The organism is Georgenia wangjunii (assembly GCF_036421975.1).
Taxonomy (GTDB): domain Bacteria; phylum Actinomycetota; class Actinomycetes; order Actinomycetales; family Actinomycetaceae; genus Georgenia_A; species Georgenia_A wangjunii.
Window position 1 is genome coordinate 343981 of record NZ_JAZGON010000001.1, and the last position, 111763, is coordinate 455743.

The window sequence follows — 111763 nt, forward strand, 5'->3', positions numbered from 1 at the left end:
GCGGTGAGCACGCCCTCCGCCCGGCGACCTCGCTGTCCCCGGGCGAGCGCACCCGCGCCGGCCTCGCGCTCCTCCAGGCGAAGGAGGTCAACCTCCTCGTCCTCGACGAGCCGACCAACCACCTCGACCTGCCGGCCATCGTCCAGCTCGAGCAGGCGCTCGAGTCCTACCCCGGGACGGTCCTGCTCGTCACTCACGACCGCCGGATGCTCGCAGGCGTGCGAGCCACCCGCCGGTGGGCGATCGATGGCGGCCGCCTGAGCGAGCTGCCGGTGTGAGGACGCGGTCCGGCCCCGCGGCGCGGGCGCCCGGGCTCGCAGCGCCGTCGTCCGGGCCGGCCACGACGACTGCCTGAGCGGCGGCGGCGGCGAGGGCCCCGGCAGGCGGGTCCGGCACGCCGGATGCCGCGGAGTCCGCGCCCGCGGGGGTCTCGGCCGCCGCCTCCGGGCGGACCTTGACCGCGGAGATCTCGAACTCGAGGGTGATGCGTTCGGAGACGAGGACCCCACCTGCGTCGAGCGCCACCTGCCACTCGAGGCCCCACTCCCGCCGGTCCACCCGGCGCGTGCCCTCGAACCCCGCGCGCAGCTCGCCGTCGGCGTCCCGCTCCACCCCGCGCCGCTCGATGGGGATGGCGATCTCCTTCGTGATCCCGCGGATCGTGAGGTCGCCGACCACCATGTACATCCGGTCCTCGACCTCGTCGACCATCGTCGAGGTGAAGACGATGTCCGGGTAGCGGTCGACGTCGAAGAAGTCGGCGCTGCGCAGGTGCCCGTCGCGCTGCGGGTTGCGGGTGTCCACACTCGCGGACCGCAGGCGCACCGTGACGAACGAGTGGCTCGCCCCGCGGGGGTCGACGTGGATCCGCCCCTCGATGTCGTTGAACGCGCCGCGGACCTTCGTCACCATCGCGTGGCGCGCGGAGAACCCGATCCGGCTGTGCGCCGGGTCGAACAGCCAGTCCCCGGCCAGACCCGCATCGAGCTCCGCCATTGATCGCTCCCACATCTGAGGGACATACGTGGGGGAATGCTACGGATGTTACGTGATCTTCTCCACCGGTGGCGCTGACGGATCGCCCGGACCTGCTCCGCTCAGGCGGAGACGAGCGCGCCCAGCACGGACGTGAAGAGCGCGAGGCCGTCGGTGCCGGTGCGGGGTCCGCGGGCGCCGTCGGGGCCGAACCCGGGCTCGACGGCGTGCTCGGGGTGCGGCATGAGCCCGACGACGTTCCCGCGCTCGTTGCTGATCCCGGCGATGCCGCGCGACGAGCCGTTCGGGTTGGGGCCGAGGTAGCGGAAGACGACGCGTCCCTCGCCCTCGAGCATGTCGAGCGTGGTGGCGTCGGCGACGAATCCGCCCTCGCCGTTCTTGAGGGGGATGGTGATGGTGGCGCCCTCCGTGAGGTCACCGGTCCACGCCGTCCGCGCGTTCTCGACGCGCAGCTCCTGGTCGCGGCAGATGAACCGCTGCTCCTCGTTGCGGATGAGGGCACCCGGGAGGAGGTGCGCCTCGCACAGGACCTGGAACCCGTTGCAGATGCCGAGGACGGGCAGCCCGCCGCGGGCGGCCTCGACGACGGACGTCATGACCGGGGAGAACCGCGCGATCGCCCCGCAGCGGAGGTAGTCCCCGTAGGAGAACCCGCCCGGGAGGATGACGGCGTCGACGCCCTGGAGGTCGGCGTCCCCGTGCCACAGGGCGACGGGCTCGCCGCCGGCGAGGCGTACCGCGCGCTGGGCGTCGCGGTCGTCGAGCGACCCGGGGAACGTGACGACGCCGACGCGCGCCCCGCTCGCGGCCCCCATCAGGCGACCTCGTCCGCGACGGCCACGCGCACGACGTCCTCGATGACCGGGTTGGACAGGAGCGTCGTGGCGGCGGCGCGGGCGGCCTCGAGCATCTCCGCGCTGACCTCGCCGTCGACCTCGAGCTCGAAGCGCTTGCCCTGGCGGACGCCGGTGAAGTCGGCGAACCCGAGCCGCGGCAGTGCACCGGCGACGGCCTTGCCCTGCGGATCGAGGATCTCTGGCTTGGGCATGACCTCGACGACGATTCGTCCCATGGGTGTGCTCCTGGTCAGGCGGGTCGGGGCGCGTGCGAGTCTACCGCGCGGCGTCCGCCGCCCCGCCGCCCGTCCACGCCGCTCCCCCGCACGCGCTCCACTCGCGGCTCTCGCGACGGGGCGGCACCTCTGCATGATCACGAGAGGGGCTGGGGCCGGCGCGGGTCGAGGGTGCTGGGTGCGGGGGTGGGCGGTCGGTGGGGTCCGGATCCGGTTCCGGTTCCGCGTCCGGGGTCGGGTCTGGGCGGAGCGGGGCGGGCTACGGGGTCGGCAGCGCGGGTGCCGCGCGGCCGGTGAGGCGGGTGTAGGCCTCGGCGTAGCGCTCCTGGGTGCGCAGGACGACGTCGTCGGGCAGGGGCGGGGGCGGGGCGTCACCGGCCCGGTCCCAGCCCGAGTCGGGCGACGTGAGCCAGTCACGCACGAACTGCTTGTCGAAGCTGGGCTGGGCACGGCCCACCTGCCACTGCGCCGCCGGCCAGAAACGGGAGGAGTCGGAGGTGAGGACCTCGTCGCCGAGGACGACGTCCGGGCCGCCCCGGGCGGCACCGAACTCGAGCTTGGTGTCCGCGAGGATGATGCCGCGCTCGGCCGCGACCTCGGCGGCGCGACCGTAGACGGCAAGGGTGAGGTCGCGCAGGCGGGAGGCGTGCTCCTGCCCCAGCTGGGCGGCGACGACGTCGAAGGAGACGTTCTCGTCGTGCTCCCCCACCGCCGCCTTCGTCGCCGGGGTGAAGATCGGAGCGGGGAGGCGGGAGCCGTCCTCGAGCCCCGCGGGCAGCGGCACCCCGCACACGGTCCCGCCCGCGCGGTACTCCACGAGGCCGGAGCCCGTGAGGTAGCCGCGGGCGACGCACTCGACCGGGTACATCTCGAGCCGGCGGCACACCATCGCCCGGCCGGCGACGGCGTCGGGCACGTCGCGCGCGAGGACGTGGCTCGGGACGAGGTCCGCGAGCTGGTCGAACCACCACAGGCTCAGCTGGGTGAGGACGATGCCCTTGCCGGGGATCGGCGTCGGCAGGACGTGGTCGTAGGCGCTCACCCGGTCCGAGGCGACGACGAGGACGACGTCCTCCTCACCCTGCGCCGGCACGTACAGGTCCCGGACCTTGCCGGAGTAGACGTGCGACCACCCGGGGAGCTCGGGGGCGAGCTGCGCGTCCATCGCTCAGCCCTCGTGCTCGGCGGCGATGTCGCGGCGGTGCTGCGAGCCGGCGAGCGTGATGCGGTCGACGCCCGCGTAGGCGGCGCGGCGGGCGGCCGCCTGGTCGGCGCCGGTGCCGACGACGGACAGCACCCGGCCGCCGGCGCTCACGAGCGCGCCGTCGACGTCGAGCCCGGTCCCGGCGTGGAGCACGTCGACCCCGTCGAGCGCCTCGGCCTGCGCGACGCCCTCGATGCGGTCACCCGTGCGCACGTCCTCGGGGTAGCCGGACGAGGCCAGGACGACGGTCACGGCCGCCTCCTTGGACCAGCGGGGCTCGAGCGCCTGCCCGAGCCGGCCCGTCGCGGCCGCGAGGAGGAGCTCCGCGAGCGGCGAGGCGAGGCGCGCGAGGACCACCTGGGTCTCGGGGTCGCCGAAGCGGGCGTTGAACTCGATGACGCGCAGGCCGCGGCTCGTCAGCGCGAGACCGCAGTACAGGACCCCGGTGAACGGCGTCCCGCGGCGGGCCATCTCGCGCACGACCGGGCGGGCGACGCGCTCCATGACCTCCTCGACGAGCCCCTCCGGGGCCCACGGCAGCGGCGAGTAGGCGCCCATCCCGCCGGTGTTCGGCCCCGCGTCGCCGTCGGCGAGGCGCTTGAAGTCCTGCGCCGGGGCGAGGGGGACGGCGTCGGTCCCGTCGCACAGGCAGAAGAGGGAGATCTCCGGGCCGTCGAGGTACTCCTCGACGACGACAGCACGTCCCTCGCCGGCGCGGGCCAGGCAGGCCTCGGCGTGGGCGAGGGCGGCCTCGCGGTCCTCGGTGACGACGACACCCTTGCCCGCGGCGAGCCCGTCGTCCTTGACGACGAAGGGCGGGCCGAACGCGTCGAGGGCGTCACGGACGTCGTCGAGGGTCGTGCACACGTGCGCGAGCGCCGTCGGCACCTCGGCAGCGGCCATGACCTCCTTGGCGAAGGCCTTGGACCCCTCGAGCCGCGCGGCCTCCGCATCAGGACCGAAGCAGGGGATGCCGACCGCGCGCACCGCGTCGGCGACGCCGGCCACGAGGGGCGCCTCGGGACCGACGACGACGAGGTCCGCGCCGAGCTCGACCGCGAGCGCGGACACGGCCGCCGGGTCGAGCGGGTCGACGTCCCGGTTGACGGCGATGCCCGCGGTCCCGGGGTTGCCCGGCGCCACCACCACCTCGTGCGTCGACGGGTCACGGTCCAGGGCTCGGGCCAGGGCGTGCTCGCGCGCGCCGGAGCCGATCACGAGGATCTTCACGGTCCGCGAGCCTACTCGCCCGTCGCGGCTGCCTGATCGCCCGGCGTCACCCGTGGACCGCACCGGACGGACGCTTGCCAACCGCGCAAGGTGCGAGGCCGATATGGTGCGTCGTATGTCACCAGCCCGGCCACGTGCCACCCGCCGCCTCACTGCGCTCCTCCTGCTCCCTCTCCTCCTCGTGCTGGGTGGGTGCTTCCGCATGGACCTCGGGGTCCAGATCAACGCCGACGAGTCGCTCGACATCACGATGGAGTTCGAGGACCTGTCCGGACTCATGACCGAGCAGGACATCAGCTGCGAGGACCTCGAGTCCGAGATGGGCGTCGGGGACACCCCGGAGAACGTCGACTTCACCGTCTCCGAGCTCGGCGGGGACGGCAACTTCGGCTGCCGCCTCGAGGCCACCGGCGCCACGCTCGACGACATGAGCGGCGACGGCATGACGATCACCCGCGACGGCGACGTCTACACGTTCGCCCTCGAGGGGTCCGAGGACGAGGTCGGCGACCTCGAGGGCATGCCGGCCGGCATGGAGCCCGAGGTCACCATCGCCGCCACGTTCCCCGGCGCGGTCATCGACGCCGGCGGCGGCGAGGTGGACGGCAACACTGTCACGTGGACCGGGCTCGACGCCCTCTCCACCGGCGTGACCGCCACGGGTGAGGCCGAGGAGAGCAGCAGCGCGGCAGGGTCGCCGATCCTGGGGATCGTCCTCGCCGTCGTCCTCCTCCTCGTCCTCGCGGCCGTCGTCTTCTTCCTCGCCCGCAAGAAGAAGACGAAGGACGCCGGCCCCGGCGTCGACCCGACGACGGGCTACGCACCGCCGGCTCCCTACGCGGGCGGGGACGCGCCGTACGCGCCGCAGCAGCAGGGCGGCTACGGCGCGCCGCAGCAGCAGGAGGGCTTCGCCGCCCCGCAGCAGCAGGACGGGTTCGCCGCACCGCAGCAGGACGGCCCCCCGGCGGGCTACCCCGCCCCCGAGCAGGGTGGCTTCGACGCCCCGCCGCCGCCGGCGCCGGGCGCGTCGCCCGTCGGGTACGAGCAGCCCACGGCGCAGAGCTTCTCCGCGCCGACGGAGTCGGTGCCCCCGGTCGAGCAGGCCCCGCCGCCGCCGTTCGAGCAGTCGCCCGTCGAGGAGCCGCGCACCGACGGCCGCCCGGAGGACGAGACGCCCCGCTGACCCGCACGCCACGCAGCACCGAGCGCGCCCCGACCCGCACCGCCCGACCCCTCACCGGGGCGGGCACCGCGGGGCGGGGCGCGCTCGTCTGCCGGGCGGGTCCGGGCGCGCTCGTCTGCCGGGCGGGTCCGGGCGCGCTCGTCTGCCGGGCGGCGGGAGGGCCCGGTGGCCGGATCCAGTCCGCACGGTCGGGTCCAGTCCGCACGGTCGGGTCGCCCACGTCCTCGGCGCCGCGTGAGACCGCACCTTTCCGGGCCTGGACCCGGCTGGAAGGTGCGGTCTCGCCCCGAAAGGTGCGGTCTCAGTGGCCGGCGGCGGCCTTGGGCGCGGTGCCCGGGCGCCGGGGCGCGGTGCCTGCGGTGGTGGCCGTGGCCACCGCCCAGGGCGGATCAGCCGAGGAGGGGGTGCCGCACGATCGTCGCCTCCCGGTCCGGCCCCACGCCGATCGAGGAGATCCGGGTGCCGGACATCTCCTCGAGCGCGAGGACGTACGCCTGGGCCGTGGCGGGGAGGTCGGAGAACTCGCGGGCGCCGGAGATGTCCTCCTCCCACCCGTCGAGCTCGACGTAGACCGGCTCGGCGTGGTGGAACGTCGTCTGGTCGAGTGGCATCTCCTCGATCCGCTGCCCGTCCACCTCGTAGGCGACGCAGACGGGGATCTTCTCGATGCCGGTGAGGACGTCGAGCTTGGTCAGCACGAGGTCCGTCAGCCCGTTGATGCGTCCGGCGTAGCGGGCGACGACGGCGTCGTACCAGCCGCACCGGCGCGGGCGCCCCGTCGTCGTGCCGTACTCCCCGCCGACGGTGCGCAGCCGCTCGCCCCACTCGTCCTCGAGCTCGGTGGGGAACGGCCCCTCGCCCACGCGCGTCGTGTAGGCCTTGATGACGCCGACGACGCGGTCGATGCGCGTCGGGCCGATGCCGGACCCCGTGCACGCCCCCGCCGCCGTCGCGCTCGAGGAGGTGACGAAGGGGTAGGTGCCGTGGTCGACGTCGAGCATGGTCGCCTGGCCCGCCTCGAACACGACGGTCTTGCCGGCGTCGAGCGCCTCGTTGAGCACGAGCGAGGTGTCGGCGACCATGGGCCGCAGGCGCTCGGCGTAGGAGAGCATCTCGTCGGCGATCTCGTCGATCGCGACGGCGCGGCGGTTGTACACCTTGACGAGCAGCTGGTTCTTCTGGACGAGGGCGCCCTCGACCTTCTGCCGCAGGATGTGCTCGTCGAAGAGGTCCTGGACCCGGATCCCGACGCGGCTCATCTTGTCCGCGTACGTCGGGCCGATGCCTCGGCCGGTCGTGCCGATCTGACGCTTGCCGAGGAAGCGCTCGGAGACCTTGTCGAGGGTCCGGTTGTACGCGGGGATGAGGTGCGCGCTCCCCGAGACGAGCAGGCGGGAGACGTCCACGCCCCGCTCGCTCAGGGCGTCGAGCTCGGCGAAGAGGACCTCGAGGTCGACGACGACACCGTTGCCGATGACCGGCGTGCAGCCCGGGGAGAGGATCCCCGACGGCAGCAGGTGGAGCGCGTACTTCTCATCCCCGACGACGACGGTGTGCCCGGCGTTGTTACCGCCGTTGAACTTGACGACGTAGTCGACCTCTCCACCGAGCTGGTCGGTGGCCTTGCCTTTGCCCTCGTCGCCCCACTGGGCGCCGACGACCACGACGGCTGGCATGAGTAACGGGTCCCTTCGCTGCGGTCGGGGCCGGACGGCTCCCGCGCCAGGCTACCCGAGCAGCTCGCGCGCACCCGGGTCGGCGCCGGTGAGGAAGTCGGCGCAGCGTGCGGCCTCCTCCTCCTCGCCGATGGCGGCAGCGGCGTCACCGAGCGCCATGAGCGCCATGAGGAAGCCCTGGTTGGGGACGTGGTCCGCGGGGATCGGCCCCTGGCCGCGCCACCCCGCACGCCGCAGGAAGTCGAGGCCGCGGTGGTAGCCGGTGCGCGCGTAGGCGTAGGCGGCGACCGGGTCCCCGCCGGCCATGGCCCGACGGGCGAGGAGCGCCCACGCCAGGCTCGCGCCCGGGTGCGTGGCGGCGACCTCGCGCGGGTCCGCACCGGCGTCGAGCGCGGCGCGGGCAGCGACGTCCGGGTGGTCCGCGCCGAGACGGGTGGGATCGGGTCCGAGCAGGTTCTGTTGCATGCCCTCGATCCTCCCACCGCCGCGGGCGCACCGGGTCATCGACGTCCCCGTGCCCCGGCACGCGCAGCGTGCCGGTTCGAACAGGCAGGCTCAGCCGTTCGACCCGCGAGGACGGGTCGGGTCCCGCGCGGACGTGCGGCGTGGGCGGAGGCAGGTTAGCCTCGACGACGGCTGACTGAGGAGGCAGGATGATCGAGATCGCGACGTCGCCGACGACGACGACCGTGTCCATCGCCGGCGACCTCGACCTCGCCGAGCGCGGTCAGTTCCCCGAGATCGCCGCCAGGGTGAGCGGTCTGCGCCGTCAGCTCCTCGTCGTCGACATGTGCCAGGTCACCTTCATGGACTCGACCGGTGCCGCGTTCCTCATCTCCCTCGCCGACGCCTCCGCCAAGCGTGGTGGCGCGACGGTCCTGCGCGGGTGCGACGAGCGGGACCTCTTCGTCCTCGAGATCTGCGGCGCCCTCGACTCCTTCCGCATCGACGCCGAGCACCAGTGCTCCCCGGCGACGCCGCCGTCGGGCTTCAGCCGCGCCTCGGTCTGACACTCCTCCCGACGGCGCGCTGACCGCGGCACGCGAGCCGCCGGCAGGTCACGGCTCTCTCCGCGGCCCCTCGGACCGCTGAGCACGGGGCACCCGCGGGCTGTGGCTGGTCGCGCGCCCTCGAACGAGCCTGCACGGTCGACGCGCACCGCGCCCCTCCCACCGGCGGCACCAGCACCCCGGCGCGATCGCACGGATCGGTCCCTCGTCAGCCCTTCTGGGGGCGCAGCCGCTGAGCGTGCTGGGGGCGGAGGCGGGCCCACACGACCTTGCCGGCGGGCGTAGGGCGCCAGCCCCAGTCCGCGAGCCGGTCGACGATGTGCATGCCGAACCCGCCCACACGGCCGCTGTGGCGCTCGCGCGTCATCGGGGGCGCCGGGTTCGCGTCCTCGACCTCGATCCGCAGCCCGTCACCGGTGTCCTCGAGCCGGAGGTCCACCCGGCCCCACCCGTGCATGACGGCGTTCGCGACCAGCTCGGACACGACGAGCTCGGCTGCCGCGGTGTCCTCGATGCCCCACGCCTCGCACGCGCGCAGGAGCGCGTGCCGGGAGCGTGCGATGGTCTGCGGGTCGACCGGCATCTGCCAGCGCCGCTGCCGCGGGCTCACCCACGTGCGCGGGGTGTCCCCCACCGGGTCGGGGACACGCACGATGACGATTGCGACGTCGTCCTCCGGGGCGTCGGCGAGGCGCAGGAGGAGCTCCTCCCCCACGCCGGCGGCGTCGGGCGCGTCGATGGAGGCGCACACCTCCGTCAGTGCCGCGACGCCGTCGCGCATCGTGCGGTCGCGCCGCTCGACGAGGCCGTCGGTGTAGAAGACCAGCACGTCACCGGGCGCGGCACGCGCGTACGCGCTCTCTCGGGGGCGGTTCCCGAACCCGACGAGTGCGCCGCCACCGCCGTCGAGGCTCGTCACGGTACCGCCGCTGACAAGGAGCGGCGGGAGGTGCCCGGCACGGCTGTACGCGACGTCCCAGGCGCCGTCGGCGGCGGGCGTGAGGGCGCAGTACACGAGCGAGGCCGAGCGCGGGATGCGCATGCCGGCGACGAGGCGGTCGACGCGCCCGAGCACCGTCCCGGGGTCGCCGAACTCGGCGGAGTAGGCGCGCACCACGGACCGGAGCTGACCCATGGAAGCGGCGGCCTCGACGTCGTGCCCGACGACGTCGCCGATGACGATGCCGACACGCTCCCCCGGGCTCTGGAGGACGTCGTACCAGTCGCCGCCCACCTGGGCGTGCTCGGAGTTGGGCGCGTAGTACGTCCACACGTCGAGGCCGGCGATGTCCGCCTGCTCGGGAAGCATCGCCCGCTGGAGCGTCTCGGCGAGGCGGTGCTCACGGTCGTACAGGTGGGAGTTGTCCATCGCCATGCCCACGCGCCGCACGACGAGCTCGAGGACCGTGGTCACCTCGTCCGCGCTCATGGCCGGCCCCTCGTCCTCGAGCCGCGGCATCGAGGCTCCGGTCGGCTCGGGCGGAGGGCCGGACCGCGGCACGACGGCGAGGACGCCGAGCACCCGCTGACGTCCGAGAACGGGCAAGACCTTCACCCCGCTCGTCCCCCCCGGCGGGCCGGCCTGGCGGACGAGCTCGACGAGCTCGGCCGTGACGGTGCCCGGCTCGGGATCGTTGGCGACGTCGAGGACGAGCGTGCGCATGCGCGTCTCGAGGAGGAGGTCACGCACGGGGTCGTCGACGTCGGGCCTGAGCTGAGTGAGCCGACGCAGGTCGCGTGGGCGCTGCGGCTCCCCCTCGAGAGCCTCGACCTCGTGAAGGGTGGGGCCGTCGACGTAGAAGGCCGCCCACCCGACGACTCGCCGCACGAGCAGTGCGGCGATGTCGCTGAGCACGGTCGCCGAGCTGGGGTCGGCGAGGATGTCGGACACCCGCGCGACGAGGCTCAGGCCCAGCCGCGCGCGCTGCTCGGCGTTGGCGCGGGCGTGGGCGAGCGCCGTCGTCTGGAGCTGCTCCGAGACGTCGCGCACGGTGAGGAGCCAGCGGTCGTAACCGGGCACCCCGGGCCCGAGCGGGACGAAGGAGAACGAGCCGGAGAACCCGGAACCGTCCCTGCGGCGCACGGCCCGGGTCGTCGACGTGGGCTCGGCGCCCTCGAGCGCGCGGCAGACCTCCGCGTCGGTGCTCGCCGCGGTCGCGCCGGCGAGGGACTCCGGCCCGGGGGCGAGTAGCTCGGCGCGCGTGTAGCCCGTCATCGTCTCGGCGGCGGCATTGACCCAGACGGGCGTCCAGGGCGCGCTCGCGTCCCCGCGGCGGACGTCGACGAGGCACACCATGTCCGCCATCGCGTCGAGCGCGACGGTGGCCAGGTGGCCCGGAAGGTCGTTCGAGGGCGGGACGGCGCCATCCTCGGCGCTCCTGCCGCCGAGGTCAGCGGCAGAACGCGCGCGCGCAGGATTGACCATCTCCACCTCCGATCGTCTAGCGTTCCCTACGATGCCGTCTGAAGGCGCGCGACGCACGCGCGCAGCGGACGGGAAGGGAGCAGCAGTGCGCGACGTCAACAGCACGCCGTCCACGACGGGGGCCAACGGACCCGTTCACCCGGGCGCGGAGTCCGGATCGGTCCACCTCATGGTGTCCCCGGTACGCACCCGCCTCGTCCTGTCCGGCGAGATCGACGTCGCCCTCAGCGCCGAGCTCACCGAGGCCGTGGCCGAGGCCGAGCAGGCGGGCACCCCCGTCGAGATCGACGCCCGCCACGTGACCTTCATGGACTCCTCGGGCGTCGCCCTCCTCGCCCGCCTCGCGCACCGCGCTCCCGGCCGGCTCACGATCATCCAGCCGCCCGACGTCGTGCGGTTCCTGCTCGAGGTGACGCGGATCGGTGACGTCGTCGACGTCGTCGACGACGACCCCGGATTCCCGGACGGCACAGACGGCGCCGCCTGACCCCGCATGCCACGAGGGCCCGGCACGCGCGGCGTGCCGGGCCCTCGTCCATCACCGGGTGGTGACGGGTCAGGCCATCTTCGTGCCGGCCGAGCGCAGCTGCTGGCAGGCCTCGACGATGCGCTGGGCCATGCCGGCCTCGGCGAGCTTGCCCCAGGCGCGCGGGTCGTAGGCCTTCTTGTTGCCCACCTCGCCGTCGATGCGCAGGACGCCGTCGTAGTTGGCGAACATGTGGCCCACGACGGGGCGCGTGAACGCGTACTGGGTGTCGGTGTCGATGTTCATCTTGATGACGCCGTTGTCCACCGCGAGCGCGATCTCCTCGGCGGTGGAGCCGGAACCGCCGTGGAAGACGAGGTCGAACGGCGACTCCTTGCCGATCTCCGCGCCGACCGCGGCCTGGATCTCGCCGAGGATCTCGGGGCGGAGCTTGACCGCGCCCGGCTTGTACACGCCGTGGACGTTGCCGAACGTGAGGGCCGTGAGGTAGCGGCCCCGCTCGCCCGTGCCGAGTGCCCGCACGGTGGCGAGGCCGTCCTCGACGGTCGTGTAGAGCTTGTCGTTGATCTCAGCGGCGACGCCGTCCTCCTCGCCACCGACGACGCCCACCTCGATCTCGAGGATGGTGCGCGCGCGCTGGGAGAGCTCGAGGAGCTCCTCGGCGATGAGGAGGTTCTCCTCCAGCGGCACGGCCGAGCCGTCCCACATGTGCGACTGGAAGGTGGGGAGCTTGCCGTCCGCGACCTCCTGCGCCTCGATCTCGAGCAGCGGGCGGACCCAGGAGTCGAGGTTCGGCTTGGCGCAGTGGTCGGTGTGCAGCGCGACGGTGATGCCGTAGCCCTTGGCGACCTCGCGGGCGTAGGCCGCGAGGGCGAGCGAGCCTGCGACGCGGTCCTTGACCGTCGAGCCGGAGGCGTACTCGGCGCCGCCGACGGAGACCTGGATGATGCCGTCGCTCTCAGCCTCGGCGAAGCCCTGGAGGGCGGCCGTGAGGGTCTGCGAGGAGGTCACGTTGATGGCCGGGTAGGCGAACTTGCCTGCCTTGGCCCGGTCGATCATCTCGGCGTAGACCTCGGGGGTTGCGATAGGCACGTGGGCCTCCACTCTCTTGGTGTGCAGTAGTCCTTTTGTCGAGTGCGATTGTGTCACGCCCTGCTCGCTGGGGGCGTGGGACGTCCGCGCCTGCCGCGGCCCACGGGCATGCTCTCGCCCGCGGCCCCCTCAAGCCGCGGGGGGCGGCTCGGGCGCCGCGTGCTGGAGCATCCACGCGTGCATGGCGATCGCGGCCGCGGCACCGGCGTTGATCGAGCGGGTCGAGCCGTACTGGGTGATGTGGACGATCTCGGCGCACTGCGCGCGGGCCTCGGCGCTGAGCCCCGTCGACTCCTGGCCGAAGAGGAGCACGCACTCGCGCGGGAGGCTGCGGTGCTCGAGCGGGACGGACCCGTCGACGTTGTCGACGCCGACGACCGCGAGCCCGTGCTGCGCCGCCCAGGCGAGGAGCCCCGCCACGTCGTCGTGGTGGTGCAGGTGGAGGTAGCGGTCGGTCACCATCGCCCCGCGCCGGTTCCAGCGCCGGCGCCCGACGACGTGCACGCCCGCGACGGCGAAGGCGTTGGCCGTCCGCACGACCGAGCCGATGTTCATGTCGTGGGCGAAGTTCTCGATCGCGATGTGGAGCGGGTGCCGGCGGGTGTCGACGTCCGCGAGGATCGCCTCGACGCTCCAGTACCGGTAGCGGTCGACGACGTTGCGGCGGTCCCCGTCGGCCAGCAGCTCGGGGTCGTAGCGCTCGTCCGTCGGCCAGGCTGCCGGCCCACCCGGCCACGGCCCGACGCCGACCGCCGCGGCAACGTCGCCGGGGCCCCCATCGGTCCGGTCCGCGTGCGCCGGGGCGCCGTCGACCGGAGCGGCGCCCGCGCCGTCGACCGTGCTGTCCTGCCGGCCGCTCACCGCGACGGCGGGGTCCCGTCCCCCGCGCCCGGCTGGAGCGCGCCGTCGCGGCGCGGGTCGTAGCCGCCGCGCTGGCCGCCGAACGAGGGGCCCCCGTCGTCGGAGGACGCCGGGACGGGTGCGTCCGCCTCGCCGGGCTCGAACGTCACGGCCGGTGCCGTGCGCACCGCCGGGTCGTTGGCCTCGAAGTACTCCGCGCGCCGGAAGCCGAAGATGCTTGCGATGACGTTGGGCGGGAACGTCTCCACCCGGGTGTTGAGCTGGCGGACGTTGGCGTTGTAGAAGCGCCGGCCGGCAGCGATCCGGTCCTCGGTGTTCGTGAGGTCGGCCTGGAGGGAGGCGAAGTTCTCCGCCGCGCGCAGCTGCGGGTAGGCCTCGGCGACGGCGAAGAGCCGCCCGAGCGCCGCCGTGAGCGCGTTCTCCTGCTCGGCCTGCTGCGCGGGGCTGGTGCCCGGCGAGAGCGCCTGCGCCCGGGCGCGGGTCACGTCCTCGAAGACGCCGCGCTCATGACCGGCGTAGCCCCGGACCGTCTCGACGAGGTTGGGGATGAGGTCGTGGCGGCGGTGGAGCTCGACGTCGATCTGGCGCCACGCCTCCTGGACGAGGTTCCGCAGGCGTACGAGACCGTTGTAGGTGGCGATGGCCCACACGGCCACGACGACGACGAGGACGGCAAGGACGATGAGCACGACGGTCAGCGGTTCCACGGGTGCCAGCCCTTTCGGTCGTCAAGGCGCAGGACGCCGCGATTCTCGCACAGCGCCCTCAGGCGAGCCCGAGGTCGTCCAGGCCGAGCGCGGCGAGGTAGGGCACCCCGGCGGCCTCGATCCGCTCGCGTGCGCCGGTGGCCCGGTCGACGACGACCGCGACCCCGAGCACGAGCGCCCCGGCCTCGCGCAGCGCCTCGATGGCAGCGAGCGGGCTACCGCCCGTCGTCGAGGTGTCCTCGAGGACGACGACGCGTCGCCCGGCGACGTCGGGCCCCTCGATCCTGCGCTGCAGCCCGTGCGCCTTGGCCTCCTTGCGGACGACGAAGGCGTCGATGCCGAGGCCGCGTGACGCGGCGGCGTGGAGGATCGCGCCGGCAACCGGGTCCGCGCCCATCGTCAGGCCGCCGACGGCGTCCACCTCACCGGCACCGAGGCCGGCCTCCTCGAGGAGGTCGAGCATGACGTGGCCGACGAGCGGTGCCGCGTCGTGGTGGAGGGTCACCCGGCGCATGTCGACGTAGTAGTCGGAGGTGAGGCCGCTCGCGAGCGTCACCTCGCCCCGGACGACGGCGAGCTCGCGGACGAGCTCGGCGAGACGGCTGCGGTGGGAGTCGTTACCGAAGGGGTTCACGCCGTGCAGGGTACCGGCCGGCCCCGACCGCGTCCGTGCGCGCCCAGCGCCGCGCCAGCCCCGCTCGGCGCCGCGACCCGGCAGCGCTGCGTCATTCGCCGCCCAGCGCCGCGCGGCGGCGCCCCGGGCCTGCCACGGAGCGCACGAGCGGGCGCGGGGCAAGGCGCAGGAAGGCCGAGACGGCGCGGTAGCGCACCGAGGGCGTGACGACGACGGCGCCGCGGCGCACCCCGGCGAGGCCCGCCTCGGCGACGCGTGCGGCGTCGAGCCACGCGACGTCCGGCCAGGCGTCGGTACGCATGCGCGCCCGGTCGTGGAACTCGGTGCGCACGAGACCGGGGCACAGGACGGTCGCGGTGACGCCGGTGCCGGCGAGCTCGGCGGCGAGAGCCTCGGTGAAGGTACGCACCCACGCCTTGTGGGCGGCGTAGGTCCCCATGACCGTCAGGGCCGCGGCGGAGGAGACGTTGAGGACGGCGCCGCGCCCGCGGCGCACCATGGCGCCCGCGGCGGCGTGGCTGAGGACCATGACGGCGCGGACCATGACGTCGAGCGCCACCTTCTCGCGCGCGAGGTCACCGTCGGGAAAGCGCTGCCGCAGGCCGAAGCCCGCGTTGTTGACGAGGAGCCCGACGGGCCGCTCGTCGCTGCGCAGCCGGTCAGCCACGACGTCGACCTGCTCGGCGACCGCGAGGTCCGCGGGCAGGATCTCGACGTGGACGGCCGCCGCCGCCCGGATCTGGCGCGCGACCTGCTCGAGCCGGTCGACGTCACGCGCCACGAGCACGAGGTCGTGGTGGGCGGCGGCAAGGACCCAGGCGATCTCCAGCCCGATCCCCGAGGTCGCGCCGGTGACCAGTGCCGTACCTCTGCGTGCCATGTCCTCAGCGTAGGGCCGCGGGCAGCGGGATACGGTCGTGCGCATGCGGCTAGCGACGTGGAACGTCAACTCGATCCGGACCCGGGTGGACCGGGTCGTCGGCTTCCTCGAACGCTCGGGGACCGACGTGCTCGCCATGCAGGAGACGAAGTGCAGGGACGAGCAGTTCCCGCTCGAGGCGTTCACGGCCGCGGGCTACGAGGTCGCCCTCCACGGGCTGAGCCAGTGGAACGGCGTCGCCGTCGTGTCCCGCGTGGGCCTGTCCGACGTCGAGGTCGGCTTCCCGGGGATGCCGACGTGGGGCGACCCGGCCGCCGCCGAGGCCCGCGCCCTCGGGGTGAGCGTCGCCGGCGTCAAGGTGTGGAGCCTGTACGTGCCCAACGGCCGCGAGCTCGGCGACCCGCACTACGTGTACAAGCTCGAGTGGCTCACGGCCCTGCGTGCCGCCGCGGGGGCGTGGCTCGCCGCCGACCCCACCGCGCAGGTGGCGCTCGTCGGGGACTGGAACGTCGCCCCGCTCGACGAGGACGTCTGGGACATCACCGCCTTCACCGGGTCGACGCACGTCTCCCCCGCCGAGCGCGCGGCGCTCGCCGCCCTCGGCGACGTCGGCTTCACCGACGTCACGCGCGCCCACACCCCGCGGGCCTTCACGTACTGGGACTACCAGCGGCTCCGCTTCCCGCGGAACGAGGGCATGCGCATCGACCTCGTCCTCGCCTCCCCCGCCCTCGCCGCCCGGGTCACCGGAGCGCGCATCGACCGGGACGAGCGAAAGGGGAAGGGCGCGAGCGATCACGTGCCCGTCGTCGTCGACCTCGACCACGTGTCCTGACCGGCCGGGGTCGGTCCGGTCAGAGCGCGCCGTCGCGCGCCGCGGCGAGGACGTCGTCGGACAGGCGCGGCCACACCTGGGCGGCCCAGTCCCCGAAGGGGGAGGCGCCGAGGAAGGCGGTGGCGAGACCGGCGCGCGGGTCGACCCACAGGAAGCTGCCCGACTGGCCGAAGTGACCGAAGGTCGCGGGGTCGTTCTCCGCGCCGGTCCAGTGCGGGGTCTTGGCGCCGCGCACCTCGAGCCCGAGCCCCCAGTCGTTCTCCTTCTGCCGGCCGAACCCGGGCAGGACGCCGGTGAGGCCGGGAAAGACGACGCGCGTGGCCTCGCCGTGGAGCTCGGGACTCACCAGCGTCGGCACGAGGAGCTCCCGGCCGAGCGCGGCGAGGTCGGCCGCGGAGCCGCTGCCGGCGTGCGCCGCGGAGCCGTCGATGACGACGGTGCTCATGCCGAGCGGGACGAGGACGCTCTCCTCCGCCCACTCGGGGAAGTCCGTCCCGACGGCGAAGGCGACGTGGTCGGCGAGGAGCTCGAACCCGTAGTTGCTGTAGATCCGACGGTCCCCGGGCTTGGCGATGACGTCACCCCCGCCGAACGGGACGCCCGAGGCGTGCGCGAGGAGGTGCCGCACCGTCGCCCCCTCGGGGCCGGCGGCCTCGTCGAGGTCGACGAGGTGCCGCTCGACGGCGACGAGCGTGGCCATGGCGGTGACGAGCTTCGTCACCGACGCCCAGGGGAAGATCGTGCTGTCCGGGCCGTGGGCGGCCCGGACGCGCTCGGCGTCGGTGACGACGACGGCGTGGGGGAAGTCGATGGCGTCGAGTGCGCTGAAGGTTGCGGGGCTCACCCCTCCAGGGTGCCATCCATCGCCCACCCCGGGCCGCCGGGACGGCCCGGCGGCCCCGGGTGCGGGCGTCAGACGGCGGAGCGGGCGCTCGGGACGTCCGCCGCCCGCGGCTCGAGGACGAGGCCCGGCTCCCCGTCCGGGGCGCGGTCGACGACGACGAGGTCGCCGTCGTGGACCTGGCCGCCGAGCATGAGCCTGGCGAGCTGGTCACCGATGGCGGTCTGCACGAGCCGGCGCAGCGGCCGGGCGCCGTACGCCGGGTCGAAGCCCTCGAGCGCGAGCCACTCCGCGGCGGCCGGCGTCACCTCGAGCCGCAACCTGCGGTCCGCGAGGCGCGCGGCGAGCCGGTCGATCTGGAGCGTGACGATCGAGCTGAGCTCGGCGAGGCTGAGGGCGTCGAAGAGGACGACGTCGTCGAGCCGGTTGAGGAACTCCGGCTTGAACGCGCCGCGCACGGCGCCCATGACGGCGTCCCGCTTGGCGTCGTCCGCCATCATCGGGTCGACGAGGAACTGCGAGCCGAGGTTCGAGGTCAGCACGAGGATGACGTTGCGGAAGTCGACCGTGCGGCCCTGACCGTCGGTGAGGCGGCCGTCGTCGAGCACCTGGAGGAGGATGTCGAAGACCTCGGGGTGGGCCTTCTCGACCTCGTCGAGGAGGACGACGGAGTAGGGGCGCCGGCGGACGGCCTCGGTGAGCTGGCCACCCTCCTCGTACCCGACGTAGCCGGGAGGGGCACCGACGAGCCGGGCGACGGAGTGCTTCTCCGCGTACTCGCTCATGTCGATGCGCACGATCGCGCGCTCGTCGTCGAAGAGGAAGTCCGCGAGCGCCTTCGCGAGCTCGGTCTTGCCGACGCCGGTCGGCCCGAGGAAGAGGAACGAGCCGGTGGGCCGGTCGGGGTCGGACACCCCGGCGCGCGAGCGCCGGACGGCGTCGGAGACCGCCCGCACCGCCTGGCGCTGGCCGATGAGCCGCTCACCGATGACGTCCTCCATGCGCAGGAGCTTCTCCGTCTCGCCCTGGAGGAGGCGTCCGACGGGGATGCCGGTCCACGCGCCGACGACCTCGGCGACCTCCTCGGCGGAGACCTTGTCCGCGATCATCGGGGTCTGCGCCGACTCGTCCGCGGCGCGCACGTCCTCAGCGGCCTCGGCGGCGGCGATCTCCCGCTCGACGGCGGGGATCTCGCCGTTCTGCAGGCGGCCGGCGTCCTCGTAGCGGCCCTCGCGGATCGCACGGTCGAGCTGGGTGCGCAGGTCGTCGAGGCGCACGCGCAGGTCACCGACCCGGTTGTGCCCCGCCTTCTCGTTCTCCCACCGCGCGTTGAGCGCGGCGAGCTCCTCCTCCCGGTCGGCGAGGTCCTCGCGCAGCCGCTCGAGCCGCTCGCGGGAGGCGTCGTCGTCGGACTCGGCGAGGTAGGCCTCCTCCATCCGGAGGCGGTCGACGGCGCGGCGCAGGACGTCGATCTCCTCCGGGGAGGAGTCGAGCTCCATGCGGAGGCGGGACGCGGCCTCGTCGACGAGGTCGATGGCCTTGTCCGGGAGCTGGCGGCCGGTGATGTAGCGGTCGGAGAGGGTCGCCGCGGCGACGAGCGCGCCGTCGGAGATCGTCACCTTGTGGTGCGCCTCGTACTTGGGCGCGATGCCGCGCAGGATGGCGACGGTGTCCTCGACCGAGGGCTCACCGACGAACACCTGCTGGAACCGCCGCTCGAGCGCCGGGTCCTTCTCGATGCGCTCGCGGTACTCGTCGAGCGTCGTCGCACCGACGAGCCGGAGCTCGCCGCGCGCGAGCATGGGCTTGAGCATGTTCCCGGCATCCATGGCCGAGTCACCCCCCGCGCCGGCGCCGACGACGGTGTGGAGCTCGTCGATGAACGTGACGACCTCCCCCTCGGCGGACTTGATCTCCTCGAGGACCGCCTTGAGGCGCTCCTCGAACTCGCCGCGGTACTTCGCCCCGGCGACCATCGCGGCGAGGTCGAGGGCGATGAGGCGCTTGTTGCGCAGCGACTCGGGCACGTCGCCGTCGACGATGCGCTGGGCGAGGCCCTCGACGACGGCCGTCTTGCCGACACCGGGCTCACCGATGAGGACGGGGTTGTTCTTCGTCCGGCGCGACAGGACCTGGACGACGCGCCGGATCTCGGAGTCGCGGCCGATGACGGGGTCGAGCTTGCCGTCGCGGGCGGCGGCAGTCATGTCCTGGCCGTACTTCTCCAGCGCCTTGTACGTCCCCTCGGGGTCCGGGCTCGTCACCTTGGCGGTGCCGCGGACGGCGGGCAGCGCGGACGCGAGGGCGTCCCGCCCCGCGCCGGCCGTGCGCAGGATGTCGCCCGCCGGCCCGGTGCTGCGGGCCAGGCCGAGGAGGAGGTGCTCGGTGGAGACGTACTCGTCCCCGAGCGCCGTGGCCTCCTCGCCGGCCTGGGTGATGACGTTCATCATGGCGCGCGACGTCTGCGGCTGGGCCACCGAGGCGCCCGAGGCGTTCGGCAGCGCGGCGACGGCCGCGCGCGTCCGCTCGGCCACGGCGCGACGGTCCGCGCCGACGGCGTCGAGCAGCCCGGACGCGACCCCGCCGTCCTGGGCGAGCAGCGCGGCGAGCAGGTGCACCGGCTCGAGGGCCGGGTTGCCGGCCGCCGACGCCGACTGGATCGCCGCGGCGATCGCCTCCTGCGACTTGGTCGTGAGCTTGTCCATCAAGACCTCCGGAGCATCAGGGATGGGGTTCTGATGTGTGCAACGCGCGTGAGTTGAGTCTATTCCGCTCAACCTTGTTCCGCACCCATCCACCGCGTGCGTGCGCCCGCGACGCGCGCCCTGCTCGCCGACGTCGCCACCTTCGTGGCGGATCACCTCCCGGCGGGCGCCTGACGCCCCCTACGCGACCCCGGGCGCGAACGCCGGCCACGGGTCCGCCTCCTCGAGCTGCGCGGCGAGGGCGAGGAGCAGCTCCTCCTGCCCGGTCCCGACGGCGCCGAGCTGGACCCCGAAGGGCAGCCGGGCGCCGTCGACGTCCGCTCGGTGGAGGGGGACCGAGATGGCCGGCGCGCCCGTGATGTTCCACGCGCTCGTCCATGGGGTGAAGGCCTTCTGCGCCTCGAAGTCGGCCACCGGGTCCGCGTCGTCGCGCATGGCTCCGACCGGGACCGGCGGCTGGGCGAGCGTCGGAGTGAGGACGACGTCGAGCCCTGCCCACGTCGTCGCCGCCTGCCGGGCGAGGCGCTGGACCGCCCCGAGGGCCTCGGCGTGCTCGAGGGCGGTGACCGTGCGGCCCTGGTCGCGCATCCAGCGGGTGAGCGGCACGAGGAGCCCGTCGCGCTCGGGTGGGACCGGGGCCGAGAGCGCCCCGACCGCCCACAGCGGGCGGAAGGCGTCCCACTGCTCGGGGGTGAAGGGGACGACGGTCGGCTCGACGTGGTGCCCGAGCTCCTCGAGCAGCCGGACGGCCCGCTCGACGGCGGCGACGGCGGCGGGATGCACCGGGGCGCCCGCGACGTTGACCGGCTCGAGGAGGACGCCGATCCGCAAGGCGCCCGGGCCCCGGTCGCACGCGTCGAGGTAGGTCGTCCCGGGCGGCGGGAGCACGTAGGGGTCGCCGGGCCAGGGCCGGGCGAGGACGTCGAGGAACGCGGCCGTGTCGCGGACGGTCCGGGTGAGGACGCCGTCGGCGGTGAGCCCGGCACCGTCGACGCCGAGCGGCCCCTTCGACACCCGCCCGCGCGACGGCTTGAGCCCGACGAGCCCGCACACGGCGGCGGGGATGCGGATCGAGCCGCCGCCGTCGTTGCCGTGCGCGACGGGGACGATGCCCGCGGCGACCGCCGCCGCGGCGCCGCCGCTCGAGCCCCCGGCGCCGCGCGCGAGGTCCCACGGCGTGCGCGCCGGGGCTGCGACGTCGGGCTCGGTGTACGGCGGGAGGCCGAGCTCGGGCGTCGTCGTCTTGCCGACCATGAGCGTGCCGGCCTCACGCAGGAGAGTGGTGACGCCGTCGTCGGCCGGGGCGACGTAGCCCGCGAGCGCGGCGCTACCGGCCTCGAAGGGCAACCCGGCCACCATCGTCAGGTCCTTGACGGGGCACGGGACGCCGAGGAAGGGCGGGAGCGGGTCGTCCTCGGCGCCCCGGCGGGCGAGGTGCTCCGCCGCCGCGCGTGCCTGCTCGCGGGCGTGCTCCTCGGCCACGTGGACGAACGCGCCCACCGTGGGCCCGATCCGGCGTGCCCGCTCGAGGGTGTGCTCGAGGACCTCGGTCGGGCTGACGGCACCGGCCCGGACCGCGGCGGCGAGGTCGAGGGCGCTGAGGTCGTGGAGCTCGCTCATCGCCCGAGGCTAGCCGCCTCGACGGCGGGGCACTCCCCCTGGCCGGGCCGCTCCGCTCCGGTTGCCGACCCCGGCCGCGGCGCGCACGCTCGAGGAGGAGCACCGCAGGCGGCGGTGCCGCGACGGAAGGAACCGAGATGGGTATCGGCGACAAGGCGAAGGACGCGCTCGGCGGCGAGAAGGGCGAGCAGGCGAGCGACAGCGCGCTCGACAAGGGGTCGGACTTCGCAGACGACAAGACCGGCGGCAAGCACGGCGACAAGATCGACAAGGGCCGCGACGCCGCGGACAAGAAGATCGGCGGGTAGCCCTCACCGGAGGCCGGGCGAGCGCCCGGTCATGCGGTTCGACGGCGGCGGGCACCACGCCCGCCGCCGTCGGCATGTCCGGGGTCGGCCTCTCCTAGGGCCGGCGCCAGTCGTCGGACTCGAGGGCGGCGCCGGCCATCGGGCCCATCTGAAGCATCCCGCCGTCGACGGGCCAGGACGCCCCGTTGACGTAGGACGCCTCAGGCGAGCAGAGGAAGCGGACGACGGCGGCGATCTCGCGCGCGTCCCCGGGCCGGCCGACCGGGATGCCGGGCGTGGCCTTCTCCCCGCCCGCGAGCACCGACTCGTCAGTCATCCCCGTCATCGGCGTCGCGATGAGTCCCGGCGCGACGGCGTTGACCGTGATGCCGTGCTCGGCGAGCTCGAGGGCGGCGACCCGCACGAGGAGGCCGAGGCCGCCCTTGGCCGCGCAGTAGGGCGCGGCGCCGATCTTGGGGGCGTGCTCGTGGACGCTCGTGATGGCGACGATGCGCCCGCCGCGCGCCGCCTCGACCATGTGCCGGGCTCCGGCCTGGAGGCAGGAGAACGCCCCGTCGAGGTCGACGGAGACCACCTCGCGCCACGTGGCGAAGTCGAGGTCGAGCAGGAGCGTCGACGTGCCCGTGCCCGAGTTGAGGACAAGGGTGTCGAGCCCGCCCATGGCGCCGGCGAGCGCGTCGACGACGGCGCCGCCCGTCTCCGGGTCAGTGAGGTCGAGGTGGCGCACGTACGCCTCGGCGCCCGCCGCACGCACCTCCTCCGCCGTGCGCTCGGCGCCCTCCTCGTCCGTGTGCCACGTGATGCCGACGTGGCGCCCGGGCGCCGCGAGCGCCACGGCGGTCGCCCGGCCGATGCCGGAGTCGGAACCGGTGATGATGATCCGGCGCGGGACGTTCCCCGTGGCCTCGTCGATGGGGTTCGGCTCTGCTGACACGTCTCCTCCTTGGTTCCTCGGCGCCGACCACGCGGGCACCGGTGGGGCGGGAGACCCAGGGTGGCGCGGACGCACGGCCCTCGCACGCGGACGCCGCCCCACCCCGCTCCCCCGGTCGGCGCCCGTGCCGAGGACGACCGAAGGCACCGGTGCGGGGCACTCGCGCGCGAGTGCGTGATGGGATGGGCCGCGTGACACACATCGAGCCCGACGCGGCCACCACCACCCCCACCGCCCCCGGGGCAGCCGACCCCGTGCCCCTCGACACCCACGCATGGCTCGAGGACGTCGAGGGCGAGGCGCAGCTCGCCTGGGTGCGTGAGCGCAACGCCCACGCCACGCAGGCCCTCGCCGCGTCCGAGCGCTTCGAGGAGATCCGCTCCGGCACGCTCGAGGTCCTCGACTCCACGGACAAGATCCCCGGCGTCGTCCAGCGCGGCGAGTTCCTCTACAACTTCTGGACCGACGCCGAGCACGAGCGGGGCCTGTGGCGCCGCACCACGTGGGAGTCCTACCGCACCGCCGAGCCCGAGTGGGAGGTCCTCCTCGACGTCGACGCGCTCGGCGCGGAGGAGGGCGTGGCCTGGGTGTGGCACGGCGCGACCGTCCTGCGCCCGAGCTACGACCGCGCCCTCGTCTCGCTCTCCCGCGGCGGCTCCGACGCCGACGTCACGCGCGAGCTCGACCTGACGACGCGCACGTTCGTCACCGACGGCTTCACCCGCTCCGAGTCCAAGGGCGGCATGTCCTGGGCAGACTCGACCGGGGACGAGGTCTTCGTCTACACGGACTTCGGCGAGGGCTCGATGACGACGTCCGGCTACCCGCGCACCGTCCGCCGCTGGCGGCGCGGGACGCCGCTGGAGCAGGCGCCGGAGGTCTTCGCCGGGAACGCCACCGACCTGTCGATCGGCGCCGGCCACGACTTCACGCCCGGCTTCGAGCGGGACGTCGTCGTCCGTTCCTACGCCTTCTACGACGCCGAGATGTATCTCCTCGGCGCGGACGGCGCGCTCCGCCTCATCGAGGTCCCCCGCTCCGCCGAGCCCGACCTCCACCGCGAGTGGCTCACGGTCGAGCTGCGTGAGGAGTGGGAGGTCGGTGGCCGGTCCTACCCCGGCGGCAGCCTGCTCGCGATGACGCTCGAGGACTTCCTCGCCGGTGGGCGCGACTTCGAGGTGCTCTTCGCACCGACCGAGGCGACGTCGCTCGTCGGCGCGACGTGGACGCGCCACCACCTCGTCCTCAACGTCCTCGAGCACGTGAGCAACCAGCTCGAGGTCCTCACCGCGCCGGCGCCCGACGCGCAGGACCGGGCCTGGCGCCGTCGCCGGCTCGACCTCACCGCGTCGGGCACGGCCGCGTGGCAGGCACCGCGGCTCGCGACGATCGCCGTCGGCGCCATCGACGCGGACACCTCCGACGCCCTGTGGCTCACCGCCTCGGGCTTCCTCACCCCGACGACGCTCTCGCGCCTCGACCTCGACGCCGACGGTGCGACCGTCGCGCTCGAGCCGCTCAAGGCCATGCCGTCCTACTTCGACGTGGCGGGGCTCGACGTCTCCCAGCACTTCGCCGTCTCCGACGACGGCACCCGGGTGCCGTACTTCCAGGTCTCCCCCGCACCGCTCGCCGAGGACGGCGACGCCGCACCGCGGCCGACTCTGCTGTCCGGGTACGGCGGCTTCGAGATCTCGCGTCTGCCGGGCTACTCCGGCGCGACCGGCCGCGCGTGGCTCGAGCGGGGCGGCGTCTACGTCGTCGCCAACATCCGCGGGGGAGGGGAGTACGGACCGCGCTGGCACCAGGCGGCGCTCAAGGAGAAGCGGCACCGCGCGTACGAGGACTTCGCCGCCGTCGCGCGGGACCTCATCGCCCGGGGCGTCACCGACGCGGCGCACCTCGGCGCGCAGGGCGGCTCGAACGGCGGGCTCCTCATGGGCAACATGCTCACCGGCTACCCCGAGCTGTTCGGGGCGATCGTGTGCCAGGTGCCGCTCCTCGACATGAAGCGGTACAGCCACCTCCTCGCCGGCGCCTCGTGGATGGCCGAGTACGGCGACCCCGACGACGACGCGCAGTGGGAGTTCATCAAGACGTTCTCCCCCTACCACCGCTTCGCTGCGGAGGCGGGGTACCCGCCGATCCTCTTCACGACGTCGACCCGCGACGACCGCGTCCATCCGGGGCACGCCCGCAAGATGGCCGCGCTCATGCTCGAGGCGGGCAAGGACGTCACGTACTACGAGAACATCGAGGGCGGCCACGGCGGCGCGGCGACGAACGCCCAGTCCGCGCACATGGCGGCGCTCGCGTACGAGTTCCTCTGGCAGCGCCTCGGTGGCTGAGGCGCTGCCTCCACCGGCGCGCGAGGCGTCGGGCACGCCAGGGAGCGCGGGGGGCGGACGGCAGGCGCGCGTGAGACCGCACCCTTGTGGGTGAGACCGCACCCTTGATCAGCGGTGCCCGCCCAGAAGGGTGCGGTCTTCCGAGTGGCGGCGGCCGACGCCGCCCGAACGTGCTCGCGGCCGGTGTCAGTACTGGCTGTTGCGGATCTTCTTGTTGACGCGCACGAGCCACACGATGCCGATGATGAGCACGATGAAGCCGAGGAAGCCGACCCCGAGGCCGACGATGAAGGCGATACCGGCGCCGATGAGCCCGCCGATGTCGAGCGGGGGCGTGACGAGGAGGGTCTGGTCGGCCGACGGCGGGAGGTCGCAGTCGATCGTGTAGGTCCCCGCCTCACCGGTCGTGAACTCGACGCCGTAGAGGACGGTCTGGCCGTCGATGCCCTGGCCGTTGGCGTCGGCCTCCGTGCTCGGCACGGGCTGACCGTCCGGGCCGGTGATGTCGCACGTGAAGTTGGCGTCCGAGGCGAGGCTCTCGCGGTAGACGACGCGCTCGGCGTCCGCCGGGAGGTCGACCATGCCCGGGTTGGCGACCGTCACGCCGTCGTTGGCGATGTCGCCGATGGCTCCGGCGCTCCCGGCAGCGGCCACCGCGAAGCCGATGATGGGCCCGAGGATGAGGAGCAGCGCACCGATGACGAGCGTGATGACCGCTCCCTTGCGCTTGGGCCTGGGGCCCTGCGGGGCGCCGCCGTAGCCGCCCGGGTAGGCAGGCTGGCCGTACCCCTGTTGGCCCTGCCCACCCTGCCCGTACGACGGCGGGCCGGACGGCTCGCCGTAGGACGGCGCGCCGGACGGCTGGCCGTAGGACGGCGGTCCGGACGGCTGGCCGTAGGAGGGCGGTCCGGCGGGCTGGCCGTAGGCGGGCTGGCCCTGGTCCCCCTGGCCGTACGTGGGGCGCTCGCCCTCGGGCAGGCGGCGGCCGTAGCGCGGCTCGTCCGCGGGACCGGTGGCGGGCGGGCCGTACGGCCCGGGTCCGGGCGCGGCGCCCTCGTCCGGGCGCGGGCTGTCGTTGTTGGGCGTGCTCATGGTCATCCCTTGGTCGTCGTCCTGGCGCGGGAACGCAGGGCGCCCCCTCCGAAGCATGCCAGGCCGAGCGCACGCGCGGCGGTGGTCGGAGCCCGCGCTAGCCACGTCGCCGAGGCCGAGCGCGCGTGCGGGGGCGCCAGAGCACGCGCAGGCCCCCGGCCCCCGGCCCCCGGCTCAGCGCACGTCCGGCGGTCGTCGGTGCACGCGCGAGCCACCCCGCCCCGGCTCAGCGCGCGTGCGGCGGCCGCCAGAGGACGAGGGCGCCGACCTGCCGGCGCTCGGCGCGTCGCCCGCGGCGCAGCTCGCTCACCTCGCCGCTGGGCCCGGCCGCGAAGACGCGCTGGTCCGCAGCCGCCCGGGCGCGCAGGAGCTCGTTCTCGGCACGGGTGCGCGCGAGCTCGCGCTCGAGGTCGAGGATCCGCTTGATCCCGGCGAGGTTGACGCCCTCCTCCTGGGAGAGGCGCTGCACCTCGCGCAGGAGCGCGACGTCGCGCGCGGAGTAACGCCGACCGCGGCCGCGGGTGCGCTGGGGGGAGACGATGCCGAGGCGGTCGTACTGGCGCAGCGTCTGGGGGTGCATGTTCGCCAGCTCCGCGGCCACGGAGATGACGAAGATGGGCACGTCCTCACGTCCCTGCACTGCCATCACTCCTCCTCAGCTCGCTCGGGGCCTCAGCGCACGGCCTGCGCGCGGAGCTCGGCCCGCGGGTCCTCCCCCTCGGTCGCGGCGGCGAACGCCTCGACGGCGTCCTTCGCCTTGCCGCGCAGGTTCTTCGGCACGGCCACGGTGACGGTGACGAGCAGGTCACCGACCTCGTTGCCCGTGCTCACGCCGTGCCCCTTGACGCGCAGCGTCCGTCCCGACGGCGTCCCCGCCGGGACCTTGACCCGTACGCTCTCGCCGTCGAGCGTCGGCACGTCGATGCTCGCCCCGAGCGACGCCTCGGCGAACGTCACCGGGACGGTGACGCGCAGGTTGCGGCCCTCGAGCGCGAACACGGGGTGCGGCTCGACAGCGACCGTGACGACCATGTCACCCGGCTCGCCCCCGGCGGCGCCGGGGTTGCCCTTGCCGCGCAGGCGGATCTTCTGCCCGTCCTGCACCCCGGGCGGGATGCGGACCGTCATGGTGCGCCCGCTCGTCGTCAGCTGGACCGTCGCGCCCTCGACCGCCTGGCGGAACGGGAGCCGCGCGCTCGTCGCGATGTCCGCGCCCTTGCGCGGTCCCCGCGGCCGGCCGCCGAACCCGCCACCGCCGCCGTTGAACATCCCCGAGAGGATGTCCTCGAAACCACCACCGCCGCCTCCGCTGGTGGAGTAGCGCACCCGCGGCCCGGCACCTCCCGGAGCGCCCGCACCGAACATGCCGCCGAAGAGGTCCTCGAAGCCTGCGGCACCGCCCGCGCCACCGGCGCCGGCGGAGAACCGCGCCCCGCCGCCGGCCATGGCCCGCACGGCGTCGTACTGCTTGCGCTGCTCCGGGTCGGAGAGCACGGCGTAGGCCTCACCGACCTCCTTGAACCGCGCCTCGGAGCGGGCGTCGCCGGGGTTCTGGTCGGGGTGGAGCTTGCGGGCGAGCGAGCGGTAGGCCTTCTTGACCGCCGCCGCGTCGGCGTCCTTGGGAACACCGAGCACCGCGTAGAAGTCCTTCTCGAACCAGTCCTGACCCGTCATCGCCCCTCACCTCCTTCTCGCGACGCTGCGACCAGCGCCGCGCCTATCGTTCCCGACGACGCCGCCGGCCCGGTCCCGAACGCGGACCGGGCCGGCGGCCGGTGCACCCTACTCCGGGCCGGTCACCGCGACGCGGGCCGCCCGCAGGACGCGCTCACCCACCCGGTAGCCCGGCTGGAGCACCTGGGAGACGGTCGTCCCCGTCGCCTCGGCGTCCGTCGAGTGCATGAGCGCCTCGTGGACCACGGGGTCGAACTCCTCCCCGACGGCGCCGTACCGCGTGACGTCGAACCGCTGCGCGAGGACCGCCTCGAGCTTCTCGGCGATCGCCGCGAACGGACCGGTGAGGTCCCCGTGAGCGCGTGCCAGGTCGATGTCGTCGAGGACGCCCATGAGCGCCTCCGCGACCGCGACGACGCCGGCCTGCTGCTGCTCGACCGCCGCCGACTTCGACCGGCGCACGTAGCCGTTGTACTCCTGCTCGAGGTTGTACAGGTCGGCGTTGCGCCGGGCGAGCTGCTCGGCGAGGTCGGCCGCCTCGGCCTTCGCCGCGGCGAGGGTGCCGTCCGCGACGCCGTCCCCGGCGCCCTCCGGTGCTGGGCCGGCGGAGGGCACGTCACCCTCGGCGCCGGCCGGCACCTGCTCCTCGGGTGACGTCGCGCCCGACGGCGTGCGCACCTGTCCCGTCTCCGGGTCGATGCGCCGCTTGTCGCGGACGACCGGCTCGTCCGGGACCTCGGGCGGGGTCTGCGGCTCGGGCGTCACTTGGCCTCGTCCTCGTCCACGATCTCGGCGTCGACGACGTCCTCGTCGGTGCCGCCGGCGGTGCCGGCCCCACCGGTGGCGGACTCGTCGAAGCCCGGCGCGCCCTGCGGGCCCGCCGCACCCTCGCTCTGCTGGTTGGCGTACAGCGCCTCGCCGATCTTCTGCGCGGCGGTGTTGAGGGCGTCCTGCTTGGCGGAGATCGCCGCGACGTCGTCGCCCTCGAGGGCCGTCTTCAGCTCGTCGACGGCTCCCTGGACCTCGGTGCGCACGTCCTCGGGGAGCTTGTCGGCGTTGTCCTTGAGGAGCTTCTCGGTCGAGTAGGCGAGCTGCTCGGCCGTGTTGCGGGTCTCGGCCTCCTCACGGCGCTTCTTGTCCTCGGCGGCGTGCGCCTCGGCCTCCTTGACCATGCGGTCGATCTCGTCCTTGGGCAGGGCCGAGCCGCCGGTGATGGTCATGGACTGCTCCTGGCCGGTGCCACGGTCCTTGGCGGAGACGTGGACGATGCCGTTGGCGTCGATGTCGAAGGTGACCTCGATCTGCGGCATGCCGCGCGGCGCGGGGGCGATGCCCGTGAGCTCGAACGTGCCGAGCGCCTTGTTGTCCCGCGCGAACTCGCGCTCGCCCTGGAACACCTGGATGAGCACGCTCGGCTGGTTGTCCTCGGCGGTGGAGAAGACCTCGGACCGCTTCGTCGGGATGGCCGTGTTGCGCTCGATGAGCTTGGTCATGACACCACCCTTGGTCTCGATGCCGAGGGAGAGCGGCGTGACGTCGATGAGGAGGATGTCCTTGCGGTCACCCTTGATGACGCCGGCCTGCAGGGCCGCGCCGACGGCGACGACCTCGTCCGGGTTGACGCCCTTGTTGGGCTCCTTGCCGCCGGTGAGCTCGACGACGACGTCCGTGACGGCGGGCATCCGGGTGGAGCCACCGACGAGGACGACGTGGTCGATGTCCTCGACCTTGATGCCGGCGTCGGCGATGACGGAGTGGAAGGGGGCCTTCGTCCGCTCGATGAGGTCCGCCGTCATCTGCTGGAACTGGGCGCGGGTGAGCTTCTCGTCGAGGTGGATCGGGCCGTTCTCGCTCATCGAGAGGTACTGGAGCGAGATGTTCGTGCTCGTCGTGGACGAGAGCTCCTTCTTGGCCTGCTCGGCCGCCTCGCGCAGGCGCTGCAGGGCGATCTTGTCCTTGGACAGGTCGACCCCGTCCTTGTTCTTCACCTGCGAGACGAGCCAGTCGACGACGCGCTGGTCCCAGTCGTCGCCACCGAGGCGGTTGTCGCCGTTCGTGGCGCGGACCTGGATCGTGGAGAACTCGTCCTCGTCCTTGCCCACCTCGAGGAGGGAGACGTCGAACGTGCCGCCACCGAGGTCGAAGACGAGGATGAGCTCGTCCTCCTTGCCGCGCTCGAGGCCGTAGGCCAGGGCGGCGGCGGTGGGCTCGTTGACGATGCGCAGGACGTTGAGGCCGGCGATCTGACCGGCGTCCTTCGTCGCCTGGCGCTCGGCGTCGTTGAAGTAGGCGGGGACGGTGACGACGGCGTCGGTCACCGGCTCGCCGAGGTACTGCTCGGCGTCGCGCTTGAGCTTGCCGAGGATGCGCGCGGAGATCTCCTGCGCGGAGTACGTCTTCTCGTCGACGGCCACGGACCAGTCGGTGCCCATGTGGCGCTTGACCGAGGAGATCGTGCGGTCGACGTTCGTCACCGCCTGACGCTTGGCGACCTCGCCGACGAGGACCTCGCCGGACTTGCTGAAGGCGACGACCGAGGGCGTCGTGCGCGCACCCTCGGCGTTCGCGATGACCGTCGGCTCCCCGCCCTCGAGGACGGAGACCACGGAGTTGGTGGTACCCAGGTCGATCCCGACAGCTCGTGCCATGTGTGTACAGCTCCTTCGTGTGCGAGCCGGTCGTCCCGGCCCAGATGTTGAGTCGTCCGCACTCAAGTCTGCGCGCTGCGCTGATCCTGTCAACTCGGCGCGGCCGAACTTGAGTCTGACTGGCTCAACCTCGGCTGCGGGCACGGTATTCCCGGCACGGTGGCCGCCGGCGTTAACGTGTGCCGGTGCCCCCCTCCTCGACCGCCCGCCGCGGCGCAGCCCGCCGCGCGGCCGCCCTCGCGCTCGCGGTCTGCGCGCTCAGTGCGCTCGGCGTCCTCGCGCTGTGGTGGCTCTTCGTCACGACCGCGCCCGGCCAGCGGGTCGAGGAGATCGCGCTCGAGGGGTCGAGCATCGGGCGCTGGCGCCTGGCGGAGGGCACGCAGGCCGTCCTCGACGTCGTCTCGGTGCCCTTCCTCGCGCTCGTCACCCTCGCCGGCGTCGCCGCGGCCGCCCTGCGCCGCCAGTGGCTCCTCGCCGTGGCCGTGCCGCTCATGGTCGGTGGGGCCAACGTCGCGACCCAGCTCCTCAAGTACGAGATCCTCACGCGGCCGGACGTCGGGATGGACTCCGCCCACGCGAACTCACTGCCGAGCGGCCACACGACGGTCGCGGCGTCGGTCGCCGCCGTCGCCGTGCTCGTCGCCCCGCCGCGCTGGCGCTGGCTCGCCGCCCTCGCCGGGTGGGGCTACGCCGGTGGGACGGGTCTGGCGACGATGGTCAACGGTTGGCACCGCGCCTCCGACGTCGCGGCGGGCCTCCTCGTCGCCCTCGCGGCGGCGGCCCTCGCGCTCGCCGTCGTCGGCCCGTCGGGACCGGGACGGGACCACTCCCCCACCGCAGCGACGACGTCGCTGCTCCTGTCCGCCGCCGGAGTGACCGGTGCGGTCGCCCTCGTCGCGCTCGCCCTCACGTGGGCCGGTGGGGACCCGGTGGACGCGCAGGGCCGGGGAGCGCTCCTCCTCGCCTACGGCGGCGCGTGCGCCGGGATCCTCGCCGTCACGTGCGCGGCGGCCGGCGCCCTGCTCCGGCTCGGTACGACGCCCGACGACTCCTCCGACGGCGTCCGCCCCCACGGCGGCAGCACCCGGCCGGGGGCCCGGCGACCTCCCGCGGGGCAGCCCCGCTGATGCTCCTGACGACGTGGAACGTCTTCCACGGCCGCAGCCCCGAGGACCTGCGGGTCGACGCCGGGCGCCTCGCTGACGCGGTCGCCTCGCTCGGCCCCGACGTGCTCGCGCTGCAAGAGGTGGACCGCGGGCAGCCGCGCTCGGACCACGTCGACGTCACTGCCGTCGCCGCGGAGGCGATGGGAGCCGCGCACGCGCGGTTCGTGCCGACCGTCATCGGCGAGCCGGGGTTCTCCTGGCGCGCCGCGACGGTGGACGACGCAGGCGCGGCCGCGGACGCCTACGGCGTCGCGCTCCTCTCGCGCCTGCCGGTGGAGTCCTGGCACGTCCTGCGCCTGCCTCCCGTCCGGGCGGTCCGCGTCCCGGTGCCCGTGCCGGGCACCCGCCTCCTCCTCTGGTTGCGCGACGAGCCGCGGGTCGTGCTCGCCGCGCGGCTCCGCAGCCGGGCCGGCCTGCTCACGGTCGCCTCGACGCACCTGTCCTTCGTGCCGGGGGCGAACGTCGTCCAGCTCCGCCGCGCCGCCCGCTGGCTCCGGACCCTCGGCGGCCCGGCGGTCCTGCTCGGCGACCTCAACCTCCCGGCCGCCGTCGCCGACCGCACGCCGGGGCTGAGGGTCCTTGCCCGGGCACGCACCCACCCGGCGTCACGGCCGCGCTGGCAGCTCGACCACGCTCTCGGGTCCACGGGAGTGCCCCGCGTCGTCCGGGCGGAGGCACGCCGCCTGCCCGTCTCGGACCACCTGGCGCTGCAGGTCGAGCTCGAGGGGACCTGAGGACCCACGTACCCGGGGCGGTCACCGGCGCCGCGGGTCAGGGGCTCGGCGCCCCCGCCGGGTACTCCGCCAGCGGGACCTCGCCCGCCTCCCACGCGGCCAGCACGGGTTCGACGATGCGCCAGCACTCCTCGACGGCGTCACCGCGCACGGAGAGGAGAGGGTCGCCCTCGAGGACGCCGGCGAGGACCTCGCCGTAGGCGGGGAGCTCACCCGTGCCGAACTCCGTCGACAGGACCACCCGGTCGAGGCTCCACGGGTCCCCCGAGCCGTTGACGTCGAGCTCGAGGTTGAGGCAGTCCGGGCCGAGGCCGATCCGCAGCCGCGCCGGGGTGGAGGTCCCGGTCAGTCCCTGGGGCAGGTGCGGGACGGTCTTGAAGGTGACGACGACCTCCTTGCGCGCGGTGCCGATCCCCTTGGCGGACCGGAGGAGGAACGGCACCCCCTTCCACCGCCAGGAGTCGATGAAGCACGTGACCTCGGCGAGCGTCTCGGTCTCCCGCTCCGGCGCGACCCCGGGCTCATCGGTGTAGGCGGGCAGGTCGCGCTCGCCGATGCGGCCGGCCGCGTACCGGGCGCGCCGGCTGTGCTCGCGGGGGTCGCCCGCCCGCGTCGCCCGCAGGACCTCGGCGGTCCTGTCCCGCACGTCCCGCTCGCCCATCGTGGCCGGGGGGTCCATCGCCACGAGCGCGAGCACCTGGAGGAGGTGGCTCTGGATCATGTCCCGCAGGGCACCGGCGGCGTCGTAGTAGCGCGCCCGGTCCTCGAGCCCGAGGTCCTCGTCGTAGATGATCTCGACGGCGTCGACGTGGGAGGCGTTCCACACCGGCTCGAAGATCCGGTTGGCGAACCGGAGCCCGAGGAGGTTGAGCACGGTGCTCTTGCCGAGGAAGTGGTCGATGCGGTGGACGTGGTCCTCGGGGACGATGCGGGTGACGAGGGCGTTGAGGCGCCGCGCGGTCGGCCCGTCGCTCCCGTAGGGCTTCTCCATGATGAGCCGCGTGCCGGCGGGGACGCCGCACTCGGCGAGCGTCTCGCACGCGATCTCGGTCGCGGCGGGCGGGAGCGCGAAGTAGATGGCGACGGGACCGGTGCCCGCGTCGAGGAGGCGCTGGAGGTCGTCGCGCCGGCTGACGTCGGCCGGCAGGTAGACGGACTCGACCTCGAGGCGCCGCAGGGTGGCGGAGCCGGGTTCATCGGGCGCCGGCTCCTGGCGCTCCCACGGCGGCACCTCGATGCTCGGCGCGACGGCGAAGGCCTGGCGCAGGCGCTCCCGCCACCGCTCGTCGTCCCAGTCCTCGACGCCCGAGCCGACGAGCGTGAGGTCCGGGGCGCGACCGGTGGCGAGGAGGCGGCCGAGCCCTGGGAGGAGCAGCCGTCCGGCGAGGTCACCGCTCGCGCCGAGGATGAGGAGCGTCCCGATCTGCTCGGTGGCCGGGGCGGTCGTACCCGTGGAGTTCATGCGCCCATGCTCGCCCGCCGAACTCCCCCGCGCGAGACGTCCGCAGGTCTAGCGTTCCTCCATGACACTCAACCTGGCCATGGTCACGTTCGACACGTCCGACGCCGACACTCTCGCCACGTGGTGGGCCGAGCAGACCGGGGCGGAGGTCACCGAGCGCAACGAGGGCTGGTACGTCATGGTCGCTGGCGGCGCGCTGCCGGTGACGCTCGCGTTCCAGAAGGTCGACGACCCGACGCCGGGGAAGAACCGCATCCACCTCGACCTCGTGGCCCCCGACCTCGACGCCGAGGTCGACCGGCTCGTGGACGCGGGGGCCACGGTCGTCGGGCGGCGCGGAGACGAGAGCTTCCGGTGGGTGACGCTCGCGGACCCGCAGGGCAACCAGTTCTGCGTCGCCCAGGGCGGCCCGGACGGTGAGCACCCCTAGGGGCGCCCGCTGGGCGGCCCCGCCGCGGGTGCGGGAGCGGGGCGTCCCGAGGGTCCGGATGGGCGCTCGGCAGCCGTGAGCCGGCACCAACCCTTGCAGGATCCTCACAACCGGCGCACCGGCCCCACAGGGCCCCGCTCCTAGGCTCGACGGCATGAGCGAAGCACCGGCCAGCGCCGCCACCGTCCTCGTCGTCGAGGACGACGAGGTCATCAACGACGGCCTCGCGACGAGGCTGCGCGCCGAGGGGTTCACCGTGGTCCAGGCCTTCGACGGCCCCGGCGCCGTCGCGGAGTTCGAGCGCACGCCGCCGGACCTCGTCGTCCTCGACGTCATGCTCCCCGGCTTCGACGGGATCGAGGTCTGCCGGCGGATCCAGGCCGTCCGCGCGGTGCCGGTGCTCATGCTCACCGCGAAGGTGGAGGAGACCGACGTCCTCGTCGGCCTCGCCGTCGGCGCCGACGACTACGTGACCAAGCCGTTCCGCGTCCGGGAGGTCGTCGCCCGGGTCCGTGCCCTCCTGCGCCGGGTCGATCGCGCCCGGGAGCTCGCGGCGGACGTCCCGCCCCGCCTCGAGCTCGGCGCGCTCGCCGTCGACCGCGCCGCCCGCCGCGTCTGGGTCGAGGGCACCGAGGTGCACCTCGCCCCGCTCGAGTTCGACCTCCTCCTCACCCTCGCCGCCGAGCCCGGCACGGTCCGCACGCGCGAGGACCTCATGCTCGAGGTGTGGGGCTGGGCGGACGCCCGCGGCACGCGCACCCTCGACACCCACGTCCGCTCCCTGCGGTCGAAGATCGGTGCCGAGCGGGTGCGCACCGTGCACGGCGTCGGTTATGCCGTGGAGCCCCGATGACCGCGCCGCAGCCGGGCCGGGCCGCCCGGCCCCTCGACCGCGTCGGCTCGATCAAGGTCAAGATCGGCCTGCTCGTGGGGCTGAGCGTCGTCGTCGCCGTCCTCGTCTCCGAGATCGGGGCGAGCGCGGGCGTCCCCGGGTGGCTCACCCTGCCGGTCACGGCCGCCGCGGCCCTCGCCGTCACCCAGTGGCTCGCCCGCGGGATGACGGCACCGCTGCGCGCGATGACCTCCGCCGCCGCGCGGATGGCGACCGGGGACTACTCGCGCCGGGTGACGGCGACGTCCGCCGACGAGGTCGGGCGGCTCGCCCAGGCCTTCAACACGATGGCGGTCGACCTCGCGACGGCGGACCAGCAGCGCCGCCAGCTCGTCGCCACCGTCTCGCACGAGCTCCGCACGCCCCTGGCGGCCCAGCGGCTCCTGCTGGAGAACCTCGTCGACGGCGTCGTGCGCCCCGACGACGACGCCCTCGCCGCCGCGCTCGCCCAGGCCGAGCGGCTGAGCGACCTCGTCGGCGACCTCCTCGACGTCGCCCGCCTCGACGGCGGCGCCTCCTCCCTCGACCTGGCGCCGCTCGACGTCGCCGACCTTCTCGCGCGGGCCGTGGCCGAAGCCCGGCTCGGGGCGCGCACCGTCACGTACGACGTGGCGGTCACCCCGCCCGATCTCACCGTCTCGGGCGACGGGCCGCGGCTCGCCCAGGTCGTGGCGAACCTCCTCGACAACGCCGCGCGGCACTCGCCCACCGGCGGGACCGTCACGGTCCGCGCCGCCGCCGAGCATGGCGAGAGCTGGTCCCTCGAGGTGACCGACGAGGGGCCCGGCATCCCGGCCGGGCGGGAGGAGCACGTATTCGCCCGGTTCGGTTCCGCCGAGGCCGACGGCGGCGGCGGGACCGGCCTCGGCCTCGCCATCGCGAGCTGGGTGTGCGAGATGCACGGCGGGTCGATCGCCGCACTGCCGCCGGCCCCGGGCACGACGGGCGCCCGGGTCCGGGCCGTCCTGCCCCGCGAACCCGCGCGGGCGCCGAGCCCCGCGGCCACCGAGCCCTTCCGCGCGCCGGTGGCGGAACCAGGCAGCACCGCCCACGCGCCGACCGGGCGCACCGCCCAGGCGCCGACCGAGAAGGAGCATCCGATGCGTCCCACGCCCGCGATCCCCAGCGGCTCGCCCGACCGCGGCCCGATCCCCAGCGGCTCGCCCGACCCCGGCCCTTCCCTCAGCGGCTCGCCCGCGCCGGCGTCGCGCCCGGGCGCCACGCCCGCCCCGGCCGCCGGGGCGGTCACCGCCCGCCCCGCCTCGGCCGCCGGCTCCCTCCTGCGGGACGTGTGGCCGGAGCGCGTGACGGGGACCGCGCCCGTCCCGCTGTTCGGCTCCCTCGCGCTCGGGGCGCTCGCCTCCGTCGTCCTGCCCTACCGGGAGCTCGGCCTGGGGGCGTTCCTCGTCCTCCTCCTGGGCGGTGCGCTCGTCCTGGCACTGTCCCCGCACCGCAGCCGGCCGTGGACGCTCCTCTCGGTGGCGATCAGCGTCGGCCTCGGCTCGTTCGTCGTCCTGCGCGACGCCGGGTGGCTGACCCTCCTCGCCCTCGTCGTCGTCGGCGTCCTCGTCACGACGGCGCTGACGGACGCGCGCCGGGTGCTGGCGATGGTGGCGGGTGCGGCGTCCTGGGTCCTCTCCGCCGTCCGGGGGCTGCCGCTGCTGAGCAGGACGCTCTCCGCCCTCAGCCGGCACCGGCTGCTGTGGCCGGTCCTGCGCACCGCCGCGGTCTCGTTCGTCGCGCTCGTCGTCTTCGGCGGCCTCTTCGCGTCCGGCGACGCCGTCTTCGGCTCGTGGGTGGGTCACCTCGTGCCGGACCTCGCCTGGGACGACCTCATCCTGCGGGCCTTCGTCCTCGTCGCCGTCGGCGGCTCGGTCCTCGCCGCCTGCTACCTCGCCCTCAACCCGCCACGGGTCGAGTCCGTCGCGCTGCCCGAGCCGCGACCGGTCGCCCGGGTGTGGGAGTGGCTCGTGCCCGTCGGCCTCGTCATCGCCGTGTTCACCGGCTTCGTCGTCGCCCAGGCCTCCGCCATGTGGGGTGGGCACGACTACCTGCAGGCCGTCACCGGGCTCACGTACGCCGAGTATGTCCACGAGGGCTTCGGCCAGCTCACGGTCGCGACGACGCTCACCCTCGCGACGGTGGCCCTCACCGTGCGCAAGGCCCCCCGGCGGACGGGGCGCGACCGCCTGCTCCTGCGGGTCGCGCTCGGGACGCTGTGCGTCCTCACCCTCGTCGTCGTCGCGTCCGCGCTGTTCCGGATGTCCGTCTACCAGGAAGCGTTCGGGTTCACCGTCCTGCGGGTGCTCGTCGACGCCTTCGAGCTGTGGCTCGGGCTCGTCGTCGTCCTCGTCCTCGTCGCGGGCGTCCGCTGGTCCGGCCGCTGGCTGCCGCGCGCGGCGCTGGTGTCCGGGGCTGTGATGCTCCTCGTGCTCGGGCTGGGCAACACCGAGGCATGGGTGGCCCAGCGCAACATCGAGCGGTTCGAGGCGACCGGCAAGATCGACACCGCCTACCTCGGCACCTTGAGCGCCGACGCGGCGCCGACGATCGCCGCCGGGCTTCCCACGCACCTCGTCGCGTGCGTCGCCGCCGCGGGGAGCCACGTCGAGGTCCTCGACGGCGTCCCCACCGTCGTCGAGGACGCGCCAGCGGACGTCCTGTCGTGGAACCTCGGCCGCGCGCGTGCGGCGGAGGTCCGCGACCCGGGGCCGGTCACCGTGGCACCGTCGACCTGCCCCTGAGGTACGTCATCGAGCGGTTCCGCCCCTCAGCCGGCCGCCGCGCCGTCGAGACGACCGCGGAGGCTACGGTGGCGGCAGCAGCGGCAGCGGCAGCGGCAGCGGCAGCGGCAGCGGCAGCGGCAGCGGCAGCGGCAGCGGCAGCGGCAGCGGCAGCGTGCCACCATCGAGACCATGACATCCGCGACCGGCGCCGCCGACCTCGCGACCAAGCCGGTCCTCGCCGGCGAGCGGGCCGTCCTGCGGCCGTTCGCACCCGACGACGCCGCCGTGATGGCGGAGATCCTGCGCGATCCCGAGCTCAACCGGCTCACCGGCTCGGTGCACTCGACGGCCGAGGCGCGGGCGGCCGCGCCGGACCTCGACCGGCTGCGCCAGTGGTACGGCACCCGGAACGACCAGCCGGACCGGCTCGACCTCGCCGTCGTCGATCGCGCGACCGGCATGCTCGTCGGCGAGGTCGTCCTCAACGACTGGGACCCGGCCAACGCGTCGTGCAACTTCCGCATCCTCCTCGGCCCCGAGGGGCGCGGCCGGGGGCTCGGGACCGAGGCGACGCGGCTGATCCTCGAGCACGCGTTCGCCACCGTCGGGCTCCACCGCGTCTCGCTCGGCGTCTTCGCCTTCAACCCCCGCTCGCAGCACGTCTACGCACGGGCAGGTTTCGTCGTCGAGGGTGTCGAGCGCGAGGCGCACCGGTTCGACGGCGAGTGGGTCGACTCGATCCTCATGGCCGTCCTCGACCACGAGTGGGCCGCCCGCCGCTAGCCCGCGCTCGGACGCGCCCGTCGCCACCCGCACGCCGGTAGGCTCCGGCGGGCAACCCCCGTCCTCTCGGTGGGCCGGGCCCGCTCGGACGCGTACGTACCCGTGAAAGGACGATCCGCGATGACGAGCCCTACGGGAAGCGCGGGCCTGCAGCGACGCAGCACCGAGGCGGGGCGCCGGTTGTACGGCGCGGCGGAGCGGGTCTGGACGAGCGACCCGCTCAAGGCTGCCCGCCGGACGACCCTGCGCGCGGGGACGGCGGCGCTGACGACCACCTACAGCCTCTACAAGGTCCACCCGGCGCTGTGGCGCACGACGGCGACGCACTACCGGCCGTGGATGGGCGAGTTCGCGCGCCGGCACGCGTGGATGACCTGCCAGCTCGCCTCGCTCCACGTGCCGGCCTACCGCGACTTCCTCCGTCAGCACGGCTTCACGTTCCGGTGGTGGGACCTCGAGAACTACCCGCCGACCGACAAGGACAGCTACGTCGCCCGCTACCCGGAGGAACAGCGCTGCTGGCACGGTGACCTGCAGCTGCGCGGGACGCTCGTCGACGAGTCCTCCGGCTCGTCCGGGCGGCCCTTCAACTGGGTCCGCGGGCGCGAGGAGCTGGCCGACATCCACCGCAACGTCGCGGGGTTCACCTCGCTCATGATGCGCGGCGAGGAGCGCCTCTTCGTCATCAACGCCTACTCGATGGGGGCGTGGGCGACCGGCACCAACACGGGCATCGCCATGGCCAAGATCGCCATGGTGAAGAACACCGGGCCGGACCTGGACAAGATCCTCGACACGATCACCCACTTCGGTCCCGGCTTCACCTACCTCGTCGCGGCCTACCCGCCGTTCCTCAAGGACCTGCGCGACCGGCTCGACGCCGTGGGCCTGGACTGGTCGGCCTACCGCATGCACGGGCTCGTCGGCGGCGAGGGCATGACCGAGGCTCTCCGCGACTACTGCGAGCAGCGGTTCCTCACCGTCCGCTCCGGCTACGGCGCCTCCGACCTCACCATCGGGATCGGGGGCGAGACCGAGCTGACGGTGTTCCTGCGCCGGGCGCTGCTCGAGGACCACGACCTGCGCGCGGCGGTGCTCGGCCCGGACGAGGCCCGGACGCCGATGATCTTCCAGTACAACCCGCTCGAGACCTACCTCGAGATCACCGACGAGGGCGAGATCCTGTGCACCCTCACGTCGACCTCCGTGCTCTCGCCCAAGCTGCGCTACAACATCCACGACGAGGGCGCGCTCCTGGAGTGGCAGGACCTCGCGGCGATCATGCGGCGCTTCCCGCGGTGGCGCGAGGCCGCCCGAGCAGCGTGGCTCGAGCAGGGCATGAAGCTGCCGCTGCTGCTCCTCTACGGCCGCGCCGACGCCACCATCTCCTTCATGGGCGCGAACATCTATCCCCAGGACGTCGAGAACGGCCTGTACGACGACCCCGCCCGCGCGGCGCAGCTCGCGTCCTTCACCCTCACCCTCGAGCCGGTCGCCGGGGACGCGACGGCACAGCGGCCGGTCATCCACCTCGAGCTGCGCGACGACGTCGTGCTCGGCGGCGCTGACCGCGCCGCACTCGCAGCGGGAGCCCGGGACGGCGTCGTCGGCTACCTCGCCCGGGTGAGCCGCGACTTCGCCCAGTCGCTCGAGGAGTCCGAGCGCAGCGGTGACATCGCGGTCGAGGTCCACGACGCCGGCACGGGTCCGTTCACGGGGGAGGACGCCGCGCTCAAGCGCGTCTACCTGCGCAAGGAAGCCTCATGACGCCGCCCCGGCGCGGGGCACGTCGCGAGGCCGACGAGGCGACCGCGGTGTTCGTCGGGGCGACCCGGTACCGGAGCCCGCTCGCCTGGCTCCGGCTGGCGCCCCGGTGGTTCGCCATGGTCCGCCAGCTCAAGCGGATGCCGGGATATGTGCACCACCAGGTCTACTACGAGCCGCCGTTCACCCTGGGAACGATCGGGTTCTTCGCCACCCGGGACGACCTCCTGCGGTTCTCGCGGACGGGGGCGCACCGCGAGCTCATGGGATGGGCCGTCGACGGGACCCGGAACGCCACCGGCGGCTACATCCGGCTGTACGGCTCCGACGGGACGCCGCTGTGAGGACCGACGACTTCTCCCTGGTGCCGCGGATCGGCCAGGCGCAGGCCATGTTCGTCAGCGGTGCCCGCCTGGCGTCACCGCTGGCCTGGCTGCGCCACGCCCTGCGTCACCGCGCGGCGGTCGCCGCGATGCGGAAGGCGCCGGGGCACCGCGGGCACCGGACCTACTGGCAGCCGCCCTCCACCGCCGGCACCATCGGGTGGTTCGCCACCGCGGAGGACCTCGTGCGCTTCGCGCGGACCGGGGCGAACCCGGCGCTGGCGGAGTGGGCGGCGACGAGCAGTCCGGGCGCCACCAGCGGCGTGAGCGCCGGCGCTGCCGGGTGGGTCAGGGTCTACGCGGCCGAGGCGACCGGCTACACGAACGGGGTGTGGCGTGCCGAGGGCGACGTCATGGCGCACATCGAGAGGTTCACGCCCGTGGGCCGGGAGACCGTAGGCCCACCCGTGCGGCGGGGAGCTCGCGGCTCCCGCGGTCCCCGAGGCGGGGAGAGCCGGTGACGGACGAGGTCGCGGGACCGGTGCGCGTCGAGCCGGTCCGCTCGCGAGCGGACCTGCGAGCCTTCATCGACCTTCCGCTGCGGCTGCACGCCGAGACCCGTGCCGTGCCGCTGTTCCAGGGCACGATCCGCCGCTGGTGGCGGGGCGTGGGGCCCCACACCGCGCACGGGTCGGTCGAGCTCGTGCTGGCCCGTGACGCCTCCGGCCGCGTCGTCGGGCGCACCACGGTGCACGACGACGAACGGATGGACCGGAAGCTCGGCGAGCCCACCCAGCTCATGGGGGCGACGGAGTTCACCGGTGCCGACGTCCTGCACGAGCTGACGGCGTACGCGTCCGCGCGCGCCAAGGAGCAGGGGCGGGGTGCCGTGCTCGGCCCGGTGTCGTTGCTGCCGAACCAGACGGGGGGCGTCATCACGTCCGGGCACGAGGAGCGCGGTTTCGTCGACTCGCCGTGGAACCCTGCGTCCTACCCGGCCGCGTGGGAGGCCGCCGGGTTCGAACGCGTCTGGCCGGCGTCGACGTGGATCGTCGAGGGCCTGACCGGGCTCGACGCCGACACCGTGTTCCCCCGCGGCGCCGGCGAGCGGGACGGCATCGAGGTGCACCACGGGCGTCGCCGGCGCTTCGGGGAACAGCTGCCCGTCCTGCGGGGCATGCTCAACGCCAGCTTCGCCGAGCTGCCGTACTACACCCACATCACCGCGCCGGAGCTCGCCGCCGCGACCGACGGGCTGGCGTGGGTGCTGGACGAGTCGCTCCTGCTCTGGGCGACCGACGCCGGGGAGCCGGTCGCCTTCGTCCTCGTCGTGCCGGACCTCAGCGGGTTCGTCATGTCGACCGGCGGGCGCATGGCCCCGCTCGACCAGGTGCGCCTCCTCGTCCAGCGGCGGCCCCGCCGGGAGGCGGTGCTCATCATCAAGGGGACGGTGCCGCGGGCGCGGGGCCGCGGCCTCATGACGCTGCTCTCGCACCGCTTGCTGGCCAACCTCGTCGCGGGCGGGTACGAGACGCTCCGGGTGACCTTCGTGGGTGAGGAGAACACCGCCTCGTCCGCGCAGTTCACCGCGATGGGGGGGCGGCCCCTGCACGGGCTGTGCTTCTACCGCCGGCCGGTCCTCTGATGGGCGCCGGCGGGGCGGCGCCGACCCCGGCGCAGCAGGTGCTGGCCAGGTCCGCGCACTGGGGCCGGGCGCCGAGCGCGCACAACACGCAGCCGTGGCACCTCACGGCGACCGGGCCGGACGAGCTCGCGCTGGGCTGGGACGCGGACCGGACGCTGCCGGTGGGGGACCCCACGGACCGGGACCTCCTCCTCTCGCTCGGCGCCGTCGCCGAGGCGGTGTCGATCACTGCCGCCGACCTGGGACTGCGCGCGTCGACGCGGTGGCAGGTGGACCGGCACTCGCACAGCGCCGGCGTCATCGACGTGGAGCGCGAGCCGGCCTGGTCGCGGGGGGAGCGCGCCGCTCCCCGCCGCGGCGGGAGCACCCCCGCGAGCGCTCCAGGCGTGTTCACGGTGGCCGACCTGCATGCCCGGCGCACCGCCCGAGGTCCCTATCGAGAGCCGCCTGTGCCGGCGGCGTGCGTAGCCGACGTCGCACGGTCCGCAGCCCTGCCCGACGGGGCGGGGCTGCTCGTGCTTCCCGCGGACCTCGTCGCGCGAGCGCTGCCGGTCGCCGACCGGTGGACCTTCGACGGGCCGGCGACCGTTGAGCTGCGCCGGTGGCTGCGGCTGCGCCGGCCCGGCCGCCGCCACGACCCGGGGCACGACCGGGACGGCCTCACCGCCGAGGCCCTCGCCCTACGGCCGTGGGAGGCCGCCGTCCTGAGCGCGGCGCTGTCACCGGCGCTGCTCCCGGTCCTGCGCCGGACCCGGGCGACGCGGGTCCTGGCGGCCTCCTCGACCGCCCGGCCGCTCGGCACGGTCGTGGCGTACACCGGCCCGGCGAACGCGGCCGACGACGACGTCGCCGAGCTGGGCCGGGGGCTGCTGCGGACCTGGCTCGCCGCCGGGCGGCTCGGGCTGTCCGCCCACCCCCTGAGCCAGCTGCTCGACTGTCCCGGCAGCGCCCGGATGGTGTCGACGGCGACGGCCGGCACGGGCCGTGCCGTCCTCGCCGTCTTCCGGCTCGGAGTCCCGCGCCACCCGGCGCCGGCCGCGCACCGGCTCACCGACTGACCGGAAGCGGCGGCGCATGCAGCGGCGATCGGGCGACTCGTCCCGGCCCCACGCGACAGGATGGCGGCATGACGGAGCACATGCCCAGCGACGACCTTCCCCCCAGCGCGCCGACGGCAGCGGGTTCCACCGCTGACCCCGCGGCGCCTCCCGGTGCGCACGTCGTCGCGCCCGACTGGGACCCCCGCGCTCCGGAGGTCGAGCGCGACGCCGTCGCCGCGTACGACGAGATGCGCGCCCGGTGCCCCGTGGCGCGGGGACAGGACGGCGCCTGGACGCTCTTCTCCCACGCCGACGTCACTGCGACCGCGCTCGACCACGCGGCGTTCTCCAACGGCGTCTCCCGGTACCTCCAGGTGCCCAACGGCCTCGACGGGCCGACCCACACGGCCTACCGCGCCCTCATCGAGCGGTACTTCACGCCGGAGCGGACGGCCGCCCTCGAGCCGGCGGTGGCCCGGGTCGCCGCCGACGTCGTGGCGCTCCTCGACGTACCGGGATCGATCGACGCCGTCGCGCTCGGCTCGCGCTTCGCGGTGCGCGCGCAGAGCGCCTGGCTGGGGTGGCCCACGGCGCTCGAGGACGACCTCCTCGCGTGGATGGAGGACAACCGCGCCGCCGCACGGTCGGGTGATCCCGCCTGCACCGGCGCCGTCGCGCAGCGCTTCGACGCGATCATCCGGTCGCTCACCGCTGCCCGCCGTCAGGGCGGCGACGACGCCTCCGAGGACGTCACGACGGAGCTCGTCCGCGACCGGGTCGACGGCCGCGCGCTCACCGACGACGAGATCGTCTCGATCCTGCGCAACTGGACGGGCGGGGACCTTGGCTCGATGGCGCTGTGCACCGGCGTCGTCCTCACGTACCTCGCCGACCACCCCGACCTCCAGGCGCGTCTGCGGGCCGGCGTGGCCGACCGGGAGCTGGACGCCGTCCTCGACGAGATCCTGCGCATCGACGACCCGTTCGTCTCGAACCGCCGCGTCGCGACGGAGCCTGTCGTCGTCGCGGGCCGGGAGATCGCCGCAGGTGAAAGGGTCGCCCTCGTGTGGACGTCGGCGAACCGCGACCCCCGCATCTTCGGCGACCCGGACGCGTTCGCCCCGGGCGCGAACGCTCCGTACAACCTCGTGTGGGGCATCGGGAAGCACGTGTGCCCCGGGCGTCCGCTGGCCACCCTCGAGCTGCGGGCCCTCGCCCGGGCGGTCCTCGCCGCGACCTCCGCGCTCGAGCCCGACACCGAGCAGCCGCGGGAGCGTGCGCTGCCGCCCCTCGGCGGCTACGCCGTCGCCCCGCTGCGGCTGCGGTGAGGCCGGCCCGGCTCAGCCCCCCGCACGGCAAGCGCCGGGATCGCGGCGGGTACGGCGAGGCCCGGCCGCCTGCGGGTGAGACCGCCGACGGCCGGGCCGTGTGGTTGTCGCTAGGTCAGGTCGACGCTGCGGCGCGGATCACGCCTTCTTCAGGACCGTCGTCCGGGTATGCCGCTCAGCGGCCCGCGAGGCGGGTGCGGCGAGCCAGCAGCCCGGCTCCGAGGGCGAGGAGCGCGAGCGCGCCGCCCAGCGCGAGCGCGACGCCGCCGACGCCGGTGTCCGGCAGCGTCGTCGGGGCCTCAGGCGTGCCGGTGGGCGCCGGTGCCGGCGTGACGGTCACCGACGGCGTCGGGACCTCCTCGGCGGGGAGCTCGCCGCCGTCGTCGACGACGACGGTCTGGCGAGTGTCCTCGAGGTCCTCGTGCGTCGCGACGAGCCGCTCGTCCATGCCCTCACGGTCGAGGTAGAGGCGCTCGAAGACGACGAGCGTGCGGCCGGCATAGCCCTCGGGCACCTCGAGGTCGAGGGTCTCGACCCCGTGCGTGCTCGCGGGCGTGAAGCGGGTCTCGCCGACGATCCCGGTGCTCTCGCCCGTGACCTGGTCCATGAGCTCCCCGCGGAGCACGTACGTCTCACCCGCGCGCAGGCCGGAGTAGGTGACGTCGTCGCTGACGACGGCGCCGCCCGCGGCGAGGTGCTGGTCGGCGTCGGCCTTGTCGTACGCGTCGGTCTCGATGGCCGGGCGGTACACGGTCTGGGCGGCGTCGTCGATGTCGGCGTGGACGGCGACGACGGTGCCGTCGGCGTAGAGGCTCTCGAAGACGACGATCTGCGCGCCGCGCAGCGGCTCGGCGGGCACGTCGAACGTGAGCTCGACCGTGCCGCCAGCCGTCTCGGGCGTGAAGACCGTCGACGCGGTGATGCCGGTGGCCGTGCCGGCCCCGCCGTCGTGCTGCATGAGCTCGCCGCGGAGCTCGTACTCCGTGCCGGGCAGGAGACCGTCGTAGGTGACGGTGTCGACGACCGTGACGGGACCGTGCTCGGCCAGGAAGTCGTCGCCGTCCGCGGCGTCGGCCGCGTGCGTCGAGATCCGCGGCACGGCGGCCCAGCTGAGCGTGCCCTGGGCCGTGGCCGTCGCCTCGTTCGTGGTGGCCACCATGATGGTCTGTCCGCGCTCCTGCGGCGTCACGAGCACCCCGGTGGAGACCGGGCCGTCGAGGCTCGCAGTAAAGGTCGCCTCCCCGGCCGGGGCGTCCGCCGGCACGTCGAGGAAGAGCTGGGCGCCGGTCGGCACCGCGTCGAGGTCGACCGGGTCGCCGTCGCTCGTCATGAGCGTGTAGTCGCTGGTCGACGTGAGGGTGACGGTGTCGGCGGACGCCGTGATCGTCATGGGCCCGACGAGCTCGCCGGCCTGGCCGGTCTGCGTCCCCGGCTCGATCGAGACGGAGGGCCGCTGCGTCTCGGGCAGACCCGTGTTCGCCGGTCCGGTGAGGTAGTCGACGACCGCGCCGACGCGCTCCTCGACGCCGGCCTCGACGTCACCCGCGAGGCCGAGGTACCGGTAGTCCTCGTCGCGCTCGGTCAGTGTCCAGATGGCCGCCTGGGTGCCGGCGATGGCCTCGCGCTCCGTCAGGCCGTCGATCCCGGCCTGGGCGGCGAACGACGCCAGCGGGGTCTCCGGGTAGCTGTTGTAGACGACCCACGTGACCTTCCCGGCGTTGGCCCTGAAGTTGTTGTTCCCGGGGAAGGTCTCCCAGTCGATGACGTCCAGCGGAGCGCCGGACCGGGCGCCGACGGTGAACTCGACGCAGTAGGCGAGCTCGGGGCTGTCGGTGTCGTCGAAGTAAACCGGGTGCAGGCGCGTGATGACGCTGAACCCGCCCGGGTTGGTCAGGGAGTAGCCGTTGATGCCCTCGGCCGGCTCGCCCGTCCTGGGATACCCGGCGGGGTACTCGTCGGCGGCGGCCGATGAGGCGGTCAGCAGTCCCATGGACAGCAGGAGGAGGGAGGCGAGAAGGGCTCCCATCGTGGTCGTAAGCCTGCGGGCGTCTCTGCCGGCAGCGCGACGAAGGTATGGAGTTGTCATGGACCGAAGTCTCGACGTAGCGCCCGGTCCACGCACCACGAGGCACTGTGCGACGCGTCACAGTGATTCATCGGCGCCGGCGGTCGCCCCCCGGGGGCCGCTCAGTCGCCCTTGACGTTGATGACCTGGTGGAGCACGTGCCGCACCTCGACGAGGTCGGCCGAGTCGGCCATGACCTGGTCGATGTCCTTGTACGCGGCGGGGATCTCGTCGAGGAACGCGTCGGTGTCGCGGTACTCGATCCCCGCCATCGCGGCCCGGAGCTCGTCCCGGCTGAACGTGCGTCGCGCGGCGGAGCGCGAGTAGGCGCGCCCGGCACCGTGCGGGCTCGAGCAGAGCGAGGCCGGCTCGCCCTTGCCGACGACGACGTAGGACGCCGTGCCCATCGACCCCGGGATGAGCCCGGCGTCGCCCGCGCGAGCCCGGATGGCGCCCTTGCGGGAGACCCACACCGCCTTCCCGTAGTGGGTCTCCTGCTCGGTGAAGTTGTGGTGGCAGTTCACCCGCTCGACCTCGACGACGGGCTCACCCATGTGCGCACCGACGACCGTGACGACGCGGTCCATCATCTCCTCGCGGTTGAGGAGCGCGAAGTCCTGCGCCCACCGGAGCTCGCGGATGTACCGCGCGAAGCTCTCGGTCCCCTCGGTGAGGTGGGCGAGGTCCCGGTCCGGCAGGTCGACGCCGTCGCGCCGGCACTCCTCGCGCGCGACACCGATGTGGCGCTGCGCGATCTTGTTCCCCACGCCCCGAGACCCCGAGTGGAGGAACAGCCACACGGTGCCCTCCTCGTCCGCGGTCACCTCGATGAAGTGGTTGCCCGAGCCGAGGGAGCCGAGCTGGACCCGCCAGTTCTTCGCGTAGGCGGCAGGGTCGAACCCGGCGTGGTCGGCCTTCGCCTCGAGGACCGCGACCCGCTCGCGGGCGCTGCCGGTGAGGCGCTTGTTGTACCTGCCGGCCGACAGCGGGACGGCGTCCTCGATGGCACGGCGCAGCGCCGAGAGCGACCCGGCTGCCCGGAGCTCGCGCTCGTGCCAGGCGGTGCGCAGCGCGATCATCCCGCAGCCGATGTCGACGCCCACCGCGGCCGGGATGATCGCCCCGAGCGTCGGGATGACGCTGCCCACGGTCGCGCCCATACCGAGGTGGGCGTCGGGCATGAGCGCCAGGTGCGGGTAGATGTAGGGGAGCGTCGAGGCGCGCTGCGCCTGCTCACGGGCGCCGGGGTCGAGGACGGACGCCCAGCTGACGAGCCGGTCGGAGATCTGTTCCATCGCCACGGCGCCATGCTCGCAGCGGCGCGCGTCCGCCGCCCGGCCACGGCGGCGGCGCGGCAGCGCTACCGCGTGAGACCCCGCCTGCGGGAGGATCCGGCCATGGGCCACTTCTTCGACGTGCTCGACGGCGGGCCGGTGCGGGTGGAGCTGCGCAGCGTCGACGGCCGCGCCTTCCGGCTCCTGCGCCCGGTCGGCTACCGGAGCGACGACCATCCCGAGCCGTTCGAGGTCCCCCGCGACCTCGAGACGTTCCGCACGGACCTCGCGTCCGTGCCGGCGGTCTTCACGTGGCTCATCCCCCGCACCGGCGACTTCCTCCCCGCCGCGGTGCTCCACGACGGGCTCGTCGACGGGCAGTTCCGCGGTCCCCGGATCGACCGCTTCGAGGCCGACCGGGTCTTCCGGGTCGCCATGGCCGAGCTCGGCACCGGGCGGGTGCGGTCCTGGCTCATGTGGTCCGCCGTCACGATGGGCTCGATGTGGGTGGGGAGGCGGCTCGTGGACCGGCTCGCGCTCGTCCTCCTCCTCGGCGCCGTCGTGGCCCTCGGCACCGTGGCCACCCTCGACCTCGTCGACGTCCTCGACGTCCTGCCGTGGATGGGCCGGGCGTCGCTCGGCCGCGAGCTCGTCGGCGGTGCGGTCGCGGCGGCCGTCATCCCAGCGGTGCTGGCGCTCCTGTGGGGCCGGCGGTGGGTGGCGGGCGCCGTCGTCGGCGTCGCGCTCGCCTTCCTCCTCCACGTCACCGCGGCGATCGCGCTCGTCACGGGCCTGTACCTCCTCCTCGAGCGCCTCGTGAGCGGCCCGCGCCGACCGCGACCCGCCACCGAGGCGACGATCCTCCTCAGCTGAGCCCACCGGTCCGGTTGCTACGGTCGAACCATGGCTGAGGACGAACAGCTCACGTCGGCACTGCTCGCGGTGGAGCGCCGCGGCTGGGACTCCCTGTGCGACGGCAGCGGTGCCGAGCTCTATGGCGCCCTCATGACGGCCGAGGCCGTCATGGTGCTCGCGCACGGCGTCGTGCTCGACCGAGCCGGCGTCGTCGCGTCCCTCGCCGACGCCCCGCGCTGGCGGACGTACGAGCTCGACGACGTCCGGCTCGTCCCGATCGGTGCGGACGCCGCCGCCCTCGTCTACACGGCGCGCGCCTACCGCGACGGGGAGCCCCCCTTCGAGTCGCTCATGTCGAGCACCTACGTCCGGGCGGGCGGCGCGTGGCGCCTCGCGCTCTACCAGCAGACGCCCCTCCCCTCGCCGACGGACGGCAGCTCCTCCTAGACGAGCGCCGGCACGGCGGCGAGGTTCGCCAGCCCGTCGCCCCACGCACGCGCGCGCTCGAGCTCACCAGGCAGCAGAGGCCCGTCGTACCCACCGACGTAGAAGCTCTCCGGCTCGACCATGACGCTGCAGCCCCGGGACCGGAGCATCTTCGCGGCGCTCCGGCCCGCCGAGCCGGGAAGGTTGGGCCGGCTGACGTGGGTGTCGAACGTCGCGACCCGCTGGCCCGCCGCCCGTGCGCCCGCGATCCACTCACGGACGCCCCGGCCCGCGGAGATCACCGTCCCACCCGCGCGCGTCGCAGCGTCCGTGCGGGTCGTCGGCCTGCTCAGCCCGAAGGCGTGCGTCGGTGCCCCGACGACGAGCAGGTCGACGTCGACGGACTCCAGCGGCGGGGCCGCGCCCACCTCGACGACCCCGACCTCGCCGGCGCGGCGCAGCCCGTCCGCGACCGCCTCCGCGACCGCTCGCGTGTTGCCCCACATCGACTCGTACACGACCAGCGCACTCATCGTCATCAGCTCCTCGGACGTCATCGGCTCACGAGCCGCCTCGCCCGGCCCCGGGACGGTGCCGGGCGGTGTACGTCCACGATCCGCCCGCGCACCGGCCGCGTCGAGGGACGGAGGTCCCGGTGCGGCAGTCCCCCCTGCCGGCGCACCCGCCCTGGCGCCTACGCTGGCGTCGACGGTCACCGGCAGGGGGAGACATGGGCGAGGCGGTGCCGGTGCGGATCACGCGCCGGGAGGACCTGGGCGCGGACTGCGCCCGGTGCGTCGCGCTGTGCTGCAGCGCCCTCGGCTTCGAGCGGTCGGCCGACTTCGCGTTCACCAAGCCGGCGGGCGAGGCCTGCGTCAACCTCCGCGCGGACTACCGCTGCGGCATCCACGCCGAGCTCCGGCCGCGGGGGTTCAAGGGCTGCACGGTCTTCGACTGCTTCGGAGCGGGGCAGAAGGTCACGCAGGAGACGTTCGGCGGTCAGACGTGGGTGGGTGATCCCGAGCGGCGCCGCCTCATGTTCGCCGTCTTCCCCGTGGTCCGGGCGCTGCACGAGCTGCTCTGGTACCTCGACGAGGCGCTCGCCCGACCCGAGGCCACGGACCTCGCTGAGGCCGCGGCGCACGCGTACGCGCGCCTCGAGCGGCTCACCCTCCGGCCGCCCGCGGAGATCCTCGCCGTCGACGTCGACGGTGAGCGCGGCGCTGCCGCCGCCGTCCTCGCACGGGTGAGCGAGCGTGTCCGCGCGCACCACCGCCCGCCGACCCCCGGGCGGGCGGCCGCGCGCGTGCGCCCGGGCGCCGACCTCGTCGGCGCGGCGCTGCGTGGCGCGGACCTGCGCGGAGCGAACGCCCGCGGCGCCCTCCTCATCGCCGCGGACCTGCGCGGGGCCGACCTCACCGGGGCCGACCTCATCGGCGCCGACCTGCGCGACACCGACGTCGCTGGTGCGGACCTCGCGCAGGCGCTGTTCCTCACCCAGGTCCAGGTCAATGCCGCCAGGGGTGATGGCGCGACGCGGATCCCTGCCTCGCTCGAGCGCCCGTCCCACTGGTGAGCGCCGTCCTGGTGAGCGCCGTCACTCGCTCGCGCCCGTGCCGCCGCGCGCGCGGTGACGCCGTGGGGTCGTAGGTTTGGCGGATGGTCGCGCATCGATACCTCGGCAACAGTGGACTGAAGATCTCCGAGATCACCTACGGGAACTGGCTCACCCATGCCTCCCAGGTGGAGAACGAGGTCGCGACGAGCTGCGTGCACGCCGCGCTCGACGCCGGGATCAGCACGTTCGACACGGCCGACACCTACGCCAACACGGCCGCGGAGACCGTCCTCGGCGAGGCGCTCCACGGCGTCCCCCGCCACGAGCTGGAGATCTTCACGAAGGTCTACTTCCCCACCGGCAGCAAGGGCCACAACGACACGGGGCTCTCCCGCAAGCACGTCATGGAGTCGATCAACGGCTCGCTGCGGCGGCTCGGCACCGACTACGTCGACCTCTACCAGGCCCACCGCTACGACGTGGAGACGCCGCTCGAGGAGACGATGCAGGCGTTCGCCGACATCGTCCGGGCCGGCAAGGCCCTCTACATCGGCGTCTCCGAGTGGCCCGCGGACAAGCTCCGCGCCGGGCACGCCCTCGCCCGCGAGCTCGGCTTCCAGCTCATCTCGAGCCAGCCGCAGTACTCGATGCTGTGGCGCGTCATCGAGGACGAGGTCGTCCCCACCTCCCGCGAGCTCGGCATCAGCCAGATCGTCTGGTCCCCCGTGGCGCAGGGCGTCCTCACCGGGAAGTACCTCCCGGGCCAGGCCGCACCCGAGGGCTCACGCGGCACTGACGACAAGGGCGGCGCCTCGATGATCGGGCGGTTCCTCTCCGACGACGACCTCCTCGCCCGGGTGCAGGACCTGCGCCCCGTCGCGGACGAGCTCGACCTGACGATGGCCCAGCTGGCCATCGCCTGGGTGCTCCAGAACGACAACGTCGCCGCCGCGCTCATCGGCGCCTCCCGCCCGGAGCAGGTCGCCGAGAACGTCAAGGCGTCCGGGGTGGAGATCCCGGCCGAGCTCATGACGCGGATCGACGAGGTCCTCGGCGACAAGGTCGTGCGCGACCCGAGCCTGACGGAGATCCCGAGGACCCGCTTCTCCTGATCCCGTGCTGGTGCGGAACCGACCCTGGGCCAGCATGCTGAGCCGGTGACCGGTCTGCTGCTGCTCGGCGGCTTCGCCGTCCTCGTGGCGGGCGGGGAGCTCCTCGTGCGTGGCGCCGCCGGCCTCGCCCGCCGTCTCCGGCTGTCCCCGCTCGTCGTCGGGCTCACCGTGGTGTCCTTCGCCACCTCCGCGCCCGAGCTGGCGGTGACGGTGGACGCCGCCCTCTCAGGCAGCCCCGGCCTGGCCGTCGGCAACGTCGTGGGCAGCAACATCACCAACGTCCTGCTCGTGCTCGGGGTGGCCGGGCTGATCCTGCCGTTGACGGTGCGGCTGTCGGCCGTCCGGCGGGACGTGCCCGTCATGATCGCGATGTCCGGGCTGTTGCTCGTGCTCAGCATCGGCGGGACGATCGGCCGCGCCGACGGCGTCGTGCTCCTCGCGACCCTCGCGACCTACGTCGCGTGGACCGTCGTGCGTTCACGCCGCGCCCGTGCCGCCGACGCCGGCCGGGACGACGGCCCGGCCGTGCGGGCGCGCCGGCCGTGGGTCGATGCCCTCCTCGTCGCGGGAGGCGTGGCGCTGCTCGTCGTCGGAGCCCGCTGGCTCGTGAGGGGCGCCACCGACGTCGCCACGGCCCTGGGCATGAGCGAGCTCGTCGTCGGCCTCACGGTCGTCGCCGTCGGGACGTCGCTCCCAGAGCTCGCGACGTCGGTGATCGCCGCCATCCGCGGGGACGTGGAGATGGCGGTGGGCAACGTCGTCGGGAGCTGCATCTTCAACATCGGCGCCGTCATGGGCGGTGCGGCCGTGCTCGCACCCTCCGGTGTACCGGTGGACCCCGGCGCCGTCCGCCTCGACCTGCCGGTCATGCTCGTCGCGGCCCTGGCGCTGCTCCCCGTCGCGATCACGGGTTTCCGGGTAGCCCGGTGGGAGGCGGGACTGTTCGTCCTCTACTACGCCGCCTACGTCACCTACCTGCTCCTCGACTCCTCCGGGCACGATGCCCTGCCCACGTTCAGCGCGGTCATGCTGTGGTTCGTCCTGCCCATCACCGCCCTGACGCTTGTCGTCCTCGTCAGCTACGAGGTGGGCCTACGACGTGGTCGCACGGCGCCGGTCCGCTGACGCCCACGGCGGTGCTCGGCGCGCCGCGCCCGCCGGCGACCCGCACACTGGGCCGATGACCGACACCGAGGCCCCGCTCGCGCTCGTCACCGGAGCCACCGGCTACATCGGTGGGCGGCTCGTCCCCGAGCTCCTCGCCGCCGGGTACCGGGTGCGCGCCATGGCCCGCCACCCGGAGCGCCTCTCCGGGCGCGAGTGGCGCGCCGACGTCGAGGTCGTCGCGGCCGACGCCTCGAGCGCGGAGGACCTCGCGCGCGCCCTCGAGGGGGTCGGCGTCGCGTACTACCTCATCCACTCCCTCGGCTCCGGCCCCGAGTTCGAGGCCAGGGACCGGCGCACCGCCCGCACCTTCGGCACCGCAGCCCGGACGGCGGGAGTGCGGCGGGTGGTCTACCTCGGCGGCCTCCACCCGGACACCGACGGGCTCTCCCCGCACCTGGAGTCGCGGCGCGAGGTGGGAGACATCCTCCTCGCCGCCGGCGTTCCGACGACGGTGCTCCAGGCCGCGGTCATCATCGGGTCCGGCAGCGCGTCGTTCGAGATGATGCGCTACCTCACCGAGCGGTTGCCCGCGATGATCGCGCCGAAGTGGCTCGACAACCGGATCCAGCCGATCGCCGTGCGCGACGTCCTGCGCTACCTCGTCGGCTCCGCCTCGATGCCCGACGACGTCAGCCGCACGTTCGACATCGGCGGTCCCGACGTCCTCACCTACCGCGAGATGATGCAGCGCTACGCCGCCGTCGCCGGGCTGCCCGCCCGCGTCATCCGCACCGTCCCCGTCCTCACGCCGCGCCTCGCGAGCCTGTGGGTCGGGCTCGTCACCCCCGTGCCGTCCGGCCTCGCCCGGCCGCTCGTGGAGTCGCTCATCCACGAGGTCGTGGCCAAGGAGTCGGACATCGACGCCCTCGTGCCGCCCCCGCCGGAGGGGCTCCTCGGCTTCGAGCAGTCCGTCGAGCTCGCCCTCCAGCGGGTCCGGGAGTTCGACGTGAGCACGACGTGGTCCTCCGCGGGCACGGCGAACGCGCCGAGCGACCCGCTCCCCGAGGACCCGGAGTGGGCCGGGGGCAGCCTCTACGTCGACGAGCGCGAGTCCGTCGTCGACGCGGAGCGCCGGCACCTCTGGTCCGTCATCGAGGGCATCGGCGGCGCCAACGGCTGGTACTCGTGGCGGATGGGCTGGGCCGCCCGCGGGCTCATGGACCGCGTGTTCGGCGGGCCGGGGCTGCGCCGCGGCCGGCGGCACCCGCGGCGCCTCGCCGTCGGGGACGCACTCGACTGGTGGCGCGTCGAGGCGATCGAGGAGGGGCGCCTCCTCCGGCTCCGCGCCGAGATGCGCCTGCCGGGCCTCGCCTGGCTCGAGCTCGTCGCCGAGGAGGACGACGCCGGGCGCACCGTGTTCCGTCAGCGCGCGGTGTACCACCCGCAGGGGTTCCTCGGTCAGCTCTACTGGTGGGCGATCGCCCCCTTCCACGGCGTCGTCTTCGGCGGGATGCAGCGCAACGTCGCGGCGGCCGCGGAGGCCGCCGCGCGCGGTGGCCGCGCCGGCGCCGGCGCCCAGCCCGTCACGCCATGACCGCCGGCGGGCGCCGTCGTCGGGCACTGACGCACCTCCCGCGCAGAGCGGACAGAACGGACCTGACCAACCCCGTGGCCGTGCTCTGGTTACAGTGAGGTGATGCCTCAGGTCGAGCTCGGAGTCCCCCGCCCGCGTGCTGCGCGGGCGGCCGAGGACGCGCGCACCGACCGCCCGGCCGACCCGCGCCTGCTCGACAGGTACGGCCGGGTCGCGCAGGACCTGCGCGTCTCGCTCACCGACCGCTGCAACCTCCGCTGCGAGTACTGCATGCCCCCCGAGGGCTTCGAGTGGCTCCCCGGCTCGGACGTCCTGTCCGACGCCGAGGTCGTCCGGCTCGTCACCGTGGCCGTCGAGCGCCTCGGCGTGCGCGAGGTGCGCTTCACCGGTGGCGAGCCGCTCCTGCGCAAGGGCCTCGAGTCGATCATCGCGGCGACCTCCGCGCTGCGGACCGCGGAGGGCCGGGCGCCGGAGACGTCGCTGACGACGAACGGCCTGGGCCTCGACCGCCGTGTCGCCGGTCTCGCGGCGGCGGGGCTGACCCGCATCAACGTCTCCCTCGACTCCCTCGACCGGCAGACGTACGCGACGCTCGCGCGCCGGGACCGGCTGCCGGACGTCCTCGCCGCCCTCGACGCCGCCGAGGCGGCGGGGCTCCGTCCGGTCAAGATCAACGCCGTCCTCATGCGGGGGCGGAACGAGCACGAGGCCCCGGACCTCCTCGACTTCGCGCTCCGCCGGGGATTTCAGCTGCGCTTCATCGAGCAGATGCCGCTCGGCCCGCCGGACAGCTGGGAGCGCGGCGGGATGGTGACGGCCGCGGAGATCCTCGGCTCCCTGCGCGACCGGTTCGCGCTCGCGCCGGCCGACCCGGCCGAGCGCGGCGCCGCCCCCGCCCAGCGCTGGCACGTGGCGCCGGAGGGTGACCGGCCCGGCGGGACCGTCGGCATCATCGCCTCGGTGACCGAGCCCTTCTGCGGCGCGTGCGACCGGACGCGGCTCACCGCCGACGGCCAGGTCCGCACCTGCCTGTTCTCCCGGACGGAGACGGACCTGCGCGCCCTCGTGCGGTCCGGCGCCCCGGACGCCGAGGTCGCTGAGACGTGGCGCGCGGCCATGTGGGGCAAGCTGCCCGGCCACGGCATCGACGACCCCGGATTCCTGCAGCCGCAGCGGCCCATGAGCGCGATCGGAGGATGAGATGACGACGGCCGGGACCGACCGCACCGGTGGGCGCGCCGCGGGCACCGCCGGCAGCACCGCCGTCCACGTCCGCTACTTCGCCGCCGCCGCCGAGGCTGCGGGCACCTCGGCGGAGGACGTCGTCCTGCCCGACGGCGCGAGCGCGGCCGACCTCCGCGCCGCTGCGGGCGCGGCGCACGGCCCCGACCTCGCGCGCGTCCTCGCCATCTCCAGCCTCCTCGTCGACGGCGTCGTCCGGGCGGATGAGGAGGCCCCGCTGTCCACCGGACCTGCCGGCACGCCCGTGGACGTCGACGTCCTGCCGCCCTTCGCCGGTGGCTGAGGTGCGCCTCGCCCCCCTCGTCGAGCCGGCTGCCGCGCTCACGACGGCGCAGGTCCAGCGCTACTCCCGCCACCTCCTCCTCGGCCAGGTCGGCGTGGACGGCCAGCGCCGGCTCCTCGGCGCGCGCGTCCTCGTCGTCGGGGCCGGGGGGCTCGGGTCCCCCGCCCTCCTCTACCTCGCCGCGGCCGGGGTGGGGCACCTCGGGATCGTCGACGACGACGACGTCGAGACGTCGAACCTCCAGCGGCAGGTCATCCACACCACCGCCGACGTCGGCCGCCCCAAGGTGGACTCGGCCGCCGAGCGGGTCGCGGCGCTCAACCCGGACGTCGTGGTGACCAGGCACCACGTGCGCCTCGACGCCGGCAACGCGCGCGACGTCATCGCCGGGTACGACGTCGTCCTCGACGGCACGGACAACTTCCCGACGCGCTACCTCGTCGACGACGTCTGCGCCCAGCTCGGCGTCCCCCTCGTGTGGGGCTCGATCCTGCGCTTCGACGCGCAGGTCTCGGTGTTCTGGTCGCGCCCCCGGGGTGCGGACGACGGCGCGAGCGGGTCGGGAGGCACGGGCGCACCCCCCGGCGTACGGCTGCGTGACCTCTTCCCCGTACCCCCTCCGCCGGGGACGACCCCCTCGTGCGGGGAGGCGGGCGTCCTCGGGGCGATGTGCGGCCAGGTCGGCTCGATCATGGCGGCGGAGGCCGTCAAGCTCGTCACGGGGGCGGGCGAGCCGCTCCTCGGCCGGGTCCTCGTCCTCGACGTCCTCACCGCGCGCTGGACCGAGGTACCCCTGCGGGCGCGCGCGCACCACCCGGAAGAGGCGGCCGCAGCGGACCGCACGGCCGCGCCTCGGCACACGACGGAGATCACAGGCGCCGGCACGCCGAGCGGCGCACACGGCGACGGCTCCCCGTCCGCCGGGGAACCGGGCGGGGGCGCGGTCGCCGGAGCGCCGTTCGCGACGATCTCGGCGACGGCGCTCGCCGAACGCCTCACCGCCCGCGAGCGCGGCGCCGACGACCTCGTCCTGCTCGACGTGCGGGAGGCGGCCGAGCGCACGATCGTCGCTATCCCGGGTGCCGTCCACGTCCCACTCAGGGAGGTGCTCGCCGACGCGGCCGGTACCGCCCGCCGGTTCGCTGCCGGGGCGGCGGACCCGATCGACGTCGTCGTGCACTGCCGGAGCGGGCAGCGCTCAGCGCAGGCCGCGCGCGCCCTCGCCGGGGTCGGCGTGCGCACCCTCAACCTCGAGGGCGGCGTCCTCGCCTGGGTGAGCGACGTCGACCCGACCCTGCCCACGTACTGACGCCACTCCCAGCCGCCGAGTCCGTCCCGTCTCGGCCGGCGGGGCGTTCTCGCTGCGACCGCCGTGGTACGGCAGGGCCAGACCATCGGCGCACCACGCACCCGGGCCGTCCTGCGCCGGGATGCCGGCCGGATGACAGTGGGTGATCCTGGGCCGACGACAGAGGGGATGGCATGGCGAGGAAGAAGCTGACGAGCGCGTCCGTCGTCGCGAGCGGCCAGTGGACCGAGCCCGACGGCGTGCGCGCCCCAGCCGGCACCGTCCACGCGTGGGTCCCCGGCACGAACCAGACGGTGTGCGGCCTCGCGCTCAGCCGCGAGAGCTTCCTCCGCTTCCCCCACGTGGCGTGGGCCGAGGTCCAACCAGCGACCGGCATCCACGCCGATGAGGTCGCCGACATCTGCCCGCGGTGCGCCGCCGGCATGGGCGCGCGGCGCGACGAGCAGCGGTGGACCCGGACCAACCCCCGGCCGTAAGAGACTCGAGCCTCCACGGCCGGCCCACCGCGGTCACGGTGCCGGGCCCCCTCCGCCGCGCGACGAGCGTCCGTGCGGCTCGCCCCCCTTCTCACGCCCGGACATGCGCGGTCCGCCGGGGGCCGGGGGCCGAAGAGCTACTGTCAGACGAGATGCCGAGACGGGAGGACTGGTGCCGATGGCCAGGCGCGAGAGGAAGCTGGTCTGGTGGGGATACGTCATCGCGGGCGTCGTCCTGATCGCCATGGGGCTGTACATCCTGCAGGTCGCTCCTGACTCCAGCTCCGACGTCTGGAGGAGGCGAGGGTTGGTGGTGGGCTGGATGACCCTCGTCCTCAGCCCCCTCTTCGTCGTATACGGGATCTCGCTCAAGGTTCGTGGCAGGAGCCACGGGTGACGCGAGACGGGGCGAGGGCTGGAAAGAGCCGATGATCACCGTCGAGCAGTACATCGACCGCGTCCTCGCTGGTGTGCGGCCGCTGACCCCGCACCGGGTCGCACTGGCCGACGCGCACGGGTGCGTCCTCGCTGTGGACGTCGTCGCCAGGCTCGCCGTCCCGCCCTTCGACAACTCCGCCATGGACGGGTACGCCGTCCGCGCGGCCGACGTCGCTGCCGCGGCCGACCGCCCCGTCCGGCTCCCCGTCACCGCGGACGTCCCGGCCGGCGCCACCGGAGCCGTCACGGTCGAGCCCGGCACGGCCGTGCGCGTCATGACGGGGGCGCCGGTGCCGGCTGGCGCGGACGCCGTCGTGCCCGTCGAGCACACCGACCAACCAGCCGGTCCCGGGGCGGGCAAGGCCCTGCCGGCCGTCGTCGAGATCCGCACCGCCCCGAGCCCCGGACGCCACGTGCGCCGGCGGGGCGACGACGTCGCGCCCGGTGCGACGGTCCTGCGGGCCGGGACGCGGCTCGGCGCCCAGCACCTCTCGGCGGCGGCGTCGGCCGGCCACGGTGACGTGCTCGTCCACCCCCGCGTCCGCGTCGGCGTCCTCGCCACGGGCGCCGAGCTCGTCCCCCCGGGCGCGCCCCTCGCGCACGGGCAGATCCCCGACTCCAACAGCACGCTCGTCCTCGGCCTCGTCCGCGAAGCGGGCGCCGTCCCCGTCCCCCTCGGTGTCGCCGACGACGAGCCGGAGAGCCTGCGCCAGGTCCTCGCGGCCGGCCTCACCGGCGTCGACGCCGTCATCACGACCGGCGGCGTGAGCGCGGGGGCGTACGACGTCGTCAAGGAGGTCCTCGAGCCGCTCGGCGACGTCGCCTTCACCGCCGTCGCCATGCAGCCGGGCAAGCCGCAGGGCTTCGGCGTCCTCGCCGCCCCGGACGGCCGCGCGGTCCCGATCTTCTGCCTGCCGGGGAACCCCGTGTCCGTCTACGTCAGCGTCCACGTCCTCGTCCGGCCGGCGCTCACCCGCATGGCCGGGACTCGCGCCCCGGAACGAACCCTTCCCGCCGTCGCCGCAGTGGGCTGGGGTTGCCCGCCGGGACGGCGGCAGTACATCCCGGTCGTCCTCGAACCGCGGGAGGACCCCGCCGGAGCGGTGACCCTCCACGTGCGCCCCGCGGCCCCAGGCGGCTCGGGCTCCCACCTCGTCGCCTCCCTCGCGCGGGCGGAGGCGCTCGCCGTCGTCGAGGCGGACGTGCCCGCCGTCGCGGCGGGCGACGCCGTCCGCGTCATGATGGTCCCGTGAGCACTCCGGAGCAGCCCTTCACCCATCTCGACGACGCGGGCCACGCCCGCATGGTCGACGTCACGGGCAAGACCCCCACCGTGCGCGAGGCCGTCGCCACGGGCGAGGTCACGTGCAGCCCGACCGTCATGGACGCGCTGCGCTCCGGCACCGTCCCCAAGGGCGACGTCCTCGCCGTCGCGCGCGTCGCCGGCATCGCCGCCGTCAAGAAGACGCCCGACCTCCTCCCCCTCGCCCACGTCATCGGCGTGCACGGCGCCGTCGTCGACCTCGAGCTCGCCGAGGACCGCGTCCTCATCAGGGCGACCGTCCGCACCGCCGACCGCACGGGGGTGGAGATGGAGGCGCTCACGGCCGTCGCCGTCGCCGGGCTCGCCGTCGTCGACATGGTCAAGGGCGTCGACCGGTCGGCGGAGATCGGCCGCGTGCGCGTCGTCGCCAAGTCCGGCGGGCGCTCCGGCGACTGGCACCGCCCAGCGGACTGAGCGGTCCCATGACCGTCGCCGCCGAACCCGCCGACGCGCCCTTCGACGCCGTCGTCCTGGCCGGTGGCACGGCGCGCCGCCTCGGGGGCGCGTCGAAGCCGGACGTCGAGCTCAGCGGGAGGCGCCTCCTCGACCACGCGCTCGACGCCACCGCCGGGGCGCGCCGCACCGTCGTCGTCGCGCCCGCGTCGGTCGCGGTGCCGCCGGGCGTCCTGCGGACCCTCGAGGACCCACCCCACGGCGGGCCGGTCGCGGGGATCGCCGCCGGGCTCGACGCGCTGGAGAGCGCCGGCACCACGGACGGCGGCGCCCCCGCCCCCGCCCCGCTCCCAGCACTCGTGCTCGTCCTCGCGTGCGACGTGCCGGGCGCCGCTGGCGCCGTCCCCGGTCTCGTCCGTGCCGCCCTCGCCTCGCCCGGCGGTGCGTGCCTCGTCGACGCGGACGGGCGCCGGCAGTGGCTCGTCGGGGTGTACCGGCGCGCCGCCCTCCGGACCCGGCTCGCCGCGCTAGCAGGCGGGCGCGACGTCGGCGTCCGCGCACTGCTCGGTGACCTGCCGCTGGCCGAGGTCCGCGCCCGGGGCAGCGAGTCGACCGACGTCGACACGTGGTCCGACCTGGCCGCGCTCGCACGGGCGGAGGAGGCGCCCGACGACGGCAGCCCCGCCCGCACGGTATGACGTTCAACAAAAGCGACGTGTGATGAAAATAGACATTTCGGTCATTCTTGCGTTTCCTCGCCGGTAAGGCTGGTCACGATTCCCCGGCGCCGTTACGGTGACGAGGTCCCGCTCTTCGGAGCGAATGCGCCCCGGTGGATCACGGAGGTCTCATAGTGACGGCAGCGCCCCCGCCGCCCGACCCCTCGGTCGGCGGTGCGACAGGCCCAGGGGCGGGCCCCGCCGCCCCTGCGGGGCCCGCGACCCTCATGCTCGTCCTGGCCACGCTGGGGTTCACCATCAACTTCTGGGCCTGGTCGCTCATCGGCCCGCTCGGGGCGACGTACCGCGCCGAGCTCGACCTGACGCCGTTCCAGGTCTCGGTCGCCGTCGCCGTCCCCGTCATCGTCGGGTCCCTCGGACGCATCCCCGTCGGCGCATTCACGGACCGCTTCGGAGCGCGCACGATGTTCCCGGCGGTGAGCGTCCTGACAATCATCCCCGCGCTCTTCGTCGGGTTCGTCGCGGACAGCTTCCCGCTGCTCGTCCTCGGCGGGTTCTTCCTCGGCCTCGGCGGCACCGCCTTCGCAGTCGGCGTCCCCTTCGTCAACGGCTGGTACGCCCCGGAGCGGCGGGGCACGGCGCTGGGCATCTTCGGGATGGGCACCGCCGGCACAGCGATCGCCGCGTTCACGACCGTCGCGATCGCCGACGCGCTCGGGCGGGCCGCCCCGTTCGTCCTCGTCAGCGTCCTCCTCGCGCTGTACGCCGTGGCCGCCCGGTTCCTCCTGCGTGACCCGGGTCCGCGCACGGCGCCCACCGGCTCGCTCGTGCGCCGCACGCTCCAGACGCTGCGCATCCCGGTGACAGGCCAGCTCGCCGTCATCTACGCGATGGGGTTCGGTGGCTTCGTCGCGTTCAGCGTCTACCTGCCCACCTACCTCGTCAACGCCTACGGGTTGAGCGCCGGCGACGCCGCCCTCCGCACGGCCGGGTTCGTCGTCCTCGCCGTCGTCGCGCGGCCCGTCGGCGGGATGGTCTCCGACCGGTGGCACCCGGTACCCGTGCTGACGATCTGCTTCCTCACCGCCGGGGTGATGGCCGCCCTCGCCTCGCTCCAGCTCGAGCTGCTCCCCGCCGGCACGGTCGCCTTCCTCGGCCTCGCCGCGACGCTCGGCGCCGCGTCGGGCGCGTGCTTCGCGCTCGTGGCGAAGGTGGCGCCCGCAGGCCAGGTGGGCTCGGTCACGGGGATCGTCGGCGCCGCGGGCGGCCTCGGCGGCTTCTTCCCGCCCCTCGTCATGGGCGCCGTCTACGGCGCGACCGGCGCGTACACGCTCGGGCTCATCCTCCTGGCACTGTCCGCGCTCGGTGTCGCCGCGTTCACGTGGTGGCCCGTGCGCCGCGCCTCCCAGGGGGCCACCCACTGATCCCTCCCCCGGCGCAGCGCCACCGACCGTGAGACCAGCGACACCCGCGTTCCAGCGAAGGGACTTCTCGGACATGACCATCGACCCACCGAAGGAACGGACGGCGGCGGGCCCACAGGACCCCAGCACCGACGGCGGCGTCGTCGAGGCGCTGCTGAGGATGCGCCGGTTCCTCAAGCCGACGGAGGTCTCGCAGGACCTGCGCACGCTCCACCAGATCGGCGGGCGCGACGCGGACACCTTCTACCGGGACCGGTGGAGCCACGACAAGGTCGTGCGGTCCACCCACGGCGTCAACTGCACCGGGTCCTGCTCGTGGAAGGTCTACGTCAAGGACGGGATCATCACGTGGGAGTCGCAGCAGACCGACTACCCCTCCGTCGGCCCGGACCGCCCCGAGTACGAGCCCCGCGGCTGCCCCCGCGGCGCGGCCTTCTCCTGGTACACGTACTCCCCGACGCGGGTGCGCTTCCCCTACGTGCGCGGCGTCCTGCTCGAGATGTACCGCGAGGCCAAGCGCCGGCTCGGTGACCCGGTGCTCGCGTGGGCCGACGTCGTCTCCGACCCGGAGCGCTCCCGCCGGTACAAGGCCGCCCGCGGCAAGGGCGGGCTCGTCCGGGCCACGTGGGAGGAGGCCACCGAGATCGTCGCCGCCGCCCACGTCCACACCATCAAGTCCCACGGCCCGGACCGGGTGGCCGGCTTCTCCCCCATCCCGGCGATGTCGATGGTCTCCCACGCGGCGGGATCGCGGTTCTACTCCCTCATCGGCGCCCCGATGCTCTCGTTCTACGACTGGTACGCGGACCTGCCCGTCGCCTCGCCGCAGGTCTTCGGCGACCAGACCGACGTGCCCGAGTCCGGCGACTGGTGGGACGCCGGGTACCTCGTCATGTGGGGCTCGAACGTCCCCGTCACCCGCACCCCGGACGCCCACTGGATGACCGAGGCCCGCTACCGCGGCCAGAAGGTCGTGGTCGTCTCCCCCGACTACGCGGACAACGTCAAGTTCGCCGACGAGTGGCTCGCCGCCCACCCGGGCACCGACGGTGCCCTCGCCATGGCCATGGGTCACGTGACGCTCAAGGAGTTCTTCGTCGACCGCGCCGTCCCGTACTTCACCGACTACGTCAAGAAGTTCACCGACCTGCCGTTCCTCGTGCGCCTCGACGAGGCCGACGGCGGGTACGTCCCGGGCAAGTTCCTCACGGCCGCGGACCTCGGGGACTCGAGCGAGCACGCGGAGTTCAAGACGGTCCTCCTCGACGCGAAGGACGGCGCACCGGTCGTCCCCAACGGCTCGCTCGGCTTCCGGTTCGGGAAGAAGGGCGAGGGGAGGTGGAACCTCGACCTCGACGGCGTCGACCCGGCCCTCACGCTCTACGGCGGCGCCGGGACCGAGGCGGTACCGCTGAGCCTGCCGCGCTTCGACGCCCCGGACGGGCACGCGGAGGTCGCGCACCGCGGCGTCCCGGCCCAGCGGGTGGGCGGGCACCTCGTCACGACGGTCTTCGACCTCCTCCTCGCGCAGTACAGCGTCGGCCGCGCGGGTCTGCCCGGGCAGTGGCCCACGGGCTACGACGACGCGAGCCAGCCCTGCACGCCCGCCTGGCAGGAGACCATCACCGGCGTCCCCGCGGCCAAGGCGGAGCGCATCGGCCGTGAGTTCGCGGCCAACGCCGAGGAGTCCCGCGGACGCTCGATGATCCTCATGGGCGCCGGGACGAACCACTGGTTCCACTCCGACACGATCTACCGGGCGTTCCTCACCCTGACGACGATCACCGGCTGCCAGGGCGTCAACGGCGGCGGCTGGGCGCACTACGTCGGTCAGGAGAAGGTGCGGCCGATCACCGGGTTCACGCAGATCGCCAACGGGCTCGACTGGTCCCGCCCGCCGCGGCACATGACGCAGACCGCCTACTGGTACCTCCACACCGACCAGTACCGCTACGACGCGTTCGGTGCGGACACCCTGTCCTCGGCGCAGGGCGACGGCCGGTTCGCCGGGAAGAGCACCGCGGACGTCCTCGCCCAGGCCTCGCGCATGGGCTGGACGCCGTCGTACCCGACGTTCGACCGCAACCCGCTCGACCTCGCGGACGAGGCGGACGCCGCCGGGGTCAGCGTCGAGGAGCACATCCCCGCCGAGCTCAAGGCGGGCCGCCTGCGGTTCGCCGGCGAGGACCCGGACGCCCCGGAGAACTTCCCCCGGGTGCTGACGGTGTGGCGGGCGAACCTCCTCGGCAGCTCGGGCAAGGGCAACGAGTACTTCCTCAAGCACCTCCTCGGCACGGACGCCTCCGTCCGGGCCACCGAGGCCCCGCCCGAGGCGAGACCCACGGACGTCGTCTGGCGCGAGGAGGCCCCCACGGGCAAGCTCGACCTGCTCCTCTCGCTCGACTTCCGCATGACGAGCACGACGATCTTCTCCGACGTCGTGCTCCCCGCCGCCACCTGGTACGAGAAGCACGACCTCAACACGACGGACATGCACCCGTTCGTCAACTCGTTCTCCCCGGCGATCTCACCGCCGTGGCAGACCCGGACGGACTTCGACGCGTTCGCCGGCATCGCCAAGCGCTTCAGCGAGCTGGCGGCAGGCCACCTCGGCACGCGCCGCGACGTCGTCGCGAGCCCGCTCGCCCACGACACGCCCGACGAGATGGCGAACCCGAGCGGGCGCGCCCTCGACTGGAAGGCCGGTGAGTGCGAGCCCGTCCCGGGCAAGACCATGCCCAAGCTCGCCGTCGTCGAGCGGGACTACACCGCCGTCGCCGCGAAGATGGAGGCGCTCGGGCCGCTCGTCGACACCCTCGGCCTGACGACGAAGGGCGTGACCTTCGAGGTGGCGCGCGAGGTGGACTACCTCGGCCGCAAGAACGGCCGGGTCCGCGGGGGCGTCGCCGACGGCCGGCCCTCCCTGCGGCGCGACGTCGACGTGTGCGAGGCGATCCTCGCCCTGTCCGGCACGACCAACGGGCACCTCGCCACCCAGGGCTTCCACACCCTCGAGAAGCGCACCGGCGTCGAGCTCGCGGACCTGGCCGCCGAGAGCGAGGGCAAGCAGGTGACGTTCCGCGACACGCAGAACGCCCCGACAACGGTCATCACCTCACCGGAGTGGTCCGGCTCGGAGAGCGGCGGGCGCCGCTACTCCCCCTTCACCATCAACGTCGAGCGGCTCAAGCCCTGGCACACCCTCACCGGGCGCCAGCACTTCTTCCTCGACCACGACTGGATGGCGGAGATCGGGGAGTGCCTGCCGGTCTTCCGGCCGCCGCTCAACATGCCGGCCCTCTTCGGCGAGCCGACGATCGGCAGCACCGGTGAGCTCGGCATCACCGTGCGGTACCTGACCCCGCACAACAAGTGGTCGATCCACTCGGAGTACCAGGACAACCTGCTCATGCTCAGCCTGTCCCGCGGCGGGCCGACGATCTGGATGAGCGACCGGGACGCCGGCAAGGTCGGCATCAGGGACAACGACTGGATCGAGGCGGTCAACCGCAACGGCGTCGTCGTCGCCCGCGCGATCGTCTCCCACCGCATGCCCGAGGGGACGGCGTACATGTACCACGCGCAGGACCGCCTCATCGACGTGCCCCGGTCGGAGACGTCGGGCAAGCGCGGCGGCATCCACAACTCGCTGACCCGGCTCCTCATCAAGCCGAGCCACCTCATCGGGGGCTACGCCCAGCTCAGCTACGCGTTCAACTACATCGGCCCGACGGGCAACCAGCGCGACGAGGTCACGATGATCCGCCGCCGCTCCCAGGAGGTGGAGTACTGATGGCACGACGGCCTGCGGGCGCCACGGCGGACCGGGCGCGGGACGAGCAGAGAAGGGACGTGGGGGCATGAAGGTCATGGCGCAGATGTCGATGGTCATGAACCTCGACAAGTGCATCGGGTGCCACACGTGCTCGGTCACGTGCAAGCAGGCGTGGACGAACCGGACCGGCACGGAGTACGTGTGGTTCAACAACGTCGAGACGCGGCCCGGGCAGGGCTACCCGCGCACGTACGAGGACCAGGAGGAGTGGCAGGGCGGCTGGGAGGTCAACCGCCGGGGCCGGCTCAAGCTCAAGCAGGGCGGGCGCCTCAAGAACCTCGCGACGATCTTCGCGAGCCCGAAGATGCCGTCGATGGACGACTACTACGAGCCGTGGACGTACGACTACGAGAACCTCACGAACGCCCCGCTGCAGGAGCACACGCCGGTGGCCCGGCCGAAGTCCCTCATCAGCGGCGAGGACACGGCGATCCGGTGGAGCGCGAACTGGGACGACGACCTCGCGGGGTCGATGGAGATCGTCCCGGGCGACCCGGTCCTCAAGCAGGTCTCGGACAAGGTCAAGCTCGAGTTCGAGCAGACGTTCATGTTCTACCTGCCCCGCATCTGCGAGCATTGCCTCAACCCGTCCTGTGCCGCCTCCTGCCCGTCCGGCGCGATCTACAAGCGCGCCGAGGACGGCATCGTGCTCGTCGACCAGGACGCGTGCCGCGGCTGGCGCAAGTGCGTGACCGGCTGCCCGTACAAGAAGGTCTACTTCAACCACCGCACGGGCAAGGCCGAGAAGTGCACGTTCTGCTTCCCGCGCATCGAGGTGGGCCTGCCGACGATCTGCTCGGAGACGTGCGTGGGCCGGCTGCGCTACATCGGCCTCGTCCTCTACGACGCGGACCGCGTCCTCGAGGCGGCCAGCGTCACGGACGAGCGCGAGCTCCTCGCCGCGCAGCGCCGTGTCTTCCTCGACCCCCACGACCCGGAGGTCATGGCCGCCGCCGAGGCGGCCGGGATCCCGCACGACTGGGTCGAGGCCGCGCAGCGCTCCCCGATCTGGCGCCTCATCAACGACTACGAGGTGGCCCTGCCGCTGCACCCCGAGTACCGGACCATGCCGATGGTCTGGTACATCCCGCCGCTGTCCCCGGTGGTCGACGTCGTGGCGGAGACGGGGGAGGACTCCGAGGACAAGCACAACCTCTTCGCCGCGATCGACACCCTGCGCATCCCCGTGGAGTACCTCGCCGAGCTGTTCACGGCCGGCGACACCGTCCCCGTCACCGCGGTGCTCAAGCGCCTCGCGGCCATGCGCTCCTTCATGCGGGACATCAACATGGGCCGCGAGGCGGACGCCTCCATCGCCGAGGCCGTGGGCATGGACGCGGACTCGATGTACGAGATGTACCGCCTCCTCGCCATCGCGAAGTACGAGGAGCGGTACGTCATCCCACCGGCGCACGCCGAGCAGGCCCACGGCCTCGAGGAGCTCGCCACCGAGTGCAGCCTCGACTACGAGGGGGGCCCGGGCATGGGCGGGTCGGGACCGTTCGGCGAGGGCTCGGGTGGGGTGACGCCGATCGCGGTGGAGAACTTCCACATGCTCAAGCAGCGCCAGACCGGGGAGTTCCCCACCGACCCGGGCGACAAGACCCGCCGGGTCAACCTCCTCAACTGGGACGGCAAGGGCGCGCCAGAGGGGCTCTTCCCCGCCAAGCCGGGCAGCGAGCGCGGGGCGCCCGAGCTCATGGAGGGCACCGACCCCGCCGGCGAGACGGAGCCGAGGCCGTGAACCGCGTCGCCCGGAGGAAGACGGCGCAGCGGCTCGCCACGGACGAGCACGCGCTCGTGCACCGCATCGCCGCCCTCCTCCTCGACTACCCGGACGAGGCGCTCCTCGCCGCGGTCCCCGACCTGCGCCGAGCCGCCGCGGGGCTCGGCGAGCGGTTCCGGGTCCCGCTCGAGCGGCTCATGGACCACCTGACCGGCCACCCGGCCCGCGAGGTGGCCGCCGCCTACGTCGCCACCTTCGACCACAAGCGGCGGTGCTGCCTCTTCCTCACGTACTACGCCCACGGCGACACCCGGAACCGGGGCGTCGCCCTCGTCTCGTTCAAGCAGGCGTACCGCGCCGCCGCGGTCGAGCTCGCGGCGGAGGAGCTGCCCGACCACCTGTGCGTCCTCCTCGAGTTCGCCGCGACGACGGACCGTGCCGCGGGGATCACCCTCCTCCTCGAGCACCGTGCCGGGCTCGAGCTGCTGCGCCTCGCCCTCCTCGACGCGGGCTCGCCCTGGGCCGACGCCCTCGTCGCGGTCTGCGCCACCCTGCCGCCCCTCGTGGGGGACGAGCGCGACGCCGTCGCCCGCCTCGCCGCCGAGGGGCCGCCGGAGGAGTCGGTCGGCCTCGAGCCGTACGCCCCGAACGAGTTCCTAGGAGCCAGGACATGAGCCCGCTCGACACCGTGCTGTGGGTCGTCATCCCCTACGTCACCCTCGCGACGTTCGTCCTCGGCCACGTCTGGCGCTACCGGTACGACAAGTTCGGGTGGACCACCCGCTCCTCCCAGCTCTACGAGGACCGGCTGCTGCGCTGGGCGAGCCCGCTGTTCCACTTCGGGATCCTCGCCGTCTTCCTCGGGCACGTCATGGGGCTGGCGATCCCGAAGAGCTGGACGGACGCCGTCGGTCTCTCCCAGGAGGCGTACCACGCGATGGCGGTGGGGATCGGGGGCATCGCCGGGGTGTGCACGCTCGTCGGGGCGGCCCTGCTCGTCTACCGTCGGCGCACCGTCGGGCCGGTATTCAGCGCCACGACGAAGATGGACAAGGCCATGTGGCTCATGCTCATGCTCGTCATCCTCCTCGGGCTGTGGAACACCGTCGCGGGCTCCGTCCTCAACCTCGGCGGCCACTACGACTACCGCACCGGTGTCTCCGAGTGGTACCGGAGCATCTTCTACCTCAACCCCCAGGGCGAGCTCATGGCCGAGGCCCCGATCGGCTTCCAGGCCCACGCCCTCGTCGCCATGGGCCTCTTCGCCATGTGGCCCTTCACCCGGCTCGTCCACGTCTTCAGCGCACCGCTCTGGTACATGTGGCGCCCCTACGTCGTCTACCGCAGCCGCACCGACCGGCTCGGTGCCCGCGCCACGCGCCCGGGGTGGGAGCGGACCGGCAGCGGGCGGCGGTAGCGGCGCGCTCGGGCGGCGGGGCGGGGCCCGGCCCTGAGCAAAGCCGGCGCCCCCGCGGGTGCCCGCCCCCGGCTCAGCCCGTGACGGCGCGGCGGAGCATGGGGCGTGTCGCGCGGACGCCGAGCCGGGCGATGACGGGGCCCGCCACGAGCGAGGCCCCGATGACGGCGAGCGAGACGGGCGCGGTGATGAGGGCGTAACCCGCCAGCGGCAGGATGAGGACGCCCGCGATCACCGCCGAACCGGCCGTCACCGCGACGAGGGGGAGCATGACGGTGCGCGTGCGCGCCTCGTCGAGGGTCTGCCACGGCATGCCGAGCTTGTGGAGACTGGCGTAGAGGTCGCCGCGGTCGAGGATCTCGGCCGCCTGGTTGATGCCCGCGGAGCAGGCGACCATGAGGAAGGACGCGACGACCGTGATGACGATGCCCGTCCCGATGTCCACGGTGAGGAAGCGGTCCGGCCCGGTCGGGGACCCGACGCCGCCGCTCGTCGCGGACACCCCGGTGCCGGCGATGACGGCGACGAAGCTCGTCATCGCCACGCTGCTCACCTGGCGCCACACGGCCTTCGGCGACTCGGCGATCCCGCGGGCGGCGAGCAGCCGCGCGGGCGTGCGGGCGCGGCGGAGCTGGACGCGCGCGAGCACCGAGATCACCCAAGGGCCGATGAGGTTGAGGACGGCGAGGCCGGAGGCGACGACGGCGAGAACCATCGTCACCAGCATCGCGAGGCTCGCGTAGGTGCCGCTCATCGCGATGACGCCCGCGACGACGACGGCCACGCCGATGACGAGGCGCCGCTTCCCGATCCGGGGCGCGTCCTGCCTCGTGCGTACCCCGAGCGGGGAGATCATGACCTTCCGCAGGCCCACGGCGGCGCTGATGGCGGCGATGGCGGTCACGGCGAGGATCGTCCCGATGACGGCGAGCGGCGAGAGCCAGAAGGCGGACCCGATCGCTTCTCCGCGGAAGCGGATCTGCTGGACGAACGGCCCGAGGACGACGTGGCCGGCGACACCGCCGAGCGCCCCGACGAGCGCGAGGCCCGCCGACTCGACGACGGTCATGACGGCGACGGTGGTGGGGGTCGCTCCGAGCAGGCGCAGCGTCGAGAGCCGGTCGTCGCGTCGACGGGCGGACAGCCGCGCGGCGGAGCCCCCGAGGGTGACGAGCGGGACGAGCATGAGCGCGACGGCGACGGCGGCGAGGACCTGGTAGAGCTCCCCCACCTCGTCGTCCCAGCGCCACATCGACTGGGCGCCGGCGAGGACGGTGAGCAGGAGGGTCGTGACGGCCCCGAACGCGACGACGGGCAGGACGAGCGTGGCGCGGTTCTCCGCGGTGGCGCGCCGGGCGAGGATCCACGCGAGCCGGAACGGGACGAGGGCGTCGGGCCGGTGCGTGGGGCCGGCGCCGCGGGTGGCGACGGGCACCGCGACGGGGGCGCTCATCGCGTCCGTCCCCGCGTGTCGGCGACGACCCGGCCGTCGCGGAGGTGGACCGTGCGCCCGCACCGCGCTGCGACGTCGTCGTCGTGGGTGACGACGACGAGGGTGCGGCCGGTCCCGGCCGACGCCTGGACGAGGACGTCCATGACCTCCGCCGACGTCCGGGAGTCGAGCGCCCCGGTCGGCTCGTCGGCGAAGATGACGCGCGCCCCGGTCACCTGGGCGCGCGCGATCGCCACACGCTGGGCCTGGCCGCCGGAGAGCTGGCCGATGCGGCGGTCCTCCATCCCGGCGAGGCCGAGGGCCCGCAGCCAGCCGACGGCGCTCTGCTCCGCCGCGGACCGCGCCACGCCGCTGAGCATGAGCGCGAGCGCGACGTTCTCCGTCGCCGTGAGCTCGGGGATGAGCAGCCCCTCCTGGAAGACGAACCCGAACTGCTCGCGGCGCAGGCGCGAGCGCTGCGTCTCGCCCAGGTCGCTCACGACGACGGGGCCGGCCGGCGTCGCCAGCCGCACCTCGCCGGAGTCCGGGCGGATGACGCCGGCGAGACAGTGCAGGAGCGTCGTCTTGCCCGAGCCGGAGGCGCCCATGACCGCGACCGACTCACCGGGGTAGAGGTCGAGGTCGACCCCGGCGAGCGCCGTCGTCGTGCCGTAGGTCTTGACGAGGCCCCGGGTGGCGAGGGCGGGCGTGACGGGCGCCGGGGCTGGCGGGACGTAGGCCGTGTGGGCCGTGTGGGCCGTGGGGTATCCGTTCATGCCTCGATCGTCGCCGCGGCCGGCCACCCGCCGCGTCCCGCACCGGGATGAACCTGCGGGCGCGGGGTCATCCCCCGGGGGTACCCCGCCGTCCTCCCGCCGCCCCACCGCCCGCCCCCTCCGTCGTGATCATGCAGAAGTGCACACGCCACGTCGCGTGCTCCGCCGTCCGCTGGGCGCCGGCCGGCTGCGCAGGCTCACATGTCGCGGTAGCGCACCGCGGAGGCGAGCGCCTCGGCGAGGATCTCCCGCCCGGCGGGCCGGGCCGTCCACGTGGGGTAGGTCCCGCCCGGGGCGACGTAGGGCAGGCCGTAGGCCGCCGTGTCGCGCTGGTAGCGCCACCCCTCGGCGAGCGGGCCGACGTCGTAGGCGTCGTACCCGATGGAGTCGAGGAACTCGGTCACGGTCGCCTTGGCCGCCGCGTCGTCGCCGGCGACGGGGAGCGCCGACCGCTCGGGGTCTCCGGCGGGACGCGGGAGGCTGGCGAGGTGGGCGTCGTTGATGTTGTTGAACGCCTTGACCACGCGCGACTCCGGCAGGTGCGCCTGGAGCAGCTCGCTCGACGTCGTCGAGTCGTCGTCGAGCTCGGCGATGTGACCATCCCGCTGGGGGTAGTAGTTGTTCGTGTCGATGACGACCTTGCCGCGCAGCGGCTCGACCGGCACCGCGCGGTACGCCTTGAGGGGGATCGTCACGACGACGACGTCGCCGGCCGCCGCCGCCTCGTCCGCCGTGGCCGCCCGCGCTCGTGGCCCCAGCTCCGCGACGAGGTCCGTCAGGGTTTCCGGACCCCGGCTGTTGCTCAGGACCACCTCGTACCCTGCCGCCACCGCGAGCCGCGCGACGGCGCTGCCGATGTGTCCACTTCCGATGAGTCCGATTGTCGTCATGCGTAGGACAACCCGGCTCCCCGCCGACCCATTCCGCACCGACCGGCAGGAGGCCCCAGGTGCCTGTTCACTCCGCGGACGCGGCTCTATGATCGCTCTCATGCCGCAGTATCGGATCAGTCAGGCCGCCGCCCTCCTCGGGGTCAGCGACGACACCGTCCGGCGCTGGGTCGACGACGGCGCGCTCCCGGTGGGCACGGACGCCGCCGGGCGCATGGTCGTCGACGGCGCCGCGCTCGCCGCGCACGCCCAGCGCGGCCCCGGTGGTGCCCCGGACCCCTCGGGCGTCGGCCGCTCGGCCCGCAACCGGTTCGTCGGCCTCGTCACGCGCGTCGTCGCGGACGGTGTCATGGCGCAGGTCGAGATGCAGTGCGGGCCCCACCGCGTCGTCTCACTCATGAGCCGGGAGGCGGCGGAGGAGCTCGGGCTCGAGCCGGGGTCGCAGGCCGTGGCGGTCGTCAAGGCGACGACTGTCATCGTCGAGACCCCCCGGCCGTGAGCGCCGCTGCCCCCGGGCCGGCCCGCACGCCGCACACCCGCACGGTCGCAGGCCGGGTCTGCCGAGCGGGCGCCGTCGTCGTCCTCCTCGCGGCGCTGCTGGCCGGCTGCGCCGCGCAGGCGCAGGGCCTCACCGTCTTCGCCGCCGCTTCCCTCCACGGCGTCCTCACCGAGCGTGCGGACGACGCCGAGGAGCGCCTCGGCGTGGACGTGGCCCTGTCCTTCGCGGGCTCGAGCGACCTCGTGTCCCAGGTGGACGCCGGGGCCCCGGCGGACATCCTCGTCACGGCGGATGCGCGCACGATGTCCCGCGCTGCCGACACCGGGCTCCTCGACGGCGACGCCGTCGCCGTCGCGACCAACCACCTCGTCCTCGTCACGCCCGCCGACAACCCGGCGGGGGTGACCGGCCTCGACACCTCCCTCGCCGGAGCGACCCTCGTCGTGTGCGCCCCGCAGGTGCCCTGCGGGGCCGCAGCCGTCGAGCTCGCCGCCGCGAACGGCGTCACCCTCGCGCCGGTGTCCGAGGAGCCGTCTGTCACCGCCGTCCTGTCGAAGGTGACGACCGGCGAGGCCGACGCCGCGCTCGTCTACGCGTCCGACGCCGCGAGCGCCGGTCCGGCCGTCGTGACGTTCCCCGTGGCCGGCGCCGAGCGCGTCGTCAACACCTACCTCGCTGCCGTCGTCGCCGGCACGGAGGTTCCTCGGGCCGCCCGGGCGTGGATCGACTGGCTGGCCGGGCCCGATGGCGCGGCGGCCCTCGCGGACGCCGGGTTCGGTCCGCCGTGAGCACCCACCGCCGCGAGGCCGGCACCGCGGCAGGGGCCGCCCTGCCGCCGTGGGTCTACGCGCTCGCCGGGCTCGCGCTGCTCGTCGTCGGGGTCCCCGTCCTCGGGCTGCTCACCGAGGTCCCGTGGCGTGAGCTCCCCGCGCTCGTCACGTCCCCCTCGGCCCTCGCCGCCCTGTCGCTCAGCGTGCGCACGGCCGCCGCCGCCACCGCCCTGTGCGTCGTCCTCGGTGTGCCGCTCGCGCTCGTCCTCGCCCGGGCGCGCCTGCCGGGCCTGCGCGTCGTGCGCGCCGTCGTCATGCTGCCGCTCGTGCTGCCGCCCGTCGTGGCCGGGATCGCCCTCCTCGCCACGCTCGGCCGGCGCGGGCTCCTCGGCGGCCAGCTCGATGCGTGGGGGATCTCCATCGCCTTCAGCACCGCGGCCGTCGTCCTCGCGCAGACGTTCGTGTCGCTGCCGTTCCTCGTCGTCTCGCTCGAGGGCGGCCTGCGGGCGGCCGGCCACGCCTACGAGGACGTCGCCGCGACGCTCGGCGCGCGTCCCACCACCGTGCTGCGCCGGGTGACGCTCCCCCTCGTCGCACCGGCGCTCACCTCGGGGATGGCGCTCGCCTTCGCCCGGTCCCTCGGCGAGTTCGGGGCGACGCTCACGTTCGCCGGGTCTCTCGAGGGCGTCACGCGCACCCTTCCCCTCGAGATCTACCTGCGACGTGAGACCGAGCCGGACGTCGCGGTGGCGTTGTCCGTCGTCCTCGTCGCCGTCGCCGCCGCCATCGTCCTGGCGACCCGCCTCGGCCGGCGCGAGGCGGGGGCGTGAGCGGCGCCGGGCGCGAGGCCAGGGGCAGGGACGGCTCGGGGATCGCGGGAGCGGCGGAGGCTCCTGCTCCCCCGCCCGCGCTCTCGATCCGTGCCTCGGTGCCCGAGCGTGGCCTCGACGTCGACGTCGACGTCTCCCCCGGCGAGGTCCTCGCCGTCCTTGGCCGCAACGGCGCCGGGAAGTCCTCGCTCGTCGGCCTCGGGGCCGGGCTGCTGCGCCCCGGGGCGGGCACCGTGCGCATCGGCGGGCGCGTCGTCGCGGACGCCGGCACCTGGGTTCCGCCGCGGGAGCGCGGGGTGGCGTTCCTCGCTCAGCGCCCGCTCCTCTTCCCTCACCTCGACGTCCTTGCCAACGTCGCCTTCGGCCCGCGCAGCGCCGGAACGCCCCGGCGGGACGCGGACGAGGTGGCACGCCGCGCCCTCGCCGCCGTCGAGGTGGGTGACCTGGCCGGGCGTCGGCCGCGGGAGCTCTCCGGGGGGCAGGCGCAGCGGGTCGCCCTCGCTCGGGCCCTCGCCCCGGACCCGCGCGTCGTCCTCCTCGACGAGCCGCTCGCCGCGCTCGACGTCGAGTCCGCCACCGCGATGCGCCGCCTCCTGCGCCGCGCCGTCCGGGACTCCGGCCGCACGGCGTTGCTCGTCACCCACGACGTCCTCGACGTCCTCGCCCTCGCCGACGCCGTCGTCGTCCTCGAGGACGGACGGGTGGTCGAGCGGGGTGCCGCCCTCGACGTCCTCACCCGGCCGCGCTCGTCGTTCGCCGCGAGCCTCGCCGGGCTCAACCTCGTCCGGGGGACGCTGCGGGACGGCGCCCTCGACGCGGGCGGCACGGTCCTTCGCGGCGTCGTCGACCCGGCGTGCCGCCCGGGAGACGAGGCTGCGGCGGCCTTCGGCCCGCGCACCGTCACGCTCCACCGCGAGCGCCCGGCGGCAGGCGCGACCAACGCCGTCGCCGCGCACGTCACCTCCCTCGAGCACCAGGGCGAGCTCGTCCGGGTCGTCGGCACCACCGCCGGTGGGCACACCGTCAAGGCGGACCTGACCCCGGCGTCCCTCGCGGCGGCGACCGTCACCGTCGGCGACCACCTCGTCTTCGCAGTCAGCGCCGCCGAGGTGACGATCTACCCCGCCTGACCGGGGTCGGCCGCGGCGCCCGGCGGCGGCACCACCGCGCCGGACGCGCCGGCGAGCGCGGTCAACGCCGCCCGGTGCCGGCGGCGGCGCGAGCCTCGCTGCCCCGGTCGAGGGAACCGCCGGGCGGCGTCCCGCGGCCCGAGCCGAACCCGCGCGCGGGGAGCACGGAGAGGTACCGCCGTCCTCCGCCGGCGCGGCGCCGGGCGAGGACGCGGTCGAGGCGCTGGGCGACCCGGGAAATGACGATGTTGACGGCGATGTAGACGATCGTGATGACGAGGTAGGTCTGGACGAGGTCCCCGGTCGTCGCCACGAGCACCCGCCCGCTCTGCATGAGCTCGCCGTAGCTGACGACGTAGCCGAACGTCGTGTCCTTGACGACGATGACGGCCTGCGCGACGAGCGAGGGGACGATGACGCGCACGGCCTGCGGGAGGACGACGAGCCGGAACGCGAGGGAGTCGGGGAACCCGAGGCTCGCAGCCGCCTCGGACTGCCCGCGCGGGATCGAGAGCACGCCGGCGCGGATGACCTCGGCGATGACCGCGGCGGCGCAGAGTCCGATGGGGACGACGAGCTTCCAGTAGACGTCGGGGTTGATGCCGTACTGCGGCAGCGCGCTCGTGAAGATGTAGATGACGAGGAGGACCGGCACGGCGCGGAAGACCTCGATGACGGCGGTCGCCGGCCACCGCACGAGGCGCACCCGGGACAGCCGCCCCATGGCGAGGGCGAGCCCGAGCGGCAGGGCGATCGCCCCCGCACCGAGTGCCGCCCACGCCGTGTGCCCGAGCGCGCGGACCATGTACCGGATCGTCGAGGGCTCGTAGAGGGTGGCCCAGCGCGACGGCGCTAGCTGGCCGCTGCGGTAGAACTGCCAGTACGCGAGGCCGAGGACGCCGAGGAGGAAGAGGACGCTCGCGGCGGTGGCCAGCCGCACCCGGCGCTGCGCACGCGGGCCGACGACGTCGAAGAGGACCTGCTCCGTGCTCATCGCCGCACCCGCACCCTGTCCTCGAGCCGGGCACCGAGCGCCCCGGCCCCGAGGGCGATCGTCGCGTACATCGCCGCGGCGACGAGGAACGTCGTCAGCCCGAGCGCCTCGCGGTTGTTGATGTAGGACACCTGCGCGGTCAGGTCCATGACGCCGACGATCCCGGCGAGGGAGGAGCTGAGGAGGATGGAGATGAACAGCGAGACGGTCGGCTGGACCATGTCCCGCATGGCCTGGGGCATGACGACGTGCCGCACGATGCCGGCGAACGTCAGGCCGATCGAGCGCGCCGCCTCCACCTGGCCGGGCCCTACGGCGTTGATCCCCGTCCGCAGGACCTCGCACGCGAAGGCTGCCCCGACGGCGGTCATCGCGATGGTCACCGACGGGATGAAGCCGAGGTTCACCCCGATCTCGGGCAGGCCGTAGACGACGAGGATGAGCAGGCTGAACAGCGGTACGTTCCGGAAGACCTCGACGTACGCCGTGCCCGCGGCGCGCAGCGGAGCGACGGGGCTGATCCGGAACGTCGCGAGGACGACGCCGAGGATGACGGCGCCGACGAACGCGACCGCCGTGAGCTGGGCCGTGATCCGCAGGCCCGCGCCGAAGTTCGGCAGGTACTCGGTGAGCAGGACCCCCACCCGAGGCCTCCTTCATGACGGGACGCCGGTGGGCGCCCGGGGGCACCCACCGCGGGCGGGCTACTCGACCGTGCCGATCGCGGGCGGCTCCGGGACGTCCGCGACGCCGGTCCGGTCCCCGATCGTCACCTGCCACAGCTCGGCCCACGTGCCGTCGTCCATGACCTGCTGGAGCCAGTCGTTGACGAACTCCTTGGCGTCGGAGCCCGGGGGAAGGCCGATGCCGTAGCTGTCGCCGGGCCCGAACGGCTCGCCGACGATCTTGACGTCGTCGTTGTTCACGACGGCGTTGAGGAGGAGCGACTGGTCGATGACGTAGGCGTCGGCGCGGCCCTGCTGGACGGCCGAGAGGGCCTGGGCGTGGTCGGGGAGCGCGAGGATCTCAGCTTCGGGCGCGAACTCCTCGAGGACCGTCACGCCCGTCGAGGCGGCCTGCGTGGCCACCGTCAGCCCGGCGAGGTCCTCGACGCCCTCGACGTCCTCGTTGTCCGCGGCGACGAGGATCCCCGTCTGAGAGCTGTAGTACGGCCCGGCGAAGTCGACCCGGGCCTCACGCTCGGGGGTGATGGAGTACGTCGCCATGACGGTGTGGACCGAGCTGTTCTCCAGGAGGTCCTCGCGCGTGTCGACCGTGACCTGGCTCAGCTCCGTGCTGACCTCCCCGAGGATGTAGCGGGAGAGGAGCTGGGACAGACCGGCGTCGAATCCTCGCGCGACGCCGTCCCCGGCGTTGAGGAGCGAGAAGAGCTCGGAGGTCTCGGTGCCACCGACCTGGAGGGCCCCGGCCTCGCGCACGGAGCTGGCCCACTCGTTCGCCTCGACGACGGCGTCGTCCGCGACGATGCCACCCTCGATGACCTCGTCGTAGGCGGCCACGTCGAGCGCCTGCCCGCCGGCGCCGCCGCCGTCGGTGCTCGTGCCCGAGGTCCCGGGGCCGGCGGGCTCCTCCTCGGGGCTGCAGGCGGCGAGGCCGAGGACTGCCGTCGCCGCGAGGGCGAGCGCAGCTGTGCGGGTGCGGGTGCGGGTTCGGGGGGGACGTGCGCTCATCGTGACTCCTCGGTCGTCCGGTGCGAGAACAGCGGCCGACGTCGCGGGCGGACCCACCCCGTCGCGTCGCGTGCCCGAGACGATACGGGCAACGGCGCGTCCTCACGAGGGGGAGGACGCCGGGCGCTCACAGAGCCACCACGGGCCAATGACGTCGGGCGGGGTGGAGGGGCCGGGCGGAGCCGGTCCGGACGGGGCGGAGCCGGCGGGACTAGGCGGAGCCGGTCCACTCGTGCGTGCCGTCGGGGAAGACCTGGCGCTTCCACACGGGCAGGCGCCGCTTGACCTCCTCGACGAGCTCGGTGAGGGCCGCGAACGCCTCGCCCCGGTGGGCGGCGGCGACCGCGACCCCGAGGGCGACGTCACCGACGGCGAGCGTGCCTACCCGGTGGACGACCGCGACGGCGTCGACGGGGAAGCGGGCGGCGATGTCCTCGGCGACCTCGGTGACCACTGCCCCGGCGCCGGGGTGGGCGACGTACTCGATCCCGGCGACCGCACGGCCGCCGTCGTGGTCACGGACCACGCCGGCGAAGGTGACGACGGCACCCGCCGCAGGGTCCTCGACCTCGTCCGCGAGCGCGGCTGCGCTGACGACCGCGTCACCGACGCCGGCACGCACGACCCTTCGCCCGGGTTCGCTCACGCGGGAACGGTCCGGGCCGGCTGGGGACGCGGCACCGCCGTCGGTGGGGGCGGTCGGGATGGTGGGGCTCACGCCGGCTCCCCGGGGTAGTCGGCGACGAGTCGGGCGACGGCGGCGACGCGCGCCTCGACGGCGGCCGCCTGCGCGGCCGGGTCCGGCCCCGCGACGCGCGCGCTCGCCAGGCCGACGAGGAAGGCCGTCAGGGGCGCCCCGGGGCGGGTGGGGCCGTGCGCGACGTCCCGGATGAGGGCGAGGAGCGGGCCCGTCACCTCCGTCATGACGGCCCGGTCGACGTCGAGCTCGCGGCACACGGCGTCGAGCCACACATTCATCGCGGCCATCTTCTCCCGCTCACCGTTCATGCCGCGACCCTACGACGTGCCGCCGGGCCGGCGCCCGGGCGCGCGTCCGGCAGATCGGACCGACTAGCCGTGGTCGGCGCCGTCGAGCTGGGCGAGGACGTGCCCGACGACCGGCAGGAGCACGTCGAGCCCCTGCTCGACGGCCGCCACCGAGCCCGGGAGGTTGACGACGAGTGCGCCGGGCGCCGCGCCGGCGATCCCGGCCACCCCACGACTGAGGGCGGCGGCCGGCGTGTGCCGCGCGCCGTCGGCGCGCAGCGCCTCGGCGATGCCGGGCAGCTCGCGGGTGAGGTGCGGCCGGGTCCCCTCGGGCGTCTCGTCGCGGGGGCCCACCCCCGTCCCACCGGTCGTGAGGACCAACCGCGCCCCGTCGGCGAGGGCCGCGGACAACGCCGACCGGACGCTCTCGGCGCCGTCGGGGACCACGCGCGCCGCGCCGACGCGGAACCCGGCGTCGCGCAGACGGCCGACGGCGCGCGGCCCGGACTCGTCGCTGCGCACGCCCGCGGCGCTGCGGTCCGAGACGGTGATGACGACGGCGACGGTCCCGCGGCTCCCGTCCCCGCTGACCCCACCCATGAGAACCCCTTGACCGACCGGTGCCGGCATGGAGCCGACGTGACACCCGATTGTCGCGCACGGACCGCGGTCACCGCCGCGGCCCGCCGGCCACGGGGTGCCGGGGGTGGCGCCGCACCCGGCCGTCAGCGCCACCTCCGCCGTCAACTACGGTTGACACGCGAGCTCGTGTCATCCATGGTTGACGTGACGAAAGGTTCGCGATGGAGGTCACGATGAGCGCGCTCGCCCAGGCGGCAGACGACGACGGCGACATCCTCGGAGCGCTGCACGCCCTCGCCGGCGTCCGGCGCGCCGCGGACCAGCGCGAGGAGATCCTCGTCCGGCGGGCCCGCACGCAAGGGCTGACGTGGGCACAGATCGCGCTCATGCTCGGTGTGAGCCGGCAGGCCGTCCACAAGAAGTACGGCGGCTCCCGCTTCTCGCGCCACTGAGCAGCCGCCGTCCGGCCTCGACCCGCCCACCGGCCCGGCTCGCCACCTACCGCCGGAGCGTCGCGAGGCTCTGCGGCGCGACGAGCGTGCCCTCCTCCCAGCGCACCCACCACGCGCCCGACCGGCGGCGCTCCTCCGGGGTGGTGAAGCGGTAGCGGAACACGCGCGCCCGCACCCACGCCGGCCGCTCGCCCTCGAAGGGGTCCTCCGCCACGAGCCGGAGCGTGACCGGGTCCGCCTCGAGCAGCCGGAGCAGGAAGGCGCTGAACCAGCCGTACTGCGCGGGCGAGCCGAGCGCGAGGAACCACATCCCCCAGTCGAGGCGCAGGTGGTAGGGCGCGTACTGGCGCGGGACCCGGTCCACCCGGCCGGGCTTGCCCTTGAACTCGTACTCCCGCCACACGGCGTCGTCGAGGTCCGCCGAGTCCGTCCCCTCGACGACGACCTCTCGGCGCCTGCGCGTGATCGACCCGAACGCGCCGTAGGCGTTGACGAGGTGCCACACGTTGAACGAGGCGTTCATCTTCTGGTCCCGGGCGACGAGGTTCCGTGCGGGCGCGTAGCTGAGGACGACGAGCAGCACCGTCACCGCGAGGACGGCGACAAGGAACCACACGGGAGCGGAGCCGTGGGCGTCGGCCTGCCCGGCGCCCGGCACGACGAGTGCGACGGCGTCGTCGCCCAGCGCCGAGAAGGCGAGCACCATCGTCAGGACGTTGAGCCAGGCGAAGTTCCCGCTGAGGACGAGCCAGCCCTGGGTGGCGATGACGACCACCGCCGCGCCGCTCGCCACCGGCTGCGGCGCGAACAGGAGGAACGGCACGACGAGCTGCGTCACGTGGTTGGCCGCGACCTCGACCTTGTGGAGCACCGGCGGGAGGTGGTGGAAGAACCAGCTCCCCGGGTTCGGCATCGGCTGGGTCTCGTGGTGGTAGTACAGCGCCGTGAGGTCCCGCCACGCCGGGTCCCCGCGCATCTTGATGAGCCCGGCGCCGAGCTCGAGACGGAAGACGAGCCACCAGAAGAGGACGAGGATCGTCAGGGGCGGGGCGACGTCGTCGGAGCCGAGGAACGCCGCGAGGAAGCCCGCCTCGAGGAGGAGCGACTCCCAGCCGAAGCCGTAGAACACCTGACCGACGTTGACGATCGACAGGTAGAGGGCCCACATGAGGAGGAACGCGAGCATGGGGACCCACGGCGGCCCCGCCTGCGGCAGCCCGACGACGACGCTCGCCGCGAGCGCGATCCCGGTGGCGGCGACGGCGACGAGGAGGCGGTCGGAGTAGCGCCAGTGGAACAGGCTCGGCGCGGAGCGGGCAGGCACGCGCGCGACGAAGCGGGGAACGGGCAGCAGGCCGCGCTCGCCGAGGAGGGGGCGGAACTGGAGCAGCGCCGAGGCGAAGGCGACGACGTAGACGCCCGCGATCCCCCGCTGCAGGACGGCGCGGGCGACGTCGTACCCCTCGGCCCCGAACCACTCCATCGCGCCCCCCTCGGTGAGCCGCGGCGCATGCCGGCGCTGCCATTGCACACCGGCAGCGGCGGGGTCGCAGCCCCAGAGACCGGGCGGTCCATCTTCCGTCGCCCCGGTGCTGTCCCGGCGGGGGACGTGCCGCTCAGCGCTGGGTCGCGAACCGCCTCACCCAGGCGGTGTACGCCGCCAACCACGCGTGCAGGAACTCGCGCGTCGAGTCGTCAACGACCGTGCCGTCGTCGGCGAAGCGCTCCGGGGTGTAGTGGATGAAGGCCTCAGGCTGCCCGAGCGTCGGGACGTCGAGGTAGGCGAGGACGTTACGCAGGTGCTGCTGGGCCATCGCGGTGCCGGGCTCGCCGGTCGACGCCCCGATGACGCCCGCGGGGATCCCCGTGAAGGCGCTGTCGCCGTAGGGGCGCGAGCCCCACTCGAGGGCGTTCTTCAGCGCCGCCGGGATCGTCCGGTTGTACTCCGGCGTCACGAAGAGCAGTCCGTCGCTGGCCCGGAGCTGCTCCTTGAGCGCCCGCCCCACCTGCGGGTAGTCGCCGTCGGAGTCGTAGTTGTACAGGGGAAGGTCGCCGATGGGGATCTCGGTGAAGGTGAGGTCGGCGTCGGCGAGCGCGATGAGCGCCTCGGCCAGCTTCCGGTTGATGGAGTCCTTCGACAGGCTCCCGACGACGTACCCGATCGTGATGGACACAGAGCCACTCGCTTCCTGGTCGACGACCACCGGCGCCGGTGGCGCAGCGGTCCGATCCACTGTGCCAGCCGGCACCGGAGGTCGCGCGTCGGCCTACGAGCGCGGGGCGGCGAGCGCCGTGCCCTGCCCGGCGGCACGCACGGTAGACCGTCGAGGCGCACCGCTGGTGTCCTCCTTGCGTCGCAGGAGGCGCATGGCGTTGACGATGACGACGAGCACAGAAGCCTCGTGGACGAGCATCCCGACGGACATGGTCACCCCGCCCAGGAGGACGCCGGCGAGCAGGACGACGACGGTGAGCAGCGCGACGGTGATGTTCTGCCGCATGTTGTTCACGGTGCGCCGGGCGAGGCCGACGGCCTCGGGCAGCGTGAGCAAGTCGTCGCCCATGAGGGCGATGTCCGCCGTCTCGAGGGCCACCGCCGAGCCAGCCGCACCCATCGCCACCCCGATGTCCGCGGTGGCGAGGGCGGGGGCGTCGTTGACGCCGTCGCCGACCATCGCGACGACGTGCCCCTCGCGCTGGAGCTCGGTGACGGCGTCGAGCTTGTCCTCGGGCAGCAGCCCGGCCCGCACCTCGTCGACGCCGGTGGCCGTCCCGATGGCATCGGCGACCAGCGCTGCGTCGCCGGTGAGCATGACGACCTTCTTCACCCCGGCCGCGTGCAGGCGGCGGACCATCTCAGCGGCGTCGGCGCGCACCTCGTCGGCGACGGCGACGACGCCGAGCACGTCGTCGTCGACGGCCACGACCATGGCCGTGCGTCCGGCGGCGGCCAGCTCCTGCACCGCACCTGCAGCGCCGACCGTGTCGCCGATGCCGTACTGATCGAGCAGGGCGAGGTTCCCGACGAGCACCCTGCGTCCACCGGTGGTGGCGGTGATCCCCTTGCCAGGGACAGGCTCGGTGACCTCGGGCAGGCCCGGCGTCGCCAGTCCCTCGGCGGCCGCAGCGTCCAGGATGGGGCGGGCGAGCGGGTGCTCGGAGCCGGCCTCGGCCCGGGCCGCCCAGGACAGCACCTGCGCGCGGTCCGTGCGCGGGTCGAGGACGACGACGTCGGTCAGGCGTGGGCGCCCCGTCGTCAGGGTGCCGGTCTTGTCGACCGCGACCACGGTGATCCTCCCGGACGTCTCGAGGTACTCCCCGCCCTTGATGAGGATGCCGTCCTTCGCCGCACGGCCGATGCCCGCCACGACCGACACCGGGATGGAGATGACCAGGGCGCCGGGGCAACCGATGACGAGCAGGGTGAGGGCGAGCACGACGTTGCCGGTGACCAGCCCGACGACGAGCGCGAGGACGATGATGACCGGGGTGTACCAGGCGGAGAAGCGGTCCATGAACCGGGCGGTCCTGGCCTTGGCGTCCTGTGCGTCCTCGACGCGGTGGATGATCCGGGCGAGGGTGGTGTCGGCGCCGACGCCGGTCGCCCGGACCTGGAGGAACCCGCCCCTGGACACCGTGCCGGCGAAGAGGCGGGCACCCGCGGACTTCTCCACCGGCATGGACTCGCCGGTGATCGAGGCCTCGTCCACGGCGCCGGTGCCGGCGACGACCTCGCCGTCGACGGGCACCTTGGCGCCGTTCTTCACGAGGACGGTCTCGCCCATGGCCACGCCTGCGGCCGGGACCTCGACCTGCTCGCCGTCGCGCAGGACGACAGCGACGTCCGGGGCGACCGCCACCAGCTCGGCCAGGGCCGAACGGGTCTTGTCCAGCGTCGCCGACTCGAGGGCATGACCGATCGCGAAGAGGAAGGTCACCGCGGCGGCCTCCCAGTACTCGCCGATGATGACCGCACCGATGGCCGCCACCGAGACGAGCAGGTCGATCCCGATGACTCTCGCCATGAGCGCCCGGGCTGCCCTGCGCACGATCGGCGCTCCGGCCACGACCGCGGCGGCGACCATGAACGCGTTGCTCACCGCGTCCGGACCGAGCACGCGCGCAGCGAAGAACGACGCGAGGATGAGCGAGCCGGAGACCGCGGGGACCGCCCACCGGCCGCGTGCCCGCTGCTGGAGCGTGCTCATCTCAGAAGCTCGCGGCGCGGGCGGTGTAGCCGGCCTTCGCCACCGCGTCGACGAGCTCGTCGACGCCCGCGACGGCGGGGTCGTGGTCGATCTCGATGCGGGCGGAGGCGAACTGCACCTTGACGGTGCTCACGCCGTCGAGGCGCCCGACCTGCTTCTCGATCTTGGCCACGCAGGAGGGGCAGGAGAAGCCCTCGGCGCGCAGGACGGTGTGGGTGGTGGTGGGAATGATGGTGCTCATGGTTCCGGGGTCCTTCCGGGAACGTCGTCGTCACCCTCTGGGGTGCTGACTACGACGTTACGAAGGACGCGAGGAGCGGACCATGACGGGCGTCAATCAACCGCCGGATGGGCTCTTCGGGCCGGCCCTGGACCCGCCGTCGGGCCCGTCGTCCGTTGCGACGGTGGCCGCCAGGCGGTCGTGATCCACGATGGAGGTCCAGCGGCGTCCGGAGTCGATGATGCCGGCCTTGCGCAGCTGGCTCATCACTCGGGAGACCGACTCTGAGGTGGAGCCGGTCATGCCGGCGAGGTCGGCGCGCGTGAGGGGCAGCTGGATGAGGGTCCCGCCACCGGTACGTTCCTGCCCGAACTTCTCCGCCAGGCGCAGGAGCGTGGTCGCCACGCGCTGGGCGACGGTGGCGGTGGACTGCTGGGTCAGTCCGGTGCGGGCCTGGGCCAGCAGGGCGGACGTGTCGTCCAGGACCCGCAGGGCGACCTGAGGATGCTCGGTCAGGACGTCGCGGAAGGCGCGGGTGTCGATCCGTAGCGCGCAGGTCGTGCTCATCGCCCGGACCGTCTCGGGGTAGACGGGCTGGCCCAGCGCCTGCAGCCCGCCGAAGAGGTCGCCGGGGGCGAGGAGGTCGACGACGACGTCGTGCCCTCCGGGCGTCGGCCGGGACGCCTTCGCCCGGCCGGCGGCCAGGACGTAGAGGTGCTCAGCCGGTTGACCGGCGGTGTAGATCGCGTCGTCCTCCGCCCAGGACAGGGAGACCATGCGCTCGTCGATGTCGACCAGCTCGTCGCGGGAGAGGCCGGCGAGGAGCGGGACCTGCAACAGCACGCGCATGCGTACCGGCCCCGGGCAGTGGTGGGGCTGGGCGCAGGTCGAGCGCAGCGGGACCGTGCGCCGGGCGGGCGGCGGCGTGGGACCGGGGCGGTCTGGTCCCGGCGTGGTGGCGCCGGCGTGCGACACGGTGGTCACGGTCTGCCTCCCAGGGCATGGACGTGGGTGCGTGCAGGGTCAACGGCCGCCGCGACCGTGACCATTCCCGTCCTTGCGACGGGGCGTGGGTGCCCTGGGCGGCGTCCGGTGCCGTCGGCAGCGTCCGGTGCGTGCGCGGCGTCGGGGCGTGGGCGGCGTCGGTCCCTGGGCGGCCTCAGGGCGTGGGCGCGCCCGTGAAGTCCTCCGGGAAGCCGTTGAAGTGGTCGGGGTGGAAGCCGGTGCGGGCGCCGCGCTCGAGGGTGGCGATGGCGGCCATGTCGTCCGCCGAGAGGTCGAAGCCGAGGACGTCGATGTTCTCCGCCATGCGCGCCGGCGTGACCGACTTCGGGATGACGACGTTCCCGAGCTGGAGGTGCCAGCGCAGGACGACCTGGGCGGGGCTGCGCCCGATCCGCTCCGCGATGCCGGTGATGACCGGGTCCGCGAGGACGGTGCTGCGCCCGAGCGGGCTGTACGCCTCGGTGATGACGCCGTGGGAGGCGTTGAACGCGCGCAGCTCCGCCTGCTGGAGGTAGGGATGCACCTCGATCTGGTTGACCGCGGGGACGACGCCCGTGGCCTCGAGGAGCTGCTCGAGGTGGTGAGGCAGGAAGTTCGAGACGCCGATGGAGCGGATCCGTCCCGCAGCCTGGAGCTCCTCCATGGCTCGCCACGAGTTGACGAACTCCTCGCGCGCCGGGGCGGGCCAGTGGATGAGGTAGAGGTCGACGACGTCCAGGCCGAGGGCCTTGGCGCTCGCGTCGAAGGCGGCGAGGGTGGAGTCGTAGCCCTGGTCCGGGTTGGCGAGCTTCGTCGCGACGACGACGTCCTCGCGACTGAGCCCCGAGCTCGCGATGGCCTGTCCCACGCCGCCCTCGTTGCCGTACCGGGCGGCCGTGTCGATGCTGCGGTACCCGGCCGCGAGCGCGTCGGCGACGACGGCGGCGGTGTCCTCCGCCGGGACCTGGAAGACGCCGAAGCCCACCTGGGGCAGCACGGCGCCGTCGTTGAGGCTGATCTGGGGGACGGAGAGGTTGGCCATGAGGCCTTTGTACTCGTCGCCGAGGCGTCCTGGCCAAACCGGCCGGGGAAGGCGCTGGGGGCTGGGGGCGGGTCGGGGCCGCGGTCGGGGCCAGGGCGGAGGCGGGGCCCGAGGGGGGCCAGGGCCAGGGGCCGCGTCGGGCGGCGACCGGCGAACGCAGGAACGCAAGCACCTTGCCCGGCATACACGCAGGCGCGCGGAGGCCCTGCTCGGCTGGCGTGCGCAGGCCTGGAGTCGATGTCGGTGCTCGCCGATAGTCTCCATACAAGCGTTCGAGGTAGAGCGGAGGTGAGGACGATGGTCGCGATGCCGGCGGTCGAGGAGCCAGACGGGCAGGGCGACGTCCTCACTGCGCCGAACGGCACGTGCTTACCGCGGACACCGCCGACACCCAGTCGGGGAGCCTCCTCTCGCCCATGGGTGGTCGATCAGCCGGGGCACGACGCCGACCGTGCCGCTGGGTCTGTCAGGGCCGCCGATGCCCCCGCGATCATCGCCACATCTCCCCACGCGACTGGCCGCGCCGCAGCCGCCGCCACCACCACTGGCCGCGCTGCAGCCGCCGCCACCGCCACTGGCCGCGCTGCAGCCGTCGCCACCGCCACTGGCCGCGGCCCTGCCGTCACCCCCGCGACTGGCTGCGGCCCGACCGCCGCAGACCGCTCGCCGGGCAGCGTCTCGGCATCCCCGACGCTCCTCGCAGCAGCGGTGTGTGCGGCGCTGGGCGCGCTGCGGGAGGCCGCGCCGGGATCGTCGGCGATCGGGTGGGAGAGGGGCGAGCGGGAGTCGGTGATCGGGTCGCTGGACACGTTGATCCGTGAGGCGACGCTGTACCGAGGTCAGCTCCTCCTGGCGCACAAGGAGGACGGGACGTGGGGCACGGTGCGGGACCGGGACTTCACCGACTGGCGTTCCCGCACCACCGGCACGGGGCGCGGTGCGGCGGCCGGGGAGCTGGGGCTCGCGGAGGGGCTGGACGCCATGCCGGGTCTCGCGGACGCGGTGCAGGAGGGGACCATCACCCTGGAGCACGCCAAGACGTTGACCCGGTTGCGGGAGCACGCCTCGGCCGAGGTCAAGGACGCCCTGGCCGGTGAACTGGGCACCGAGCTCCTCGACCTCGCCGCCGACGTCCCCGCACCCGAGCTCGCCAAGGCCGCCAAGACGCGGGCGGCGGCGATCGACGCCGCCGCGGCGCAGGCGGACTTCGACGCCGTCCACGCCCGCCGGTCGTTCACCGTGCGACGGCAGGCGGGTGGGCGCAAGGGTGAGTTCTTCCTCAATGACGTCGACGGCACCACCGTGGACACCGCGATCGACGCCATCGTCGGCAAACCCGCCAAGGACGACACCCGCACCCGCGAGCAGCGCCGCGCCGATGCCCTGGTCACCATGGCCAACCGCGTCCTGCAGGTCGGCGCCGACCGCAACGGCGCCCAGATCCGCCCCCACCTCTCGCTCCTGGTGACCGAGGAGACGTGGACCGACGTCGTGCGCCACCGGATCCTCCTCGACGGCGCCCTCACCACGCCACCGCCCGGCCCCGGGCAGCCCGGCCACTCCTTCTACCGCCCCGACGGCGACGAAGCCGACCACGGCCCGGGCGTCCGGCACAGCGTCGACGGGTCGTGCGGACCGGCCGGGAGCTCCGACAGCGATGACGGCCAGAGCGGGCCGCTGCCGCCGCTCGGCCTTCTGCCGGTGCTGCCGGACGTCGCACCGGCGATCCTCGAGGACGGTTCGATCGTCCCGCTCAGCGAGCTTCAGCGGGTCATGTGCGACTGCGAGATGACGCGCATCGTCCTCGACGCCCACGGCGTCCCGACGGACGTCGGACAGACCCAGCGCCACTACACCCGCGAGCTGCGCCGAGCCGTGACCGCCCGGGACCGGCACTGCCAGTGGCCCGAGTGCACCCTGCGCGCCTCGTGGTGCGAGGTCCACCACATCACCTGGTGGTCCAACGGCGGAGCGACCTCCATCGAGAACGGCCTCACGCTGTGCAGCTACCACCACCACCGCGTCCACGCCGACCACATCCGCATCACCACCCTGCCCGGCGGCCACGCCTTCCACGACCGACACGGCACCCCCATCGGCACCAGCCTCTACACCGCGCGACCAAAGCGCTCCGCTTGCGCGGGAAAGAACGAGCCCGACGGCCTCACACCACCACGAGCCGGCACTACTGGCACAACCCTGCCGACGAACGCTGGGGCAGCGCTGCCCACGCTCGAGGGGACAGCTCTGCCCCGGGGACAAGAAGCACCTCCGCCGGCGGGACACGAGGCAGCGCCGCCGACGCTCGAGGGGACAGCTCCGCCCACGGCCCAGCCGACAGTTGCGCCCACGGCCGCGACGACCGCGCCGCCTACGACCACGGGGACGACGGGGCCCGGCCGCGACCGTCCGCCGTCGACCCGCCGGACCACGCGCAGCCGGCCCCCGAAGTACGCACCAATCCTCTTCGACGTCGGCGGCCCGCCCTTCTGATCCCACGACGGAGCCGCCCGGGGCCCGCGGGAAGGCCCGCGCGCGGTGCGGACCCGCGCGCGGCTTCGGTACCGCCGCCGCCGGGACCAGGACGAGCGGCCCTGATCCCGGCGAGGCACTACCGAGTCCTGCCTGGCACCGGCACCGGCAGCTCGCGCCCGGCACGGGCACGGGTCACGGGGGCGCCCGGCACGGGCACGGGTCACGGGGGCACGGGTCACGGGGGCACGGGTCACGGGGCACGGGCCACGGGGCACGGGCCACGGGGCACGGGCCACGGGGCACGGGGCACAGGGCACAGGGCACAGGGCACAGGGCGGTGAGAGCCTCCCTCCCCACGGGCGGGCGACGCCGCCGTCGGCACCGACCCCTGGTCAAAATCGCCCACCGGGCGGACGATGGCCGTATGGGACGGCTCGTCGCGCTGCCCGCGCGGGGCGAGGTCTTCGCCGATGCACGCGGCGGAGGCCGGGTTCTGCGCGCGTCCTGGCACCACGAGGAGGGCGTCGTCGTCCTCTCGCTGTGGCGAGACGACGTGTGCACGGGGACCGTCCGGCTCGCCGCCGAGGACGTGCCGGCGCTCCTCGCCGCCCTGGCCGGCGGGCTGGCGGAGCAGTACGAGCGCCCCCACGGGACGCGGCGCTCGAGCTAGCCGGCGCGGCGGCTACGGCGCCGGGTCGGTGACGTCGGCCCGGTCGGCGCCGAGCACGGCGACGAGGTCGTCTCCGTCGACGGTGGCCGCGACGCCGTGCGCCCCGGCGCCGATGGAGACCAGGCCCCGCACCCGCTCGTCAGCGACGACCGGCCACGGGTGCGTCGCACCGAACGGCGTGATGGTGCCGCGCTCGTACCCGGTCACGTCCTTGGCAGTGGCGGCGTCCGGCATCGACAGCCGGCTCACCCCGAGCAGCGCGCGCAGCTTCGGCCACGAGATGGTCCGGTCGCCGGGGACGAGGACGAAGAGGTAGTCCCCCTCGCCACGCCGCACGACGAGCGTCTTGATGAGCCCCGCCGGCTCGATCCCGCGCGCCGCCGCGGCCTCCGCGAGGCTGCTCACGCGGCCGTGCCGGGTGACGGTTGGCGCGAGGCCGGCAGCGTCCATGGCGGCAACGGCCGCCGTCTCGGGCGGCACTTCTGCGTGATCACCGGAGGAGGGGGTGCTGGGCGGGGCAGCGCCGGGCGGCACTTCTGCATGATCACCGGAGGAGGGGGTGCTGGGCGGGGCAGCGCCGGGCGGCACTTCTGCATGATCACCGGAGGAGGGGGTGCTGGGCGGGGCAGCGCCGGGCGGCACTTCTGCGTGATCACCGGAGGATGTGCGGGGGGTCATCGGACCGTCGCCGGGGCGGGCACCAGGCCGCCCGGGTCCGCGGACCTTGAGCCGACCGGGTCCGCGGACCTCGAGCCGCCCGTGTCGGCGGGCGCGGGCCGGCGTCCCGCCGGCTGCTTAGGCTCGGGCAGGAGCGGTTCGCGGTGCGCGAGCGGGCGCACGACGTCCTGCCCTGCCCTGACCTCGACGTCCTCGCCGTAGAGCCGCAGCGGGATGGTGTGGCCGTTCCCCTCGAGCAGGCTGCAGCGCACCTCGGCCCGGTCGATCTCGACCTTGAGGGCCATCCCGTGCCAGCGCACCCGGAAGGCCAGCCGCGAGATCGCGCTCGGGAGCGCCGGGTCGAGCCGGAGGAACTCGGAGTCCCCCCGCAGCCCGCCGAAGCCGTCGACGAGCGCGGTCCACGCGCCCGCGAGGGAGGCCATGTGCACGCCCTCGCTCGTCGTGCCCTGAAGGTCGCGCAGGTCGACGAGCGCGGCCTCGTGAAGGTAGTCCAGCGCGAGGTCGAGGTGCCCGGTCTCCGCGCACATGACCGCCTGCGTGCACGCCGAGAGGGAGGAGTCCCGCACCGTCCGGCGCTCGTAGTAGTCGAGGTTGCGGGCCTTCTGCTCAGGTGTGAACTCGTCCGGGCACCAGTGCATCGCGAGGACGAGGTCCGCCTGCTTGACCACCTGCTTGCGGTAGAGCTGGAAGTACGGCGCGCTGAGCATGAGCGGGTACTCCCCGGTCCAGGCCGCGAAGTCCCACTCGGCGAAGCGGGTGAAGTCCTCGCACTGCGAGTGGACGCCCAGCTCCTCGTCGTACGCGATATGGACGGCGTCGGCGGCCGCCCGCCAGGCGACCGCCTCCTCCGCGGAGACCCCGTTCTCGAGCGCGAGGTCGGGGTGGCGCTCGCACGCCCCTACTGCGGCGCGCAGGTTCCGCGCGGCCATGAGGTTGGTGAAGACGTTGTCGTCGATGACCGCCGTGTACTCGTCCGGTCCCGTGACGCCGTCGACGTGCCACCCGCCGTGGCGGTCGTGGTGGCCCACGGACATCCACAGCCGGGCGGTCTCGACGAGCACCTCGAGGCCGCACTCGCGCTCGAGGTCGTGGTCGCCGGTGATGCGCCGGTACTCCTCGAACGCCCGCGCGATGTCCGCGTTGACGTGGAACGCCGCGGTCCCCGCCGGCCAGTAGGCCGACGTCTCCTCGCCGTTGATCGTGCGCCACGGGAACGCCGCGCCGGCCAGGCCGAGGGTGTGCGCGCGCTGGCGGGCGAGGTCAAGCGTCGAGGCCCGCCAGCGCAGCGCGTCCGCCGCCGCGTGCGGCGCGGTCATGATGAGGACGGGCAGGACGAAGCCCTCGATGTCCCAGAACGTGTGGCCGTTGTACCCGGTACCCGTCAGGCCCTTCGCACCGATCGCCCGCTGCTCGGCGCGCGCCCCGGCCTGGAGGACGTGGAAGAGGCCGAAGCGGACGGCCTGCTGGATGGCCGGGTCGCCCTCCACCTCGACGTCGGCGCGTTCCCAGAACCGGTCGAGGTACTCGCGCTGGCCCAGGAGGAGGGAGTCCCACCCGGCGTACCGGGCGCTCGTCAGGGCGGCGGCCACCTGGTCGCGCAGCGCGTGCGCGGACCGGTTGGCGGACCAGCCGTACCCGACGTACTTGACGATCCGCAGCGTCTGCCCGGGCTGGAGCACCGTGACGACGGTCGTACGCGCCCAGTCCTCCCGGACCTCGTTCTCGATCTCGTACTGGGCGGGCGCCTCGATGTCGTGGTCCATCGACGCCGCGATCATCAGCTCGCTCTGCCGGCTCTGGTGGATGAGCGAGGCGCCGCGCCGGTCCTTGTCCTGGCTGACCGGCACCAGCGGGGAGTCGAGGGCCTCGGCGACGCGCGGGTCGTCGCTGTGCACCTCGGGCGGCGCCTCGTTCGCGACGAGCTCGGACTGGACCGTGATGCGCGCCGGGCCGTCGACCGCCTCCACCTCGTAGGCGATGGCGGCGATCGCGCGGTGGGTGAAGGAGACGAGCCGCGTCGAGCGGATCCGCACGTGCCTGCCTGCCGGGGAGACCCACTCGACCGCGCGGTGGAGCGTGCCCGCCCGCAGGTCGAGCACCCGCTCGTGAGCGAGGACACGCCCGTACCGCACGTCGAACGGCTCGTCGTCGACCATGAGCCGGATGAGCTTGCCGTTCGTGACGTTGACGAGCGTCTGGCCGGACTCGGGGTAGCCGTAGCCGCCCTCGGGGTAGGGCAGCGGGTGGTGCTCGAAGAACCCGCTCAGGTACGTGCCCTGCGCCCCGGCCGGCTCACCCTCGTCGAGGTTGCCGCGCAGTCCGAGGTGCCCGTTGGACAGCGCGAACAGGGACTCCGTCTGGCCGAGCGTCTCGAGGTCGAGGTGCAGCTCGTGCAGGCACCACGGGTCGGGCGCGAGGTCGGGCACGTCGTTCACAGCAGGTCCTCCAGGTCCGTGACGACGACGTCGGCCCCCCGCGTCCGCAGCGCCCCGGCCTGCCCGAGACGGTCGACGCCGACGACGTAACCGAAGCCGCCCGCGCGGCCGGCCTCGACACCCGCGAGGGCGTCCTCGAAGACTGCCGCGTCGGCGGGCTCGACGCCAAGCTGCCGCGCCGCGTCGAGGAAGGTGTCCGGGGCGGGCTTGCCCGGCAGGGACCGCTCGCGGGCGACGACGCCGTCGACGCGCACCTCGATGAGCCCGGCCAGCCCGGTCACCTCGAGCACGGCTTCGGCGTTCGCGCTGCTCGAGACGACGGCTCGGCGCAGGCCCGCCTCCCGGGCCGCCTCGAGGTAGCGCCTGCTGCCCTCGAACACCTCAACGCCCTCCGCGGCGATGAGGGCGAGCAGGAGCTCGTTCTTGCGGTTCCCGACCCCGTTGACGGTGAGGGCGTCGGGCGGGTCGTCGGGCGCACCCTCGGGAAGGACGATCCCGCGGCTCGCGAGGAAGTCGCGGACACCGTCCGGGCGCCGCTTGCCGTCGACGTGCGTGGCGTAGTCGGCGACGGGGTCGAACGGGACGAACGGCTCACCCGCCACCGCCGCGCGCTCGGCCAGCACGGCGTCGAAGGTCTGGGTCCACGCTGCGCCGTGGACGGCCGCCGTACGGGTGAGGACACCGTCGAGGTCGAACAGGCACGCGCGCACGCCGTCGGGAAGTCCGAGCACGGGAGGCTCCTTCAGTGTCGGGAGGAATCCTCAGTGTCACCGCCGGCACGCGTTGGTGCCATCCGGCGGCGTGCTCACGCCGGGCCTCGGGCCGCCCGCAACGCCGTCACGACGAGCGGCACCTGGAGCGGGAGGCGGGCGAGCGCGACGGCACGGTAGCCGGGGCGGCCCCGGCGGACGGCGTCGACGGCCATCTGGACGTTCGCGGGGTAGACGGCGACGAGGAGCGCCGCGCTCGCCAGGGCGGCCGGCCGGCGCGTCCGCGCGACGGCGAGCCCGGCCGCGCACGCGAGCTCCGCGACCCCCGAGACGAGGACGAGCCCCCGGCGGGCGGGGAGCCACCGCGGGACGATGCCCTCGAAGACGCCCGGGCGGACGAGGTGCGTCACCCCGGAGACGACGAAGGCGACGGCGAGCGCCGTCGCCCCGGCGCCGAGCGGGGCGGCCGGCGTCGAGACGACCGCGGCCGGCCGTTCCCGCGCCGCGCCCCCTGTCACCGGGCGTCCCCCAGCTGGTCGAGGACGACCTCCGCGACGAGCGCCGCCTGCGTCTCGGGGAGCCAGTGGCCGGCGTCGACCTCGACGAAACGGTAGGGCGCCGCGACCTCCTCCTCGGTCAGCTCGGCCGCGCACCGCCCGAGGGCGAAGTCCGCGCGGCCCCACACGTACGTCGTCGGCACCGCGACGGGGGCGTTCGCAAGGCGGGAGAGCGGGAGCGCGCGGTACCAGTGGAGCGCGCCGGTGAGCGCCGCCGGCTCCCGCATCCGCGCGGCATAGCGGGTGGCGTCCGCGGCGGGCAGGCCGGTGCCGCGCAGGACGCCCTCGAGGCGCGGTGCGAGCGCACGCTCGGGCAGCCGGGGCACCTGGAACAGGACCATGTAGTAGGACCGGAGGAGCTGGGTCGAGCGCACCAACGAGCGGATGAGCGCCCGTGGGTGAGGGGTGGACAGGACGGTGAGGGAGGAGACCCGCTCGGGCATGACGTCACCCGCCGCCCACGCCACCGCTCCGCCCCAGTCGTGGCCGACGACGTGCGCAGCGGGCAGCCCGGCGGTGTCGAGGAGTGCGCGGAGGTCCTCGACGAGCCACTCGAGGCGGTAGTCGCCGCGGTGCGGGGGCCGGGCGTCCGGGGAGTACCCGCGCTGGTCGGGCGCGATCGTGCGCACGCCGGCCGCGTGGAGGAGGGGCGCGACACGGTCCCAGCTCGAGGCGTCCTGCGGGAACCCGTGGAGAAGGACGACCGGCACGCCGTCGCGCGGGCCCTCGTCCCTCACGTCGAAGCGGAGCCGCCCGCGGCGGACCTCACGGATGGTGCCCATGGCCCCGAGGCTAGGACCGGCGGCAGTCCGGCGCCAGCACGCGCGCTGTGCCGCTTCACGGTGCGGACTCAGCGGGCCTCGCCGGGCGCGACGCCCGTGCCGTCGGGAGACGGAGCGGCAGTCCCCTCGAGGAGGTCGGCCACGTCGGCGAGGACGTCCAGCCGGGTGGTGATCTCGGAGAAGATCGGCTCGCCGGCGACCCAGCCGACGATGTGGCCCTCGGCCACCCGAACGGACATGCCCGCCGCGTCCTGCTCGCGCAGCCGTGCGCGGACGTCTTCCCCGATGCGCGGCGGCACGACCGGCCCGCCCTGGATCGGGCACGCGAGCTGGGCGGGGTGCTGCGGGTGGGCGAGCGCGAGGGTGAGCACGTGGAAGGCGGACCCGTCCTCCTCGTCCGCCTCGGCCTCGAGCCGGAACGTCGTCGCGGCCCGGCCGCGGTGCTCCCCCACGAGCGCGTCGTCGACGGAGCGGTCCGCGTCGGTGAAAGGGCTCACCTGCCAGGGACCCACGAGCGAGGGGTCGGCACCGCGGTACGTCCATCCCCGCGCCTCTGCCCACGCCCGCAGCTGCTGCGCGTGCCGCGGCGCTGCGCTCAGCCGCCGGGACGAGCGCGCGATGAGCACCGCCGGCAGTTTGATGAAGACGAGCAGCATGAGGAGCACATCGAGGTCATCCACGGCCTACCTCCACGTCGGTCACGCCGCCACCATAGCCACGCCCGCCATCAGGTGCGGTCACCGGGGGTCCGGGCAACACTGGCGCCATGATCAAGACCGCTCGGGCCCTGGCCGCGGCCATGCTCGTCCTCCTCCTCGCGGGGTGCGGTGCCCGGATCCCCAGCGACCCGGACGGCACCCTCGACCAGGTGCGGGGTTCCGTGCTGCGCGTCGGGGTCTCGCCGAACGAGCCATGGACCGAGGTCACGGGCGACGACGCGAGCGGGCTCGAGGTCGACCTCGTCACGGACTTCGCCGACTCCCTCGACGCGAGCGTCGCGTGGACGACCGGCGGGGAGGAGTCGCTCATCGGCAAGCTCGAGCGGGGGGAGCTCGACCTCGTCATCGGCGGCCTGACAGCGGCGTCGCCGTGGGCCGACAAGGCGTCGCTGACGACGGCGTACACGTTCGCCGTCGGGCCCGACGGTGCGGAGGAGGCGCACGTCATGGCGGTCCCGATGGGGGAGAACGCCTTCCTCGTCGAGCTCGAGACGTTCCTCCTCGGCTCGGACGTCCCGTGAGCCGCCTCCAGTCCGGCCACGACGCCGAGGTGCCTCGCTTCGGCCACACCGAGCTGCCCGCGGCGCAGGACGAGGCGCTGCGCCGCGCCATCCGCCTCGAGTGGGTCTCGATCGCCTTCCTCCTCACGGCCGTGACGGCCGTCTACCTCGTCATGGGCAGCTCGCAGGCGATGAAGGCCGCGTGGGCCGAGGACCTGCTCTCCTTCATCCCGCCGTTCGCCTTCCTCGCCGCCGTGCGGATCAGCCGGCGCCGGCCGGACCACGACCACCCGTACGGCTACCACCGCTCCGTCGGCGTCGGGCACCTCGTCGCCGCGACCGCGCTCGTCATCATGGGCGCCTTCATGGTCTGGGACTCCGCATCGGGGCTCGTCGCCGGGGAGCACCCACCGATCGGCCTCATGGTGGTCCTCGGCCACGAGGTGTGGGCCGGCTGGCTCATGATCACGGTCATGGCCTACACCGCCGTGCCCCCGGTCATCCTCGGCCGGAAGAAGATGCGCCTGGCCAGGGAGCTCCACGACAAGGTCCTCTACGCCGACGCGGACATGAACAAGGCGGACTGGATGACCGCCGTCGGCGCGATCGCGGGCATCCTCGGGATCGGGGTCGGCCTGTGGTGGGCGGATGCCGCCGCCGCCCTTCTCATCTCCGGGAGCATCCTCTCCGACGGCGTCCGCAACACCCGCGGCGCGGTCCGCGGGCTCATGGACGCCCGCGCCCGCACGTACGACGACGCCGGGCCGCACCCGCTCGTGCGTGAGCTCGACGAGCACCTCGCCACGCTGCGCTGGGTCAAGGAGGTGCGCTCGCGCGTGCGGGACGAGGGGCACGTCTTCCACGTCGAGTCCTTCGCCGTCCCGCACGGCGGCAAGACACCCTCGCTCGGCGAGCTGGCAGAAGCGCGCCGCTCCGTGGCCGAGCTCGACTGGAAGCTCCAGGACATCGTCATCGTCCCCGTCGCCGAGCTGCCCGCGGAGCTCGACCGGGACCGCCCCGCGGACTGACCGCCCCGGGACGTCCGAAGAATTTTGCTCGCGCCCAGGTGCATCCGTCCGGGCCCCCACGCAGGAATACCCACCGTCAGCACCACCCAGCCCTACGGGGCACGACGACGGAGGAACATCATGCGCACAGCACCGGCTCTCGCGGGGGCAGCCGCCCTCGCACTCCTCGCTCTCGCTGCACCGGCGCAGGCGACCACGGCCGAGAACGCCCAGCTCTCGGTCCTGCACGGCGTCCCCGACCTCACGGTGGACGTGTGGGTCAACGGCGAGCTCACCCTCGACGACTTCGAGCCCGGCGAGCTCGCCGGCCCGCTCGAGCTGCCGGCCGGCACCTACACCGTCGCGATCACCGCGGCGGACGCCGAGGACGACAGCGCCCCCGCGATCGGCCCGGTCGACCTCCCGCTCGAGGCGGGCGGCTCGTACACCGCGGCGGCCCACCTCATGGAGGACGGCACGCCCACGGCGACCCTCTTCACCAACGACCTCACCCCCACCGCCGCCGGTGAGGGACGCCTCGTGGTCCGCCACGTCGCGGCCGCCCCCGCCGTCGACATCCTCGCCGGCGGCGAGGCGGTCGTCTCCGCCCTCGCCAACCCGGACGAGGCCGCGCTCGACCTGCCCGCCTCGACCGTCTCCGCGGCGGTCGCCGCCGCCGGCACGACGGACCCGCTGCTCGGCCCGGCCGACGTCCCCGTCGAGGAGGGCTCCGCCACCATCGTCTACGCGTGGGGCAGCCTCGAGGGCGACAACCTGGCCCTCGCCACCCAGATGGTCGGCGGTCTGCACTCCGCCCCCGCCGGCGTCCCCACCGGTCAGGTCGAGGTCGCGCCCGCGGGCACGAGCCCGCTCCTCCTCGCCGGGTTCGGCGCCCTGCTCGCCGCCGGCGTCGTCGTCGGTTCCCGCAAGCTGGCTGCGGCCCGATGAGACGGGCGCTGGTGGTGGCAGCCCTCGCCGGGATCCTCCTGGCGGGCTGCGCCCCCGGCGCCGAGCAGGCCACTGACGGCCCCACCGCTCCCGGAACGGGAGCGGTGGCGGTCACCCCCGCCGCGCCGGTGCCACCGCCCCCCCGAACCGGTGTAGTCGGGGNNCAAGAAGTGGGGGTGTCTCCTCCCCCCCCCCCTCCCCCCCCTCCCCCCCCCCCCCCCCCCCCCTCTCCCGGGCCGGCCGGAACGGGCACCGCGGTGCCCGTCCGGCCGGCCGACGTCCCGTCCATCGCCCCGGTCGTCGCCCCCGAACGGCTGGAGCTCGACGCCCTCGGCGGCGTCGACATGCCCGTCGACGCCGTCGGGATCGCCGCCGACGGGCAGATGGAGGTCCCGCCCGACGCGAACCGCGCGGGCTGGTACCGGTTCGGGCCCACCGTGGGCGAGGACGTCGGCACCGCCGTCGTCGTGGCCCACTCGGGCTCCTACATCACCCCCCGCGGCCCCCTCGCCGAGCTCCACCTCCTCGTCGCGGGCGACCGTGTCCGGCTCACCCGGACCGACGGGCGGGTCCTCACGTACGAGGTCACGGACGTCGAGGTCATCGACAAGGCCACGATCGACCTCACCGCCTACTTCCGCCGCGACGGCGAGCCCCGCCTCGCGCTCATCACGTGCGGCGGGGAGTGGGACGAGCAGGCGGGAAGCTACCGCCAGAACGTCGTCGCCACGGCTACGCTGCTCCCGGACCAGGCTTCGGCGGACGCCGGGGCATGATCGCGTCCCGGAGGGGGTGATGACGGTCCTCGTCGATCCCGACGCGCTCGACGACGCCTTCCGCACCGGCCGGCCGGAGGCGGTCCGTGCCGCGTACGACCGTTACTCCCCCATGGTCTACACCCTCGCGATCCGCTCCCTCGGAGCGGTCGCCGACGCCGAGGACGTGACCCAGCAGGTCTTCGTCTCCGCCTGGCGCGGGCGCGAGCGGTTCGACCCCGCCCGGGGACCGCTCGCCGCCTGGCTCGTCGGGATCACCCGCCACGCCATCGCCGACGCCCACGAGCGCCGCACCCGGGACGCCCGCGCGGCGGCCGCAGCCGTGCACGGGGCCGGGGCGGAGGCCGTCGTCGAGCACACCGGGCAGGTCGTCGACCAGGTGGTCGTCGCGGACGCGCTCGCCGAGCTCGGGTCCCCCCAGAAGGAGATCCTCCAGCTGGCGTTCTTCGCCGACCTCACCCACACCCAGATCGCGGACCGCCTGGAGCTGCCGCTCGGGACCGTGAAGTCGCACATCACCCGGAGCCTGCGCAGGCTGCGCCAACGGATGGAGGGAGCAGATGCCGCACTCTGACGACGACGACCTGGCCCTGAGCGCCCTCGAGGGGGCCCGGGACGAGACATGCACGTGCCAGCACTGCCAGGACGAGCTCGCCGCGTACCGGCGGACCGTCGCGGCGGGCCGCGCGGGCGTCGAGCTCGAGCGCCCGGCCCCGTCCGTGTGGGACCGGATCGCCGCCGAGATCGGTGCCACCCCGGAGACCGGCAGCACGGAGGCGCCCGCCGTCCTCCCCGTGGCCGAGGCCGCCCCGCCGCCGGCACCAGCCGTCGAGCCCGCGGCACCGGCCGTCGACGGCCGTGACGAGCTCACGGGCCGCCGCGCGGAGCGGGAGCGACGCACGAACCCGTGGGCGCGACGCTCGGCGTGGATCGCGGCAGCGGCCTTCGTCGTCGGCGTCGGCGGCACGCTCGCCGTCCAGCAGCTGACCGCCCCGGGCGCGCCCGAGGTCCTCGCGTCGACCGACCTCGACCCGCTGCCGGGCTGGGACGCCTCGGGCTCGGCCGTCGTGGAGCAGGTGGGCGACCGGCTCGAGCTCGTCATCGACCTGCCGACCGGCGCCGTCGACGGCTACCGCGAGGTGTGGCTCATCGACCGACAGGTCCAGCGCCTCGTCAGCGTCGGCGTCCTCACGGCCGACGAGGGCCGCTTCGCGCTGCCGGACGGCCTCGACATCACCGAGTTCCCCATCGTGGACGTCTCGCGCGAACCGATCGACGGCGACCCCGCGCACAGCGGGGACAGCATCGTGCGCGGGGACCTCACCTGATCCACGACGCCTGGCTCTGCTGCCCCGGCAGGTCGCGGACCTGACGGGGCGGCGCGGCTAGCGGGGGACGACGACGGCGCCCGCCGGGTCGAGCCGGACGCGCACCTGGCCAGGCCCCTCGCCCGTCGGTCCCGCCACCGTCGCACCGGCCAGCGCTGTGGCGCGCTCCCCGCTCGGCAGGACGACGGTCAGCTCGGTGCTCCCGCGCCGGAAACGGGCGGCGACGACGTCCACCGGCGTGCCGCCGTCGTCGACGACGCGCAGCGCGGCCGGTCCGAGGCCGACGAGGACCGTTCCGCTCCTCGCGGCCGGCCCCACGCCGCCGTCCCGAACCACGCTGCCGTCCCGAGCCGCAGCGTCGTCCCGGCCCCTGGCGTCGTCCCGGACGGCGGCTCCGCCTGGGACGTCTCCGCCGCCGGAGCGCACGCCGCCGGCCGGGAGCGGCACGTCCCCGAGGACGGTGCGCGCGGCGCCACCTGCGACGTCGGCGGTGAGGAACGGCCCGTAGCCGAGGAACCGCGCCACGCGCTCGCTCCGCGGCTGCCGCCACAGCCGCGCCGGTCGGTCCACCTGGAGGATGCGCCCGGCGTCCATGACGGCGACGCGGCCGGCGACGGTGAACGCCTCGTCGTGGTCGTGCGTGACGTACAGCGCGGTGGTGCCGGCGGCGCGCAGGATGTCCCGCAGCTCGCCCGAGAGGTGCTCGCGCAGGGAGCGGTCGAGGGAGGAGAGCGGCTCGTCGAGAAGGAGGAGCCGGGGCCGGGGCGCGAGGGCCCGCGCGAGGGCGACGCGCTGCTTCTCCCCGCCGGACAGCGTGCTCACCGCGCGGGAGGCGTACCCGGTGAGACCGACGAGGTCGAGCAGCTCGCCGACCCGCTGGTCCCGCTCGGGCCGGCCGGCGCCGGCCATGACGAGCCCGTAGCCGACGTTGCCGGCGACGTCGCGGTGGGGGAAGAGCTGGCCGTCCTGGAACATGAGGCCGAACCCGCGCCGGTGGACGGGGACGGCACCGACGTCCTGCCCCGCGAAGAGGACGCGGCCGGCCGCGACCGGCTCGAGGCCGGCGACGGCGCGCAGGAGGGAGGACTTCCCGCAGCCGGACGGGCCGAGGAGCGCGAGCACCTCGCCGGCCGGGACCGCCAGGCTCACCCCGGCCACCGCCGTCGTCGCGGGGCCCGCATCCGTGTACCGGACCTCGACGTCGACCACCTCGAGGCCACCATCGGCCGTGCTGCGTGCGCTCACCACTCCCCCATCCTGTCCCCGCGCAGGCGCCCGGCCACGGCCATGACCGTGGCCGTGACGACGGCGAGGACGACCGACGCCGCGAGCGCCATGCCGTAGTTGTCCGCCCCGGGGCGCCCGATGAGACGGAAGATGACGACCGGAAGCGTCGGGCTCTCGGGCCGGGCGAGGAACGACGTCGCGCCGAACTCGCCGAGCGAGACGGCGAACGCGAAACCGAGGGCCAGCCCGAGCCCCCGGACGAGGAACGGCCCGTCGACGGTGAGCAGGACGCGACCGGGCGTCGCGCCGAGCACGGCGGCGGCCTGGCGCAGGCGCGGGTCGATCGCGCGGAGCACCGGCAGGACCGTGCGCACGACGATGGGCACGGCGACGACCGCCTGGGCGATCGGCACGACGACCGCCGAGCCGCGCAGGTCGACGGGGCCCTCGTTGAGGGTGAGGAGGAAGCCGAACCCCACTGTGACGGCGGAGACGCCGAGCGGCAGCATGAAGAGGGAGTCGAGGGCGCCGATGGCACGGCGCGCCGGGCGGCTGCGGGGGCGCCGGGAGACGACGAGCGCGACGAGCGTCCCCACCGTCACCGCGATGAGCGTGGCGTCGACGGCGATGCGCAGCGAGTTGGCCGTGGCCTCCCAGACGGTGACGCTGAGCGCGTTCGCACCGCCGGTCGTGCCGAGGTTGACGTAGTTGGCCAGGCTCCACGTGCCGGAGGCGCGGAAGGAGCGCACGAGGAGGTTGACGAGGGGCAGGGCGAGGAGCCCGACGACGACGAGTGCGGTCACGGCGGCCGGCGCGAGGTCCGCCCCCGGCCGAAGACGCCCGCCGGTGCGCTCGAGCAGCCGCAGGGGGCGGGCGGCGGCGGGGTCGGTCCGCAGGTCGAGCGCCCGCTCGCGCCGCTGGCGCGCCCGGGCCGAGAACCACAGCGAGGCGCCGACGACGACGAGCTGGACGACGGAGAGCACCGCCGCGGCGCGCAGGTCGAGGAACTGGGTGGTCTGCACCCAGATCTCCGTCTCGATCGTGCCGAAGCGCAGGCCGCCCAGGACGAGGACGATGCCGAACGCCGTCGCGCAGAAGAGGAAGACGATGGCCGCCGCCGAGGCGATCGCCGGCGTGAGCGCGGGCAGCGTCACCGTCGTGAACGCGCGCCACGGCGGCGCACCCAGGCTGCGCGCCGCCTGCTCCGGGCGCGGGTCGAGCCGCTCCCACATCCCGCCCACCGTGCGGACGACGACGGTGTAGTTGAAGAAGACGAGCGCCGCGACGATCGCCGGGAACGTCCCGTCGAGCCCGAGGAGGCCGAGCGGCCCGCCCTCGACGAGGAGTGTCCGGAACGCCACGCCGACGACGACGGTGGGCAGGACGAAGGGCACCGTGACGAAGGCGCGCACGAGCTCCCGTCCGGGGAACCGGCACCGGTAGAGCACGTACGCCCCCGGCACGCCGAGCAGCACCGCGAAGGCGGTGCCGAGCACGCCCTGCGCGAGCGTGAGCCCGAGGAGCCGCCACGTCCGCGGGGCGCTGAAGACGTCCGCGAACCCCGAGAGGTCGAGCGCGCCGTCGGGGAGGAAGCCCCGGCCGACGAGCGTGAGCACCGGCCACGCGAAGAAGACCGCGAGGAACGCGAGCGGCACCCCCGCAGCCAGCCCCCAGCCGGCGACGGCGCCCGGGGACGGGCGGGACCGACGGGTGGTCGGGAGTCGCCGGGTCCGGCTGTGCGCCGGGTCTTCCATCCGCCGCTCGTTCCTCGCGGCTCCCGCCAGACCCTCCACGACCCGGCGCACAGCCGGATCCGGCGTCGCGTCGCCCTCCGGTCCGCCCCCGCCGCCGGCGACCCGGCGCACGGGCGGCCCCGGCGCCGCCGCCGTCTCCGGGTCCGTCCCCTGCCCCATCAGCCGATCACGATCTCCGTCCACGTCGCGATCCACTCGTCGCGGTTGGCGGAGATGGCCTCGGGGTCGACGTCGTGCGGGGAGGGGGCGAGGGGAGCGAACCGCTCCCACTCGGCGGGCAGCTCGACGTCCTCGCGGACCGGGTACATGTACATCTGCCCCGGGATGTCCGCCTGGACCTCCGGGGAGAGGAGGAAGTCGATGAACGCCTCCGCCCCGGCGACGTTCTCCGCGCCGGCGAGGACGCCCGCGTACTCCGTCTGGCGGAAGCACGTGTCGAGGAGGACGCCGGTGGCCGGCTCCGAGGCGCCGTCGGGGACCTCGGCCGCGGGCGAGGAGGAGTAGGAGAGCGCGAGCGGGCGCGGGCCGGCGCCCTCGGAGCCGGAGAAGTCGACGTAGTAGGCGTCGCTCCATCCCGGGACCACCTTGACGCCGTTCGCGGCGAGCGCCGTCCAGTAGTCCTGCCAGCCGTCCTCGCCGAAGGCGCCCACCGTGGCGAGGAGGAAGGACAGGCCGGGCGACGACGTCGCGGGGTTCGTCACGACGAGCAGGTCCGCGTAGCGCGGGTCCGTGAGGTCCTCGAGGGTCACCGGCTCCTCGAGGCCCCGCTCGGCGAACCAGCCGTGGTCGATGTTGACGCACACGTCGCCGCGGTCGACCGCGGTGAGGTGGGCCTCGAACGGCGCCGGGCCCGTGGCCGCCTTGGACGTGTAGGGCGCGAGGACCTCCTCGCCGACGGCCCGGGCGGCGAAGGAGTTGTCGATGCCGTAGACGACGTCCCCGAGCGGGTCGTCCTTGGTGAGGACGAGCTGGTTGACGAGCGCGCCGCCGTCGCCCGGCGCCACCTGGGTGATCTCGTAGCCGGTGCGCTCGGTGAAGTCCGTGAGGAGCTCCTCGCTCAGGTTGAACGAGTCGTGCGTGACGACGGTGAGCGTGCTGGCGTCGTCGGACTCGTCCCCGCCGCCGGACCCGGACCCGATCGCGCTGCACCCGGCGAGCGCGAGGACGCCGGCCACCGCGAGCGCCGGGCGCGCGGCGGGGCGCCGGTGGCGACGTCCCTGCGGACGTCCGGCGCCCGGGCGGGCAGCCTCCGCGCCGGCGATGTGGCACGGGCGTGGGTCACCTTTGGACTGGTGGTTCATGGTCATGCTTCCTCCTCACACGTAAGGAGGGCCCGCGCCCGTCCGCGCCCGGGGGCACGAACGTCGCGGGGAGAGAATCCCGACTCCCTTCGCCGGTACTAACCGGTGCAGGTTCGAGGGTCTGCGGCTGTGTCCGCACTCTCAGCACCGTGCCCTTGCGGGTGGTGCTCCCCTGTCGTTCGTGCCCAACCCTATACGGGACGACGGAGGGGCCGGTGCGGCCCGGACGTCACGCCCGGCCCTCAGCGGTGGGACGGCGTGCACCCACGCCGCGGCATGGCTAGTTTGGGCGTCATGGACATCGGGTGGAAGCTGCTGAGCACTGCGTCGATCCTCGTCACGGGAACCCTCGTGCACAAGGCGATCGACTCGGGTTGGAAGGCCGCGACCGGCCACGAGCCGCCGAAGGACCCTGACGACCACGGCGTGAGCATGACCGAGGTCATCCTCTTCGCCATCGTCTCCGGCGCCGTCGTCGAGGTGAGCCGTCGCCTCGCACTGCGCGGCGCGTCGAAGTGGTACGGCGGACCGGTCGACAAGCACGCCTGACCCCGCCGGCCCTCCGGGTGCATCACCCGCAGCGCAAGCCGCTCGCGAGCGGGTCGCGGGCCGGAGGGACGGGACGGCGGGTCAGGAGTCCGGGGCGCGCTCGCTCTTCTCGAGATCCTGCGTGAGCTCGTCGACGACGAGCTGCTCGGCGTGGACCTTGCCGGTGCGGTAGCCGGCCCGCCCGAGCATGTGGGCCGAGATCGGGCCCGTGATCAGCTGGAACATGATGACGAGGACGAGCGTCCACGTCACGGTCGCGTTCCGCTGGACGAGGCTCACGCCGGCCATGAGGAGCATGAGCCCGAGCACCTGCGGCTTGGTCGCCGCGTGCATCCGGGAGAGCAGGTCGGGGAAGCGCACGAGGCCGAGGGCGGCGATGAACGCCAGGCCGGCGCCGAGCATGAGGCACACGGCGCCGAGGACGTCGGCAACCACGGTCCAGCTCATCGTGCACCTCCCACGTCGGGGGACCCGGCCGGTGCCGACGGGTCGCTGTCGTCTCGCTCGTGCGGTTCCTCGTTGCGGCCGAGCGAGAGGGCGTCACCGGGGTCGCCGGGGCTGCCCGCCGACGGTTGCCCGCCGGCTGCCTCCTCGGCCGATGCCAGCCCGGCGTGCGCCGCTCCCTGCCCGGCAACCGGGCGCGCCGGGGCGCCCGGGACGTCGAGCACGGCGATGACGACGCTCGTGTCGATGTCGTGGACGGGCGGCGCGTCGTCGGAGGCGAGTGCGTCGCGCTGGGCGAGCACCTCCGCCAGCTCGGCCTTCGTGAGGATGCGCGCCTCGTCCGCGGACTCGGCCGCCGCGAAGCGCGCGATCGAGACCGCGCTGACGAACCCGACGAGCGCGAGGACGACGAGGACGGGAACGAGGTCCGCCCGCCCCGTGAGGGCGGAGACGACGGAGACCGTGCCGAGGACGACGGCGGTCATGACGTCGACGGCGACGATCCGGTCGAACATGCTCGGCCCCCGCTCCATGCGGACGATGGCGAGGAGGGCCGCCGCCGCGAGCAGGGTGAACGTGATGACGTAGACGACGGTCATCGCTCCTCCTCCCGCACGTCCTGCGCGTCGTGCACCGGTGAGGTCCCCGCACCACCGCCGCTGCCGTCGTCGCGCCGGGCGTCGACCTGGGCCTGGGCGATGTCCCCCGCCAACGTCGAGCACTTCCCGGCCCGCGGGGAGCTGCCGGGCATGAGCCCGGCGTCGAGAAGCTCCTCGCGCGAGGCGAAGGCGCGCAGGATCCGCTCCTCCTGCGCGAGCACCGCCCGGTGGGCCTTCTCGAGCCCGTCCTTCGTCTCGACGTTGATGATGTGGATGTAGAGCGTGCCCGTGAGGCGGTGGGCCTCGACGACGATCGAGCCGGGCACGAGCGAGGTGAAGCCCGCCGTCATCGTGAGGTAGAAGTCGGAGTGGCTGCGCAGGCGCACCCGGATGACGGCGCCCCTCGGCTTGCGCCCGCGCACGGCGAGCCACGCGACCTCTCCCGAGGCGACGACGACGTCCCGCAGGAAGCGCGTGATGAGGAGGACGACCCCCCACGGACGGAAGCGGCCGTTGAAGGGGATGGCGGGCAGCGGCAGGACCGTCGTGACGACGAGTCCAACGATGAGCCCGTTGACGAGGTTCGCGAGGGTGAAGTCGCCCCACAGGAGGACCCACACGAGGGTGAGCCACACGAGCATGCCCCAGCTCGCCCGGAGGCGGCGGCGCGGCGGCGGGGTCGCGCCAGGAAGGTTGGCGACGGTCGCAGAGTCAGGAACGGTCATGGCGTCGCCCCCTCCGTCTCCTCGACGTCGTCGATGTCACCGGAGTCCTCCTGGCGCTCGCCCTCCTGCGTGACGTCGGGAGACTGGCCGGAGCCGCGCATCCCGTCCGGGAAGACGGCCTCGACGTACGGGGTGCGGGCGCGCAGGTCGCGCGAGGCGCGGTCGGTGTAGTCGTGCAGCGGGCCGGCGAGAACCGTGAGCGCGAGCGAGAAGACGACGAGCCCGGCGGTCGGGCCGATCATCCCCCGGGTGGACGCCGCCTCGGGCAGCTTCTCGGGCGCCTCCTGCCAGAAGGCCTGGTTCCACACCTTCGTGATGGCGTAGAGGGTGAGGAGGCTCGTGACGAGCGAGCCGGCGATGAGCGCCCACTCCAGCGCCCCGCCGTCCTGGACCCCCGCCTGGATGAGGCCCGCCTTGCCCAGGAAGCCGGACATCGGCGGGATCCCGGCGAGGTTCATGCCGGGGACGAAGAAGAGGACGGCGAGCAGCGGCGCGAGCCGGGCGAGGGAGCCGAGGCGCGCGAGCGACGTCGTCCCGCCGCGGCGCTCGATGAGCCCCGAGACGAGGAAGAGCGCCGTCTGGACGGTGATGTGGTGGACGACGTAGAAGATCGCCGAGGACAGCCCCGCGGCGCTCGACATCGCCACGCCCCAGATCATGTAGCCGATGTGGCTGACGAGGGTGAACGAGAGCAGCCGCTTGATGTCCTGCTGCGCCACCGCGCCGAGGATGCCGACGAGCATCGTCACGAGTGCCGCGACCATGAGGAGGTCGTCGAGCCGGCCACCGGGGAACAAGAGCGTCTGCGTGCGGATGATCGCGTAGACGCCCACCTTGGTCAGCAGTCCGGCAAAGACCGCGGTGACGGGCGCGGGCGCTGTCGGGTAGGAGTCCGGGAGCCACGCGTGGAGCGGGAAGATCGCGGCCTTGATGCCGAAGGCGACGAGCAGCATGAGCTGCAGGACGAGCTGGGTGCCGGGGTCGATGTCCGCGAGCCGGTCCGAGAGCTGCGCGAGGTTGACCGTGCCCGTCGCGGCGTACACGAGCGCGATCGCCGTGAGGAAGATGATCGAGGACACGAGCGAGACGACGACGTAGATCGTCCCCGACCGGATGCGCTCACGGGACCCACCGAGCGTGATGAGGACGAAGCTCGCGACGAGCAGGATCTCGAAACCGACGTAGAGGTTGAACAGGTCCCCGGCGAGGAAGGCGTTGGAGACCCCGGCGGACAGGACGAGGTAGCTCGGGTGGAAGATCGCCACCGGCGCGCCCTCGTTGCCGTCGGCCACGCCCTGCGCGAGGGAGTAGAGGAGGACGGACAGGGTGACGAGCACCGACACGACGAGCATGAGCGCCGAGAGCCGGTCCGCCACGAGCGCGATGCCCACGGGCGCCGCCCAGCCCCCGATGTCGATGACGAGCGGGCCGTCGTTGACGGCGACGAGCAGGATGACCGCCACGACGAGGACCGCCGAGAGCGCGACGACCGAGACGATCTGCTGGATCTTGGGGTAGCGGGCGAGCGCGAGCGCCACGCCGGCGGCGATGAGCGGGATGAGGACAGGCAGCGGGACGAGCTCGTTCATCGCAGGGCCTCGCCGTCGTCGGCGCCCAGGGCCGCGCGGTGGTGGCCGCGCCGTGCGTGCTCGTCGGCGGTCGCCGTCTCGTCCCGGGCGCTCGCGGCGTCCTCGGCGAGCGAGGTCCCCGGGTCGTCCGTGCTGCGCTCGGGCACCTCGTTGAGCGCGGCCCGCCGCGCGACGCGGCGGTCCTCGAGGTCGTCCTGGACCTCGTCGTGGCCGTTGAGCTGCCACGAGCGGTAGGCCATCGACAGGAGGAAGGCCGTCATGCCGAGCGTGATGACGATGGCGGTGAGCACCATGGCCTGCGGCAGCGGGTCGCTCATCTCCTCCGGCGGCACCGAGCCGACGAGCGGCGGCCCGCCGGCGCGTCCCCCGGCGATGAGGAACATGACGTTGACGCCGTGGGAGATGAGCGTGATCCCGACGACGACCCGGGTGAGGCTCCGCTCGAGGAGGAGGTAGACGCCGGTCCCCACGAGGACGACGACGAGGACGACGAGCGCGAGGCTCGGGCTGGTGTCGATCACGGGACCCTCCCGTCGGTCGTCGCCGGGCCGGCGGGCTGGAAGTCGGGACCCGCCGCGTCGTCGGACGTGGCCTGGGGGGAGTCGTGCGCGACGTCGGGGGCGGCGTTGCCCTCGAGCTCGCCCTGGCGGTCCACCTCGGCACCGAGGCTGCGCAGGATGTCCAGCACGAGCCCGATGACGACGAGGTAGACGCCGATGTCGAAGAAGAGCGTCGAGACGAGGTGGAGCTCGCCGAACGGCCCGAGGTCCGCGTCGAAGACCGTCGACTGGAGCACGTCACCACCGAAGAGGAGGGGGATCGCGCCGACGCCCGCGGAGAGGAAGAGGCCGGTCCCGAGCAGCCAGCCGGCCTGGACCGGCGCCGCCTCGCCGAGCTCGTACCGGCCACCGGCGAGATAGCGCACGGTGAGCGCGATGCCGGCGATGAGGCCACCCGCGAAGCCTCCGCCCGGTGAGTTGTGCCCAGCGAAGAGCAGGTACGCCGAGAACACGAGCATCGTGTGGAAGATGAGCCGCGTGCCGACCTCGAAGATGACCGAGCGGCGCTGGGGCGCGAGCGTCGCGCCGCCCGTCAGCCACCGCTGGCCGCGCCCGGGGGCGCGCAACGCGGGCGAGGGGGCCGCCGTGTCCGGCTTGCGCAGCGCAGCGCCGCGGTCCGGGCCGCCGGCCCACACACGCGGCAGGGCCATGGCGTCGGAGAGCTGGGCCGTCCGGTCGATCCGCCCACCCCGAGCGCGGATGAAGACGAGCGAGGCGACGCCGGTCGCGGCAACGAGGAGCACGGAGAGCTCGCCCATCGTGTCCCAGGCGCGGATGTCGACGAGCGTGACGTTGACGATGTTCTTGCCGTAGCCGTACTCGTAGGCCTCCTCCGGGAAGACCTCCGAGACGGGAGGCGCCACCCTGGAGCCCGCGGCGACCATGGCGAGCGCGCCGAACGTCAGGCCGGCCACCGTGCCGAGGGCGGCGCGCCACCAGCGTGAGACGGCGAGGGGGCGGTTGGAGAAGTAGGCCGGCAGGCGGCGCAGGACGAGGATGAAGACGACGAGCGTGATCGTCTCGACGAGCACCTGGGTGAGCGCGAGGTCGGGTGCGCCGTGGAGCTCGAAGAGGACCGCCACGCCGTAGCCGACGACCCCGACGAGGAGCACCGCCTTGAGGCGGCGCCGGGCGCGTGCGGCGAGGAACGCCGCGATGGCGATGACCGCGACGACGACGGGCTGGATCCCGTTGTCCCACAGGCGCACGTCGGTGGGCAGCGTCCCGCGGACGAGTGCCGCGCCGCCCCCGAGGACGACCGTCGCCCCGAGGATCGTCGACAGGTACCCCGGCAGGGAACCGCGCTGGACGACGGCGGTGACGTCGGCGGAGACGTTCTCCAGGCCGCGCATCGTGCGCCGGTAGACGCCCTCGGCCCCCTCGGTCGCCGGCATGGCGGCCTGGGCGCGCTCGACGCGGTCCCGCCCGAGGAAGAGCACGGCACCGGCGCCGAGGATCGCCACCGTGAGGAGGAGCGGCAGGCCGAACCCGCCCCACAGGGTCAGGTGGCCGGCCTCGCCGGGGTAGGTGTTCGCGAACGGGGCGAGCAGGCGCTCCGTCGGGCCCGGGGCGAGGCCGACGACGACGCTCGCCACCGCGAGGACGACCGGGGGCGCGAGGATGAGCCGGGACGTCCGCTGCGGCTCGGGCGCCTCGACGCCCTCCTTCGAGGCGAAGGCCCCCCACATGAAGCGCAGGCCGTAGGCAGCCGTGAGGATCGAGCCGACGACGATGCCGGCGAGCATGAGCGCGTCGACCGTCCCGCCGCGGTGGACGAGCGCCTCGAGCGCCGCCTCCTTGGCGACGTACCCGGCCAGGGGCGGCAGGCCGATCATCGAGGCCGTCGCGATGCCGGCGCTCACGGCGGCGACCGGCATCCGCCGGCCGAGCCCGCTCAGCTCGCGCAGGTCACGCGTGCCCACCGACCAGTCGACGATCCCGACGACGAGGAAGAGGCACGCCTTGAACATCGCGTGCGAGGCGATCATCGCGAGTCCGGCGAGCGCGACGGCGCGGTCCCCGTACCCGACGAGCAGGATGATGAGGCCGAGCTGGCTCACGGTGCCGAACGCGAGCACGAGCTTGAGGTCGTGCTGGCGCAGGGCCCGGTAGCCGCCCAGGAGGAGCGTGCCGGTCCCGAGGACGAGCACCGTCCAGCGCCAGACGGGCAGGTCGGCGAAGCCGGGCGCCATGCGCGCGATGAGGTAGACGCCGGCCTTGACCATGGCCGCGGCGTGGAGGTAAGCGCTCACCGGGGTGGGGGCGGCCATGGCCGAGGGCAGCCAGAAGTGGAACGGCACGAGGGCGGACTTGCTCACGGCCCCGACGAGGACGAGGACGACCGCGGTCGGCACGAGGCCCCCCGCCGGTGGCGACGCGACGAGCTCGCTCAGCCGGTAGCTGCCCCCCTCGACCTCGCCGAGGGCGATGAACCCGGCGAGCATCGCCAGCCCGCCGAACGTCGTGACGACGATGGCCTGGACCGCGGCCCGGCGGGAGCTCTGCCGGTCGTGGTAGTGGCCGATGAGCAGGAAGGAGAAGACCGTCGTCAGCTCCCAGAACACGTACAGCAGGAGCGTGTTGTCCGTGGTGACGAGCCCGAGCATCGCGCCCGCGAAGGCGACGAAGACGCCGGCGAAGCGCCCGAGGT

General features: G+C 74.2%; 108 protein-coding genes and 1 riboswitch (2 of these 109 running past the window's edge). Of the genes, 52 read left to right on the top strand and 56 right to left on the bottom strand.

The features are described 5' to 3' along the window. On the top strand, nt 1-278 hold the 3' portion of the coding sequence (locus V2J63_RS01510; RefSeq protein WP_331229205.1) for an ABC-F family ATP-binding cassette domain-containing protein. 1390 nt of this gene lie to the left of the window's left edge; the window shows 278 of its 1668 coding nt (coding positions 1391-1668); its start codon lies beyond the left edge, outside the window; the stop codon is at nt 276-278. On the opposite strand, the gene V2J63_RS01515 is transcribed toward V2J63_RS01510, so the two are convergent. The 5 genes from V2J63_RS01515 to purD all read right to left on the bottom strand — a co-directional run bounded on the left by V2J63_RS01515 (nt 190) and on the right by purD (nt 4502). Continuing rightward, a complete protein-coding gene (locus V2J63_RS01515; protein WP_331229206.1) occupies nt 190-996 on the bottom strand; it encodes a YceI family protein in 807 nt (268 codons plus the stop codon). The two genes, V2J63_RS01510 and V2J63_RS01515, sit on opposite strands and share 89 nt — an antisense overlap. Nucleotides 997-1097: 101 nt before the next feature. Then, nucleotides 1098-1811 carry a phosphoribosylformylglycinamidine synthase subunit PurQ gene (purQ, locus tag V2J63_RS01520; RefSeq protein ID WP_331229207.1) on the bottom strand — a complete coding sequence of 238 codons (714 nt, stop codon included), beginning with the start codon at nt 1809-1811 and terminating at the stop codon, nt 1098-1100. Next, nucleotides 1811-2068 (bottom strand): phosphoribosylformylglycinamidine synthase subunit PurS, encoded by a 258-nt coding sequence (gene purS / locus V2J63_RS01525; protein WP_331229208.1) that lies wholly within the window; start codon nt 2066-2068, stop codon nt 1811-1813. The genes purQ and purS overlap by 1 nt, the downstream gene beginning before the upstream one ends. 259 nt (nt 2069-2327) lie before the next feature. Continuing rightward, complete coding sequence (locus tag V2J63_RS01530) at nt 2328-3233, bottom strand: phosphoribosylaminoimidazolesuccinocarboxamide synthase (RefSeq protein ID WP_331229209.1); 906 nt, start codon at nt 3231-3233, stop codon at nt 2328-2330. A 3-nt stretch (nt 3234-3236) separates the two neighbouring features. After that, nucleotides 3237-4502: a phosphoribosylamine--glycine ligase gene (gene purD / locus V2J63_RS01535; protein ID WP_331229210.1), complete on the bottom strand. Its 1266-nt coding sequence runs from the start codon at nt 4500-4502 to the stop codon at nt 3237-3239. A 115-nt stretch (nt 4503-4617) separates the two neighbouring features. Between purD and V2J63_RS01540 the strand changes: the two genes are divergently transcribed. After that, nucleotides 4618-5685, top strand: coding sequence for an LppM family (lipo)protein (locus V2J63_RS01540; RefSeq protein ID WP_331229211.1), 1068 nt, complete (start codon nt 4618-4620; stop codon nt 5683-5685). 389 nt (nt 5686-6074) lie between these two features. Here the strand turns inward: V2J63_RS01540 and V2J63_RS01545 are convergent, their stop codons facing one another. Both V2J63_RS01545 and V2J63_RS01550 read right to left on the bottom strand, forming a co-directional pair. After that, nucleotides 6075-7361, bottom strand: coding sequence for an adenylosuccinate synthase (locus V2J63_RS01545; protein WP_331229212.1), 1287 nt, complete (start codon nt 7359-7361; stop codon nt 6075-6077). A 51-nt stretch (nt 7362-7412) separates the two neighbouring features. After that, nucleotides 7413-7826, bottom strand: a complete 414-nt coding sequence (locus tag V2J63_RS01550) for a DUF3151 domain-containing protein (protein ID WP_331229213.1) — start codon at nt 7824-7826, stop codon at nt 7413-7415. Between the two features lie 188 nt (nt 7827-8014). Between V2J63_RS01550 and V2J63_RS01555 the strand changes: the two genes are divergently transcribed. Continuing rightward, complete coding sequence (locus V2J63_RS01555; protein ID WP_331229214.1) at nt 8015-8371, top strand: STAS domain-containing protein; 357 nt, start codon at nt 8015-8017, stop codon at nt 8369-8371. Nucleotides 8372-8579: 208 nt separating this feature from the next. On the opposite strand, the gene V2J63_RS01560 is transcribed toward V2J63_RS01555, so the two are convergent. After that, a complete protein-coding gene (locus V2J63_RS01560) occupies nt 8580-10796 on the bottom strand; it encodes an ATP-binding SpoIIE family protein phosphatase (RefSeq protein ID WP_331229215.1) in 2217 nt (738 codons plus the stop codon). A gap of 31 nt (nt 10797-10827) precedes the next feature. Here V2J63_RS01560 and V2J63_RS01565 point away from each other — a divergent pair, with 31 nt between their 5' ends. Continuing rightward, a complete protein-coding gene (locus tag V2J63_RS01565) occupies nt 10828-11283 on the top strand; it encodes an STAS domain-containing protein (RefSeq protein ID WP_331229216.1) in 456 nt (151 codons plus the stop codon). 69 nt (nt 11284-11352) lie between these two features. On the opposite strand, the gene fbaA is transcribed toward V2J63_RS01565, so the two are convergent. The 5 genes from fbaA to V2J63_RS01590 all read right to left on the bottom strand — a co-directional run bounded on the left by fbaA (nt 11353) and on the right by V2J63_RS01590 (nt 15457). Beyond that, nucleotides 11353-12375, bottom strand: a complete 1023-nt coding sequence (gene fbaA, locus V2J63_RS01570; protein WP_331229217.1) for a class II fructose-bisphosphate aldolase — start codon at nt 12373-12375, stop codon at nt 11353-11355. A 129-nt stretch (nt 12376-12504) separates the two neighbouring features. Next, nucleotides 12505-13236: a TrmH family RNA methyltransferase gene (locus V2J63_RS01575; RefSeq protein ID WP_331229218.1), complete on the bottom strand. Its 732-nt coding sequence runs from the start codon at nt 13234-13236 to the stop codon at nt 12505-12507. After that, the gene (locus tag V2J63_RS01580; protein WP_331229219.1) at nt 13233-13943 is read right to left on the bottom strand and encodes a LemA family protein; all 711 of its coding nucleotides are present in this window, start codon (nt 13941-13943) and stop codon (nt 13233-13235) included. Before V2J63_RS01580 ends, V2J63_RS01575 begins: the two co-directional genes overlap by 4 nt. A 58-nt stretch (nt 13944-14001) precedes the next feature. After that, nucleotides 14002-14577 carry an orotate phosphoribosyltransferase gene (gene pyrE, locus V2J63_RS01585; protein WP_331229220.1) on the bottom strand — a complete coding sequence of 192 codons (576 nt, stop codon included), beginning with the start codon at nt 14575-14577 and terminating at the stop codon, nt 14002-14004. A gap of 91 nt (nt 14578-14668) precedes the next feature. After that, the gene (locus V2J63_RS01590) at nt 14669-15457 is read right to left on the bottom strand and encodes an SDR family NAD(P)-dependent oxidoreductase (RefSeq protein WP_331229221.1); all 789 of its coding nucleotides are present in this window, start codon (nt 15455-15457) and stop codon (nt 14669-14671) included. A 43-nt stretch (nt 15458-15500) separates the two neighbouring features. Here V2J63_RS01590 and V2J63_RS01595 point away from each other — a divergent pair, with 43 nt between their 5' ends. Continuing rightward, nucleotides 15501-16292: an exodeoxyribonuclease III gene (locus V2J63_RS01595; protein WP_331229222.1), complete on the top strand. Its 792-nt coding sequence runs from the start codon at nt 15501-15503 to the stop codon at nt 16290-16292. Between the two features lie 19 nt (nt 16293-16311). Here V2J63_RS01595 and V2J63_RS01600 read toward each other — a convergent pair whose 3' ends face one another. The 3 genes from V2J63_RS01600 to V2J63_RS01610 all read right to left on the bottom strand — a co-directional run bounded on the left by V2J63_RS01600 (nt 16312) and on the right by V2J63_RS01610 (nt 21458). Continuing rightward, nucleotides 16312-17136 (bottom strand): serine hydrolase domain-containing protein, encoded by an 825-nt coding sequence (locus V2J63_RS01600; protein WP_331229223.1) that lies wholly within the window; start codon nt 17134-17136, stop codon nt 16312-16314. 68 nt (nt 17137-17204) lie between these two features. Further along, nucleotides 17205-19838: an ATP-dependent chaperone ClpB gene (clpB, locus tag V2J63_RS01605; RefSeq protein WP_331229224.1), complete on the bottom strand. Its 2634-nt coding sequence runs from the start codon at nt 19836-19838 to the stop codon at nt 17205-17207. Between the two features lie 180 nt (nt 19839-20018). Beyond that, a complete protein-coding gene (locus V2J63_RS01610) occupies nt 20019-21458 on the bottom strand; it encodes an amidase (protein ID WP_331229225.1) in 1440 nt (479 codons plus the stop codon). Between the two features lie 137 nt (nt 21459-21595). On the opposite strand from V2J63_RS01610, the gene V2J63_RS01615 reads away from it, so the two are divergent. Next, a complete protein-coding gene (locus V2J63_RS01615) occupies nt 21596-21766 on the top strand; it encodes an antitoxin (protein ID WP_331229226.1) in 171 nt (56 codons plus the stop codon). A gap of 94 nt (nt 21767-21860) precedes the next feature. Here V2J63_RS01615 and V2J63_RS01620 read toward each other — a convergent pair whose 3' ends face one another. Then, complete coding sequence (locus V2J63_RS01620; RefSeq protein WP_331229227.1) at nt 21861-22700, bottom strand: SDR family oxidoreductase; 840 nt, start codon at nt 22698-22700, stop codon at nt 21861-21863. 254 nt (nt 22701-22954) lie between these two features. On the opposite strand from V2J63_RS01620, the gene V2J63_RS01625 reads away from it, so the two are divergent. Beyond that, complete coding sequence (locus V2J63_RS01625) at nt 22955-25048, top strand: prolyl oligopeptidase family serine peptidase (RefSeq protein WP_491062211.1); 2094 nt, start codon at nt 22955-22957, stop codon at nt 25046-25048. Nucleotides 25049-25234: 186 nt separating this feature from the next. Here the strand turns inward: V2J63_RS01625 and V2J63_RS01630 are convergent, their stop codons facing one another. The 5 genes from V2J63_RS01630 to dnaK all read right to left on the bottom strand — a co-directional run bounded on the left by V2J63_RS01630 (nt 25235) and on the right by dnaK (nt 30462). Further along, the gene (locus V2J63_RS01630) at nt 25235-26140 is read right to left on the bottom strand and encodes a hypothetical protein (RefSeq protein WP_331229229.1); all 906 of its coding nucleotides are present in this window, start codon (nt 26138-26140) and stop codon (nt 25235-25237) included. Nucleotides 26141-26366: 226 nt separating this feature from the next. Further along, nucleotides 26367-26786 (bottom strand): heat shock protein transcriptional repressor HspR, encoded by a 420-nt coding sequence (locus tag V2J63_RS01635; RefSeq protein ID WP_331229230.1) that lies wholly within the window; start codon nt 26784-26786, stop codon nt 26367-26369. A gap of 26 nt (nt 26787-26812) precedes the next feature. Next, nucleotides 26813-27814, bottom strand: coding sequence for a DnaJ C-terminal domain-containing protein (locus V2J63_RS01640; protein ID WP_331229231.1), 1002 nt, complete (start codon nt 27812-27814; stop codon nt 26813-26815). Between the two features lie 108 nt (nt 27815-27922). Beyond that, nucleotides 27923-28579, bottom strand: coding sequence for a nucleotide exchange factor GrpE (grpE, locus tag V2J63_RS01645; RefSeq protein ID WP_331229232.1), 657 nt, complete (start codon nt 28577-28579; stop codon nt 27923-27925). Further along, entirely contained in the window at nt 28576-30462 is a 1887-nt protein-coding gene (dnaK, locus tag V2J63_RS01650; RefSeq protein ID WP_331229233.1) for a molecular chaperone DnaK, read from the bottom strand. The genes grpE and dnaK overlap by 4 nt, the downstream gene beginning before the upstream one ends. A gap of 185 nt (nt 30463-30647) precedes the next feature. On the opposite strand from dnaK, the gene V2J63_RS01655 reads away from it, so the two are divergent. After that, nucleotides 30648-31589: a phosphatase PAP2 family protein gene (locus V2J63_RS01655; RefSeq protein WP_331229234.1), complete on the top strand. Its 942-nt coding sequence runs from the start codon at nt 30648-30650 to the stop codon at nt 31587-31589. Next, nucleotides 31589-32362: an endonuclease/exonuclease/phosphatase family protein gene (locus V2J63_RS01660; protein ID WP_331229235.1), complete on the top strand. Its 774-nt coding sequence runs from the start codon at nt 31589-31591 to the stop codon at nt 32360-32362. Before V2J63_RS01655 ends, V2J63_RS01660 begins: the two co-directional genes overlap by 1 nt. Before the next feature lie 37 nt (nt 32363-32399). Here the strand turns inward: V2J63_RS01660 and V2J63_RS01665 are convergent, their stop codons facing one another. Beyond that, complete coding sequence (locus V2J63_RS01665) at nt 32400-33824, bottom strand: glucose-6-phosphate dehydrogenase (protein WP_331229236.1); 1425 nt, start codon at nt 33822-33824, stop codon at nt 32400-32402. A 61-nt stretch (nt 33825-33885) separates the two neighbouring features. Between V2J63_RS01665 and V2J63_RS01670 the strand changes: the two genes are divergently transcribed. The 10 genes from V2J63_RS01670 (at nt 33886) to V2J63_RS01715 (ending at nt 44755) form a co-directional block, all read left to right on the top strand. Then, a complete protein-coding gene (locus V2J63_RS01670) occupies nt 33886-34254 on the top strand; it encodes a VOC family protein (RefSeq protein WP_331229237.1) in 369 nt (122 codons plus the stop codon). A 154-nt stretch (nt 34255-34408) separates the two neighbouring features. After that, nucleotides 34409-35107, top strand: coding sequence for a response regulator transcription factor (locus tag V2J63_RS01675; protein ID WP_331229238.1), 699 nt, complete (start codon nt 34409-34411; stop codon nt 35105-35107). Further along, nucleotides 35104-37890, top strand: a complete 2787-nt coding sequence (locus tag V2J63_RS01680) for a DUF4153 domain-containing protein (RefSeq protein ID WP_331229239.1) — start codon at nt 35104-35106, stop codon at nt 37888-37890. The genes V2J63_RS01675 and V2J63_RS01680 overlap by 4 nt, the downstream gene beginning before the upstream one ends. Nucleotides 37891-38061: 171 nt before the next feature. Next, nucleotides 38062-38655 (top strand): GNAT family N-acetyltransferase, encoded by a 594-nt coding sequence (locus V2J63_RS01685; protein WP_331229240.1) that lies wholly within the window; start codon nt 38062-38064, stop codon nt 38653-38655. Nucleotides 38656-38775: 120 nt separating this feature from the next. Continuing rightward, nucleotides 38776-40422 (top strand): phenylacetate--CoA ligase family protein, encoded by a 1647-nt coding sequence (locus V2J63_RS01690; RefSeq protein ID WP_331229241.1) that lies wholly within the window; start codon nt 38776-38778, stop codon nt 40420-40422. Then, nucleotides 40419-40763, top strand: coding sequence for a hypothetical protein (locus V2J63_RS01695; RefSeq protein ID WP_331229242.1), 345 nt, complete (start codon nt 40419-40421; stop codon nt 40761-40763). Before V2J63_RS01690 ends, V2J63_RS01695 begins: the two co-directional genes overlap by 4 nt. Then, on the top strand, nt 40760-41263 hold the full coding sequence (locus V2J63_RS01700) for a DUF4188 domain-containing protein (RefSeq protein ID WP_331229243.1): 504 nt from the start codon (nt 40760-40762) through the stop codon (nt 41261-41263). The genes V2J63_RS01695 and V2J63_RS01700 overlap by 4 nt, the downstream gene beginning before the upstream one ends. Then, nucleotides 41260-42387, top strand: a complete 1128-nt coding sequence (locus V2J63_RS01705) for a hypothetical protein (protein WP_331229244.1) — start codon at nt 41260-41262, stop codon at nt 42385-42387. The genes V2J63_RS01700 and V2J63_RS01705 overlap by 4 nt, the downstream gene beginning before the upstream one ends. Continuing rightward, complete coding sequence (locus tag V2J63_RS01710; RefSeq protein ID WP_331229245.1) at nt 42387-43445, top strand: nitroreductase family protein; 1059 nt, start codon at nt 42387-42389, stop codon at nt 43443-43445. Before V2J63_RS01705 ends, V2J63_RS01710 begins: the two co-directional genes overlap by 1 nt. A gap of 68 nt (nt 43446-43513) precedes the next feature. Further along, entirely contained in the window at nt 43514-44755 is a 1242-nt protein-coding gene (locus tag V2J63_RS01715; RefSeq protein WP_331229246.1) for a cytochrome P450, read from the top strand. A gap of 175 nt (nt 44756-44930) precedes the next feature. On the opposite strand, the gene V2J63_RS01720 is transcribed toward V2J63_RS01715, so the two are convergent. Next, nucleotides 44931-46781, bottom strand: coding sequence for a VaFE repeat-containing surface-anchored protein (locus tag V2J63_RS01720; RefSeq protein ID WP_331229247.1), 1851 nt, complete (start codon nt 46779-46781; stop codon nt 44931-44933). A 161-nt stretch (nt 46782-46942) separates the two neighbouring features. Then, entirely contained in the window at nt 46943-48115 is a 1173-nt protein-coding gene (locus V2J63_RS01725; RefSeq protein WP_331229666.1) for an RtcB family protein, read from the bottom strand. Nucleotides 48116-48217: 102 nt separating this feature from the next. Between V2J63_RS01725 and V2J63_RS01730 the strand changes: the two genes are divergently transcribed. After that, nucleotides 48218-48967, top strand: coding sequence for a DUF1353 domain-containing protein (locus tag V2J63_RS01730; protein WP_331229248.1), 750 nt, complete (start codon nt 48218-48220; stop codon nt 48965-48967). A 30-nt stretch (nt 48968-48997) separates the two neighbouring features. Next, the gene (locus V2J63_RS01735; RefSeq protein WP_331229249.1) at nt 48998-49396 is read left to right on the top strand and encodes a nuclear transport factor 2 family protein; all 399 of its coding nucleotides are present in this window, start codon (nt 48998-49000) and stop codon (nt 49394-49396) included. On the opposite strand, the gene V2J63_RS01740 is transcribed toward V2J63_RS01735, so the two are convergent. After that, nucleotides 49393-49908: a flavodoxin family protein gene (locus V2J63_RS01740; RefSeq protein ID WP_331229250.1), complete on the bottom strand. Its 516-nt coding sequence runs from the start codon at nt 49906-49908 to the stop codon at nt 49393-49395. The genes V2J63_RS01735 and V2J63_RS01740 overlap by 4 nt on opposite strands. 197 nt (nt 49909-50105) lie before the next feature. Between V2J63_RS01740 and V2J63_RS01745 the strand changes: the two genes are divergently transcribed. From V2J63_RS01745 to narI, 17 genes are all read left to right on the top strand, one after another. After that, the gene (locus tag V2J63_RS01745; RefSeq protein ID WP_331229251.1) at nt 50106-50951 is read left to right on the top strand and encodes a pentapeptide repeat-containing protein; all 846 of its coding nucleotides are present in this window, start codon (nt 50106-50108) and stop codon (nt 50949-50951) included. Between the two features lie 83 nt (nt 50952-51034). Then, nucleotides 51035-52045, top strand: coding sequence for an aldo/keto reductase family protein (locus V2J63_RS01750; protein ID WP_331229252.1), 1011 nt, complete (start codon nt 51035-51037; stop codon nt 52043-52045). 45 nt (nt 52046-52090) lie between these two features. Then, entirely contained in the window at nt 52091-53170 is a 1080-nt protein-coding gene (locus tag V2J63_RS01755) for a calcium/sodium antiporter (RefSeq protein WP_331229253.1), read from the top strand. A 55-nt stretch (nt 53171-53225) separates the two neighbouring features. Beyond that, a complete protein-coding gene (locus tag V2J63_RS01760) occupies nt 53226-54746 on the top strand; it encodes an SDR family oxidoreductase (RefSeq protein ID WP_331229254.1) in 1521 nt (506 codons plus the stop codon). Nucleotides 54747-54848: 102 nt separating this feature from the next. Continuing rightward, complete coding sequence (gene moaA / locus V2J63_RS01765; RefSeq protein ID WP_331229255.1) at nt 54849-55946, top strand: GTP 3',8-cyclase MoaA; 1098 nt, start codon at nt 54849-54851, stop codon at nt 55944-55946. Between the two features lies 1 nt (nt 55947). Then, entirely contained in the window at nt 55948-56271 is a 324-nt protein-coding gene (locus tag V2J63_RS01770) for a MoaD/ThiS family protein (RefSeq protein WP_331229256.1), read from the top strand. Next, nucleotides 56264-57580: a molybdopterin-synthase adenylyltransferase MoeB gene (gene moeB, locus V2J63_RS01775; RefSeq protein ID WP_434056261.1), complete on the top strand. Its 1317-nt coding sequence runs from the start codon at nt 56264-56266 to the stop codon at nt 57578-57580. The genes V2J63_RS01770 and moeB overlap by 8 nt, the downstream gene beginning before the upstream one ends. A gap of 173 nt (nt 57581-57753) precedes the next feature. After that, nucleotides 57754-58056, top strand: a complete 303-nt coding sequence (locus tag V2J63_RS01780; RefSeq protein WP_331229257.1) for a hypothetical protein — start codon at nt 57754-57756, stop codon at nt 58054-58056. 178 nt (nt 58057-58234) lie between these two features. After that, the gene (locus V2J63_RS01785; protein ID WP_331229258.1) at nt 58235-58453 is read left to right on the top strand and encodes a hypothetical protein; all 219 of its coding nucleotides are present in this window, start codon (nt 58235-58237) and stop codon (nt 58451-58453) included. 31 nt (nt 58454-58484) lie between these two features. Next, nucleotides 58485-59747, top strand: a complete 1263-nt coding sequence (locus V2J63_RS01790) for a molybdopterin molybdotransferase MoeA (protein ID WP_331229259.1) — start codon at nt 58485-58487, stop codon at nt 59745-59747. A 50-nt stretch (nt 59748-59797) separates the two neighbouring features. Further along, entirely contained in the window at nt 59798-60232 is a 435-nt protein-coding gene (gene moaC, locus V2J63_RS01795) for a cyclic pyranopterin monophosphate synthase MoaC (protein WP_491062212.1), read from the top strand. An 8-nt stretch (nt 60233-60240) separates the two neighbouring features. Then, the gene (gene mobA / locus V2J63_RS01800; RefSeq protein WP_331229261.1) at nt 60241-60909 is read left to right on the top strand and encodes a molybdenum cofactor guanylyltransferase; all 669 of its coding nucleotides are present in this window, start codon (nt 60241-60243) and stop codon (nt 60907-60909) included. Between the two features lie 248 nt (nt 60910-61157). Then, on the top strand, nt 61158-62315 hold the full coding sequence (locus V2J63_RS01805) for an MFS transporter (RefSeq protein WP_491062213.1): 1158 nt from the start codon (nt 61158-61160) through the stop codon (nt 62313-62315). 73 nt (nt 62316-62388) lie between these two features. Further along, a complete protein-coding gene (locus tag V2J63_RS01810) occupies nt 62389-66108 on the top strand; it encodes a nitrate reductase subunit alpha (RefSeq protein ID WP_434056262.1) in 3720 nt (1239 codons plus the stop codon). A 67-nt stretch (nt 66109-66175) separates the two neighbouring features. Then, nucleotides 66176-67894 (top strand): nitrate reductase subunit beta, encoded by a 1719-nt coding sequence (gene narH / locus V2J63_RS01815; RefSeq protein ID WP_331229263.1) that lies wholly within the window; start codon nt 66176-66178, stop codon nt 67892-67894. Next, the gene (narJ, locus tag V2J63_RS01820) at nt 67891-68550 is read left to right on the top strand and encodes a nitrate reductase molybdenum cofactor assembly chaperone (protein ID WP_331229264.1); all 660 of its coding nucleotides are present in this window, start codon (nt 67891-67893) and stop codon (nt 68548-68550) included. Before narH ends, narJ begins: the two co-directional genes overlap by 4 nt. Next, complete coding sequence (gene narI / locus V2J63_RS01825; protein WP_331229265.1) at nt 68547-69293, top strand: respiratory nitrate reductase subunit gamma; 747 nt, start codon at nt 68547-68549, stop codon at nt 69291-69293. Before narJ ends, narI begins: the two co-directional genes overlap by 4 nt. 73 nt (nt 69294-69366) lie before the next feature. Here narI and V2J63_RS01830 read toward each other — a convergent pair whose 3' ends face one another. The 3 genes from V2J63_RS01830 to V2J63_RS01840 form a co-directional block, all read right to left on the bottom strand. Then, nucleotides 69367-70746, bottom strand: a complete 1380-nt coding sequence (locus tag V2J63_RS01830) for an ABC transporter permease (protein WP_331229266.1) — start codon at nt 70744-70746, stop codon at nt 69367-69369. Further along, the gene (locus V2J63_RS01835; protein ID WP_331229267.1) at nt 70743-71501 is read right to left on the bottom strand and encodes an ABC transporter ATP-binding protein; all 759 of its coding nucleotides are present in this window, start codon (nt 71499-71501) and stop codon (nt 70743-70745) included. The genes V2J63_RS01830 and V2J63_RS01835 overlap by 4 nt, the downstream gene beginning before the upstream one ends. 197 nt (nt 71502-71698) lie before the next feature. Then, nucleotides 71699-72391 (bottom strand): NADPH-dependent F420 reductase, encoded by a 693-nt coding sequence (locus V2J63_RS01840; protein ID WP_331229268.1) that lies wholly within the window; start codon nt 72389-72391, stop codon nt 71699-71701. Between the two features lie 100 nt (nt 72392-72491). Between V2J63_RS01840 and V2J63_RS01845 the strand changes: the two genes are divergently transcribed. The 4 genes from V2J63_RS01845 to V2J63_RS01860 are packed head-to-tail and all read left to right on the top strand — an operon-like array spanning nt 72492 to nt 75620. Further along, on the top strand, nt 72492-72890 hold the full coding sequence (locus V2J63_RS01845) for a TOBE domain-containing protein (RefSeq protein WP_331229269.1): 399 nt from the start codon (nt 72492-72494) through the stop codon (nt 72888-72890). Further along, nucleotides 72887-73678: a molybdate ABC transporter substrate-binding protein gene (gene modA / locus V2J63_RS01850; protein ID WP_331229270.1), complete on the top strand. Its 792-nt coding sequence runs from the start codon at nt 72887-72889 to the stop codon at nt 73676-73678. Before V2J63_RS01845 ends, modA begins: the two co-directional genes overlap by 4 nt. Then, nucleotides 73675-74490: an ABC transporter permease gene (locus V2J63_RS01855; protein ID WP_331229271.1), complete on the top strand. Its 816-nt coding sequence runs from the start codon at nt 73675-73677 to the stop codon at nt 74488-74490. The genes modA and V2J63_RS01855 overlap by 4 nt, the downstream gene beginning before the upstream one ends. Further along, nucleotides 74487-75620 (top strand): ABC transporter ATP-binding protein, encoded by a 1134-nt coding sequence (locus V2J63_RS01860; protein ID WP_331229272.1) that lies wholly within the window; start codon nt 74487-74489, stop codon nt 75618-75620. Before V2J63_RS01855 ends, V2J63_RS01860 begins: the two co-directional genes overlap by 4 nt. A 61-nt stretch (nt 75621-75681) precedes the next feature. Here V2J63_RS01860 and V2J63_RS01865 read toward each other — a convergent pair whose 3' ends face one another. From V2J63_RS01865 to V2J63_RS01890, 6 genes are all read right to left on the bottom strand, one after another. Beyond that, nucleotides 75682-76614 (bottom strand): amino acid ABC transporter permease, encoded by a 933-nt coding sequence (locus V2J63_RS01865; RefSeq protein WP_331229273.1) that lies wholly within the window; start codon nt 76612-76614, stop codon nt 75682-75684. Further along, on the bottom strand, nt 76611-77258 hold the full coding sequence (locus V2J63_RS01870; protein ID WP_331229274.1) for an amino acid ABC transporter permease: 648 nt from the start codon (nt 77256-77258) through the stop codon (nt 76611-76613). The genes V2J63_RS01865 and V2J63_RS01870 overlap by 4 nt, the downstream gene beginning before the upstream one ends. 60 nt (nt 77259-77318) lie before the next feature. Then, nucleotides 77319-78305, bottom strand: coding sequence for a transporter substrate-binding domain-containing protein (locus V2J63_RS01875; protein WP_331229275.1), 987 nt, complete (start codon nt 78303-78305; stop codon nt 77319-77321). A 211-nt stretch (nt 78306-78516) separates the two neighbouring features. After that, nucleotides 78517-78951 carry a molybdenum cofactor biosynthesis protein MoaE gene (locus V2J63_RS01880; protein WP_331229276.1) on the bottom strand — a complete coding sequence of 145 codons (435 nt, stop codon included), beginning with the start codon at nt 78949-78951 and terminating at the stop codon, nt 78517-78519. Nucleotides 78952-79019: 68 nt separating this feature from the next. Then, a complete protein-coding gene (locus V2J63_RS01885; protein WP_331229277.1) occupies nt 79020-79313 on the bottom strand; it encodes a DUF6457 domain-containing protein in 294 nt (97 codons plus the stop codon). A gap of 63 nt (nt 79314-79376) precedes the next feature. Further along, nucleotides 79377-79892 (bottom strand): MogA/MoaB family molybdenum cofactor biosynthesis protein, encoded by a 516-nt coding sequence (locus V2J63_RS01890; protein WP_331229278.1) that lies wholly within the window; start codon nt 79890-79892, stop codon nt 79377-79379. Between the two features lie 215 nt (nt 79893-80107). Between V2J63_RS01890 and V2J63_RS01895 the strand changes: the two genes are divergently transcribed. Then, complete coding sequence (locus V2J63_RS01895) at nt 80108-80326, top strand: hypothetical protein (RefSeq protein ID WP_331229279.1); 219 nt, start codon at nt 80108-80110, stop codon at nt 80324-80326. A gap of 46 nt (nt 80327-80372) precedes the next feature. Here the strand turns inward: V2J63_RS01895 and V2J63_RS01900 are convergent, their stop codons facing one another. From V2J63_RS01900 to V2J63_RS01925, 6 genes are all read right to left on the bottom strand, one after another. Further along, nucleotides 80373-81809: a lipase maturation factor family protein gene (locus V2J63_RS01900; protein WP_331229280.1), complete on the bottom strand. Its 1437-nt coding sequence runs from the start codon at nt 81807-81809 to the stop codon at nt 80373-80375. A 133-nt stretch (nt 81810-81942) separates the two neighbouring features. Beyond that, a complete protein-coding gene (locus tag V2J63_RS01905) occupies nt 81943-82500 on the bottom strand; it encodes an NADPH-dependent FMN reductase (RefSeq protein ID WP_331229281.1) in 558 nt (185 codons plus the stop codon). Nucleotides 82501-82593: 93 nt separating this feature from the next. Further along, nucleotides 82594-84534 carry a heavy metal translocating P-type ATPase gene (locus V2J63_RS01910; protein ID WP_331229282.1) on the bottom strand — a complete coding sequence of 647 codons (1941 nt, stop codon included), beginning with the start codon at nt 84532-84534 and terminating at the stop codon, nt 82594-82596. 1 nt (nt 84535) lies between these two features. After that, complete coding sequence (locus V2J63_RS01915; protein WP_331229283.1) at nt 84536-84775, bottom strand: heavy-metal-associated domain-containing protein; 240 nt, start codon at nt 84773-84775, stop codon at nt 84536-84538. A 96-nt stretch (nt 84776-84871) separates the two neighbouring features. Further along, nucleotides 84872-85738, bottom strand: coding sequence for a Crp/Fnr family transcriptional regulator (locus tag V2J63_RS01920; RefSeq protein WP_331229284.1), 867 nt, complete (start codon nt 85736-85738; stop codon nt 84872-84874). Nucleotides 85739-85913: 175 nt separating this feature from the next. After that, a complete protein-coding gene (locus tag V2J63_RS01925; protein WP_331229285.1) occupies nt 85914-86780 on the bottom strand; it encodes an aldo/keto reductase in 867 nt (288 codons plus the stop codon). Nucleotides 86781-87569: 789 nt separating this feature from the next. On the opposite strand from V2J63_RS01925, the gene V2J63_RS01930 reads away from it, so the two are divergent. Together V2J63_RS01930 and V2J63_RS01935 are read left to right on the top strand one after the other, a co-directional pair. Continuing rightward, a complete protein-coding gene (locus V2J63_RS01930) occupies nt 87570-89273 on the top strand; it encodes an HNH endonuclease signature motif containing protein (RefSeq protein WP_331229286.1) in 1704 nt (567 codons plus the stop codon). A 406-nt stretch (nt 89274-89679) separates the two neighbouring features. Beyond that, entirely contained in the window at nt 89680-89925 is a 246-nt protein-coding gene (locus V2J63_RS01935; RefSeq protein ID WP_331229287.1) for a hypothetical protein, read from the top strand. Nucleotides 89926-89937: 12 nt separating this feature from the next. Here the strand turns inward: V2J63_RS01935 and V2J63_RS01940 are convergent, their stop codons facing one another. From V2J63_RS01940 to V2J63_RS01965, 6 genes are all read right to left on the bottom strand, one after another. Further along, a complete protein-coding gene (locus V2J63_RS01940; protein WP_331229288.1) occupies nt 89938-90375 on the bottom strand; it encodes an aminoacyl-tRNA deacylase in 438 nt (145 codons plus the stop codon). 224 nt (nt 90376-90599) lie between these two features. After that, nucleotides 90600-93038: a glycoside hydrolase family 65 protein gene (locus V2J63_RS01945; protein ID WP_331229289.1), complete on the bottom strand. Its 2439-nt coding sequence runs from the start codon at nt 93036-93038 to the stop codon at nt 90600-90602. Beyond that, nucleotides 93035-93769 (bottom strand): HAD family hydrolase, encoded by a 735-nt coding sequence (locus V2J63_RS01950; protein WP_331229290.1) that lies wholly within the window; start codon nt 93767-93769, stop codon nt 93035-93037. Before V2J63_RS01950 ends, V2J63_RS01945 begins: the two co-directional genes overlap by 4 nt. Nucleotides 93770-93843: 74 nt before the next feature. Further along, nucleotides 93844-94266 carry a DoxX family protein gene (locus V2J63_RS01955; RefSeq protein ID WP_434056263.1) on the bottom strand — a complete coding sequence of 141 codons (423 nt, stop codon included), beginning with the start codon at nt 94264-94266 and terminating at the stop codon, nt 93844-93846. After that, the gene (locus tag V2J63_RS01960; RefSeq protein ID WP_331229291.1) at nt 94263-95087 is read right to left on the bottom strand and encodes an alpha/beta fold hydrolase; all 825 of its coding nucleotides are present in this window, start codon (nt 95085-95087) and stop codon (nt 94263-94265) included. Before V2J63_RS01960 ends, V2J63_RS01955 begins: the two co-directional genes overlap by 4 nt. 68 nt (nt 95088-95155) lie before the next feature. Next, nucleotides 95156-95767, bottom strand: a complete 612-nt coding sequence (locus V2J63_RS01965; protein ID WP_331229292.1) for a hypothetical protein — start codon at nt 95765-95767, stop codon at nt 95156-95158. 86 nt (nt 95768-95853) lie between these two features. Here V2J63_RS01965 and V2J63_RS01970 point away from each other — a divergent pair, with 86 nt between their 5' ends. The 6 genes from V2J63_RS01970 (at nt 95854) to V2J63_RS01995 (ending at nt 100365) form a co-directional block, all read left to right on the top strand. Further along, nucleotides 95854-96327: a transporter substrate-binding domain-containing protein gene (locus V2J63_RS01970; protein ID WP_331229293.1), complete on the top strand. Its 474-nt coding sequence runs from the start codon at nt 95854-95856 to the stop codon at nt 96325-96327. After that, the gene (locus V2J63_RS01975) at nt 96324-97334 is read left to right on the top strand and encodes a cation diffusion facilitator family transporter (protein ID WP_331229294.1); all 1011 of its coding nucleotides are present in this window, start codon (nt 96324-96326) and stop codon (nt 97332-97334) included. Before V2J63_RS01970 ends, V2J63_RS01975 begins: the two co-directional genes overlap by 4 nt. 120 nt (nt 97335-97454) lie before the next feature. After that, a complete protein-coding gene (locus V2J63_RS01980) occupies nt 97455-98261 on the top strand; it encodes a DUF4397 domain-containing protein (protein WP_331229295.1) in 807 nt (268 codons plus the stop codon). Between the two features lie 257 nt (nt 98262-98518). Further along, nucleotides 98519-99037, top strand: a complete 519-nt coding sequence (locus tag V2J63_RS01985; RefSeq protein WP_331229296.1) for a class F sortase — start codon at nt 98519-98521, stop codon at nt 99035-99037. A gap of 19 nt (nt 99038-99056) precedes the next feature. Then, nucleotides 99057-99611 carry an RNA polymerase sigma factor gene (locus V2J63_RS01990; RefSeq protein WP_331229297.1) on the top strand — a complete coding sequence of 185 codons (555 nt, stop codon included), beginning with the start codon at nt 99057-99059 and terminating at the stop codon, nt 99609-99611. Beyond that, nucleotides 99598-100365 (top strand): anti-sigma factor, encoded by a 768-nt coding sequence (locus V2J63_RS01995; protein WP_331229298.1) that lies wholly within the window; start codon nt 99598-99600, stop codon nt 100363-100365. The genes V2J63_RS01990 and V2J63_RS01995 overlap by 14 nt, the downstream gene beginning before the upstream one ends. Nucleotides 100366-100422: 57 nt before the next feature. Here V2J63_RS01995 and V2J63_RS02000 read toward each other — a convergent pair whose 3' ends face one another. The 3 genes from V2J63_RS02000 to V2J63_RS02010 form a co-directional block, all read right to left on the bottom strand. Then, the gene (locus tag V2J63_RS02000) at nt 100423-101610 is read right to left on the bottom strand and encodes an ABC transporter ATP-binding protein (RefSeq protein WP_434056264.1); all 1188 of its coding nucleotides are present in this window, start codon (nt 101608-101610) and stop codon (nt 100423-100425) included. Next, nucleotides 101607-103346 carry an ABC transporter permease gene (locus V2J63_RS02005; protein ID WP_331229299.1) on the bottom strand — a complete coding sequence of 580 codons (1740 nt, stop codon included), beginning with the start codon at nt 103344-103346 and terminating at the stop codon, nt 101607-101609. Before V2J63_RS02005 ends, V2J63_RS02000 begins: the two co-directional genes overlap by 4 nt. A 158-nt stretch (nt 103347-103504) precedes the next feature. Continuing rightward, nucleotides 103505-104647, bottom strand: coding sequence for a thiamine ABC transporter substrate-binding protein (locus V2J63_RS02010; RefSeq protein ID WP_491062010.1), 1143 nt, complete (start codon nt 104645-104647; stop codon nt 103505-103507). A gap of 67 nt (nt 104648-104714) precedes the next feature. Then, nucleotides 104715-104831: riboswitch (TPP riboswitch) on the bottom strand. A 110-nt stretch (nt 104832-104941) separates the two neighbouring features. Between V2J63_RS02010 and V2J63_RS02015 the strand changes: the two genes are divergently transcribed. After that, nucleotides 104942-105196 (top strand): DUF4235 domain-containing protein, encoded by a 255-nt coding sequence (locus V2J63_RS02015; protein WP_331229301.1) that lies wholly within the window; start codon nt 104942-104944, stop codon nt 105194-105196. Between the two features lie 81 nt (nt 105197-105277). Here the strand turns inward: V2J63_RS02015 and mnhG are convergent, their stop codons facing one another. The 6 genes in view from mnhG to V2J63_RS02045 are tightly spaced (each overlapping or abutting the next) and all read right to left on the bottom strand, a layout consistent with a single transcriptional unit that may run on beyond the window. Beyond that, nucleotides 105278-105643, bottom strand: coding sequence for a monovalent cation/H(+) antiporter subunit G (gene mnhG, locus V2J63_RS02020; protein ID WP_331229302.1), 366 nt, complete (start codon nt 105641-105643; stop codon nt 105278-105280). Continuing rightward, the gene (locus V2J63_RS02025) at nt 105640-106239 is read right to left on the bottom strand and encodes an MrpF/PhaF family protein (protein ID WP_331229304.1); all 600 of its coding nucleotides are present in this window, start codon (nt 106237-106239) and stop codon (nt 105640-105642) included. The genes mnhG and V2J63_RS02025 overlap by 4 nt, the downstream gene beginning before the upstream one ends. Continuing rightward, the gene (locus tag V2J63_RS02030) at nt 106236-106964 is read right to left on the bottom strand and encodes a Na+/H+ antiporter subunit E (protein WP_331229305.1); all 729 of its coding nucleotides are present in this window, start codon (nt 106962-106964) and stop codon (nt 106236-106238) included. Before V2J63_RS02030 ends, V2J63_RS02025 begins: the two co-directional genes overlap by 4 nt. Beyond that, on the bottom strand, nt 106961-108553 hold the full coding sequence (locus tag V2J63_RS02035) for a Na+/H+ antiporter subunit D (protein WP_331229306.1): 1593 nt from the start codon (nt 108551-108553) through the stop codon (nt 106961-106963). The genes V2J63_RS02030 and V2J63_RS02035 overlap by 4 nt, the downstream gene beginning before the upstream one ends. After that, complete coding sequence (locus V2J63_RS02040) at nt 108550-109074, bottom strand: Na(+)/H(+) antiporter subunit C (protein ID WP_331229307.1); 525 nt, start codon at nt 109072-109074, stop codon at nt 108550-108552. Before V2J63_RS02040 ends, V2J63_RS02035 begins: the two co-directional genes overlap by 4 nt. Further along, nucleotides 109071-111763: the 3' portion of a Na+/H+ antiporter subunit A gene (locus V2J63_RS02045; RefSeq protein ID WP_331229308.1), read on the bottom strand. Its footprint extends 358 nt past the window's final position; 2693 of the gene's 3051 nt are visible here — the last part of the coding sequence; its start codon lies off the right edge, out of view; its stop codon occupies nt 109071-109073. The genes V2J63_RS02040 and V2J63_RS02045 overlap by 4 nt, the downstream gene beginning before the upstream one ends.

Excerpts from the sequence above, each read along its gene's own strand:
- V2J63_RS01515 (WP_331229206.1), bottom strand. The coding sequence starts at position 996 with ATGGCGGAGCTCGATGCGGGTCTGGCCGGGGACTGGCTGTTCGACCCG.
- purQ (WP_331229207.1), bottom strand. The coding sequence starts at position 1,811 with ATGGGGGCCGCGAGCGGGGCGCGCGTCGGCGTCGTCACGTTCCCCGGG.
- purS (WP_331229208.1), bottom strand. The coding sequence starts at position 2,068 with ATGGGACGAATCGTCGTCGAGGTCATGCCCAAGCCAGAGATCCTCGAT.
- V2J63_RS01530 (WP_331229209.1), bottom strand. The coding sequence starts at position 3,233 with ATGGACGCGCAGCTCGCCCCCGAGCTCCCCGGGTGGTCGCACGTCTAC.
- V2J63_RS01540 (WP_331229211.1), top strand. The coding sequence starts at position 4,618 with ATGTCACCAGCCCGGCCACGTGCCACCCGCCGCCTCACTGCGCTCCTC.
- V2J63_RS01545 (WP_331229212.1), bottom strand. The coding sequence starts at position 7,361 with ATGCCAGCCGTCGTGGTCGTCGGCGCCCAGTGGGGCGACGAGGGCAAA.
- V2J63_RS01550 (WP_331229213.1), bottom strand. The coding sequence starts at position 7,826 with ATGCAACAGAACCTGCTCGGACCCGATCCCACCCGTCTCGGCGCGGAC.
- V2J63_RS01555 (WP_331229214.1), top strand. The coding sequence starts at position 8,015 with ATGATCGAGATCGCGACGTCGCCGACGACGACGACCGTGTCCATCGCC.
- V2J63_RS01560 (WP_331229215.1), bottom strand. The coding sequence starts at position 10,796 with ATGGTCAATCCTGCGCGCGCGCGTTCTGCCGCTGACCTCGGCGGCAGG.
- V2J63_RS01565 (WP_331229216.1), top strand. The coding sequence starts at position 10,828 with ATGCCGTCTGAAGGCGCGCGACGCACGCGCGCAGCGGACGGGAAGGGA.
- V2J63_RS01590 (WP_331229221.1), bottom strand. The coding sequence starts at position 15,457 with ATGGCACGCAGAGGTACGGCACTGGTCACCGGCGCGACCTCGGGGATC.
- V2J63_RS01595 (WP_331229222.1), top strand. The coding sequence starts at position 15,501 with ATGCGGCTAGCGACGTGGAACGTCAACTCGATCCGGACCCGGGTGGAC.
- clpB (WP_331229224.1), bottom strand. The coding sequence starts at position 19,838 with ATGGACAAGCTCACGACCAAGTCGCAGGAGGCGATCGCCGCGGCGATC.
- V2J63_RS01610 (WP_331229225.1), bottom strand. The coding sequence starts at position 21,458 with ATGAGCGAGCTCCACGACCTCAGCGCCCTCGACCTCGCCGCCGCGGTC.
- V2J63_RS01615 (WP_331229226.1), top strand. The coding sequence starts at position 21,596 with ATGGGTATCGGCGACAAGGCGAAGGACGCGCTCGGCGGCGAGAAGGGC.
- V2J63_RS01630 (WP_331229229.1), bottom strand. The coding sequence starts at position 26,140 with ATGAGCACGCCCAACAACGACAGCCCGCGCCCGGACGAGGGCGCCGCG.
- V2J63_RS01635 (WP_331229230.1), bottom strand. The coding sequence starts at position 26,786 with ATGGCAGTGCAGGGACGTGAGGACGTGCCCATCTTCGTCATCTCCGTG.
- V2J63_RS01640 (WP_331229231.1), bottom strand. The coding sequence starts at position 27,814 with ATGACGGGTCAGGACTGGTTCGAGAAGGACTTCTACGCGGTGCTCGGT.
- dnaK (WP_331229233.1), bottom strand. The coding sequence starts at position 30,462 with ATGGCACGAGCTGTCGGGATCGACCTGGGTACCACCAACTCCGTGGTC.
- V2J63_RS01660 (WP_331229235.1), top strand. The coding sequence starts at position 31,589 with ATGCTCCTGACGACGTGGAACGTCTTCCACGGCCGCAGCCCCGAGGAC.
- V2J63_RS01665 (WP_331229236.1), bottom strand. The coding sequence starts at position 33,824 with ATGAACTCCACGGGTACGACCGCCCCGGCCACCGAGCAGATCGGGACG.
- V2J63_RS01670 (WP_331229237.1), top strand. The coding sequence starts at position 33,886 with ATGACACTCAACCTGGCCATGGTCACGTTCGACACGTCCGACGCCGAC.
- V2J63_RS01675 (WP_331229238.1), top strand. The coding sequence starts at position 34,409 with ATGAGCGAAGCACCGGCCAGCGCCGCCACCGTCCTCGTCGTCGAGGAC.
- V2J63_RS01680 (WP_331229239.1), top strand. The coding sequence starts at position 35,104 with ATGACCGCGCCGCAGCCGGGCCGGGCCGCCCGGCCCCTCGACCGCGTC.
- V2J63_RS01685 (WP_331229240.1), top strand. The coding sequence starts at position 38,062 with ATGACATCCGCGACCGGCGCCGCCGACCTCGCGACCAAGCCGGTCCTC.
- V2J63_RS01690 (WP_331229241.1), top strand. The coding sequence starts at position 38,776 with ATGACGAGCCCTACGGGAAGCGCGGGCCTGCAGCGACGCAGCACCGAG.
- V2J63_RS01695 (WP_331229242.1), top strand. The coding sequence starts at position 40,419 with ATGACGCCGCCCCGGCGCGGGGCACGTCGCGAGGCCGACGAGGCGACC.
- V2J63_RS01710 (WP_331229245.1), top strand. The coding sequence starts at position 42,387 with ATGGGCGCCGGCGGGGCGGCGCCGACCCCGGCGCAGCAGGTGCTGGCC.
- V2J63_RS01715 (WP_331229246.1), top strand. The coding sequence starts at position 43,514 with ATGACGGAGCACATGCCCAGCGACGACCTTCCCCCCAGCGCGCCGACG.
- V2J63_RS01720 (WP_331229247.1), bottom strand. The coding sequence starts at position 46,781 with ATGGGAGCCCTTCTCGCCTCCCTCCTCCTGCTGTCCATGGGACTGCTG.
- V2J63_RS01725 (WP_331229666.1), bottom strand. The coding sequence starts at position 48,115 with ATGGAACAGATCTCCGACCGGCTCGTCAGCTGGGCGTCCGTCCTCGAC.
- V2J63_RS01730 (WP_331229248.1), top strand. The coding sequence starts at position 48,218 with ATGGGCCACTTCTTCGACGTGCTCGACGGCGGGCCGGTGCGGGTGGAG.
- V2J63_RS01735 (WP_331229249.1), top strand. The coding sequence starts at position 48,998 with ATGGCTGAGGACGAACAGCTCACGTCGGCACTGCTCGCGGTGGAGCGC.
- V2J63_RS01740 (WP_331229250.1), bottom strand. The coding sequence starts at position 49,908 with ATGAGTGCGCTGGTCGTGTACGAGTCGATGTGGGGCAACACGCGAGCG.
- V2J63_RS01745 (WP_331229251.1), top strand. The coding sequence starts at position 50,106 with ATGGGCGAGGCGGTGCCGGTGCGGATCACGCGCCGGGAGGACCTGGGC.
- V2J63_RS01750 (WP_331229252.1), top strand. The coding sequence starts at position 51,035 with ATGGTCGCGCATCGATACCTCGGCAACAGTGGACTGAAGATCTCCGAG.
- V2J63_RS01760 (WP_331229254.1), top strand. The coding sequence starts at position 53,226 with ATGACCGACACCGAGGCCCCGCTCGCGCTCGTCACCGGAGCCACCGGC.
- moaA (WP_331229255.1), top strand. The coding sequence starts at position 54,849 with ATGCCTCAGGTCGAGCTCGGAGTCCCCCGCCCGCGTGCTGCGCGGGCG.
- V2J63_RS01770 (WP_331229256.1), top strand. The coding sequence starts at position 55,948 with ATGACGACGGCCGGGACCGACCGCACCGGTGGGCGCGCCGCGGGCACC.
- V2J63_RS01780 (WP_331229257.1), top strand. The coding sequence starts at position 57,754 with ATGGCGAGGAAGAAGCTGACGAGCGCGTCCGTCGTCGCGAGCGGCCAG.
- V2J63_RS01785 (WP_331229258.1), top strand. The coding sequence starts at position 58,235 with ATGGCCAGGCGCGAGAGGAAGCTGGTCTGGTGGGGATACGTCATCGCG.
- V2J63_RS01790 (WP_331229259.1), top strand. The coding sequence starts at position 58,485 with ATGATCACCGTCGAGCAGTACATCGACCGCGTCCTCGCTGGTGTGCGG.
- moaC (WP_491062212.1), top strand. The coding sequence starts at position 59,798 with ATGGTCGACGTCACGGGCAAGACCCCCACCGTGCGCGAGGCCGTCGCC.
- mobA (WP_331229261.1), top strand. The coding sequence starts at position 60,241 with ATGACCGTCGCCGCCGAACCCGCCGACGCGCCCTTCGACGCCGTCGTC.
- V2J63_RS01805 (WP_491062213.1), top strand. The coding sequence starts at position 61,158 with ATGCTCGTCCTGGCCACGCTGGGGTTCACCATCAACTTCTGGGCCTGG.
- V2J63_RS01810 (WP_434056262.1), top strand. The coding sequence starts at position 62,389 with ATGACCATCGACCCACCGAAGGAACGGACGGCGGCGGGCCCACAGGAC.
- narH (WP_331229263.1), top strand. The coding sequence starts at position 66,176 with ATGAAGGTCATGGCGCAGATGTCGATGGTCATGAACCTCGACAAGTGC.
- narI (WP_331229265.1), top strand. The coding sequence starts at position 68,547 with ATGAGCCCGCTCGACACCGTGCTGTGGGTCGTCATCCCCTACGTCACC.
- V2J63_RS01830 (WP_331229266.1), bottom strand. The coding sequence starts at position 70,746 with ATGAGCGCCCCCGTCGCGGTGCCCGTCGCCACCCGCGGCGCCGGCCCC.
- V2J63_RS01835 (WP_331229267.1), bottom strand. The coding sequence starts at position 71,501 with ATGAACGGATACCCCACGGCCCACACGGCCCACACGGCCTACGTCCCG.
- V2J63_RS01840 (WP_331229268.1), bottom strand. The coding sequence starts at position 72,391 with ATGACGACAATCGGACTCATCGGAAGTGGACACATCGGCAGCGCCGTC.
- V2J63_RS01845 (WP_331229269.1), top strand. The coding sequence starts at position 72,492 with ATGCCGCAGTATCGGATCAGTCAGGCCGCCGCCCTCCTCGGGGTCAGC.
- V2J63_RS01865 (WP_331229273.1), bottom strand. The coding sequence starts at position 76,614 with ATGAGCACGGAGCAGGTCCTCTTCGACGTCGTCGGCCCGCGTGCGCAG.
- V2J63_RS01875 (WP_331229275.1), bottom strand. The coding sequence starts at position 78,305 with ATGAGCGCACGTCCCCCCCGAACCCGCACCCGCACCCGCACAGCTGCG.
- V2J63_RS01885 (WP_331229277.1), bottom strand. The coding sequence starts at position 79,313 with ATGAACGGTGAGCGGGAGAAGATGGCCGCGATGAATGTGTGGCTCGAC.
- V2J63_RS01890 (WP_331229278.1), bottom strand. The coding sequence starts at position 79,892 with ATGGGTGGGGTCAGCGGGGACGGGAGCCGCGGGACCGTCGCCGTCGTC.
- V2J63_RS01895 (WP_331229279.1), top strand. The coding sequence starts at position 80,108 with ATGAGCGCGCTCGCCCAGGCGGCAGACGACGACGGCGACATCCTCGGA.
- V2J63_RS01900 (WP_331229280.1), bottom strand. The coding sequence starts at position 81,809 with ATGGAGTGGTTCGGGGCCGAGGGGTACGACGTCGCCCGCGCCGTCCTG.
- V2J63_RS01910 (WP_331229282.1), bottom strand. The coding sequence starts at position 84,534 with ATGAGCACGCTCCAGCAGCGGGCACGCGGCCGGTGGGCGGTCCCCGCG.
- V2J63_RS01915 (WP_331229283.1), bottom strand. The coding sequence starts at position 84,775 with ATGAGCACCATCATTCCCACCACCACCCACACCGTCCTGCGCGCCGAG.
- V2J63_RS01925 (WP_331229285.1), bottom strand. The coding sequence starts at position 86,780 with ATGGCCAACCTCTCCGTCCCCCAGATCAGCCTCAACGACGGCGCCGTG.
- V2J63_RS01935 (WP_331229287.1), top strand. The coding sequence starts at position 89,680 with ATGGGACGGCTCGTCGCGCTGCCCGCGCGGGGCGAGGTCTTCGCCGAT.
- V2J63_RS01940 (WP_331229288.1), bottom strand. The coding sequence starts at position 90,375 with ATGGACGCTGCCGGCCTCGCGCCAACCGTCACCCGGCACGGCCGCGTG.
- V2J63_RS01960 (WP_331229291.1), bottom strand. The coding sequence starts at position 95,087 with ATGGGCACCATCCGTGAGGTCCGCCGCGGGCGGCTCCGCTTCGACGTG.
- V2J63_RS01970 (WP_331229293.1), top strand. The coding sequence starts at position 95,854 with ATGATCAAGACCGCTCGGGCCCTGGCCGCGGCCATGCTCGTCCTCCTC.
- V2J63_RS01980 (WP_331229295.1), top strand. The coding sequence starts at position 97,455 with ATGCGCACAGCACCGGCTCTCGCGGGGGCAGCCGCCCTCGCACTCCTC.
- V2J63_RS01990 (WP_331229297.1), top strand. The coding sequence starts at position 99,057 with ATGACGGTCCTCGTCGATCCCGACGCGCTCGACGACGCCTTCCGCACC.
- V2J63_RS01995 (WP_331229298.1), top strand. The coding sequence starts at position 99,598 with ATGCCGCACTCTGACGACGACGACCTGGCCCTGAGCGCCCTCGAGGGG.
- V2J63_RS02005 (WP_331229299.1), bottom strand. The coding sequence starts at position 103,346 with ATGGAAGACCCGGCGCACAGCCGGACCCGGCGACTCCCGACCACCCGT.
- V2J63_RS02010 (WP_491062010.1), bottom strand. The coding sequence starts at position 104,647 with ATGAACCACCAGTCCAAAGGTGACCCACGCCCGTGCCACATCGCCGGC.
- V2J63_RS02015 (WP_331229301.1), top strand. The coding sequence starts at position 104,942 with ATGGACATCGGGTGGAAGCTGCTGAGCACTGCGTCGATCCTCGTCACG.
- mnhG (WP_331229302.1), bottom strand. The coding sequence starts at position 105,643 with ATGAGCTGGACCGTGGTTGCCGACGTCCTCGGCGCCGTGTGCCTCATG.
- V2J63_RS02025 (WP_331229304.1), bottom strand. The coding sequence starts at position 106,239 with ATGACCGTCGTCTACGTCATCACGTTCACCCTGCTCGCGGCGGCGGCC.
- V2J63_RS02030 (WP_331229305.1), bottom strand. The coding sequence starts at position 106,964 with ATGACCGTTCCTGACTCTGCGACCGTCGCCAACCTTCCTGGCGCGACC.
- V2J63_RS02035 (WP_331229306.1), bottom strand. The coding sequence starts at position 108,553 with ATGAACGAGCTCGTCCCGCTGCCTGTCCTCATCCCGCTCATCGCCGCC.